General features: G+C 59.6%; 96 protein-coding genes (1 of these 96 running past the window's edge). 50 read left to right on the top strand and 46 right to left on the bottom strand.

Annotated features, from left to right (window positions below; genetic code table 11):
- The 8 genes from IB244_RS03410 to IB244_RS03375 all read left to right on the top strand — a co-directional run.
- Nucleotides 1–954, top strand: the 3' portion of a protein-coding gene (locus tag IB244_RS03410) for an ABC transporter permease (RefSeq protein WP_018858914.1). Its footprint begins 72 nt before the window's first position; 954 of the gene's 1026 nt are visible here — the last part of the coding sequence; its start codon lies beyond the left edge, outside the window; its stop codon occupies nt 952–954.
- Nucleotides 955–1112: 158 nt separating this feature from the next.
- A complete protein-coding gene (locus tag IB244_RS03405; RefSeq protein WP_018858915.1) occupies nt 1113–2171 on the top strand; it encodes a dipeptidase in 1059 nt (352 codons plus the stop codon).
- A gap of 49 nt (nt 2172–2220) precedes the next feature.
- Complete coding sequence (locus tag IB244_RS03400) at nt 2221–3864, top strand: ABC transporter substrate-binding protein (RefSeq protein ID WP_192303198.1); 1644 nt, start codon at nt 2221–2223, stop codon at nt 3862–3864.
- An 18-nt stretch (nt 3865–3882) separates the two neighbouring features.
- Entirely contained in the window at nt 3883–4950 is a 1068-nt protein-coding gene (locus tag IB244_RS03395) for an ABC transporter permease (protein WP_026372011.1), read from the top strand.
- Nucleotides 4947–5882, top strand: coding sequence for an ABC transporter permease (locus IB244_RS03390; RefSeq protein WP_192303196.1), 936 nt, complete (start codon nt 4947–4949; stop codon nt 5880–5882). Before IB244_RS03395 ends, IB244_RS03390 begins: the two co-directional genes overlap by 4 nt.
- Nucleotides 5879–6712 (top strand): ABC transporter ATP-binding protein, encoded by an 834-nt coding sequence (locus IB244_RS03385; RefSeq protein WP_192241205.1) that lies wholly within the window; start codon nt 5879–5881, stop codon nt 6710–6712. Before IB244_RS03390 ends, IB244_RS03385 begins: the two co-directional genes overlap by 4 nt.
- Complete coding sequence (locus IB244_RS03380; RefSeq protein ID WP_113469669.1) at nt 6709–7458, top strand: ABC transporter ATP-binding protein; 750 nt, start codon at nt 6709–6711, stop codon at nt 7456–7458. Before IB244_RS03385 ends, IB244_RS03380 begins: the two co-directional genes overlap by 4 nt.
- A gap of 160 nt (nt 7459–7618) precedes the next feature.
- A complete protein-coding gene (locus IB244_RS03375) occupies nt 7619–7813 on the top strand; it encodes a hypothetical protein (protein ID WP_018858920.1) in 195 nt (64 codons plus the stop codon).
- A 400-nt stretch (nt 7814–8213) separates the two neighbouring features.
- On the opposite strand, the gene IB244_RS03370 is transcribed toward IB244_RS03375, so the two are convergent.
- On the bottom strand, nt 8214–8426 hold the full coding sequence (locus IB244_RS03370) for a hypothetical protein (protein WP_162763371.1): 213 nt from the start codon (nt 8424–8426) through the stop codon (nt 8214–8216).
- Between IB244_RS03370 and IB244_RS03365 the strand changes: the two genes are divergently transcribed.
- The 6 genes from IB244_RS03365 to IB244_RS03345 all read left to right on the top strand — a co-directional run bounded on the left by IB244_RS03365 (nt 8425) and on the right by IB244_RS03345 (nt 21150).
- Entirely contained in the window at nt 8425–8589 is a 165-nt protein-coding gene (locus IB244_RS03365) for a DUF1328 domain-containing protein (protein ID WP_018858923.1), read from the top strand. The two genes, IB244_RS03370 and IB244_RS03365, sit on opposite strands and share 2 nt — an antisense overlap.
- 342 nt (nt 8590–8931) lie before the next feature.
- Complete coding sequence (locus tag IB244_RS03360) at nt 8932–17451, top strand: GH36-type glycosyl hydrolase domain-containing protein (RefSeq protein ID WP_192303194.1); 8520 nt, start codon at nt 8932–8934, stop codon at nt 17449–17451.
- A 100-nt stretch (nt 17452–17551) separates the two neighbouring features.
- The gene (locus IB244_RS03355; RefSeq protein WP_113469667.1) at nt 17552–18772 is read left to right on the top strand and encodes an OpgC family protein; all 1221 of its coding nucleotides are present in this window, start codon (nt 17552–17554) and stop codon (nt 18770–18772) included.
- The gene (locus tag IB244_RS31975; protein ID WP_312867208.1) at nt 18762–19013 is read left to right on the top strand and encodes a hypothetical protein; all 252 of its coding nucleotides are present in this window, start codon (nt 18762–18764) and stop codon (nt 19011–19013) included. The genes IB244_RS03355 and IB244_RS31975 overlap by 11 nt, the downstream gene beginning before the upstream one ends.
- Nucleotides 19014–19126: 113 nt before the next feature.
- Nucleotides 19127–20161, top strand: coding sequence for an aspartate-semialdehyde dehydrogenase (locus IB244_RS03350; RefSeq protein ID WP_018858927.1), 1035 nt, complete (start codon nt 19127–19129; stop codon nt 20159–20161).
- A 170-nt stretch (nt 20162–20331) separates the two neighbouring features.
- The gene (locus IB244_RS03345) at nt 20332–21150 is read left to right on the top strand and encodes a lytic transglycosylase domain-containing protein (RefSeq protein WP_018858928.1); all 819 of its coding nucleotides are present in this window, start codon (nt 20332–20334) and stop codon (nt 21148–21150) included.
- Nucleotides 21151–21211: 61 nt separating this feature from the next.
- Here IB244_RS03345 and IB244_RS03340 read toward each other — a convergent pair whose 3' ends face one another.
- Together IB244_RS03340 and pdxY are read right to left on the bottom strand one after the other, a co-directional pair.
- The gene (locus IB244_RS03340) at nt 21212–21853 is read right to left on the bottom strand and encodes a carbonic anhydrase (protein WP_018858929.1); all 642 of its coding nucleotides are present in this window, start codon (nt 21851–21853) and stop codon (nt 21212–21214) included.
- 62 nt (nt 21854–21915) lie between these two features.
- Nucleotides 21916–22791: a pyridoxal kinase PdxY gene (gene pdxY, locus IB244_RS03335; protein ID WP_018858930.1), complete on the bottom strand. Its 876-nt coding sequence runs from the start codon at nt 22789–22791 to the stop codon at nt 21916–21918.
- Between the two features lie 254 nt (nt 22792–23045).
- Between pdxY and IB244_RS03330 the strand changes: the two genes are divergently transcribed.
- Nucleotides 23046–27821, top strand: a complete 4776-nt coding sequence (locus IB244_RS03330) for an NAD-glutamate dehydrogenase (RefSeq protein ID WP_192303192.1) — start codon at nt 23046–23048, stop codon at nt 27819–27821.
- Nucleotides 27822–27851: 30 nt separating this feature from the next.
- On the top strand, nt 27852–29237 hold the full coding sequence (locus tag IB244_RS03325; protein WP_192241847.1) for an MFS transporter: 1386 nt from the start codon (nt 27852–27854) through the stop codon (nt 29235–29237).
- A 16-nt stretch (nt 29238–29253) separates the two neighbouring features.
- Here IB244_RS03325 and purH read toward each other — a convergent pair whose 3' ends face one another.
- From purH to htpX, 4 genes are all read right to left on the bottom strand, one after another.
- Complete coding sequence (gene purH / locus IB244_RS03320) at nt 29254–30870, bottom strand: bifunctional phosphoribosylaminoimidazolecarboxamide formyltransferase/IMP cyclohydrolase (RefSeq protein ID WP_113469664.1); 1617 nt, start codon at nt 30868–30870, stop codon at nt 29254–29256.
- A gap of 95 nt (nt 30871–30965) precedes the next feature.
- On the bottom strand, nt 30966–32630 hold the full coding sequence (locus tag IB244_RS03315) for a heparinase II/III family protein (protein WP_169681921.1): 1665 nt from the start codon (nt 32628–32630) through the stop codon (nt 30966–30968).
- A gap of 110 nt (nt 32631–32740) precedes the next feature.
- The gene (locus IB244_RS03310; RefSeq protein ID WP_026372014.1) at nt 32741–34129 is read right to left on the bottom strand and encodes an RsmB/NOP family class I SAM-dependent RNA methyltransferase; all 1389 of its coding nucleotides are present in this window, start codon (nt 34127–34129) and stop codon (nt 32741–32743) included.
- Nucleotides 34126–35088, bottom strand: a complete 963-nt coding sequence (gene htpX, locus IB244_RS03305; protein WP_192303190.1) for a zinc metalloprotease HtpX — start codon at nt 35086–35088, stop codon at nt 34126–34128. The genes IB244_RS03310 and htpX overlap by 4 nt, the downstream gene beginning before the upstream one ends.
- A 123-nt stretch (nt 35089–35211) precedes the next feature.
- Between htpX and IB244_RS03300 the strand changes: the two genes are divergently transcribed.
- On the top strand, nt 35212–35436 hold the full coding sequence (locus IB244_RS03300; protein ID WP_018858937.1) for a DUF1674 domain-containing protein: 225 nt from the start codon (nt 35212–35214) through the stop codon (nt 35434–35436).
- Nucleotides 35437–35962: 526 nt separating this feature from the next.
- Here IB244_RS03300 and acs read toward each other — a convergent pair.
- A complete protein-coding gene (gene acs, locus IB244_RS03295; RefSeq protein WP_018858938.1) occupies nt 35963–37918 on the bottom strand; it encodes an acetate--CoA ligase in 1956 nt (651 codons plus the stop codon).
- 228 nt (nt 37919–38146) lie between these two features.
- Here acs and IB244_RS03290 point away from each other — a divergent pair, with 228 nt between their 5' ends.
- Nucleotides 38147–38845 (top strand): DUF1013 domain-containing protein, encoded by a 699-nt coding sequence (locus IB244_RS03290; protein ID WP_018858939.1) that lies wholly within the window; start codon nt 38147–38149, stop codon nt 38843–38845.
- A gap of 58 nt (nt 38846–38903) precedes the next feature.
- On the opposite strand, the gene IB244_RS03285 is transcribed toward IB244_RS03290, so the two are convergent.
- The gene (locus IB244_RS03285; RefSeq protein WP_192303188.1) at nt 38904–40814 is read right to left on the bottom strand and encodes a propionyl-CoA synthetase; all 1911 of its coding nucleotides are present in this window, start codon (nt 40812–40814) and stop codon (nt 38904–38906) included.
- Between the two features lie 82 nt (nt 40815–40896).
- Nucleotides 40897–41556, bottom strand: a complete 660-nt coding sequence (locus tag IB244_RS03280) for a YggS family pyridoxal phosphate-dependent enzyme (RefSeq protein ID WP_192303186.1) — start codon at nt 41554–41556, stop codon at nt 40897–40899.
- Between the two features lie 199 nt (nt 41557–41755).
- Between IB244_RS03280 and leuS the strand changes: the two genes are divergently transcribed.
- The 3 genes from leuS to holA are packed head-to-tail and all read left to right on the top strand — an operon-like array spanning nt 41756 to nt 45943.
- Nucleotides 41756–44386: a leucine--tRNA ligase gene (leuS, locus tag IB244_RS03275; RefSeq protein WP_192303184.1), complete on the top strand. Its 2631-nt coding sequence runs from the start codon at nt 41756–41758 to the stop codon at nt 44384–44386.
- On the top strand, nt 44376–44897 hold the full coding sequence (gene lptE / locus IB244_RS03270; RefSeq protein WP_018116420.1) for an LPS assembly lipoprotein LptE: 522 nt from the start codon (nt 44376–44378) through the stop codon (nt 44895–44897). Before leuS ends, lptE begins: the two co-directional genes overlap by 11 nt.
- Nucleotides 44898–44908: 11 nt before the next feature.
- A complete protein-coding gene (gene holA / locus IB244_RS03265; RefSeq protein WP_192303182.1) occupies nt 44909–45943 on the top strand; it encodes a DNA polymerase III subunit delta in 1035 nt (344 codons plus the stop codon).
- A gap of 9 nt (nt 45944–45952) precedes the next feature.
- Here the strand turns inward: holA and IB244_RS03260 are convergent, their stop codons facing one another.
- The 8 genes from IB244_RS03260 to hemE all read right to left on the bottom strand — a co-directional run bounded on the left by IB244_RS03260 (nt 45953) and on the right by hemE (nt 54725).
- Nucleotides 45953–46837, bottom strand: a complete 885-nt coding sequence (locus tag IB244_RS03260; protein WP_018858944.1) for a ParB/RepB/Spo0J family partition protein — start codon at nt 46835–46837, stop codon at nt 45953–45955.
- Between the two features lie 26 nt (nt 46838–46863).
- Nucleotides 46864–47658, bottom strand: coding sequence for a ParA family protein (locus IB244_RS03255; protein ID WP_018858945.1), 795 nt, complete (start codon nt 47656–47658; stop codon nt 46864–46866).
- A 17-nt stretch (nt 47659–47675) separates the two neighbouring features.
- Nucleotides 47676–48293: a 16S rRNA (guanine(527)-N(7))-methyltransferase RsmG gene (rsmG, locus tag IB244_RS03250; RefSeq protein ID WP_018858946.1), complete on the bottom strand. Its 618-nt coding sequence runs from the start codon at nt 48291–48293 to the stop codon at nt 47676–47678.
- 33 nt (nt 48294–48326) lie between these two features.
- Entirely contained in the window at nt 48327–50201 is a 1875-nt protein-coding gene (gene mnmG / locus IB244_RS03245) for a tRNA uridine-5-carboxymethylaminomethyl(34) synthesis enzyme MnmG (protein ID WP_029792801.1), read from the bottom strand.
- Nucleotides 50202–50307: 106 nt separating this feature from the next.
- Complete coding sequence (mnmE, locus tag IB244_RS03240; protein WP_113469657.1) at nt 50308–51621, bottom strand: tRNA uridine-5-carboxymethylaminomethyl(34) synthesis GTPase MnmE; 1314 nt, start codon at nt 51619–51621, stop codon at nt 50308–50310.
- Between the two features lie 95 nt (nt 51622–51716).
- Nucleotides 51717–52982, bottom strand: coding sequence for a transcription termination factor Rho (gene rho / locus IB244_RS03235; protein WP_018858949.1), 1266 nt, complete (start codon nt 52980–52982; stop codon nt 51717–51719).
- A 192-nt stretch (nt 52983–53174) separates the two neighbouring features.
- Nucleotides 53175–53711, bottom strand: a complete 537-nt coding sequence (gene hemJ, locus IB244_RS03230; protein WP_018858950.1) for a protoporphyrinogen oxidase HemJ — start codon at nt 53709–53711, stop codon at nt 53175–53177.
- A gap of 3 nt (nt 53712–53714) precedes the next feature.
- Nucleotides 53715–54725, bottom strand: coding sequence for a uroporphyrinogen decarboxylase (gene hemE, locus IB244_RS03225; RefSeq protein ID WP_192303180.1), 1011 nt, complete (start codon nt 54723–54725; stop codon nt 53715–53717).
- Between the two features lie 426 nt (nt 54726–55151).
- Here hemE and IB244_RS03220 point away from each other — a divergent pair, with 426 nt between their 5' ends.
- Genes IB244_RS03220 through dnaQ form a run of 5 tightly spaced genes read left to right on the top strand, consistent with a single transcriptional unit; the run spans nt 55152 to nt 58768 of the window.
- Nucleotides 55152–55973 carry a pyruvate, water dikinase regulatory protein gene (locus IB244_RS03220; RefSeq protein ID WP_025657938.1) on the top strand — a complete coding sequence of 274 codons (822 nt, stop codon included), beginning with the start codon at nt 55152–55154 and terminating at the stop codon, nt 55971–55973.
- Nucleotides 55974–56004: 31 nt separating this feature from the next.
- Nucleotides 56005–56604, top strand: coding sequence for a Maf-like protein (locus IB244_RS03215; RefSeq protein ID WP_113469656.1), 600 nt, complete (start codon nt 56005–56007; stop codon nt 56602–56604).
- A complete protein-coding gene (locus tag IB244_RS03210) occupies nt 56597–57454 on the top strand; it encodes a shikimate dehydrogenase (protein WP_018116314.1) in 858 nt (285 codons plus the stop codon). The genes IB244_RS03215 and IB244_RS03210 overlap by 8 nt, the downstream gene beginning before the upstream one ends.
- Nucleotides 57454–58065: a dephospho-CoA kinase gene (gene coaE / locus IB244_RS03205; RefSeq protein WP_018858954.1), complete on the top strand. Its 612-nt coding sequence runs from the start codon at nt 57454–57456 to the stop codon at nt 58063–58065. The genes IB244_RS03210 and coaE overlap by 1 nt, the downstream gene beginning before the upstream one ends.
- On the top strand, nt 58058–58768 hold the full coding sequence (gene dnaQ, locus IB244_RS03200; protein ID WP_018858955.1) for a DNA polymerase III subunit epsilon: 711 nt from the start codon (nt 58058–58060) through the stop codon (nt 58766–58768). Before coaE ends, dnaQ begins: the two co-directional genes overlap by 8 nt.
- Before the next feature lie 57 nt (nt 58769–58825).
- Here dnaQ and secB read toward each other — a convergent pair whose 3' ends face one another.
- Together secB and IB244_RS03190 are read right to left on the bottom strand one after the other, a co-directional pair.
- Nucleotides 58826–59308 (bottom strand): protein-export chaperone SecB, encoded by a 483-nt coding sequence (gene secB / locus IB244_RS03195; protein ID WP_016556856.1) that lies wholly within the window; start codon nt 59306–59308, stop codon nt 58826–58828.
- Nucleotides 59309–59400: 92 nt separating this feature from the next.
- A complete protein-coding gene (locus IB244_RS03190; protein WP_018116317.1) occupies nt 59401–59889 on the bottom strand; it encodes an FxsA family protein in 489 nt (162 codons plus the stop codon).
- Between the two features lie 124 nt (nt 59890–60013).
- Between IB244_RS03190 and IB244_RS03185 the strand changes: the two genes are divergently transcribed.
- The 5 genes from IB244_RS03185 to gyrB all read left to right on the top strand — a co-directional run bounded on the left by IB244_RS03185 (nt 60014) and on the right by gyrB (nt 65336).
- The gene (locus IB244_RS03185; protein ID WP_018858957.1) at nt 60014–60718 is read left to right on the top strand and encodes a Tim44/TimA family putative adaptor protein; all 705 of its coding nucleotides are present in this window, start codon (nt 60014–60016) and stop codon (nt 60716–60718) included.
- Nucleotides 60711–61829, top strand: a complete 1119-nt coding sequence (locus IB244_RS03180; RefSeq protein WP_192303178.1) for a murein transglycosylase A — start codon at nt 60711–60713, stop codon at nt 61827–61829. Before IB244_RS03185 ends, IB244_RS03180 begins: the two co-directional genes overlap by 8 nt.
- Nucleotides 61829–62392 (top strand): Smr/MutS family protein, encoded by a 564-nt coding sequence (locus IB244_RS03175; protein ID WP_025657930.1) that lies wholly within the window; start codon nt 61829–61831, stop codon nt 62390–62392. Before IB244_RS03180 ends, IB244_RS03175 begins: the two co-directional genes overlap by 1 nt.
- Nucleotides 62389–62766, top strand: a complete 378-nt coding sequence (locus IB244_RS03170; protein WP_192303176.1) for a helix-turn-helix domain-containing protein — start codon at nt 62389–62391, stop codon at nt 62764–62766. The genes IB244_RS03175 and IB244_RS03170 overlap by 4 nt, the downstream gene beginning before the upstream one ends.
- 134 nt (nt 62767–62900) lie before the next feature.
- Entirely contained in the window at nt 62901–65336 is a 2436-nt protein-coding gene (gene gyrB, locus IB244_RS03165; RefSeq protein WP_018858961.1) for a DNA topoisomerase (ATP-hydrolyzing) subunit B, read from the top strand.
- Nucleotides 65337–65410: 74 nt separating this feature from the next.
- Here gyrB and IB244_RS03160 read toward each other — a convergent pair whose 3' ends face one another.
- The gene (locus IB244_RS03160) at nt 65411–66004 is read right to left on the bottom strand and encodes a nitroreductase family protein (protein WP_192303174.1); all 594 of its coding nucleotides are present in this window, start codon (nt 66002–66004) and stop codon (nt 65411–65413) included.
- Between the two features lie 18 nt (nt 66005–66022).
- Nucleotides 66023–66307 (bottom strand): DUF2218 domain-containing protein, encoded by a 285-nt coding sequence (locus IB244_RS03155; RefSeq protein WP_192303172.1) that lies wholly within the window; start codon nt 66305–66307, stop codon nt 66023–66025.
- Nucleotides 66308–66465: 158 nt separating this feature from the next.
- Here IB244_RS03155 and IB244_RS03150 point away from each other — a divergent pair, with 158 nt between their 5' ends.
- The 10 genes from IB244_RS03150 to IB244_RS03105 all read left to right on the top strand — a co-directional run bounded on the left by IB244_RS03150 (nt 66466) and on the right by IB244_RS03105 (nt 76409).
- The gene (locus IB244_RS03150) at nt 66466–67419 is read left to right on the top strand and encodes a glutathione S-transferase family protein (protein WP_192303170.1); all 954 of its coding nucleotides are present in this window, start codon (nt 66466–66468) and stop codon (nt 67417–67419) included.
- Nucleotides 67420–67514: 95 nt separating this feature from the next.
- A complete protein-coding gene (locus IB244_RS03145; RefSeq protein WP_018859413.1) occupies nt 67515–68357 on the top strand; it encodes a fumarylacetoacetate hydrolase family protein in 843 nt (280 codons plus the stop codon).
- 205 nt (nt 68358–68562) lie between these two features.
- On the top strand, nt 68563–69840 hold the full coding sequence (locus IB244_RS03140) for a polyhydroxyalkanoate depolymerase (RefSeq protein WP_018859414.1): 1278 nt from the start codon (nt 68563–68565) through the stop codon (nt 69838–69840).
- Nucleotides 69841–69985: 145 nt separating this feature from the next.
- Nucleotides 69986–70420 carry a DUF2852 domain-containing protein gene (locus IB244_RS03135; protein ID WP_018859415.1) on the top strand — a complete coding sequence of 145 codons (435 nt, stop codon included), beginning with the start codon at nt 69986–69988 and terminating at the stop codon, nt 70418–70420.
- 94 nt (nt 70421–70514) lie between these two features.
- The gene (locus tag IB244_RS03130; RefSeq protein ID WP_018859416.1) at nt 70515–71276 is read left to right on the top strand and encodes a M48 family metallopeptidase; all 762 of its coding nucleotides are present in this window, start codon (nt 70515–70517) and stop codon (nt 71274–71276) included.
- Nucleotides 71277–71350: 74 nt separating this feature from the next.
- A complete protein-coding gene (locus IB244_RS03125) occupies nt 71351–72019 on the top strand; it encodes a phosphoribosylanthranilate isomerase (protein WP_112825374.1) in 669 nt (222 codons plus the stop codon).
- Between the two features lie 2 nt (nt 72020–72021).
- The gene (gene trpB / locus IB244_RS03120; protein WP_018859418.1) at nt 72022–73242 is read left to right on the top strand and encodes a tryptophan synthase subunit beta; all 1221 of its coding nucleotides are present in this window, start codon (nt 72022–72024) and stop codon (nt 73240–73242) included.
- A 2-nt stretch (nt 73243–73244) separates the two neighbouring features.
- On the top strand, nt 73245–74084 hold the full coding sequence (gene trpA / locus IB244_RS03115) for a tryptophan synthase subunit alpha (protein WP_026372083.1): 840 nt from the start codon (nt 73245–73247) through the stop codon (nt 74082–74084).
- 39 nt (nt 74085–74123) lie between these two features.
- Nucleotides 74124–75029 (top strand): acetyl-CoA carboxylase, carboxyltransferase subunit beta, encoded by a 906-nt coding sequence (gene accD, locus IB244_RS03110; RefSeq protein ID WP_018859420.1) that lies wholly within the window; start codon nt 74124–74126, stop codon nt 75027–75029.
- Nucleotides 75030–75056: 27 nt separating this feature from the next.
- The gene (locus tag IB244_RS03105; RefSeq protein ID WP_169683912.1) at nt 75057–76409 is read left to right on the top strand and encodes a folylpolyglutamate synthase/dihydrofolate synthase family protein; all 1353 of its coding nucleotides are present in this window, start codon (nt 75057–75059) and stop codon (nt 76407–76409) included.
- A 49-nt stretch (nt 76410–76458) separates the two neighbouring features.
- Here IB244_RS03105 and trxA read toward each other — a convergent pair whose 3' ends face one another.
- The 12 genes from trxA to IB244_RS03045 form a co-directional block, all read right to left on the bottom strand.
- The gene (gene trxA, locus IB244_RS03100; RefSeq protein WP_007528746.1) at nt 76459–76779 is read right to left on the bottom strand and encodes a thioredoxin; all 321 of its coding nucleotides are present in this window, start codon (nt 76777–76779) and stop codon (nt 76459–76461) included.
- Nucleotides 76780–76850: 71 nt separating this feature from the next.
- The gene (addA, locus tag IB244_RS03095; RefSeq protein WP_192303168.1) at nt 76851–80402 is read right to left on the bottom strand and encodes a double-strand break repair helicase AddA; all 3552 of its coding nucleotides are present in this window, start codon (nt 80400–80402) and stop codon (nt 76851–76853) included.
- Nucleotides 80395–83592: a double-strand break repair protein AddB gene (addB, locus tag IB244_RS03090; RefSeq protein ID WP_192241838.1), complete on the bottom strand. Its 3198-nt coding sequence runs from the start codon at nt 83590–83592 to the stop codon at nt 80395–80397. The genes addA and addB overlap by 8 nt, the downstream gene beginning before the upstream one ends.
- Nucleotides 83593–83595: 3 nt before the next feature.
- Nucleotides 83596–84327 (bottom strand): nucleotidyltransferase family protein, encoded by a 732-nt coding sequence (locus IB244_RS03085; RefSeq protein WP_018859424.1) that lies wholly within the window; start codon nt 84325–84327, stop codon nt 83596–83598.
- A 13-nt stretch (nt 84328–84340) separates the two neighbouring features.
- Nucleotides 84341–85855: a tRNA (adenosine(37)-N6)-threonylcarbamoyltransferase complex ATPase subunit type 1 TsaE gene (gene tsaE, locus IB244_RS03080; RefSeq protein WP_192303166.1), complete on the bottom strand. Its 1515-nt coding sequence runs from the start codon at nt 85853–85855 to the stop codon at nt 84341–84343.
- A complete protein-coding gene (locus IB244_RS03075; RefSeq protein WP_018859426.1) occupies nt 85855–88437 on the bottom strand; it encodes a PAS domain-containing sensor histidine kinase in 2583 nt (860 codons plus the stop codon). Before IB244_RS03075 ends, tsaE begins: the two co-directional genes overlap by 1 nt.
- 204 nt (nt 88438–88641) lie before the next feature.
- Complete coding sequence (gene ahcY, locus IB244_RS03070; protein WP_192303164.1) at nt 88642–90042, bottom strand: adenosylhomocysteinase; 1401 nt, start codon at nt 90040–90042, stop codon at nt 88642–88644.
- Nucleotides 90043–90211: 169 nt separating this feature from the next.
- On the bottom strand, nt 90212–90487 hold the full coding sequence (locus tag IB244_RS03065) for an HPr family phosphocarrier protein (protein ID WP_018859428.1): 276 nt from the start codon (nt 90485–90487) through the stop codon (nt 90212–90214).
- Between the two features lie 16 nt (nt 90488–90503).
- Nucleotides 90504–90905, bottom strand: a complete 402-nt coding sequence (locus tag IB244_RS03060; RefSeq protein WP_007528763.1) for a PTS sugar transporter subunit IIA — start codon at nt 90903–90905, stop codon at nt 90504–90506.
- A gap of 153 nt (nt 90906–91058) precedes the next feature.
- On the bottom strand, nt 91059–91511 hold the full coding sequence (locus tag IB244_RS03055; RefSeq protein WP_018859429.1) for an HPr kinase/phosphorylase: 453 nt from the start codon (nt 91509–91511) through the stop codon (nt 91059–91061).
- A complete protein-coding gene (locus IB244_RS03050) occupies nt 91508–93298 on the bottom strand; it encodes a sensor histidine kinase (RefSeq protein ID WP_018859430.1) in 1791 nt (596 codons plus the stop codon). Before IB244_RS03050 ends, IB244_RS03055 begins: the two co-directional genes overlap by 4 nt.
- Before the next feature lie 78 nt (nt 93299–93376).
- Entirely contained in the window at nt 93377–94108 is a 732-nt protein-coding gene (locus tag IB244_RS03045; protein WP_192241849.1) for a response regulator transcription factor, read from the bottom strand.
- Between the two features lie 342 nt (nt 94109–94450).
- On the opposite strand from IB244_RS03045, the gene IB244_RS03040 reads away from it, so the two are divergent.
- From IB244_RS03040 to IB244_RS03030, 3 genes are all read left to right on the top strand, one after another.
- Nucleotides 94451–96061 (top strand): phosphoenolpyruvate carboxykinase, encoded by a 1611-nt coding sequence (locus tag IB244_RS03040; protein ID WP_018859432.1) that lies wholly within the window; start codon nt 94451–94453, stop codon nt 96059–96061.
- 96 nt (nt 96062–96157) lie between these two features.
- Nucleotides 96158–96592 (top strand): alternative ribosome rescue aminoacyl-tRNA hydrolase ArfB, encoded by a 435-nt coding sequence (gene arfB / locus IB244_RS03035; protein ID WP_018859433.1) that lies wholly within the window; start codon nt 96158–96160, stop codon nt 96590–96592.
- A gap of 1 nt (nt 96593) precedes the next feature.
- A complete protein-coding gene (locus IB244_RS03030; protein ID WP_113469645.1) occupies nt 96594–97205 on the top strand; it encodes an alpha-ketoglutarate-dependent dioxygenase AlkB in 612 nt (203 codons plus the stop codon).
- Here IB244_RS03030 and coaA read toward each other — a convergent pair.
- From coaA to hisB, 7 genes are read right to left on the bottom strand one after another with little or no spacing between them, the layout of a single operon-like run.
- Nucleotides 97202–98197: a type I pantothenate kinase gene (gene coaA, locus IB244_RS03025; protein ID WP_018859435.1), complete on the bottom strand. Its 996-nt coding sequence runs from the start codon at nt 98195–98197 to the stop codon at nt 97202–97204. The genes IB244_RS03030 and coaA overlap by 4 nt on opposite strands.
- On the bottom strand, nt 98194–98517 hold the full coding sequence (locus tag IB244_RS03020) for a phosphoribosyl-ATP diphosphatase (protein WP_018859436.1): 324 nt from the start codon (nt 98515–98517) through the stop codon (nt 98194–98196). Before IB244_RS03020 ends, coaA begins: the two co-directional genes overlap by 4 nt.
- A 15-nt stretch (nt 98518–98532) precedes the next feature.
- Nucleotides 98533–99315, bottom strand: coding sequence for an imidazole glycerol phosphate synthase subunit HisF (hisF, locus tag IB244_RS03015; protein ID WP_018859437.1), 783 nt, complete (start codon nt 99313–99315; stop codon nt 98533–98535).
- Nucleotides 99312–100061, bottom strand: coding sequence for a 1-(5-phosphoribosyl)-5-[(5-phosphoribosylamino)methylideneamino]imidazole-4-carboxamide isomerase (gene hisA / locus IB244_RS03010; protein ID WP_018859438.1), 750 nt, complete (start codon nt 100059–100061; stop codon nt 99312–99314). Before hisA ends, hisF begins: the two co-directional genes overlap by 4 nt.
- A 26-nt stretch (nt 100062–100087) precedes the next feature.
- Nucleotides 100088–100738: an imidazole glycerol phosphate synthase subunit HisH gene (hisH, locus tag IB244_RS03005; RefSeq protein ID WP_018859439.1), complete on the bottom strand. Its 651-nt coding sequence runs from the start codon at nt 100736–100738 to the stop codon at nt 100088–100090.
- Nucleotides 100739–101224, bottom strand: a complete 486-nt coding sequence (locus IB244_RS03000) for a DUF2628 domain-containing protein (RefSeq protein ID WP_169683915.1) — start codon at nt 101222–101224, stop codon at nt 100739–100741.
- 23 nt (nt 101225–101247) lie between these two features.
- Complete coding sequence (gene hisB, locus IB244_RS02995) at nt 101248–101856, bottom strand: imidazoleglycerol-phosphate dehydratase HisB (RefSeq protein WP_018859441.1); 609 nt, start codon at nt 101854–101856, stop codon at nt 101248–101250.
- 178 nt (nt 101857–102034) lie between these two features.
- On the opposite strand from hisB, the gene hslV reads away from it, so the two are divergent.
- The 5 genes from hslV (at nt 102035) to IB244_RS02970 (ending at nt 108767) form a co-directional block, all read left to right on the top strand.
- Nucleotides 102035–102562, top strand: a complete 528-nt coding sequence (gene hslV / locus IB244_RS02990) for an ATP-dependent protease subunit HslV (RefSeq protein ID WP_018859442.1) — start codon at nt 102035–102037, stop codon at nt 102560–102562.
- Nucleotides 102563–102601: 39 nt separating this feature from the next.
- Nucleotides 102602–103909, top strand: coding sequence for an ATP-dependent protease ATPase subunit HslU (hslU, locus tag IB244_RS02985; protein ID WP_018859443.1), 1308 nt, complete (start codon nt 102602–102604; stop codon nt 103907–103909).
- 187 nt (nt 103910–104096) lie between these two features.
- Nucleotides 104097–105044: a DUF1402 family protein gene (locus tag IB244_RS02980; RefSeq protein ID WP_026372085.1), complete on the top strand. Its 948-nt coding sequence runs from the start codon at nt 104097–104099 to the stop codon at nt 105042–105044.
- A 52-nt stretch (nt 105045–105096) separates the two neighbouring features.
- Nucleotides 105097–106509 (top strand): cytochrome P450, encoded by a 1413-nt coding sequence (locus IB244_RS02975; RefSeq protein ID WP_018859445.1) that lies wholly within the window; start codon nt 105097–105099, stop codon nt 106507–106509.
- Between the two features lie 89 nt (nt 106510–106598).
- Entirely contained in the window at nt 106599–108767 is a 2169-nt protein-coding gene (locus IB244_RS02970) for a malate synthase G (protein WP_169683918.1), read from the top strand.
- Nucleotides 108768–108839: 72 nt separating this feature from the next.
- Here IB244_RS02970 and IB244_RS02965 read toward each other — a convergent pair whose 3' ends face one another.
- On the bottom strand, nt 108840–109526 hold the full coding sequence (locus IB244_RS02965; protein WP_018859447.1) for a L,D-transpeptidase: 687 nt from the start codon (nt 109524–109526) through the stop codon (nt 108840–108842).
- 180 nt (nt 109527–109706) lie between these two features.
- On the opposite strand from IB244_RS02965, the gene IB244_RS02960 reads away from it, so the two are divergent.
- Nucleotides 109707–110201 (top strand): MmcB family DNA repair protein, encoded by a 495-nt coding sequence (locus tag IB244_RS02960; RefSeq protein WP_026372086.1) that lies wholly within the window; start codon nt 109707–109709, stop codon nt 110199–110201.
- 2 nt (nt 110202–110203) lie between these two features.
- Here IB244_RS02960 and IB244_RS02955 read toward each other — a convergent pair whose 3' ends face one another.
- From IB244_RS02955 to IB244_RS31880, 4 genes are all read right to left on the bottom strand, one after another.
- Nucleotides 110204–110779, bottom strand: coding sequence for an ActR/PrrA/RegA family redox response regulator transcription factor (locus tag IB244_RS02955; protein WP_025657901.1), 576 nt, complete (start codon nt 110777–110779; stop codon nt 110204–110206).
- A gap of 71 nt (nt 110780–110850) precedes the next feature.
- On the bottom strand, nt 110851–112161 hold the full coding sequence (locus IB244_RS02950; RefSeq protein WP_025657900.1) for an ActS/PrrB/RegB family redox-sensitive histidine kinase: 1311 nt from the start codon (nt 112159–112161) through the stop codon (nt 110851–110853).
- A 27-nt stretch (nt 112162–112188) separates the two neighbouring features.
- A complete protein-coding gene (hrpB, locus tag IB244_RS02945; protein WP_192303162.1) occupies nt 112189–114654 on the bottom strand; it encodes an ATP-dependent helicase HrpB in 2466 nt (821 codons plus the stop codon).
- A 394-nt stretch (nt 114655–115048) separates the two neighbouring features.
- A partial coding sequence (locus IB244_RS31880; protein WP_210334214.1) for a hypothetical protein occupies nt 115049–115343 on the bottom strand: 295 nt, incomplete at its 5' end.

Below are 115343 nucleotides of genomic sequence, written 5' to 3'. Positions count from 1 at the left end.
CTCAGCATTTTCCTTGTCCTGGTCGGCATTGCACTTGTCTATGAAATTCTCGGCTGGATCTTCATCGGCCAGAGCTTTCTGTTCAATTCGCAGCGCCTGACGATCATGATCCTTCAGGTCTCCGTCATCGGCATCATCTCGGTGGGTGTGACGCAGGTCATCATTACCGGCGGCATCGACCTCTCATCCGGCTCCGTCGTCGGCATGACGGCGATGATTGCGGCAAGCTTCGCGCAGGCATCGACCTGGCCACGGGCGCTCTATCCTTCGCTGACCGACCTGCCATTCTTCATCCCGATCGGCGTCGGCCTCCTCATCGGCCTTGCGGCCGGCTTTATCAACGGGCAGCTGATTGCAAAGACCAAGATCCCGCCATTCATCGCCACGCTCGGCATGATGGTTTCGGCACGCGGCATTTCGAAGTGGTACACCAAGGGCCAGCCGGTCTCGGGACTCACCGAGCAGTTCAATTTTATCGGCACCGGCATTTGGCCCGTCATCGTCTTTCTGGTCGTGGCGCTAATCTTCCACATTGCGCTTCGCTATACGCGCTACGGCAAGTTCACCTATGCGATCGGTGCCAACGTCCAGGCTGCGCGCGTTTCCGGTATCAATATCGAAGCTCACCTGATCAAGGTTTACGCCATTGCCGGTCTCCTTGCGGGCCTTGCGGGCGTCGTTACGGCAGCCCGCGCCCAGACTGCGCAAGCTGGCATGGGCGTCATGTACGAACTGGACGCCATTGCCGCGGCTGTCATCGGCGGTACGTCTCTGACCGGCGGCGTCGGCCGCATCACCGGCACGGTTATCGGTACGATCATTCTTGGCGTGATGACCTCTGGCTTCACCTTCTTAAGAGTCGACGCCTACTACCAGGAGATCGTCAAAGGCCTGATCATTGTGGCCGCCGTCGTGATCGACGTCTACCGCCAAAAGAAACGCGCCAAGCACTGATAGAAAACCCTTCGGAACGGGAGCCTCGGCTCCCGTTTCTCGTTTCTGCTAACTATTGCTGCGGAACAGCAAAATTTCTGAAAAAAGAGGTGGCGTATTCTGCCAGCTTTTCTATTCTGCGCTCTTCGTATCGCCCGCCCGGGCACACAGGAACGCAGATGCAATTCGTATTCGACGGCCATAACGACGTCCTCCTTCGGCTTTGGACACATGAAAGGGATGGCGGCGATCCAGTCGCTGAATTTTCAAACGGAACAGATTTGGGCCACATAGATGGCCCGCGCGCCAAAGCTGGCGGACTGGCCGGTGGCCTCTGCGCAATCTACGTGCCCTCCGGCGATCTCGTTTTTGCCGATCCCGACAAGAACGGCCACTACGTCACGCCGCTCGCTGCGCCCCTCGAGCCGCTGTCCTCGCTGAACATCGCCGCGGAAATGGCCGCCATCGCGCTTCGCCTGGACCGCGCCGGCGCCTGGCGCCTTTGCCGCACGGTAAAGGATATCCGCAAGGCCATGGCTGACGGGCTCTTCGCGGCCGTGATGCACATGGAAGGCTGCGAGGCCATCGGACCTGACCTGGCGGCGCTCGAAGTATTTTATGCCGCCGGCCTGCGCTCGTTGGGACCGGTATGGAGCCGCCACAATATCTTCGGACACGGCGTGCCCTTCGCCTTCCCTATGTCCCCGGACACCGCGCCCGGTCTTACCGAGGCAGGCTTTGCCCTCGTGCGCGAATGCAACCGCCTAGGCATCCTGATCGATCTGGCGCACATCACCGAGAAGGGCTTCTGGGACGTCGCCAAGACGACCGATCAGCCGCTTGTTGCCAGCCATTCCAACGCTCACGCGTTGACGCCAGTCGCCCGCAACCTCACCGACAAGCAGCTCGACGCCATCAGGGAAAGCCGCGGTCTCGTCGGCGTGAACTATGCGACCGCGATGCTGCGCAGCGACGGTCGCTCCGATGGCGATACGCCGCTGATCGATATGGTTCGCCACATCGACTACCTCGTGGAGCGCGTCGGCATCGACTGTGTGGCGCTCGGTTCGGACTTTGACGGCGCAACGATCCCCGAAGAAATAGGGGACGCCGCAGGGAACCAGAAGCTGATTGCCGCCCTCCAGCGCGTTGGCTATGGTGCGCGAGATCTCGAAAAATTGGCCAGCGGGAACTGGCTGAGGATTCTGGCTTCGGCGTGGGGAGAAGAAAACGCCTGAGCCCGCCTAAAGCTTTGCATTGAAATGGAAAACAGGGGAACCAAAAACCATGATAGTCAGCAAATTCAACCGCACATTCCGTCAACTTTCGGCAGGCGCTGCTCTGTCGATCATGATGGCAGCTGCACCGGCCGCTTTCGCGGAAACGCCGAAGGACACGCTGGTTGAAGGCTTTGCCTTCGACGACATCATCACCATGGATCCGGGCGAGGCGTTCGAACTGTCGACGGCCGAAGTCACGAGCAACACCTACAGCTTGCTCGTCCGTCTTGACATGAACGACACGTCCAAGGTCAAGGGCGACCTCGCCGACAGCTGGACGGTATCGGATGATGGCCTGACCTACACCTTCAAGCTCAAGCCCGGTCTGAAGTTTGCCTCCGGTAACCCGATCACTGCTGACGACGTCGCATGGTCCTTCGAACGCGCCGTGAAGCTCGACAAGAGCCCCGCCTTCATCATCACCCAGTTCGGCATCAATGGCGACAACGTCACCGAAAAGGCGAAGGCGACGGATGAAAACACCTTCGTCTTTACCGTCGACAAGCCCTATGCGCCGAGCTTCGTGCTGAACTGCCTGACGGCAACCGTTGCCTCTGTTGTCGACAAGAAGCTCGTTATGGATCACGTCAAGTCCGTGACGCCGAGCGCCGATTACAAGTATGACAACGACTTCGGCAACGAATGGCTGAAGACCGGTTACGCGGGCTCGGGCGTTTTCAAGCTGCGCGAGTGGCGCGCCAATGAAGTTGTCGTGATGGAGCGCAATGACAACTACTACGGCGACAAGGCGAAGCTCAATCGCGTGATCTATCGCTTCATGAAGGAAAGCTCGGCGCAGCGCCTGGCGCTGGAAGCCGGCGATATCGACACCGCCCGCAACCTGGAGCCCGGCGATCTCGATGCAGTCGGCAAGAACGCCGATCTGACGACCGTCAGCGCCCCGAAGGGTACGGTCTATTACGTCAGCCTGAACTCCAAGAACGAAAACCTGAAGAAGCCGGAAGTCCAGGAAGCCTTCAAGTACCTCGTCGACTATGACGCGATTGGTTCGACGCTGATCAAGGGCATCGGCGAAATCCACCAGACCTTCCTGCCGAAAGGCCAGCTCGGTGCGCTGGATGAGAAACCGTATAAGCTCGATGTGGCCAAGGCCAAGGAATTGCTGGCGAAGGCTGGCCTGAAGGACGGCTTCTCGGTGACGATGGACGTTCGCAATACGCAGCCGGTAACGGGTATTGCCGAATCCATGCAGCAGTCGCTCGCCCAGGCTGGCGTCAAGATGGAAATCATCCCCGGCGACGGCAAGCAGACCCTGACGAAGTTCCGCGCGCGTACACACGACATGTACATTGGCCAGTGGGGCTCGGACTATTTCGATCCGAACTCGAATGCCGATACCTTCACCACGAACCCGGACAACTCGGACGCCGGTACCGTCAAGACGCTCGCATGGCGCAACACCTGGGAAGCGCCCGAACTCGACAAGGAAACGAAGGCTGCACTGCTGGAACGTGACGGCGCGAAGCGCGCGGCCATGTACGAGGACATCCAGAAGAAGTTCCTCGCCAACAGCCCCTTCGTGATCATCTTCCAGCAGATCGAAGTGGCAGGCGCCCGCAAGAGCCTCAAGGACTTCAAACTCGGCCCGAGCTTCGACACCAACTATGTCGGCCCGGTCGGCAAGGAATGATCCGGCAGGATTGATCCGTTGAGCATCGTTGAAACAAAGATGGAGGCACGGCCCAAACGGGGCCGTGCTGTTCCCATTGCCAAGGCGGTCGGGCGATTTCTTGTCGCCGCCGTCACGACTTATCTTGGCCTTCTGGCCGTAACCTTTTTCATCGGCCGCGTCGTACCGATCGATCCCGTCCTTGCCATTCTCGGTGATCGTGCGCCTACGCATGTCGTCGAGCGCGTCCGTCGCGAGCTCGGTTTCGACCTGCCGCTCTACCAGCAGTTCTTTATTTATCTGAAGAGCATCCTGTCGGGTGACTTCGGGACCTCCGTCCTGACCACCAATCCCGTCATGGTCGACATTAAGCGCGTGTTTCCAGCAACGATCGAGCTCGCGACACTCGGGACCATCATCGGCTCGGTCATCGGCGTGCCGCTCGGCGTGCTGGCTGCCGTTCGGCGCGGCAGCGTCGCCGACCAGGTTGTCCGCGTCATAGGTCTGATCGGTTATTCCGTTCCGATCTTCTGGCTTGCGCTGATCTCGCTCGTGATCTTCTACGCGCAATTGCGATGGGTGGCCTTCCCGGGCCGCATCGATATCGTATTCGAGTACAGTTTTACGCCGGTAACTGGCTTCTATCTGATCGACAGCGCCATGCAGGGGCAGTGGGACGTCTTCTACGATGTCTTCCGCCACATCATTCTGCCGGCCTCGCTGCTCGGCTACTTTTCGCTTGCCTACATCAGCCGCATGACCCGAAGCTTCATGCTCAATGAGCTCAGCCAGGAATATGTGGTTGCCGCACGCGCCAAGGGGTTGTCGGAGACGAGGGTCATCTGGGGCCATGCACTGCGCAACGCCGCCGTGCCGCTCGTCACCGTCATCGCGCTCTCCTACGCCGGTCTGCTCGAGGGCTCGGTACTGACGGAGACGGTTTTCTCCTGGCCGGGCATCGGGCTCTACATCACCAATTCCCTTCAGAATGCGGACATGAACGCTGTTCTCGGAGGCACCATCGTCATCGGCACGGTTTTCATCGGCATCAACCTTTTGTCCGATCTTCTCTATCGGACGCTCGACCCTAGGACGCGAAGCCGATGACGGTTCCCGCAAATCAATCAGCGCCGATGAGCCGCCGCGAGTGGCTGCTTTCAGATCGGCCGCAGTCGCGCAGACAGGCGCGATTGGGCCGAGCCTACGTGACCTGGCGCCAGTTCACCGCAAATCGCCTGGCCGTCGTCGGTTTGCTGATCATTATCGCCCTCCTGTTCATGGCTGCCTTTGCGAACGTGCTGGCAACCCATTCGCCTATCGTTGGCGACCTGAAGAATGCGCGTCTTCTGCCGCCCGGCTCTGAAGGCTACTGGCTTGGCACGGACGATCAGGGCCGTGATATCTATTCACGCCTTGTCTATGGCGCCCGCTTGACGTTGCTGGTCGTCGTTCTCGTTGCTGCCATCTCGGCGCCGATCGGTCTGATCGTCGGGACCGTGTCGGGCTACGCCGGCGGCTGGGTCGACGCGACGCTGATGCGCATCACCGATATCTTCCTGGCTTTCCCCAAGCTGGTTCTGGCCCTCGCCTTCGTTGCAGCGCTCGGACCTGGTATCCAGAACGCGATCATCGCGATTGCGATTACATCTTGGCCACCCTACGCTCGCATTGCACGCGCGGAAACGCTGACCGTTCGTCGCTCTGACTACATCTCCGCGGTCAAGCTGATGGGTGCATCGCCTCTGCGGATTGTGGTCCGGCATGTGATGCCGCTTTGTCTTTCCTCGCTCATCGTGCGCGTGACGCTCGATATGGCTGGCATCATCCTGACAGCCGCCGGTCTCGGTTTCCTCGGTCTCGGGGCGCAGCCCCCGCTTCCGGAATGGGGCGCAATGATCGCGTCAGGCCGGCGTTTCATCCTCGACCAGTGGTGGGTGGCAGCCATGCCGGGCTTTGCGATTCTCATCGTTAGCCTCGGCTTTAATCTTCTCGGCGACGGCCTGCGCGATGCGCTCGACCCCAAGGAGAGCGGCCAATGACCGATCTCCTCACCGTTCAAAACCTCAAGGTCAGCTATCCCACACGCACGGGCGTCATCGAAGCCGTTCGCGGCGTCTCGTTCACCCTTGGCAAGGAACGCCTCGGCATCGTCGGCGAATCCGGTTCCGGCAAGTCCCAGACGGGGCGCGCCATTATGGGTCTGACGCCGAAGCACGGCATCGTTTCGGCCGACAAACTCGACTTCAACGGCATTGACCTTCTCGCCGCATCCGCCAAGCAGCGCCGGCAATTGCGCGGCAAGCGCATCGCGATGGTCCTGCAGGATCCGAAATATTCACTCGATCCCGTCATGTCGATTGGCCGGCAGATCTGCGAAACGCTGAGGACGCACGAGAAAGTCGGCAAGGCGGAGGCGCGCGACCGCGCTCTCGCGATGTTGGAGGCAGTGCAGATCCGCGATCCGAAGCGAGTGTTCGACCTCTATCCGCACGAGGTCTCGGGCGGCATGGGTCAGCGCGCCATGATCGCCATGATGCTGATCGCCGATCCGGAACTGTTGATTGCCGACGAACCGACCTCCGCACTGGATGTCACGGTTCAGCTCGACGTCCTCAGGATTATGGACCGGCTTGTGTCGGAGCGCGGCATGGGGCTGATCTTCGTGTCTCACGATCTGCGTCTTGTGTCGTCCTTCTGCGACCGAGTCATTGTTATGTATGCCGGCAAGGTCGTCGAGGAACTCAAGGCATCCGATCTCAAGAATGCGCGCCACCCGTACACGCAGGGCCTGTTGAACTGCATGCCCCAAATCGGAGAAAGCAGGCATCCCCTGCCGGTTCTGGATCGCAAGCCGGAGTGGGCAGCATGAGCATTGCACTTTCTGTCGACAAGCTGAGCGTGATCTATGATCACTTCCACGCCCTGAAGGACGTCAGCGTCGATATCGAGACCGGCGAGTCATTCGGCCTGGTCGGCGAATCCGGATCCGGAAAATCGACGCTGCTCCGTGCCGTTGCCGGCTTGGCGCCGGTAGCAAGCGGTTCCATCAAGATCCATGGCGATCCGCTCGTCGGCACGAAGCGATCGAAGGCCTTTTACAGGCAGGTGCAGATGGTCTTCCAGGATCCATACGGATCCCTGCACCCGCGCCAGACCATCGATCGCCTCCTGCTCGAGCCGCTGGCAATCCATGGCATCAGCGACAGCGACACGCGGATCGCGCGCGCCCTCGACGAGGTCGGACTTGGAAACGGCTTCCGCTTCCGCTACCCGCACCAGCTTTCCGGCGGTCAGCGCCAACGCGTTGCGATCGCCCGTGCGTTGATTGTCGAGCCCTCCATCCTCTTGCTTGACGAGCCGACCTCGGCGCTTGACGCTTCCGTGCAAGCCGAGGTTCTGAACCTCCTCGAACAAGTGCGGCGTGATCGCAATCTGACCTTCGTTATGGTCAGCCATGATCTCGGCGTCGTCACCCATATGTGCGATCGCCTTGCTGTGATGCGAAATGGGACCGTCGTCGAGCGCCTGACCTCGGCCCAGCTGGCGCAGGCGGCCGTGACCGAGGACTACACGCGAAATTTGATGGTTGCCAGCAAGGGCTTCGTCAAAGCCTGAAAGGCAATCCTTTCAACGAATTGATTTTGCTGAGGCTCGCCGGGCCTCAGCGTTAACAACTAGCTAAAACACGACCATTCAACTAGACTATTGACACTCGCCTTACTTCTGTCATGATCCGGTTAACGCCCGTTAATTTTCGTGATCATGGAGATCAGGCATGTTTTTTCTCGGCGGCATGACCATGGGATACCTGCACCCCCCGGCCAAGACCGATAGAGAAGCTGCAACCACGACATCCATTCCCGCGGAGAAGGATCGGCGGCTTTTGGAAACACAGGCGGCAACGGTCAAGCCGCACCAGGGTGCAATAGAGGACCGTTCCTTGCTTTGGGCGTGGCGAACCCTCGTCTGATTACCGGAGGCAGATTTTTTATCGCGCACTGGCAGGACAGAATTTTATCTCTACTTATCAGATAGAGAAAATACGAAAATACGATCTACAAAAAAGAAAAGCGGAGAAAACGGAGGCAGCAGATGGCAGATCTGGGTATCTCGCACGCTCATGTAAATCAGTATCGTCCCGCGCAGACCGCGCGACCGGCCACGAGGCGCGGCAAGATTCAGCTTGTTGTTCACGCTACGCTTGTTACGGCGGCATTTGTCTTCGTTGCTGCTCTCGTCTTTGGCATCTTAGGATAAGGCAAGAGCGCTGCGGCTGCTGCGCTGAAGATGCCGCTTCGGGAACCATCCGTTCCCCCGTTCATTCCCTTAGCACACTCGATGTGAGAAGGAGAATGACGATGAAAGGCATTTTACTCTGGTTGATCGGCATCCCAATCCCTGTGATTATTCTGCTCTATCTCTTCCATGCCTTTTAGAGCGGCGTTCTTTTCCCAGATTTTTGTGAAGGCGCGTCCATCTCGGCGCGCCTTTTTCGTTGACGGATCCAGCGGGCCTGAAGTTCCGACGGAACCAATAAGGCGACCTGCCGTTATTTGAGCAGCAAAAACAAAGGAGATCGCCATGCTTTACTATGCACTCGTATTTCTCGTAGTGGCGCTCATTGCCGGCGTATTGGGCTTCGGCGGTATTGCAGGTGCATCCGCATCCATCGCCCAGGTTCTTTTCTTCCTGTTCCTGATCCTGTTCGTTGTCTCGCTGATCATGCGCCTCGTGCGTCGCACCTGAGGACGAGTTGAAAGCCGGCGCTCTTGAGCGCCGGTTTTTTCGTCGGCACGCGAGATTAGCCGAGCGAGCTCCGCATCCTTTGAAACATCTTGACTTGAATTATCGCAATGGTGTCCAACTTTCCCGGAATGGCTTCAGAAGGGTGGAGGGCGCAGCGGAGCCGTTTACGCAAATAGCCCACACAGGTCGCGTTTAAACCGATTCGCATCGTCGGTTGATCGTCGTTTTGATTGTGTTGTCCGGGATCAAGAAACCCCGGCGCTGTTCATGCGGCAGTCATATTTGGCAGTGCAAAAGGCTACGCAAATCATCATAACTTTGCTTGGATCCAGAACCGAACCCATGTCAATTTCCGCCACGTCTCCGAGCCCGTCCCGCGAGTCCGAACCGAAGCAGATCGACCACAACGACTCGATCCGCTCGACCTACCTTTCCATCGAGAACATCAAGGCGATGGCCGCCACCGTGGCCGCCCGCGGCATCGACTCGCTGCCCGCCTTTGCGCCCTTCGATTTCTTCGCGCGGCATAAGGAAAACGAGAAGGAGATCCTGCGGGTCTACCGCACCACGGCAACGGACGTGGAATCCGGGGAAACGATCACCCCCGCGGCGGAATGGCTGCTCGATAACCACTACATCGTTGAGGAAGCGATCCAAGAGATCCGTCGCGACTTCCCGCGGCGCTTCTATCGGGAACTGCCGACGATCAACGTGAACGGCGTCCAGATCCCACGCACCCTGGCGTTGGCTTGGCTTTATGTTGCCCACACTCAAAGCACGATTTCGCAGGAAAGCCTGACGGCCCTTGTCGATGGCTTCCAGCAGGGTGAAACGCTGAGGATCGGTGAGCTCTGGGCGCTGCCATCGCTCGTGCGCTACGTGCTCGTTGAAAACCTGCGCCGTATTTCGATCCGCGTCGAACGCAGCCGCCGGATGCGCCGGCGCGCCAATGAGGCTGCAGATGAGCTTGTGCGGCTGACGGAGCCGGCACAGGCGGCCGACTATCTCAGGTCGCTCGAGTCGCTCGCCGAAGACAACACCTTCGCGACGCAGTTCCTCTACCGCATGCGCGATGGCTCGCAGGCGTCGAGCGTGGCGATCGCATGGCTGGACGAACGCCTTGAAGCGCTCGGTCGCGACACCGAAGAGACGACAATGGCGGAGCACAGCCGCCTGTCCTCCGGCAACGTCACCATGGGCAACATCATTCGCAGCCTTCGCGAGATCGACGACACCGAGTGGTCGGTCTGGGTTGAACAGGTCAGCCACGTCGACAAGCTGCTCTGGGATCATTCCGACTACGGCGATCTCGATTCCGGCTCACGCAACAAGTATCGCAAGCAGATCGAAAAACTCGCCAAGCGCTCGCAGCTCTCGGAAATGGAGATCGCCCAGCTGGCGCTCGACATGACCGAGGAGGCGAAGGCCTCCGACGAGCCGCAACCGCACGAACCAAACGTCGGCGGCTTCCTGACCGGCGCCCAAAGACCCAAGCTCGAAGCGCGATCGAACTATCGCCCAACTCTGACCCAGCATTTCGTCCGCACGGTCCGCCGATTCAACTGGCTATCGATCGCCGTTCCGGTGATCCTGCTCACCATCATCGCCATGGCGATTGTTGGGAAGTTCATGGCGCATGCGGGCATGGGACCACTTGAGATCGCAATCCTGCTGATCATGTTCTCCCTTCCGGCTTCGGAAGGAGCAACCGGTCTCTTCAACACTGTGCTGTCGTTTTTCGTCACACCGGCCCGCTTGGTCGGCTACGAGTTCAAGGAGGGCATCCCCGAGGAAGCCCGTACGCTTCTGGTCGTTCCCTGCCTCATCTCGAACCGCGACAGCGTCGATGAGCTGGTCCGCAATCTGGAAGTTCATTATCTCGCGAATCCGCGCGGCGAAATCTACTTCGCACTGCTCAGCGACTGGCCGGACAGCCAAGTCGAGGAAACCTCGGCCGATCTCGAGGTTCTGGACTATGCCCGCCGCGAGGTCGCGAACCTCTCGGCACGCTATGCCTTCGACGGCAAGACACGCTTCTACCTCTTGCACCGCCGTCGTCTTTACAATCCATCCGAGGGCGCCTGGATGGGATGGGAGCGCAAGCGCGGCAAGCTACACGAATTGAACCTGCTGCTTCGCGGCGACCGCGATACGACCTACCTTCCCGGTGCAAATATCGTACCGGCAAACATTCAGTACGTGATGACGCTCGATGCCGACACCCGCCTCATGCGCGATACGGTCACGAAGCTCGCTGGCAAGCTTTACCATCCGATCAACCGTCCGGTCATCAATCCGGCCACGGGTCGCGTCGAAAGCGGCTACGGCGTGCTGCAGCCGCGTGTCACCCCATCGCTGACAACAGGCAAGGATGCATCGGTCTTCCAACGTGTCTTCTCGATCAACCGCGGCCTCGACCCATACGTCTTCACCGTCTCCGACGTCTATCAGGATCTGGCAGGTGAGGGCACGTTCACCGGCAAGGGCCTCTATCATGTCGACGCCTTCGAAGGATCCTTGAAGGGTCGCATCGAGGAAAACTCGGTGCTCAGCCACGATTTGCTCGAGGGCTCGATGGCCCGGTGCGCGCTCGTCACCGATCTAGAACTCGTCGAAGATTTCCCGACCCGCTACGAGGTCGAAACGTCGCGCCAGCATCGCTGGGCGCGTGGCGACTGGCAGCTGCTGCCGTACATGTTCAACCCGACGCACGGTGTGACCGGGCTCGGCCGCTGGAAGATGTTCGATAACCTGCGGCGCTCTTTGACGCCGATCGCATGGTTCTTCGCTTCGGTGCTCGGCTGGTATTTCATGAGCCCGCTCGGCGCGCTCGTCTGGCAGATCCTCTTGATTTTCTGCCTTTTCGTCGCTCCGACCCTCTCGCTGATCCACGGCATCATTCCACGCAGCAGCGATATCGTCGCCAGTGCTCACCTTTACACGGTCTGGTCCGATATTCGCGCGGCCAACGCTCAGGTAGCCTTGCGGATCGTGTTCATCGCCGATTCCGCTTGCATGATGGCTGATGCCATCGGTCGCTCGCTCTATCGCCTGCTTTTCAGCCACAAACTGATGCTGCAGTGGCGAACGGCAGCCAGCGTCCAGGCCGGCAAGCAGGGAACGATCCCGTCTTACTACAAGGCAATGTGGCACGCGCCGGTGCTGGCCCTCCTCGCACTCGGTTTAGCGGCCCTCTCCGGCGACAACGCCTACCTCGTCGGCGTTCCTTTCGCGTTCCTGTGGATCATCTCGCCGCTGGTCGCCTACTATGTCAGCCAGTCCGCCGAGACCGAGGACCGGCTTGAGGTTGCCGATTCCGTATCCAGCGAGCTCCGCAAGATCGCGCGCCGCACCTGGCGCTATTTCGCGACGTTCACCACCGCCGAGCAGAACTATCTACCGCCGGACAACGTTCAGGAAACGCCGCACGTGATCGTGGCGACGCGCACGTCGCCGACCAACATCGGGGTCTACCTGCTGTCGGTCGTCTCGGGCCGCCATTTCGGTTGGTTCTCTTTCGAGGAAACCATAGAGCGGCTCGAACAGACGATCGCAACAATCGACAAGATGGAGAAATTCCGCGGGCATCTCTTCAACTGGTATCACACGGATACGCTGGAGACGCTTGGACCGCGTTATGTTTCCGCAGTCGACAGCGGCAACCTCGCCGGCCACCTGATCGCGATCTCGTCTGCCTGCCGCAACTGGGCGGAAGCGCCTTCGGCCCATATGCAGGGCAATCTCGATGGCGTCGGCGATACTGCCGGCATCCTCGCGGAAGTGCTGTCGGAGCTGCCGGACGATCGCAAGACGGTCCGTCCGCTGCGCCGTCGCCTGGAGGAACGCATCATCGGCTTCCAGAATGCGTTGGCTGCGGTAAAGCGCGAGCATGAGTTCGCATCCATCCGCATCATCAACCTGGCCGTACTGGCGCGCGACATTCAGAAGCTCGCGGCCAACCTCGATCACGAGGTGAAGTCTGCGCTGAGCGCCGAAGTCACGCGCTGGGCTGAGTCTCTGGTCAAGGTCTGCGAAGCCCACATTTCAGATAGCACCTTCGATCTGTCCAACATCGATGCGTTGCGTCCGCGCCTGATTGCCTTGCGTGACAAGGCCCGCGACCTCGCCTTCTCGATGGATTTCGGCTTCCTGTTCCGACCCGAGCGGCGCCTGCTCTCGATCGGATATCGCGTCGAAAGCGGCGAGCTCGATCAGGCCTGCTACGACCTCCTGGCGTCCGAATGCCGGCTCACCAGCCTGTTCGGCATCGCCAAGGGCGATCTGCCGACGGAACATTGGTACCGCCTCGGCCGCCAGGTCGTCCCGGTTGGCTCGCGCGGTGCGCTTGTCTCCTGGTCCGGCTCGATGTTCGAATACCTCATGCCACCGCTCGTCATGCAGGAGCGTGGCGGCGGTATCCTCAACCAGACCAACAATCTGGTCGTGGTCGAGCAGATGAACCATGCGCGCAAGCTGGGGATTCCGTGGGGTATTTCGGAAGCGGCCTTCAATGCCCGCGACCATAACCTGAATTACCAGTACACCAACTTCGGCGTACCGTCGCTCGGCCTGAAGCGTGGCCTCGGCCACAACGCAGTCATCGCGCCCTATGCGTCGATCCTTGCCAGCCAGTACGATCCTGACGCGGCGCTTGAGAACCTGCAGCGTCTGCGCAAGCTCGGTGCGCTCGGCAAGTTCGGCTTCCACGACGCCGTGGACTTTACGCCGACGCGCCTGCCGGAAGGCAAGACTTGCGCGGTCGTCTATAACTACTATGCTCACCACCACGGCATGTCGATCGCCGCGGTCGCGAACGTTGCCTTCAACGGCCATCTGCGCGAACTATTCCACTCGGATCCAGTGATCGAGGCTGCCGAGCTCCTTCTTCAAGAGAAGGCACCGAGGGATATTCCGGTCATGAGCGGCAAGCACGAGTCCGATACCCCAGCCAGCATCCAGGACGATCTCTTGCGCCCTGAACTGCGCAAGATCTACGACCCCGCCTCGCGCGATCGCGAGCTGGTCTTCCTCTCGAACGGCCACTACTCTCTGATGCTGACCGCAACGGGCGCCGGCTATTCGCGGTGGAACGGCCAGTCGGTCGCCCGCTGGAAAGCCGACCCGACAGAGGATCGCTGGGGCACCTTTATCTTCCTTCGCGATACGGCAACCAACGAATGGTGGTCGACAACGGCGGAGCCAAAGAGTGTCGAAGGCGAACAAGCTAAGGTTCTCTTCGCCGACGAAAAGGCGGAGTTCACCAAGACTGTCGGAGATATCACCAGCGAAGTCGAATGCATCGTTGCGACCGAGCATGATGCCGAGGCTCGACGCCTGACGCTCGTCAACACCGGAACGGAAGATCGCTTCATCGAGGTGACGTCGTATCTCGAACCGGTTCTGGCGACGGACGATGTCGATAACGCCCATCCGGCATTTGCGAGGATGTTCGTCAAGACGGAGATCGGCAAGCGTGGTGACGTCATCCGGGTCGAGCGCAACAAGCGTGATCCGAACGAGCCGAATATGGCCGTTGCCCACCTTATCGTCGACAACTCCGGCTCGACGCGGGACACGGAGTTCGAAACCGATCGCCGCAAGTTCCTCGGTCGGGGACGCAGCCTCGCAAACGCTGCTGCCTTCGATCCGGGCGCGACCCTTTCCGGCACGGACGGCTTCACCCTTGATCCGGTTCTCTCGCTTCGCCGCATCGTCCGCGTACCGCCCGGCAAGAAGGTCACGGTCACTTTCTGGACCATTGCCGCCCCGAGCCGCAATGAGGTGGACCAGGCAGTTGATCGCTACCGCCACGCCGACGCCTTCAACAACGAGCTCGTCCAGGCCTGGACCCGCACGCAGGTGCAGATGCGCCACGTCGGTGTCACGTCGCAGCAGGCAGCAGCCTTCCAGCACCTCGGCCGCCACCTGGTTTATCCGGATATGTATTTGCGAGCCGATGCTGCCGCGGTCGCGGCCGGGATGCAGTCGCAGTCGTCGCTTTGGCCGCTTGCGATCTCAGGCGATTTCCCGATCTTCACGTTGCGCGTCAACGATGACATGGATCTCGAAATCGTCAGGGAGGCCTTGCTTGCGCAGGAATACCTGCGCTCGCGCGGCGTCACCGCCGACTTGGTCATCATGAACGAGCGCGCGTCGTCCTACGCACAGGACATGCAGCACGCCGTCGACCAGATGGCCGAGAATGTCCGCCGCTTGGGTCAGGCCGATGGCTTGCGCCAGCACATCTTCACGGTCCGCAAGGATCTGATGGAAGAATCGACGTATCACGCGCTGATCTCGGCCTCCCGCGTGACGCTCCATGCCAAGAACGGCAAGATTATCGATCAGATCAATCGTGCCGCCGCACTCTTTTCTCCAAGCAAGGAAGAGCAGCAGGAACTGGAGCGCGCCGATCGCACGAGGACGTCAATCAAGCGGAGCGCCCCGAAACGCGCCGCACGGCCATCGAAGGTGGTCATCGAGGAAGAAGGCGATCTCAACTACTGGAACGGCATCGGCGGTTTTGCCGGCGACGGTCGCGAATACGTCGTGCGCCTTCCCGGGGGCCACGCAACGCCGCATCCGTGGATCAATGTAATCTCGAACGAAAAGTTCGGCTTCCATGTCTCCGCGGAAGGTGCGGGGTTCACCTGGAGCGCAAACTCCCGCGATTATCAGCTGACGTCGTGGTCGAATGATGCAGTCATCAACCGCGCCGGTGAAGCGATCTACGTCGTCGATCAAGATAGCGGCGCGGTCATGACCCCGTTCGCAAACCTCTCAGATCGCCAAGACATACGATTCGAAGCGCGACATGGTCTGGGCTATTCGGCCTTCTCCAGCGTCCAGAACGAGATCGCACTCGAGGTTACGCAGACCGTCGATCGCGAGAAACCGGTCAAGTTGCAGCGAATCCGGCTACGCAATACAGGCTCCAAGCCAAGAAAGCTGCGGATCTACGGCTACGTCGAATGGATTCTCGGCAACAATTCGCAAAAGTCCGCACCGTTCATCCTCTCGGAACACGACGCGGAAACCGGAGCGCTGTTTGCAAGCAATAACTACAGCATCGACTATTCCGGTCGTGTCGCTTTCTTTGTGGCCAGCGAGAAACCATCGAGCTTTACCGCCAGCCGCCGGGAATTCATCGGCAAGACAGGTACGATCCAGGCACCGCGTGCACTGAGCTTGGGAACCAGCCTTTCAGGCGCTACAGAACTCGACGGCGACCCGGCAGCGGTTCTGGCGTTCGATATCGAGATCGCACCGGACGAGGAGCGCGACGTCTGCTTCTTCCTCGGCGATACCAAGACGAAGGCGGAAGCGCGGGCGGTGATCAACGATATCCGCAAGGTCGCCTTTGACGACGTTGTCCAGGCAAATCGTTCGTTCTGGCAGGCGTTCACCGGAAAGGTGCAGGTTTCCACGCCCGATCAGGGCATGAACAATCTGATCAACACGTGGCTCCCCTACCAGAGCCTCGGCTGCCGCATCATGGCGCGCACGGCCTTCTATCAGGCAAGCGGTGCCTTCGGCTTCCGCGATCAGCTGCAGGACACGTTGGCATTCGTCATCCATGAGCCGTCGATTGCTCGCAAGCAGATCCTGAACGCCGCCTCGCGTCAATTCCGCGAGGGCGATGTGCAGCACTGGTGGCTGCCAGGCACTGGTGCCGGCGTTCGGACGATGATTTCAGACGACGTGGTTTGGCTCGCTTACGCGATCCATCACTATTGCAGCGTTACGGGAGACAAGAGCGTCCTCGACGAACAGCTCGCTTTCCTCGAAGGGCCGGCACTCCTCGAAGGGCAGCACGACTCCTTCTATCTGCCGGAAGTCTCCGAAGACAAGGTGAGCGTTTACGAACACGCGGCCCTCGCGCTCGATCTCGCCATCGCCCGAACAGGCAAGAACGGCCTGCCGCTCTTCCTCGGAGGCGACTGGAACGACGGCATGAACCGCGTCGGTATTGGCGGACAGGGCACCAGTGTGTGGCTTGGCTGGTTCCTGGCGGGCGCGCTCCGTTCATTCTCGGCGTATGCTGAGGAACGCGGCGACAAGGCGCGCGTCGAGCGGTGGACACAGCACCTGACCACCCTCAAGGCCGCACTCGAGACCGTTGCCTGGGATGGCGCTCACTACCGGCGTGGCACGTTCGACGACGGCAGCTTGCTTGGCTCCAAGGAAAGCCTCGAATGCCAGATCGATTCCATCGCCCAATCCTGGAGCGTGCTATCAGGGGAGGGAGATCCGGCGCACTCGGCGAAGGCGATGAATTCCGTGCTGGAGAAATTGGTCGATCCGGAAGCGCGGATCATCCGGCTCTTCACGCCGCCCTTTGCAAACTCGGCTAAGGATCCTGGTTACATCAAGGCCTACCCGCCGGGTGTTCGTGAAAACGGCGGGCAATACACCCATGCCGCGACCTGGGTTGTGCTGGCACTGGCTGAACTTGGCCGCGGCGATGATGCCCTCCGTTGCTTCGATCTGCTCAATCCGATCAGCCATGCGCGCGATCCGGCTTCGGCGGAACACTATCGCGTCGAACCCTACATCATCGCAGCTGACGTCTACGGTGAGGGCGCGCTCAGCGGGCGCGGCGGTTGGACCTGGTATACTGGCTCGGCCGGTTGGCTCTACCGCTCGGTGATCGAGGGCATCCTCGGCATCAGGGTGAGGGATGGCCGCTTGTACGTGCGTCCAGCACTGGCAAGCACATGGGACGGCTTCTCCGCCGATATTGAACGCGCAGGTGCTAAATACCTCATTTCGGTCTCAAAATCGTCCCATCCGAGGGGTTACGATGTGACCATCAACGGACGCGAAGTCACCGATCCCGACGAGGGATATCCGGTCGGATAACAGCATTTTTCCTGGCTAATGATCCGGCGATTCGTTGCGGCCAAAAGGGAACCCTTTTGGCCGCAACTGTGTTTGCATATCGGAAGAGCAGGAGAATTCCATGGCAATAGCGCGCGGGGCACCGATCGGCGCCAAGCAGAGTTCTGTGACGGTAGCGCCGGCGAAACGCGATACGCGGTTGGACGTTCTGCGCGGGCTCGCGCTCATCACGATTTTCATCAATCATGTTCCCGGTCAGATTTTCGAGAACTTTACAACCAAGAATTTCGGCTTCTCGGATGCCGCCGAGGCGTTCGTCCTGATTTCAGGCATTGCCGTCGGCTTGGCCTACGGCACGCGGTTTGAGCCAGGCGCGTGGCTCCAGACAGCAGTGAAGGCCACGAAGCGGGCGTTCACTCTTTACCTGGCTCACATGATAACGACGTTCATGACGCTTGCCTTGTTCCTGACGGGCGCCTGGGTCTTCCACCGCCCCGGCCTGCTGTGCGAGATCAACATTCTTGCCGTCCTCACCAATCTGAAGGCTGGTATTCCCTCGCTCGTGCTGCTGGGACATCAGATCGGCTACAACAACATCCTCCCGATGTATGGGGCCTTGATGCTGATGGTGCCAGTCATCCTTCTGCTCAACGCGGCAAGCCCTCTTCTCGCTTTGGCCGTCTCCGGCACCGTTTGGCTCTTTGCAGGCACCTACGAGATTGCGCCCCATAACATGCTGATCGAGGGCTATTGGTTCCTCAATCCACTGTCCTGGCAGTTCCTCTTCACGATCGGCATCGTCGGTATGATGCATGTCTGCCGCGGCGGCAAACTGCCGCAGCACCCGGTCCTTTTTGCTGCTGCCGCCGCTTACGTCGCATTGTCCTTCGCCTGGGTGGTCGGTCAACTCTGGAGCTTCGGGACTGCGTTGGCAGCGCTCGGTCTGCCGCCGGTGCTGACCGGTTTCGACAAAACTTTCCTGTCCCTGCCAAGACTGTTGCACGTTCTGGCGCTGACGTATCTCGTCATCAATATTCCGGCAATCTCGCGCCTGCTTCGCCGGTCCGCAGACAATCCGCTGACCATTCTCGGCCGCCACTCGCTGAACATCTTTGTCGCCGGCACCATTCTGGCGATGGTTGGCCAGGTGGTGCTCTACATCAACAACCACGACCGGATCGTCGGCCCGGTCTTCGTGGTTATCGGCATCGCCATCCAGTTTGCCTACGCCTACCATCTTGAGCGTAAGCGCAAGCTCGAGACAGGCGGCCGAAACAGGTTGCCCAACCGAACGCTGGTGCCGGTTCCTGTCCGCATCGATCGCTCGCGGGATCGGCGCTAGACGGCGGTGGCATCAGGCTGCTGGAAGATCGCAAGTCCGCCGCCACGCCGCCGCATCTGGTCGCAAAAACCTTGACTCCTGTGGAAAACCTTCTAAGAGCAACGGCGGAAAAGGAATATCCATGGTTCGCGACGCACACGCAATTGCTGCATGCAATGACCGGGCACAAGGTGCCGGGATGGATATTGCCGTTCCGGTTTCTTCCAAAACCAAGGCCAAAACGACGACGAAAACCGTCTGACGTCTCTGGCCTGCCGCTCTCTCCCCGGCCCGGCTGGGGACAAGGAAGCCGCGATATTTGCGCGCTTTCCCCCTCACCGGACAAGAGGAGAGAAGAGAAAGAGAGCTTGAGAAATGGGTTTTAAAGTTGCAGTTGCGGGAGCGACCGGGAATGTTGGCCGGGAAATGCTCAATATCCTCTCCGAGCGCGGTTTTCCTGCCGATGAAGTCGTGGCGCTTGCGTCCGCGCGCTCGCAGGGCACCGAAGTGTCCTACGGCGACAAGACGCTGAAGGTCGCCAACCTCGAGAATTACGATTTCTCCGACACGGACATCTGCCTGATGTCGGCCGGCGGCGAAGTTTCCAAGAAGTGGTCGCCCAAGATCGGCGCCCAGGGCTGCGTTGTCATCGACAACTCCTCGGCGTGGCGTTACGACGCAGACGTGCCGCTGATCGTTCCGGAAGTGAACCCGGACGCCGTAACCCAGTTCAGCAAGCGCAACATTATCGCAAATCCCAACTGCTCGACTGCGCAACTTGTCGTCGCTCTCAAGCCGCTGCACGACTTCGCCAAGATCAAGCGCGTCGTCGTTTCGACCTACCAGTCCGTTTCCGGCGCTGGCAAGGACGGTATGGACGAGCTGTTCAACCAGACGCGCGCCGTCTTCGTCGCGGATCCGATCGAGAACAAGAAGTTCACGAAGCGTATTGCCTTCAACGTCATCCCGCACATCGACGTCTTCATGGAAGACGGCTACACGAAGGAAGAGTGGAAGGTTCTCGCCGAGACCAAGAAGATGCTCGACCCGAAGATCAAGGTGACCTGCACGGCAGTTCGCGTTCCAGTCTTCATCGGCCACTCTGAATCGGTCAACATCGAATTCGAAAGCGAGATCACGGCCGATCAGGCACGCGACATTCTGCGCGAAGCTCCCGGCTGCCTCGTCATCGACAAGCACGAGAACGGTGGTTACATCACGCCTTACGAATCCGCTGGCGAAGACGCGACCTTTATCTCGCGCATCCGCGAGGACGCGACGGTCGAGAACGGCCTGAATATGTGGGTGGTTTCCGACAACCTCCGCAAGGGTGCCGCTCTGAACGCGATCCAGATCGCCGAGTTGCTTGTCAATCGCGGACTTGTGAAGCCGCGCAAGCAGGCAGCCTGAACCAGTTGTTAACTATGGTTTGTTAAGCCCGGCTAAATAAGGTAAGGGCTTTTCTTGGCGCGGGTTGGTCGTTTCGGCTTCCCGCGCTTGCCAAATCAAAGACGGTGACAATATTGCCGAAAGCGGGGCCGCTGGCCCGGTTTGAAGGCCAGTCAGATCGGGATATCTCCATGCGCATGACGAAATTTTTGCTGGCAGCTGCCGCCGCCTGCATGCTCCACGCAGTTCCTGCAGCCGCCACGGCAGCCCAGTGCGGCAACAACGGCGCCGGCTTCAACGCCTGGGTGGACGAGTTCAAGCAAGAAGCCGTTGCAAACGGTGTCAGCCCCTCGGTTCTGGATCGCGCCTTCGCAAACGTCTCCTACAACAGGCCGACCATTGCCGCCGACCGCGGCCAGAAGAGCTTCAAGCTTTCCTTTGATGCCTTCATGCAGAAGCGCGGTGGTGCCGCGATCATCTCGCGCGGCAAGAGCATGAAGCGCTCCAATGCAGCTCTTTTTGCATCGATCGAGCGTCGCTTCGGTGTTCCTGCCGGCCCGTTGATCGCGATTTGGGGCATGGAAACCGGATTCGGCAGCTACATGGGCAACCAGCATACGCTGTCGGCCGTCTCCACGCTCGCCTATGACTGCCGTCGCTCCGACTATTTCACCGACCAGCTTTATGCCGCGCTGCAGCTGGTCTCTGAGGGTTATCTCAATACGCAGGCGCGTGGAGCAGCGCATGGTGAAATCGGCCAGACGCAGTTCCTGCCGCGCAATGTCGTGCGCTTCGGCGCCGATGGCGACGGCGACGGCCGCGTCGATATGGTCGGTTCTCGCGCTGACGCGCTTGCCTCGACTGCCAACTTCCTGAAGGGCCATGGCTGGCAGGCCGGTGCGGGTTATCAGCCGGGCGAGCCCAACTTCGCGGCCATCGCCGGCTGGAACGCGGCGACGGTCTACCAGCAGGCGATCGCCTACATTGGACAGCAGATAGACGGAAATTGAGAACAGCGTAGCGTAAGCCAAAAGCGCCGAACCGAACTTCGGCGCTTTTTTTGTTTTGGGCTTAGACGTCCGGGCGAATGAAGTCGCGAGTTTCGGAATCCATCACCCAGAGTTCGCCGGTCGAGATGTCGAACCAGGCACCGTGAAGCGCGATCTTGCCTTCCTCCTCCAATGCCTTGATGTTCGGGAAGGTCCTGAGATTCTCAATGGAGTTGCGGATCGATACGCGCTCGAGCGCGGTCTGACGCTCGGAAGGCGTCATGACATCGTTGGCGCCGATCTGCTCTGCGGCAGGCTTCACGAGCGACATCCAGCGTCCGATAAAGTCACCGGGTGAAAGGGGTTCGGCACTTGGGTCGAGAGCGGCCCTGATGCCCCCACAGCGCCCGTGACCCATGACCACGATGTCCGTAACCTTCAAGGCCTGAACCGCGAATTCCAGCGCAGCCGAGGTGGCATGGAAATGGCCGTCCGGCTCGTAGGGCGGCACCATATTGGCCACGTTGCGGATGACGAACAGTTCGCCGGGACCGGCATCGAATATCAGCTCGGGCGCAGCGCGCGAATCCGAACATGCGACCACCAGCGTACTTGGGTTTTGGCCGTGCTCGGCCAGCGCTTTATAGCGATCACGGGCGTCCGTGTAACGCCCGTTCATAAAGTTGCGATAACCGTCGAGAAGGGTGTTTGGAAAACGCTGCATGATCTTCGATTACAGCTTGCGCCCGGCAAGATCAATATCGCACTGCAAGATAGGAAGCGTCGTCAGCTTTTGCGCCTTTGCGCCGGATGCATCAAGCGCCGCATCTGGACCATCGCCATCGGCGTTGCCAGGCTCGACGAGTCGCTTGCCAGCGTCAATTCATCGCTGCCCCGCTTTACGGCGCGGGCAAGCACCTCGTAGACGCTTGCCGTTGCAAGCTGAAGCGCCTTCTCGTCCTCCATGCCGGAAAGAAGTCGCGACAGAAACAGCGCGGCAAGTAGATCTCCGAGACCATTCGGCGGCTTGTCGATAAGGCGATGCTCCGCCAGCAGCGCATGACGCCCCGAAAGATAGAGGTTCCCTGTGCCGCCGGCCATCATCGGCACCGCTGACGTCACCAGCATGCGGGAGGGCCCCAGCGACAGGGCGGCGTCCATAATCGCCGTATTGTCCTCCAGCGGGGCACCTACAAGCCAGGCCAGTTCGTATCGATTGGGCGTCGCAAGCGAAGCCAGTGGTATCAGATGATCCCTGATCGCCTCCGCCGTTGCCTGTGGTACGTAGAGACCACCCAGATCCCCCATGACCGGATCGCAAACATAGAGCAGGTCCGGCTTGTGCTCGCGCAAAGCCGTCACGAGCCGAGCAACCGAGCGCGCCTGCGCGGCATTGCCGAAATAGCCGGAAAGAACCGCCTTCACCTCGCCGATCCAAGGCGCGCGAATGAGATCGTCGATAGCCGCGTCAAAATCGCTTTCGGTGAACGTTAGCCGCGTCGACCGACCGTGACCGGGATGCCACGGAAGCACGATCGTCGGCAACGCCCAGACCTGGTGACCAAGCGTCTCTAGTGCAAAGACCGCTGCACGATTTCCGACGGAGCCGCGCACAACGTGGCTAGAGATAACGATGACAGTTCCTGCGGCATTTTCCGACATGATGCTCGACTCGGCTTCCAATGAGTGTTGATCCCCTTTTTGCAGCTTCACTGTCAACTGCCCTTCATGCAGGCATGCCAACGTCGCCCCTCAAGAATTTCCACGTACTTACGGCAAACCAAAAATCTTTCGAAAATTTGCGTCCCGGCGGCCAAAAACGCATGAAAGCTGCCTCGGGATGCCGTCTTTTAGAGATTCTTTCGTCAAATCTTCTGCTAACTTGCGCCAAATCGAGGAGATGAGGAGTATCTGCGATGGCTGGCCGAAACAATCCGAAGCGCGAAAAACAACTGGAGAGCGCGACCAAGATCGCGACGGCAACGGGGGAAGCCTACCTCAATCCCGAGTTCCTGTTCGGTCGCGCCAGCGGCGACGACCTGGAACGCTACACACCGGAGATGCTGGCGCTTTCGGCCATCCATTCCGCCAAGGAGCTCGCGGCCTGGGGCAGCAATTCGGCACGGATCACCATCGAGACCATCGCCGATGTGGAGCCCGACGGCGTTGCCGTATCCGTTCTCACGGTCACCGACCACAACATGCCGTTCCTGTATGAATCGGTAATGGGCGAAGTTACCAGCAGCTATCGCGACCTCTACATGGCCGTGCATCCGATCCTGGTGATGGAGGATGGCAAGGCGCCGGAACTTTACTCCGCCGATCTCCCGAGCGAGCCGGCCAATCGCGTCAGCCATATCCAGCTGCATCTTGCCCCTCTAACGACAGCCCAGGCCGCAGACCTCGTCAAGCGGATAAAGACGGTGGTCGAGCAGGTGCGCGTGACGGTTTCCGACTGGAGGCCCATGCTGGACAAGCTCGGAACCGTGATCGATGAGCTTTCCGCTTACAATGCCAGCCGCCGGAAAGCGGAAAGGGATGAAGCGCTTGCCTTCCTGACGTGGCTGCGCGACGCGAACTTCACCTTCCTCGGAATGCGCGAATATGTCTATTCCGGAAAGGGCGCGAGCGCGAAGGTTGAGCGCGACAAGGGCACCGGTCTCGGCATTCTCTCCAACCCAGACGTACTCGTTCTGCGCACCGGCAGGGACGCCGTTACGACCACGCCTGAAATTCTGGCATTCCTCGATGGTCCGGATTTCCTGATCGTCACTAAGGCCAACGTCAAGTCGATTGTCCATCGCCGCGCCTATATGGACTATGTCGGTGTCAAGCGCTTCGATACCAACGGGAATGTGACCGGCGAGTTGCGCATCGTCGGTCTCTTCACCTCCACTGCCTACACGTCGCTCGCCAGCGATATCCCGTTGCTCCGCTCCAAGATCGAACGAGTGAAGGAACATTTCGGCTTTGACCCCATGAGCCACTCCGGCCGCATGCTGGACAACACGCTGGAATCCTATCCGCGCGACGACCTCTTCCAGATCGATACGACGCTTCTGGCGAGCTTTGCCGAACAGATCAATGATCTCGCCGATCGGCCGCGCGTGCGGGCGCTGCCGCGCATCGATCACTTCGATCGTTTCGTTTCCGTGATCGTCTATGTGCCGCGCGAAGAGTACGATTCGATCGTGCGTGAGAAGATCGGAGCCTATCTGAAGACCGTCTATGACGGCCGTGTCTCGGCCTACTACCCGGCCTTCCCCGAAGGCGGAGTTGCGCGCGTCCATTTCATCATCGGTCGGTCCGGAGGCAAAACCCCACGCGTGCCACAGGCAAAGCTGGAGGAGGCCATCCGCGCGATCACCGCGCGCTGGGATGACCGCTTCGAGGCGCTTGCCGGACCGAAGGCGCCGCGCCTGCAGGTAAGCCATGCCTTCCAGGATCTCTTCCCGCCGGAAGAGACCTACTATGATCTCGAGGACATCGCCGCCTGCGCGGCTGGCGAACCAATCCGTATTGCGTTCTACACGCGGGAAAAGGATGGGATCGAACTGCTGTGCCTGAAGATTTTCCATTCCGGCGGCCAGCTCGCTTTGTCCCGCCGCGTGCCATTGCTTGAAAACCTCGGCTTTAATGTCATCAGCGAAGGAACATTCGATATTGATGTCACCCTACCCGGCGGCTCGGAAAAGCTGGTCGTGCTGCACGACATGGAGCTCGAGGCCCGAGGCGGTATCGAGATCGACCTTCACCGCCACGGAGCAACCTTGGAAGAAGCCTTCCTTGCAGCGTTCGGCGGGCTGATTGACAATGACACCTTCAACCGGCTGATCGTCTCGGCGGGCCTGACCGCACGCGAAACCAGCGTTCTTCGCGCCTACGCACGCTATCTGCGCCAGGCCGGCATCCCTTATTCGCTCGACTATATTGCAACGACGCTCGATAAATACCCGGCAATCGCGGCGATGATCTTTCGGCTGTTCCACGACACGCTTGATCCCAAGATCACCGACAAGGCGCGGATGAAGAAGGCAAGCGAACAGCACGAAAAGATCGAAGCAGCACTCTCCGACGTGCCGAGCCTCGATGACGATCGGATCCTGCGGCGCTACGTCAACGTCGTGGACGCAACCCTGAGAACCAACTACTTCCAGCGCAATCCGGACGGCTCGCCGAAAGCGATGCTGGCCTTCAAGCTTGATCCCAATCTGGTCGACGGGTTGCCGGAACCCCGACCATTCCGCGAGATGTTCGTCTATGGTGTCGAAGTCGAAGGCGTGCACCTGCGGTTCGGCAAGGTGGCGCGCGGTGGCTTGCGTTGGTCCGATCGTGCGGAAGATTATCGCACCGAAGTCCTCGGGCTCGTGAAGGCACAGCAGGTCAAGAACGCCGTCATCGTGCCAGTCGGCGCAAAGGGCGGCTTCTATCCGAAGAAGCTCCCGATCGGCGGTAACCGGGACGAGATCTTCAACGCCGGCCGCGAAGCCTACAAAACCTATATCCGCACGCTGCTGTCGATCACCGACAACATCAGTGGCGCCGATATCGTGCCGCCGAAGGACACGGTAAGGCTTGACGGCGACGATCCCTATTTTGTCGTGGCCGCCGACAAGGGGACGGCCACATTCTCGGATACCGCCAACGCGCTCGCCCAGGAGGCCGGCTTCTGGCTGGACGATGCCTTCGCCTCGGGTGGCTCGGCTGGCTACGATCACAAGAAGATGGGCATCACCGCCCGTGGTGCTTGGGAAACCGTGAAGCGCCACTTCCGCGAAATGGACATCGACATCCAGACCACGCCGTTCACCGTTGCGGGCGTCGGCGACATGTCCGGCGATGTGTTCGGCAACGGCATGTTGCTGTCGCCAAAAATCCGGCTGGTCGCCGCTTTCGACCATCGTGATATTTTCATCGACCCCGACCCGAATATGGAAAAGACGCTTACCGAGCGCCGGCGGCTTTTCAATCTGGCCCGATCGAGCTGGCAGGATTTCGACAAGGGGGTCCTTTCGAAAGGCGGCATGGTCATTTCGCGATCGGCGAAGTCCGTGACGCTGACGCCGGAGGCAGTAGCCGCAATCGGTATAGACAAGGCCGTTGCGACGCCTTTCGAAATCATGACGGCCATTCTGAAGAGCCCCGTCGATTTGCTGTGGTTCGGCGGTATCGGCACCTACGTCAAAGCGCCGTCTGAAACAGACGCCGAGGTCGGCGATCGCGCCAATGACCCTATTCGTGTCGCGTCGGAAGACGTGCGCGCCAAGGTGATCGGCGAGGGCGCGAATCTTGGCGTCACACAGAAGGGACGTATCGCCTATGGCCTGAGAGGCGGGCGCTGCAATTCCGACGCAATCGACAATTCGGCCGGCGTCAACACGTCGGACGTCGAGGTCAACATCAAGATCGCTCTTGCCGCGGCAATGCACGATAACCGTCTCACACGGGCGAAGCGCGACCAGCTGCTGTCGTCAATGACCGACGAGGTCGGCAAGCTTGTGCTCCGGAACAACTATCTGCAGTCTCTGGCGATTTCGCTGACCGAGCGTAAGGGTACAGCCAACGGGCTGGAACTTGCCCGGCTCATGACGGTGCTCGAAGGCGCCAAGCAGTTGAACCGGAAGGTCGAGACGCTACCCGACGACACCGTCCTTGCCGAGCGCTATGCAGCAGGCAGGCCACTGACGAGACCCGAGATCGGCGTCCTGCTTTCCTATGCCAAGATCGTCTTGTTTGACGCTTTGGCGGCCAGCGATTTGCCTGATGATCCCTATTTCGCCGCAACGCTTTCCAATTACTTCCCTGCGAAGATGCGCAAGACGAACGCGTCCGATATCGACGCCCATCGTCTGAAACGGGAGATCATTGCCACGGTGCTCGCCAACGAAGCCATTAACCGCGGCGGCCCCGGCTTCGCCGTCAGCATGATGGATGCCACGGCGGCATCCGCGCCGGAGGTCGTTCGGGCGGCAATCATTGCCCGTGATGGCTTCGATCTCGGACGCCTTTGGACGGACACGGATGCGTTGGACGGCAGAATTGGCGGCCAGATGCAGAACCGCATCTACGAGGAGATCAGCCACACCTTCACCGTCCTGACGCGCCTCCTTCTGAAGACACAGATGGCCAAGGGCGATATCGCCACCACTATTGAGAGGCTTCAGGCAGCCCTGAAGAAGCTCAAGCCGATATTCGCCAACCAGACAGTGCCCGAGCTTGAGGCACGTCAGCAGGAGTATCGCGAGGCTGGCGTGCCGGATAAGCTGGCCGCCGAGATTTCGGGGCTACTCGGCTTTGCGCTGGTACCCGAGATCATGCAGATCGCCGAACGCACGGGCGAGCCGCTGGCGCGTGCTGCGGAAAGCTATTTCGCCGTCTCCCAGACATTCCGGATCGGACGGTTGCTCGCCGCCGGATCTCGCATCGTCACGGCCGACCACTACGAAAATCTGGCGTTGGCGCGCAGCATCGACCAGATCGCAAGCGCGAGGCGCGATATCGTGATTTCGGCGCTTGCAAACCATGGGAAGGACAAGCTTCCCGTCCAGGCCTGGCACGCCGGCGATCGCATCAGGATCAACCGGATTGCCGAGGAATTGTCGGGGTTGAGTGACAGCGGCGATCCGAACCTTGCCCGGATTACCGTGGCTGCAGGCCTGTTGACTGACCTTGCGCGAGACGGAGCGAGGTGAGACAGTTCCGCTCGAAATCAGGAGCGGACTGTGAATCGCATCGACTGGACGGGAACTCAGCCGGCTAGAGCATCGGAGAAGGGCATCTGGGGCTGGATGCTCTTCGACTGGGCAGCTCAGCCGTTCTTCACTGTTGTGACGACCTTCATTTTCGGCCCTTACTTCGTGTCGCGTCTGACAGACGATCCGGTATCGGCCCAGACGATGTGGAGCAACATGGCGACGATCTCCTCGGTGATCATTGCCATCTTGTCGCCTGTCCTGGGGTCGATCGCAGATCAGTCCGGCGCGCGAAAGCCGTGGATCGCCTTCTTCGCCGTCATCAAGATTGCGAGTCTCTTCGGTCTCTGGTTCGCCGCACCCGGTTCGCCTCTGATCTACCCCATGACATTCATGATCCTGGCTTCGGTCGCCGCCGAGTTCTCCATCGTCTTCAACGATTCCATGATGCCGCGGCTCGTCGGCAAGGAAGAGGTCGGCAAACTGTCGAATACGGCCTGGGGCCTGGGTTACCTCGGGGGGATGATCGTCCTGATCGCGGTCGTGGTCCTGCTTGCGGGAAGCCCCCAATCAGGGAAGACAATTCTTGGTCTTGAGCCCTTGTTCGGCCTCGATCCGCACCAGGGCGAAGATGCCCGCATCACCGGGCCGATCTCGGCCATCTGGTACCTGATCTTTATTCTTCCGATGTTCTTTTTCACGCCTGATGTCAGCAAGGGCCTTTCGTTTGGCGCCGCTGTGCGCACCGGCCTTACGGAGCTGAAAAGCACGCTTGGCGAGCTCAAGCGCCGTCGTGGCATCGTTCGTTTTCTGATCGCCCGCATGATCTATCAGGACGGCGTCAACGGACTGCTGATACTCGGTGGTGCCTTTGCCGCCGGTATGTTTGGATGGGCAACGGTCGAGATCGGAATCTATGGGATCATACTCAATGTCGTTGCGATCTTCGGCTGCTTCATTGCGGGCAGGGTCGATCGGCGCATCGGCTCCAAATCGACGATCGTAATCAGTCTGGCGATGCTGTTGCTTGCCACCATCGGCATCGTGTCGACATGGCCGGGATACACGCTCTTTGGCTTGCTTGCGCTGCCAACTGCAGATTCCGGCGGCCTCTTCGGTACGGCAGCGGAGAAGGCATATGTTGCCTATGGTCTGCTGGTCGGCCTTGCCTTCGGTCCGGTGCAGGCGTCGTCGCGCTCCTACCTCGCCCGAAGCGTGAGCCTGAACGAGGCCGGCCGCTATTTTGGCATTTATGCGCTTTCGGGGCGCGCCACCAGCTTCATGGCAACGCTGTTTTTTTCCATCGTGACCTTCGCGACTGGCTCGTCGCGGCTTGGAATGGCAACCTTGGTGCTCTTCCTGGCGGCGGGACTGATCCTGCTTGTCCGTACGCCCTATCCCGCGGACAGGGCGTAACGGCAGAGGCTACAGGTCAGTGGCGGAAGTGCCGCATACCGGTAAAGACCATCGCGACATTGTGCTCGTTAGCAGCGTCGATCACTTCCTGGTCACGCATCGATCCGCCCGGCTGGATAACAGCCGTCGCGCCGGCTGCGATCATCGACAGCAAGCCATCGGCGAAGGGCAGGAATGCCTCCGAGGCAACAGCCGAACCGCGCGTCAACGGCTCTGCGAGACCGAGCGCCCTGGCCGCTTCCTCGGCCTTCAGGCCAGCAATCCGCGCAGAATCGACGCGGCTCATCTGGCCCGCGCCGATGCCAGCCGTCTGGCCGTCCTTCGCATAGACCACGGCGTTCGACTTGACGTGCTTGGCAACCTTGAAGGCAAATTTCATGTCTTCGAGTTCCTGCTGGGTCGGTGCACGCTTGGTAACAACCTTCAGCTCCAGATCCTCGACCATGCCGTTGTCGCGGCTCTGCACAAGCAGGCCGCCTGAGACGGTTTTCGCCGTCAGGCCCGAAGACCGCGGATCCGGCAGGCCGCCTGCGGTCAGAAGCCGGAGGTTGGCCTTGCGCGCGACGATGGCTTTCGCCTCTTCAGTCACGTCGGGCGCGATGATGACTTCGGTAAAGAGCTTGATGATCTCCTCGGCGGTTTGGGCGTCAAGCGTCTGGTTGAGCGCGATGATTCCCCCGAAAGCAGAAACGGAATCGCAGGCAAGCGCGCGCTTGTAGGCGTCGAGCAGGTTGGAACCCGTCGCCACGCCGCAGGGATTGGCGTGCTTGATGATCGCGCAGGCCGCCGACTTCTCCGGCAGGAACTCGGCAACGAGTTCATAGGCCGCATCGGTGTCGTTGATGTTGTTGTAGGAGAGCTGCTTGCCCTGAAGCAGTGACGCCGTGGCAACGCCGGGGCGGCGCTCGCCCGTAACATAGAACGCCGCCTTCTGGTGCGGATTCTCGCCATAGCGCATCTCTTCCTTGAGCACACCGCCAATGACGCGATGGCGCGGGGTGTCGATCGAAAGAACCTCGGCAAACCAGTTGGAGATCATGGCGTCGTAAGCGGCGGTCCGGGCGAAAGCTTTGGCGGCCAACCGCTGGCGGAACGCATAAGCGGTCTGTCCGGCGTCCGAGGCAAGCTGCTCGAGCAGTTCTGGATAGTCCGCAGGATCGGTCAGGATCGTCACGTAAGCGTGGTTCTTGGCCGATGCGCGGATCATCGCAGGACCGCCGATGTCGATGTTTTCGACGGTCGTCGGATAGTCGCCGCCGGCGGCACGGACATCCTCGAATGGATAAAGATTGATGACCACGAGGTCGATGCCCTCGATACCGTGCGCCTTCATCGCCGCTTGATGATCAGCATCGTCACGGATAGCAAGCAGGCCGCCATGCACTTTGGGATGCAAGGTCTTGACGCGACCATCCATGATCTCCGGAAAACCTGTGACATCGGAAACGTCGGTCACCGCGAGCCCGGCCGCTGCAATTGCCTTGTGAGTGCCACCAGTTGAGAGAAGGCGGATGCCCTTGTCGTCAAGCGCGCGCGCGAGTTCGACGATACCGGTCTTGTCGGATACGGAAAGCAACGCGGTCTTGATGCTGACTTTGTCGGGTGCAGGGATTTTCTTGGAAACAACGGCCATGAGGCTTCTCCGTTTGGTCTTCAGGAGATATCCAGCGAGGGATAAGCGGATGATGGGGCCGCGTTAGCACAGCTTTGCGCCCGCGGAAACAGCCGCTAGCTCTTGCGCGATAAAAACCAGCGTATTTCCGGCCTGTCGGGGTAGGAGAGGCCGATCTCGATCTGATCGGATCCGCAAATGCCCGAGGCATCGGCAAAGAAGACGTCCTCGCCGATCAGCACTTCGTTGCCAGGCGAGGAGAACAGCCATGTTTCTCCGTCGGGCGCCGTCATCATGATCGACTCTTTGTCGATTTGCTTCAGGTTGATGGAGGGGTGGGCGTGAAAGCGCGCCACGGCCCGCACTGCCTCATCGACCTTGCCCTCCGGCGCGACCAGCCGATCACAACCGGTCACGATCAGCCCTGTGGCATTCAGGGTCAGCTCGCGCTCATGCAGGACGCCAAAGGCATTGAGGTAGCCGTCGTGACTCGCCTTGATCACGTCGCGGCCGTCATCGGCGAGCCCGCGATCGACATTCACGGTCTTCACGCCGTCTGTAATCACATTCGCAATGAAGTCGGACGGAGCGAAGCGGCTGGATGAGGTGTCGTTGACGGTCACCGTGGTATGGGCGGCAGTCGTTCGGGCAATCTGCACATAACGCCGGCCGGCAAATTTCGGCGATCCGGAATTGACGATAAAGCGATGGCGTCCAGACGACATCTCGAATGACAGGCAACCGGCATGGGCCGTGCGGGACAGACTTCCGGTGGGCGGCAATCCGGTATCGGCAATGACTACCGTTTTCCCGGCTGCCAGCCGCTGATAGCGCGAATGCGGCATCGCCTTGAAGGGATCTCCCGCCGTCTCGTCATACCGCAGCAAGGACATCAGCTCTGTCGCAAGGGTCGACGTCGCGCCGTTGAAAAGGGCGAGATCACCATCCTGATGCCTGAAGAAGCGCAGGGCTGGGTACATGCGGTCGATGCCCGAGATCAACTTCTGCGGCAGGTCATGGCCGAGATTGACGTAGGTTTGCCGCAGCGGGAGGAGATCAAGGAGCAGTTCCAGCCCTACCCGGGGATTGCGTGAGACATGGCCGCCGTCAGGCAGGATCTGGCTGTCGAACTCCTGATCCAAAGCTTCGGCAGCGCGCCGCAGCGCGCCTGCGCGCGTCGGCATTGCAATCGAGGCCATCGCGAGGGCAATCCGCAGCCGAAAGCGAACCTCCCCCGGCGGCGCGTACTTGGCCATTCGCCGCAGGAACCGGACCTGAAAGGCAAGCGACCGCAAGAAGCGGCGATAGAAGCCGCGGTCGGCATTGTGAAGAACCACAGGCGAATGCGAGAGCCAGGAAATAACGCGCTGCGCCGTCACATTGATTTCCCAGGCGATGCCCTCGATGCGGCCGCCATGCAGCGACAGCCAGTCGTTGACAATGGAGCGGGCAACGCTCGAGTGAAGGTCGCTTTTCTTGGTCCGCATATGGCGAAGCCAACCGAAGCCATGAAGCCGCAGTGCGAAGGAACGGGACGGAAGGCTGAAATTGAAGGGCGACTTGCCACCGGTTTCGAGAAGCCGCCCGGCAAGCGGGAAGCGACCGTTCAAAATCTCTTCAGCGACATGCGGATCAACCGCACGCAGATCGGTGGGGGCCACAATCAGGCGCTCGGGGGCGTGGGTCGTGTGGCGGAAGAGACGCAACCGCATGATTGCTCCGCGGCACAGCGTGCGCCGCCAAGCCTCTCTCACATAAAGAGTCGAGAACCCGGACCACATGTTTATTGTCTATTGACCCGCGTCGTTAAGAATAAGTGAATAAGCCCGGAATCCGTGACACTTGCGTATCAAATTATGACAGGTGCTCAACTATGCCAGTTGCCCTGCGATCAAGCAACACGGCGCATCACGACAGCGTAGAAACCGTCAAGACCGCCCGCAAAACCAGCGGGAACCTCCAGCATGTCTGGTGTCGTGCGGAATTCGCCAAGCGCGCTGATTGCTGCTTCGAGCCCGGGCCAGCGCTCAGGATCAACGGCCGCTCGCTCGACTGAAGGCGTATCCGAAAGGACGCGAGCCACGACGTCTTCGCCTTCGGCGGGATCAAGGGAACAATTGGAAAAGACGATCGTGCCATCCGGCTTCAGCAAAGTGATCGCATGGCGCAGCAGCCGCTCCTGAAGCGCAGCAAGCTTCGCTATATCTTCCGGCCCCTTGGCCCAGAGAACATCCGGATGCCGGCGCGTCGTTCCCGTCGATGAGCAGGGCGCATCCAGCAGGATCGCATCGAACAGCTCTGCAGGCTCATATTTCGTCAGGTCGCTGGCGACTGTCTCGGCTTTCAGTCCAAGCCGATCGAGGTTCGCGCGCAAACGCTTGATGCGGTTTTCAGACTGCTCAACCGCAGTAACGTCACCACCGGCGAGAACCAGTTGGGCAGTCTTTCCGCCGGGCGCCGCACATAGATCGGCAACTCGCTTTCCTGTCAAATCACCAAAGAGCTGAGCTGGGATGCTGGCGGCCGCGTCCTGGACCCACCAGTCGCCTTCCGAAAATCCCTCGAGTGAGGGGATGCTGCCCTCGAAGGCAGCCAGACGCACACCACCCGTCGGGAGCGCGAAACCACCCAAACGTTCCGCCCAGCGCTGCGCATCAGCTTTGACGGTAAGATCGATCGCTGCCGGCTCGAGCTGCGATTCAGATATCGATTGCGCCCTTTCCTTGCCGTAAGCCTTTTCGAGCCTTTGAAGAAACCATTCCGGCATCACCGGAATGGTCGCGATCTCAGCAAGGATTTGGTCCTTCTCGCGTCCAAGTCGGCGCAGAACGGCGTTCACCAGCTTTGCAAAGCGACGATTGCGCGGGTCCTGATTTGATTGCTCGACTGCCAGGTCGACCGCAGCATGATCCGGAACATCAAGGTAGAGGATCTGCGCTGCGGCAATCGCAAGAACATGGTGCAGCGCTCGCGCACCTTCGGGAAGCGGCGATTCAAGCAGGCGGGAGATCGCGGCGTCGATGCGCGGCAAATGCCGAAGCGTTGTATTCAGAATGGCGCGGACGAGGGCGCGGTCACCCTCGTTGAGCGCCTTATAGGCCGGATTGCCGTGTTCATTGTCCAAGGCGCCGTCCAGCGAAAGCTTACGGTCCACGACCGCTGCCAGGATCTTTGCGGCGGCGGCACGAACCTGGAATCCGGGCTTTGCCGGACCAGCCACAACGCCCGGATTGGACGACTTTGGTTTTCGAAATGGTTTTTTCTTGCCGTCTGAATTCAAGACCACGGACCTTTCGGCGGTTGTGAACCACCGCGATCAAGACCGGTATTCGGAACCGAGCGCGATTTGCGCATCGGATTAGCAGCGCGCGCCGGCGCCGTCGAGCCATTCATGCCGCCGCGCGCCATTTCCTGCAGCGCCGCAATCCGGTTTTCCGTGTTCGGGTGCGTTGAGAACAGGTTGTCCACGCCAGCACCGGTCAGCGGATTGATGATGAACATGTGGGCAGTTGCCGGGTTTCGCTCGGCATCGTAATTCGGCACGTGCGAGGCGCTACGTGCAATCTTGCCCAGTGCCGAAGCCAGCCACAGAGGATTGCCGCAGATTTCCGCGCCTCGGCGGTCGGCGGAATATTCGCGCGTCCGGCTGATGGCCATCTGAACCATCATCGCAGCAAGCGGCGCGACGATCATCGCCAGCAATACCCCGATGAAACCCAGGGGATTGTTGTTGTTTCCCCGGTTGCCGCCGAAGAAGAAAGCAAAATTGCCCAGCATTGAGATTGCACCGGCGAGGGTCGCCGTAATCGTCATCGTCAGGGTGTCGCGATTTTGCACGTGAGCCAACTCATGGGCCATGACGCCTGCGACCTCTTCCGGCGTCAGTGCGCTCAGTAAGCCGGTGGACGCGGCAACAGCAGCGTTCTCGGGATTGCGACCAGTCGCGAAGGCATTTGGTTGCGGACTGTCGTAGAGGTACACCTTCGGCATCGGCAGGCCAGCATTGCGCGTCAGATCCCTGACGATCGCGAAGAACTCGGGCGCATTACGCTCGTCAACCTCCTGCGCGCGATAGGCCGACAGCACCATGCGGTCCGAATTCCAGTAGGAAAAGATGTTCATCCCAGCGGCGATCACGAACGAGATCATCATGCCGCTCCGCCCGCCGATCAGAAAGCCGACGCCCATGAACAATGCGGTCATGAAGGCAAGCAACATGGCTGTACGGACGAGGTTCATTGCTATCTCCAAAACACCCCTAAGCGGGCCGCGCAAAACCGGAGGGTTTCAATTGAGGCGCCGGCGCTCTATGATTTGGTCATTCACCAGCCATTTTCAATATATTTCGGGCGGAATCGCGTGATGCAGGCAGCGGACAACGACAACAATGAAACCTTGGCGACTGAAGCCGCCGAGGCGCCACGCAAGTTGCTCTCGCCAGCCGCCAAGCGTGCGCTCGCCGAGGCCGAAGAGCGGCGCCGAAACGAAAAGCCGGTAGAAATGCCAACAGAGATAGGTGGCCGCGGCGGCGCTGATCCTTCCCGCTTCGGAGACTGGGAAATCAACGGCAGGGCCATCGATTTCTAAGTAAATATTCCTATTGACTTTCGCTCGTGATCGGAATTTATTCCTTTCGTGAGAGAGATTGCTTCGTTTGTTGCGCTGACCCTTCTTGTGACTGCGGTAAACGCCGCGGCGCGCGACGAAATTGAAGGGCCAGTATCAGCCGAAATCCTGAGAGTGATCGATTGAGACACACTGCTGGTCGAAGCGCGCCCTTGGCCGCAGCAGACAATGGAAGTCTATGTCCGTATTCGCGGGATCGACGCGCCCGAGATGCACTCGAGCTGCGCTGACGTAAGGAGCGGGAATCGACGCCCGTCACGCCCTGGAAAGCCTTACATCCGGATCCTCCGAGATCCAGCTTACGTAGATCGCAGGCGACAAGTATTTCGGTCGCATCCTCGCAAATGTAACCCTTTCGGATGGCAGGAATCCGGCTCAGGACCTCTTGGAGGAAGGGATTGTCCGGGCCTATAACGGCGGCCGAAAGCCACGAGAAACCTGCCCGTAGAGAAGTGAAGCCGCCCCGATCGCTCGGAGCGGCTTTTGCTTAGGCAGTCGCCTTGTTCTGGCGGTTCGCGATCAGGTCGTCGACAACCGCCGGATCGGCAAGCGTCGAGGTGTCGCCCAGAGAGCCGAAGTCGTCCTCGGCGATTTTGCGCAGGATGCGGCGCATGATCTTGCCGGAGCGGGTCTTCGGAAGACCCGGTGCAAACTGGATCTTGTCAGGTGCAGCGATTGGGCCAATCTCGCCGCGAACATGCTTGACGAGCTGTTGGCGCAGATCATCCGAACCCTCATTGCCGGCCATCAGGGTGACGTAGCAATAAATGCCCTGACCCTTGATCGGGTGCGGATAGCCGACGACAGCAGCCTCCGAGACAAGATTATGCGAAACGAGTGCGGACTCGACCTCGGCGGTACCCAGGCGGTGGCCCGAAACGTTCAGCACGTCGTCAACGCGACCGGTGATCCAGTAGTAGCCGTCCTCATCCCGTCGGCAGCCATCGCCGGTGAAATACTTGCCCTTGTAGGTCGAGAAGTACGTCTGGATGAAGCGCTCGTGGTCGCCATAGACGGTACGCATCTGCCCCGGCCAGCTGTCGGTAATGCAGAGGTTTCCGTCGGCGGCACCCTCAAGCACATTGCCTTCGTTGTCGACCAGCTGCGGTTTCACGCCGAAGAACGGGGTCGTCGCCGAACCCGGCTTCAGATCGGTCGCGCCCGGCAGCGGCGTGATCATGTGACCGCCGGTTTCCGTCTGCCACCAGGTATCGATGACGGGGCAGCGCTTGTCGCCGACAACATTGTAGTACCATTCCCACGCTTCCGGATTGATCGGCTCGCCAACCGTTCCGAGCAGGCGCAGGCTGGAGCGCGACGAGCGGGTGACGAAGTGGTCGCCGGCACCCATCAGCGACCGGATCGCCGTCGGTGCCGTGTAGAAGATGTTGACCTTGTGCTTGTCGATGACTTCCCAGAATCGGCCCTGATCCGGAAAATTCGGCACGCCTTCGAACATTAGCGTCGTCGCGCAGTTCGCAAGCGGACCGTAAACGATGTAGGAGTGTCCGGTAACCCATCCAACGTCGGCGGTGCACCAGTAGATATCGCCGGGGTGGTAATCAAACACATATTCATGGGTCATCGCTGCATAGACGAGATAGCCGCCCGTGGTATGCAACACACCCTTCGGCTTTCCGGTAGACCCCGAGGTGTAGAGGATGAACAGCGGATCCTCCGCCTTCATCTTCACCGGCGGGCACTCCGGTTTAACCGTGGCGATTTCCTGATGGTACCAGAGGTCGCGACCCGGTGCCCAGCCGGTCTTGCCGCCTGTACGCCGTACGACGAGAACCTTGTCGACGATGACATGCTGACGGGCGGCAATGTGAATTGCCGTGTCTGTATTGTCCTTCAGCGGCACCGGCTTGCCGCCGCGCACCCCTTCATCGCAGGTAACCACGAAGGTGGATTCGCAATCGACGATCCGGCCGGCCAGCGCCTCCGGAGAAAACCCTCCGAACACCACCGAATGGACCGCACCAATGCGCGCGCAGGCGAGCATTGCATAGGCAGCCTCGGGTATCATCGGCATGTAGATGGTAACACGATCACCCTTCTTGACGCCATGCTTCTTCATGACGTTCGCCATGCGACAAACATGCTCGTAGAGCTCGTTATAGGTGATCTTCTTGTCGACGTAGGGATTGTCGCCCTCGAAGATGATCGCCGTCTGATTGCCGTTGGTCTTCAGGTGCCGGTCGATACAGTTGTACGAAACGTTCGTCTGCCCGTCCTCGAACCACTTGATCGAGACTCGGCCAGTGAAAGACGTGTTCTTGACCTTCGTGTAGGGTTTGAACCAATCGATCCGCTTGCCATGTTTACCCCAGAACTTGTCGGGGTTCTCGACGCTTTCCTCGTACCATTGCTCGTACTTGGCCTTATCGATAAGCGCATGGTTCTTCACCGGCTTTTGCACCGGGTAGATCTTTTCGGACATGGAACTCCTCCTCACTCGGGCACCGGGCGACCAAAAAGCGAAGCAGCCCGGACTGGCTATAGGCATTCATAGCAGTTCACATCTGCCCGGCAATTAGACAAAGGTCATTTCATTCGTGATCAATTGCAATTCTGCATCACTGCGGTTATATAGCGCCATATTTCCCGGACATAGTGGTGACAATCCACGGACCGCGACACCGGCGCGGACGACAGAAGGACTATATCCATGGCTCAACAATTGCTCATGCCGAAGGCGACTGCCATCTGGCTCGTCGACAACACAGCCCTGTCATTCGACCAGATCGCTCAATTCTGCAGACTGCATCCGCTCGAAGTGAAGGCAATTGCCGACGGCGAAGCCGCACAGGGCATCAAAGGTCTCGATCCGATCGCAACGGGTCAGCTTTCGCGCGATGAAATCGCCCGCGCTGAAAAGAACCCGGCGCACAAGCTGAAGCTCTCGGAACCGAAGGTTCGCGTGCCAGAATCCAAGCGCCGCGGCCCGCGCTACACGCCGGTTTCCAAGCGCCAGGATCGTCCGAACGCCATTCTCTGGCTGGTGCGCAATCATCCGGAATTGAAGGACGCACAGATTTCCCGCCTCGTCGGCACCACGAAGTCGACAATCGAACAGATTCGCGAGCGTACGCACTGGAACTCGGCTAACCTCGCACCGATGGATCCGGTGACACTCGGTCTTTGCAGCCAGATCGATCTCGACATGGAAGTCGAAAAGGCGGCAAAGGGACGCCCGCTGCCGACAGCGGCCGAACTCGGAGCGACCTTGGAGTCGGCGCATGAAACCGAGCGCCTGACCCGCCATGAGCGCGAAGAGGAGAAGGAAATCGATGCCGATGCCGTCTTCGCAAAGCTCAAGTCGCTGAAATCCTCTCCGAAGGATGAGGACGAAGACGACCAGTATTGATTGCCTACGGTGATCGATCCACAAGGCCCTGCGTAAGCGGGGCCTTTTCTTTTTGTACCTACATCGGCAGGGAACCATACCCACGCTTGCGCAGGGCTTCGGCTATTTCCTCAAGAATAGTGGGGTCGTCGATCGTCGCCGGCATTTTCCAAGGCACACCGTCGGCGATTTTCTGGATCGTGCCGCGCAAGATCTTGCCGGAGCGCGTCTTGGGGAGGCGCTCGACGGTTATCGCCGTCTTGAACGAAGCGACCGGGCCAATCGCATCGCGGATCAGCTGCACGACCTCCGATTCAATGGCCGATGTTTCCCGTGAAACATTCTTCTTCAGAACGAGAAAGCCGCAAGGGACCTGACCCTTAACCTGATCTGCGATTCCGACCACCGCGCATTCGGCAACATCCGGATGCGTGGCACAAACCTCCTCCATCGCTCCCGTCGACAGCCGGTGGCCTGCGCAGTTGATGATGTCGTCCGTGCGCGACATGATGAAGAGATAGCCGTCGTCGTCGATATAGCCGGCATCCGCCGTTTTATAATAACCGGGAAATTCGGCCAGATAGGCCGAGTGGAAACGCTCGTCGGCGTTCCACAGCGTGGGTAGGCAGCCAGGCGGCAGGGGGAGTTCGACAACGATATTACCGAGCGTCCCTGGCTCAACCGCGTGGCCGGCATCATCAAGAACATGGATACTATACCCGGGCATAGGCATCGAAGGGGAGCCATGCTTCACCGGCAGAGCTTCGAGGCCGAGCGGGTTTGCCACCATCGGCCATCCGGTCTCCGTTTGCCACCAATGATCGATCACGGGTACATCAAGCATGCGCTCTGCCCACTTCAGCGTTTCCGGATCTGCGCGCTCTCCCGCAAGGAACAGGGCACGAAAATTCGGCATCGGATAGGCCTTGAGGCGAACACCATCGCTATCCTCCCGACGAATGGCCCGGAAAGCGGTAGGCGCCGTAAAGAGAACGCGGACATCGTGCTCTGAAGCGATGCGCCAGAAGACGCCGGCATCCGGTGTACCAACTGGCTTTCCTTCGAATATCACGCTGGTCGCGCCTGCCAGCAGCGGTGCATAAACGATGTAGGAATGGCCGACGACCCACCCGATGTCCGAAGCCGCCCAGAACACTTCGCCCTGCTTGATGCCGAAGATATTTGCCATCGACCAATTGAGGGCGACCATGTGACCGCCATTGTCGCGCACGACCCCTTTCGGCTGGCCCGTCGTGCCTGAGGTGTAGAGAATGTAGAGTTCGTCCGTCGCACGGACGGGAATGCACTCAACGGTCACACCACGATTTCTCGCGACAGTAGTGTCGAAATCCTCGTCGCGACCGGCTGTGAGATCAGCTGCAAGCTGCGGCCTCTGCAAGACAAGGCAGTGGGCCGGCTTCGACTTCGCGATGGCAATCGCCTGATCGACCAAGGGCTTGTAGGGCACGATCCGTCCCGGCTCGAGCCCGCAACTTGCCGTGATGATGAGCTTCGCCCCCGAATCGTCGATACGGGCCGCGAGCTCATTTGCCGCAAAGCCACCGAACACGACGGAATGGACCGCGCCGATGCGCGCGCAGGCAAGCATTGAGAAAACTGCCTGCGGGACCATCGGCATATAGATGATGACGCGGTCACCCTTTGCGATTCCAAGTTGCCGGAGCGTTGCTGCAATGGCACTGACTTCAGCAAGGACATCACCATAGCTAAACACAGCCTTGGTGCCGCTAATCGGGCTATCGTAGATAAAGGCAGTATCGTCACCACGGCCCGCTAGAACGTGCCTATCGAGACAATTGTAGCAGGTATTGGTTTCGCCCCCGGCAAACCAGCGGCCGTATGGACCACCTTCTCGCGAAAAGGTCTGCGCCGGCGGTTTGAACCAGCTGATTTCTGCCGCCGCCTCGCGCCAAAAAGCCTCCGGATCGTCCTTCCACCTGGAATAGGTCTGGCGATAGCTTCCCTGCATCTGCTCCTCCCCAGGACACGCAAGTTATCCTATCAATCTAGGAGAGGCATGGCAGGAGAGAAAGCCCGACGAAAGGAGCGTATCAGCGGGCACCGAAGATCGCGGAGCCAACGCGAACGCTGGTCGCGCCAAAGGCAATCGCGGTTTCGTAGTCGCCGGACATTCCCATCGAGAGTTTCTCGACGCCGCAAGCCTTGGCGAGCTTGGCAAGCAACGCGAAATGCGGACCCGGATTCTCGTCCGCCGGCGGAATACACATCAGGCCTTCAATGGCGAGGCCGAGTTCGTCGCGGCAAAGAGCGACAAACGCTACTGTATCATCAGGGGCGATTCCTGCCTTCTGCGGCTCAAGCCCGGTATTCACCTGAACATAGAGGCGAGGGGTCTTCGCCTGACGCTTCATTTCGTCGGCGAGCACAAGGGCGATCTTTTCCCGGTCGATGGTTTCGATGACATCGAACAGCGCGACTGCCTCGGCCGCCTTGTTCGACTGCAGAGGGCCGATGAGATGAAGTTCAATGCCTGACGTCTCGGATTTCAGTTCAGGCCACTTTCCCTGGCTTTCCTGAACCCTGTTTTCCCCGAAGATCCGTTGCCCGGCCTGAAGCGCCGGGCGGATCGCGTCTGCGTCGAATGTCTTTGAAACGGCGACAAGCTGAACCGAACCGTCGGGCCGTTTCCCCTGCTGCTCGGCCGCGGAGATACGCGAGCGCACGTCGTTCAATCGCTCTTCAAGTTCCATCACTCGCCTCGACATGACTGCATGAGAAGATGGCAATGCACTAAACGCCCCGGCTGTGCTTGCCAAGGCCCACGCGCCCGAAATAGTGGCCGGCAGGCCGAGATCGGACGCTTGCGGCGCCCGTAAAACTTGACGCTACCGTGGTTTCATGGTGAAGGTCACCACCAACTTCCCCTGATCTTTCGGAAATACGAATACCATGGCAACCGAACGTTATAACCCGCGTGATGCTGAACCTCGCTGGCAGCAAAAATGGAACGAAGCGAAGGTCTTCGAGACCGACAACAGCGATCCGCGCGAGAAGTATTACGTCCTCGAGATGTTTCCGTATCCATCCGGCCGCATCCACATGGGCCATGTGCGGAATTACGCAATGGGCGACGTCGTAGCTCGCTATAAGCGCGCTCGCGGCTACAACGTTCTACATCCCATGGGTTGGGACGCCTTCGGCATGCCGGCTGAAAATGCGGCAATGGAGCGCGGTGTACATCCGGCCTCCTGGACCTACCAGAACATCGCATCGATGAAGTCCCAGTTGAAGGCGATGGGCCTCTCACTGGATTGGAGCCGCGAATTCGCAACCTGCGATGTCGCCTACTACCAGCACCAGCAGCATCTTTTCCTAGATTTCCTCGAGAAGGGGCTCGTCTATCGCAAGCAGTCGAAGGTGAACTGGGATCCGGTCGACAACACCGTTCTCGCCAACGAACAGGTGATCGACGGACGCGGCTGGCGTTCCGGTGCCCTGGTTGAGCAACGGGAACTGACGCAGTGGTTCTTCAAGATCACCGACTTCAGCCAGGATCTGCTCGAGGCATTGGACACGCTTGATCAGTGGCCGGAAAAGGTCCGATTGATGCAGAAGAACTGGATCGGTCGCTCGGAAGGCATGATGCTGCGCTGGGAGATCGTCCAGGAGACGGCTCCGGCCGGAGAAACCGAGATCGAGGTCTACACGACCCGTCCGGACACGCTATTTGGCGCCTCCTTCCTGGCTATCGCAGCCGACCATCCGCTGGCCAAGGATGCCGCAGCGAAGAATCCGGCTATCGATGCTTTCTGCGAAGAATGCCGCCGTGCTGGAACCTCACTTGCTGCGCTTGAGACTGCGGAGAAGAAGGGCATCGACACAGGCATTCGCGTCAAGCATCCGCTCGATCCGTCATGGGAATTGCCTGTCTACGTCGCAAACTTCGTCCTCATGGACTACGGCACCGGCGCGATTTTTGGTTGCCCATCCGGTGACCAGCGTGACCTGGATTTTGCACGCAAATACGACCTGCCGGTGGTTCCCGTTGTTATGCCGGCGGATGACGATGCCGCGACCTTCAGCGTCGGCGACGTTGCCTATGACGGCGATGGCGTCATGATCAATTCGCGCTTCCTTGATGGCAAGAGCACAACTGAGGCATTCGAGATCGTTGCCGACCGCCTGTCGTCAATGACGCTTGGCAATGCTCCGCAGGGTGAGCGCAGGGTGAACTTCCGCTTGCGTGACTGGGGTATCTCGCGCCAGCGCTATTGGGGTTGCCCGATCCCTGTCATCCATTGCGACGATTGCGGCGTTGTCCCGGTTCCGAAGAAGGACCTGCCGGTGCAGCTGCCGGAGGATGTAACCTTCGACCAGCCCGGCAATCCGCTCGATCGTCATCCGACCTGGCGGCACGTCGCTTGCCCGCAGTGCGCCAAGGATGCACGGCGGGAGACCGACACGATGGACACGTTTGTCGATTCGAGCTGGTATTTCACCCGCTTTACCGCTCCCTGGGAGAGCAAGCCGACCGACCAAAGCGCTGCCAATCGCTGGCTGCCAGTCGATCAGTATATTGGTGGTATCGAGCACGCGATTCTGCACCTGCTTTATTCGCGCTTTTTCACCCGGGCGATGCGCGAGACAGGCCACGTCGATGCAAAGGAGCCGTTCAAGGGTCTCTTTACCCAGGGCATGGTCGTGCACGAGACCTACAGCCGCGGCACGGGCATGGGCCGCGAGTGGGTTGCACCGGCGGATATTCGCATCGAGGAGCTGGACGGGAAACGCCGCGCCTATCACCTTTCCAGCGGGGAGGAAGTCGCGATCGGCTCGATCGAGAAGATGTCGAAGTCGAAGAAGAACGTCGTCGATCCGGACGATATCATCGCTTCTTACGGTGCAGACACTGCCCGCTTTTTCGTTCTTTCGGACTCGCCGCCTGAGCGCGACGTTATCTGGTCGGAGGCAGGCGTAGAGGGCGCCCACCGCTTCACCCAGCGGCTCTGGCGTCTGATTGCCGAGGCATCGGACAAACTTCGCGATGTTACGCCGACTCCGGCTAAGGATGGGGAAGCTCAAGCGATTTCGCAGATCGCGCACAAAACCTTGAAGGCCGTCCAGAACGATTATGATCGTCTCTGGTTTAATAAGGCCGTCGCGAGGATCTACGAGCTCGTCAATGCCCTGGCGTCGCCATTGACCCGCGTCGCTGCAGGCGAAGGCGATACGGCGTATCGCGCCGCAGCGCGGGACGCGGCCGAGATCCTTATCCAGTTGGTAGCACCAATGACGCCGCATCTGGCTGAGGAGTGCTGGGCGGCGCTGGGCAACGGCGGATTGCTGGCGCACACTGATTGGCCGCGTTATGACGAAACCCTCGTCGTTGAAAACGATGTGATTTTGCCGGTTCAGATCAACGGCAAGAAGCGCGCCGAATTGACAATTTCTCGCGACGCAGATCAGAATGCCGTCACCGAGGGTGTGCTCGCATTGGATGACGTCAAGAAGGCGCTGAACGGTCAGACGCCTAAGAAGATCATCGTGGTTCCACAAAGGATTGTGAACATTGTCGTTTGATATCGCTTTTAAGCTGGTGCGCGGCACCGGCATTGCCGCAATCCTAGCGTCCACGGCTTTTCTCGCATCCTGCCAGGTTCGCCCTCTTTATTCCGAAAGTTCCGGCGCTGCGGGCAAGCTGGCGTCCGTCGGTTTCTCGGAAGCGGGGGGTCGCGTTGAGCAAGAGGTTCGCAATCGACTGATTTTTATCGCTTCGCGTGGCGCCGGCGAGCCTGAGAATCCCGAATACAAGGTTGAATTCAGCGCTCGCTCGAATGTCATCAGCACGCTGCTGGTGGCGTCGTCAGACGAATCGCTTGCCGGACGTGCGACCGTCAGCGTCGACTACACTCTGAAGTCCACAAAGGACGGCCACGTCATCAAGGCCGGCAATCGTTATGCCACTGCGCTCGTCGACTTCCCAGCTCAGGAATTTGCCAAGCAACGCGCCATCCGCGACGCCGAGAACCGCGCCGCACGGCAGGCTGCTGAGTTCGTTGGTGCCGATATTGCGGCTGCGCTTGGCCGCTGAGGAGCGGATGCATGGCGGAAATCAAATCGCACGAGTTTGAAGGCTTTCTTGAGCGATCCGCCCGCAACTACCGGCTCTTTGTGATTTATGGGCCGGATCGCGGTCTTGTTTCGGAGCGCGCCACCTCGCTGGCCGGCAGGACGGGCGTGGCATTGGATGATCCGTTTTCGCTGATCAAGCTCGATATCGGCGACCTACAGCGCGATCAAGGTCGCCTCTTGGACGAGGCGGGAGCAATTGGCCTTTTCGGAGGTGACAAGCTCATCTGGATCCGTGGTGCAGCCAACGAGAAATATCTTGTCGACTCCCTCCAGGTTCTTTCAGCGAACATGCCGGACGGCACATTCGTTCTTATCGAGGGCGGTGACCTCAAGAAGGCCTCGCTGCTGCGGAAAGCCGCCGAGACAGCACGCACTGTCATGGCGATACCCTGCTATGCCGACGATGCCCGCGCCCTCAACGGCCTGATAGATAGCGAACTTTCAAGCGCTGGCCTGGGCATCACGCCCCATGCACGCCAGGCCCTGCTGGAGCTGATAGGGGGGGATCGGATTGCCTCTCGCAACGAACTGCGAAAGCTGGCGCTCTATTGTCGGGGAAAATCGACCATCGAAGAGCACCACGTTACGGAAATAATAGGCGACGCCAGCGCCATCTCGGTGGACGACGCCGTCGATGCCGTCCTTAGCGGAAATCCAAGCAGCTTCCTGCATGCAATGCAAAAGATCATATCGTCGAAGACAGCGGTGTTTCTCGTGATCCAGGCCTGTCTGAAGCAGTTTCAGTTGCTGGACGCCATGAAGACGGAGATGGAGGAGAAGCGATTGCCGGCCGCTCAGGTCATGCAGACGCTTGGTCGTCATCTGCATTTCCGACGCAAGCCGATTATCGAGCAGGCATTGCGTACCTGGTCCGCTGAAGCGGTGGCACGAGAAGCAAACCGTCTGCAGGCGGCAATCTTGCAGACGCGCAAACGGGCGTCGTTGGAAGACAGCATCGCCCTACAGACCCTGCTATCGACGACACTGCAATCGGCGCGCCGATAGCGATTCCATTTAGCGGCGCTCGAGCAGCCGGCAGATTTCTTCCAATTGTTCCAACGACTTATAGGAAATTCTGATCTGGCCGCCGCCTGCCTTGTGATTGATCGTCACGTCCAGGCCGAGCGTATCCGACAAGGTGCGTTCCAGGGCGAGCGTATCTGAATCCTTCTGATCCTTCTGATGCCCCGGGATCTTCGGCTCCGACTGAGCCTTGATATCATTCTGCGCCAAACGCTCCGCGTCACGGACCGACATGCCTTTCGAAACGATCGTGCGGGCGAGGGCGGTCGGATCGGAAGTCGGCACCAAGGCTCGGGCATGACCGGCCGAGAGGCTTCCCGCGGCCAAAAGGTCCCGAACGGGCTCTGGCAGTTTCAAGAGACGCAGCGAATTCGCCACGTGACTGCGGCTCTTGCCGATAATTTCGCCGAGATCGTTCTGGGTATAGCCATACTCCGCCATCAACTGCTCGTAGCCGAGGGCCTCTTCCAGCGGATTGAGGTCGGAGCGCTGAACGTTCTCTACGATTGCAATCTCAAGAGCGGTTTTGTCATCGACATCGCGCACGATCACCGGGATCTCAACGAGGCCTGCAAGCTGTGCCGCGCGCCACCGTCTCTCGCCGGCTATAATCTCGAACTGGCTGGCGGCCAATGTGCGAACCACAATGGGCTGCACGATACCGTGCTGCCGGATCGAGCCCGCGAGCTCATGCAATTCGCCGTCGTCGAAAAACCGTCGAGGATTGCGCGGATTGCGAGTGACGAACTCGATCGGGACCATCCGATCGGCGCTGACCCCTGGCTTGGCCGCATCAACGGGCATCGGTTGATCCATCTCACCAATCAATGCGGCCAGGCCACGGCCGAGCCTTCTTTTCGAGATGTCATCGCTCATATCTAAACTCGCCATTCTCTTTCAAATCACGCCGCGAGACGCTGCCGTTCGCGCTGAATAACTTCCGACGCCAGCTGGAGATATGCCTGACTGCCGGCGCACTTCAGGTCGTACAGAATTGCTGGCTTGCCATAGGAGGGTGCCTCAGACACGCGAACATTTCGAGGAATCAATGTGTGGTAGACCTTCTCCCCTAGATGCGTGCGAACATCGTTAACAACCTGTTGCGCCAGATTGTTGCGGGAATCGAACATCGTCAGCACTATCCCCTGGATATCGAGGCGGGGGTTTACGGTACGTCGAACCTGATCGACTGTCTCCAGGAGTTGGCTGAGCCCTTCCAACGCAAAGAATTCACATTGAAGAGGCACAAGCACGGAATGGGCGGCCGCCATTGCATTCATCGTGAGCAGATTGAAAGAGGGAGGGCAGTCAACAAGGATGTAGGAGAAGCGGAAAGCCTCCTCTTTGGCGAGGGCTTTCTTGAGCTTGAAAACGCGATCGCTTTGGCTTGCAATCTCCATCTCAATGCCGAGCAAGTCCATCGTGGACGGCACGATGTACAGGTTTGGAACAGCGGTCTCCTGCGACACCTCTTCGATGCCATAGTCACCAAGCAAAAGATCATAGGAAGATAGCCGGCGATGTTTACGATCGATCCCCAAGCCGGTGCTGGCGTTACCCTGCGGGTCGAGATCGACAATCAAGACCCGCTCGCCGATCGCCGCCAAAGCTGTTGCCAAGTTGATGGCAGTCGTGGTCTTGCCGACGCCACCTTTCTGATTTGCAATGGTGATTATACGATTTCGTTCGCCAGCCATAGCCAAAGCCCGATCTGTTAAGCCACACGCTGGAGATTGAAGATTTCCAAAACGACAGAATCCTGCTCGACAGCGCTCTTATGTTCTAACAGATCGAATCTCCAGTCACCATGCGCTTTCTCGATCTCGCTCCGGTAATCCCGGCCTTTGTGAAAATATGCTCGGAGACTTGCATTCCGTTTCGACCACGGTTCAATAAAACCCAGCAACTTCCCTAGGTCGGCGAGGGCCCGAGCGGAAACAAAGTCGCAATTCTCTACGATTGCAGGTGCGTCTTCTATTCGCACAGCGTGAATAGAGCCTCTACCGGCGGTTTCCCGGAGCGCCGTGCGCAGAAAGGCCGCCTTCTTATGGTTGCTCTCCACGAGATGGACCCATCCATCATCGAGCTCCGCCAGCATGATGGCCGTCACAATGCCCGGAAAGCCACCCCCGCTGCCTAGGTCGATCCACGTGCGAGGAAGAGGCTGGAGTTGGAAGATTTGCACCGAGTCTGCAATGTGCCGGCTCCAGGCATCGGCAAGCGTTGACGGCGCAGTCAGGTTGATCGACTTCGCCCACTTTTGAAAGAGGGCCACAAAGTGTTCGAGACGCTCCTGTGTTTCACGTGAAACACGTCGGCCGTTCAGTTGCATGGTAGGACTCTCGCAGATTGCAATAGGACAACGTTAAGCAGATGCCGCAACATCCGCCGCGCCGCGACGCAGGTGCACGAGCAACAGCGAAATCGCAGCGGGCGTCATCCCATCGATCTTTGTTGCCTGTGCAACGTTGTAGGGTCGGATATTACGCAACTTCTGCTTCAGTTCGTTGGACAGCCCGGACAGCAGATCGAAATCGAAGTCAGACGGTATCACGCGGTCTTCATCTCGCTTCACGTGCGCGATATCAGCTGACTGCCGTTCCATGTAAACCGCGTAGCTCGCTTCTATTTCCAGCGCTTCAGCCACGCGGCCATTCAGCCCATTTAGTTCAGGCCAGATCGGCGCAAGAGCCGGCAGGCTAATATCCGGGTAGGACAGAAGCTCATAAGCCGACCGCCGTTGCCCATCCTGGTTCAGCTTTAGACCGAATCGCCCCGCTTCGCTTGGCGTCACGGAAAGTGATGTCAGCTGAGCGCGCCCCGCATCCAGCGCCTCGGCATAGGCTTCAAAACGGTCCCGGCGACCGGCCGAGACCGCGCCGATCTGTATTGCCAACGGCGTCAGCCGGACATCCGCATTGTCAGCCCTCAGCGACAAGCGGTACTCAGCCCGGGATGTGAACATGCGGTATGGTTCAGCGACACCGCGCGAGGTCAGGTCATCCACCATTACACCGATATAGGAGTCCGTTCTGCTGAAGCGAACTTCGTCCTGACCGCCAGCCAGGCGCGCAGCATTGATGCCGGCAACGAGGCCCTGAGCTCCAGCCTCCTCGTATCCCGTCGTTCCATTGATCTGCCCAGCCAAAAACAGGCCTGGCATCTTCTTCACTTCGAGCGATGGTTTCAACTCGCGCGGATCGACATGATCGTACTCAATCGCATAACCCGGCTGCACAATGCGGACCCGTTCGAGACCAGGAATGGTATGAATGAACGCATCCTGGATCTCGGCGGGGAGGGATGTCGAGATACCGTTGGGATAGACTGTGCTGTCATCCAGGCCTTCCGGCTCAAGAAAGACTTGGTGTCCGTCACGTTCGCCAAACTTAACCAGCTTATCCTCGATCGACGGGCAATAGCGCGGTCCGACGCCTTCAATCTGCCCCGAATACATGGCCGAACGCTTCAAATTCTCGGCGATGATGCGATGGGTCGCCTCCGTCGTGCGCGTAACGCCACAGGTGATTTGTGGGTTCAAGATATGATCTGTCATGAAAGAGAAGGGGACAGGATCCTCGTCCGCTCCCTGTTGGCCGACACTCTCCCAATCGATCGTCGTCCCATCCAGCCGCGCCGGCGTTCCGGTCTTCAGCCGCCCGAGACGAACGCCCAGATTTAAGAGCGTTTGAGAAAGCCCCACCGATGGCTGTTCACCAACGCGACCTGCGGGTATCTTTTGGTCGCCGATGTGAATGAGTCCACGCAGGAAGGTCCCCGTTGTCAACACAACTGATGCGCACTTGAGAATCCGGCTATCTTTCATGACAACCGCGGCGATCCGACCGTCTTTAATGGATAGATCGAACGCGTCGCCCTCGACCACAGTGAGATTCTCAATGCTCTCGATCTCCGCAAGCATAGCCTGCCGATAGAGCTTCCGATCCGCTTGGCTACGCGGGCCGCGAACAGCCGGCCCCTTCTTTCGATTCAGCATCCGGAACTGAATACCGGCCGCATCAGCAACGCGGCCCATCAGACCGTCCATGGCATCGATCTCTCGGACCAGGTGTCCTTTGCCAAGTCCTCCAATCGCCGGATTGCAAGACATGATCCCGATGGTATCGCGACGATGAGTCACCAGCGCCGTGTTCGCGCCAAGGCGCGCGGCGGCGGCAGCGGCTTCGCATCCAGCATGCCCGCCTCCGATGACGATGACATCGAACCGTGAGGTATCCATTATTTAAGCTCCTGAGATCGTCAGGTGATGAGCGATGTCGCCCAGGGAGTCAAGGCGTTTCACGTGAAACCAGACGACAGGGCATGATTCCGATGTTTCACGTGAATCATTTTCCGATGCAGAATTCACCGAAGATGACATCAAGCAAATTCTCGACATCCACACGCCCAGTCACTCGTCCCAGGGCGTCACTCGCGACACGCAGGTCCTCGGCCCGTAGATCCAGACCGCGATGGGAGTCGTGAAGGGACGTTCGCAGCGCAGCCAATGCCTGTGTCAGCGTTTCCTTGTGGCGTGCGCGGCTCGGGATCGCCATGGACTGGGGGTGGACTTTTGTTTTTAGGCGCTCAACGATCAAGGCTCGGAGTGCATCGAGACCAGTCGCATGCGTGGTCGAGATCAATAGATCATACGCTCGAGCGCTTTGACGCGGCAAATCGGATTTCGTCCCCACCAGAACGGCATCGTCGGCCAGTTCCTCTGCTCCGCTTTCAATCGACACGTCCTCGATGAAGATCACCAGGTCGGCCTCTGCGATGATCTTCTCGGCCCGTCGAATGCCCTCGCGCTCCACGATCTCATCCGTCTCGCGCAGACCGGCAGTGTCGTAGAGCCTGACAAGATAGCCATCCATGCTAAGATCGACGTGGAGCACATCCCGTGTCGTGCCAGCAATGTCAGTGACGATCGCAACATCGCGCATCGCCAGAGCGTTCATAAGGCTCGATTTGCCGGCATTCGGCCTGCCCGCTATGACGACCTTGAACCCATCGCGGATGATCTCTCCGGCTTCGAGTTGCTCCAGATGGTTCTTCAATTCGTTGACCAGGCTCGCCACATCCGCCCAAACCTGATCTGAGACCGAACCCGGAACATCTTCTTCGTCGGGAAAGTCCAGTTCAGCCTCGATCAGCGCGCGTGCACGCGTCAGCCTATCTGACCAGCCGTAGTAGATTGACGATAATCCCCCGGAGCTTTGCTCGACAGCAAGACGCCGCTGCATCTCCGTTTCCGCAGCGATAAGATCTGCTAGGCCTTCAGCCTCGATTAAGTCCAGCTTCCCGTTCTCAAATGCTCGCCGTGAAAATTCGCCTGGTGCCGCCGCCCGCAAATTGCGGAATTGGGCGAGCTCACGATGCAAGGCGTCGACAACCGCGCGGCCGCCATGCAGGTGCAGCTCGGCAACATTCTCGCCGGTAAAGGAATGGGGTGCCGGAAAGAACAGAATAAGGCCGGTGTCGATGACAAGACCATTACGAGTCCGAATCGATCGTAATGCTGCCTGGCGCGCAGGCGGCACGTCGCCAACGAGGGCGGTGACAACCGCCGGCACTTCCTCCCCACTGATTCTAACGACGGCCAAGCCGGCCGGGACAGGACCACTCGATAGCGCGAAGATGGTTTCGTTGCTCGACGACATTTTCCTACTCCAGTTCAAGGCTGAAGAGAGTTTTCGCTAGAAATGGAAAAGCCGGCCACAGCAGTGACCGGCTTATCAAAGAATCCGGCTAAGGATCACGTATTCATAGAATCGAAGAAGTCGGGATTGTTCTTCGTCTGTTTCAACTTGTCGATCAGGAATTCGATCGCGTCGGTCGTTCCCATCGGAGCCAGAATGCGCCGCAGCACGAAGATCTTCTGGAGATCCTGACGCGGCACGAGGAGGTCTTCCTTACGCGTGCCGGACTTCAAAATGTCCATGGCCGGGAAGATACGCTTATCGGCAACCTTACGGTCTAGAACGATTTCCGAGTTACCGGTTCCCTTGAACTCTTCGAAAATCACTTCGTCCATGCGGCTGCCGGTATCGATAAGCGCGGTCGCGATGATCGTAAGCGAACCACCTTCTTCAATGTTGCGCGCTGCGCCGAAGAAGCGCTTCGGGCGCTGCAGGGCGTTCGCATCGACGCCACCCGTGAGAACCTTACCGGACGAGGGGACAACCGTGTTGTATGCGCGGCCGAGGCGCGTAATCGAATCCAGCAGGATCACAACATCACGGCCGTGCTCCACAAGGCGCTTTGCCTTTTCGATAACCATTTCCGCCACCTGCACATGGCGTACAGCGGGTTCGTCGAACGTCGAGGAGATGACTTCGCCGCGAACGGAACGCTGCATGTCCGTGACTTCTTCCGGACGTTCGTCGATGAGAAGAACAATCAGATAGCACTCGGGATGATTCGCCGTAATCGAGTGCGCGATGTTCTGCAGCAGAACCGTCTTACCGGTACGCGGCGGAGCGACGATCAGTCCGCGCTGGCCCTTGCCAAGCGGCGCGACGAGATCGATGACGCGCGGCGAAAGATCCTTCGAGGTCGGGATATCCAATTCCATCCTGAAGCGTTCGTTCGGATAGAGCGGTGTCAGGTTATCGAAATGCACCTTGTGACGGATCTTCTCGGGATCGTCGAAATTGATGGTGTTGACCTTGAGCAGCGCAAAGTAGCGTTCGCCTTCCTTAGGCCCGCGGATTGGACCCTCTACCGTGTCACCGGTCTTCAAAGAGAAGCGGCGGATCTGGGAGGGTGAGATGTAGATATCGTCCGGGCCCGGGAGGTAGTTGGCGTTGGCAGAGCGCAGGAAGCCAAAGCCATCCTGGAGCACTTCAACGACGCCTTCGCCGATAATCTCCACATCCTGGCTGGCAAGCACCTTCAGGATCGCAAACATCAATTCCTGTTTGCGCATCGTGCTCGCATTTTCGACCTCGAGCGATTCGGCAAATGCCAGCAGATCCGTCGGGGACTTACTCTTAAGTTCTTGAAGCTTCATTTCAGCCATGAAGTGACCATTACTCTTAAATTCGGGGGGGAGGCGATGTCGAGGGCTGTAATCGGTCCTGCGAAGGGATCGCAGACGATCGAACTTTACATACATGCCACAAGGATGAGGTGGAGCGAAAATAGCGAGTAAGGCTCACCGCCGCAAGGGGGCTGCTTAAAATCAAGCAAATTTAACCGAACCCGCTTTTTCTCAGAACGGCTTGACCACGACGAGAATGACAATCGCGATCATCAGAACCGTCGGCGCCTCGTTCATGAAGCGCCAATAACGCGCTGAATGGCGGTTCTCATCGCGCTCGAACGCCCTTGCCGCCCGCGAGAAAAAAACATGAACGGCAGTCAGAAGCACAACCAGGCCGATCTTCGCGTGCAGCCAACCGCCCTGGAAACCATATACGGACCAAGCGAGATAAAGACCAAAGATCCAGGTCAGCATCATAGCCGGGTTCATGATCACCCTGAGCAGGCGGCGCTCCATCACCTTAAAGGTCTCCGACTGCGTCGAGCCCGGTTCCGCATCGGTATGGTAGATGAAGAGCCGAGGCATATAGAACAGACCAGCCATCCACGAGATCACCGCGATAACATGAAGAGCCTTTATCCAGAGATAGAGATTGTCCGGGTTCCAGAGGAATAGTCCCAGGCCGAGAAGCACGAAAAACAGGATCGCAAAGTGGGCACGGCGACGCGCATAGGTGCCCGGCCTCTCATCCGTCTGCTTTGCCATGTGCTAGCGTCTCCAACCGCGGACCTGCTCGACGAGCAGCGCCACGTTCCGAGGGTCCGCCTGTGGCGTGATCCCGTGACCGAGATTGAATATCAGCGGACCATTGCCGAGCTTGTCGAGAATATCATTGATCCCCTCCGACAGCGCCGCACCGCCGGCGACCACACGCATCGGATCAAGATTGCCTTGCACGGCTCCGTCCTTCTGCAGCTCCGCGGCAAAATCCAAAGGCACCGACCAGTCGAGCCCGATCGCATCAGCCTTCGTCTTCTGCCGGTAATCTCTCAGCAGGAACCCAGCGCCTTTGGCAAAGGCAATCACTCGAGCGTTCGGACGCCGCGCCTTGATAGACGCGATCATCCGTGCAACAGGCTTCACGGCGAAAGCCTCGAATTCCCGCTCGCCGAGAACACCAGCCCAGGAATCGAAAATCTGCACGGCATCGGCACCCGCGTCGATCTGCGCGACCAAATAATCGGCCGACACCTCGGCCAGGACTGCAAGCAAGCGTTCGAAGGCCTTCGGATACTTGTAGGCAAATAGCCGCGCTGGAGCCTGGTCAGGCGTTCCATGGCCAGCGATCATATAAGTCGCAACCGTCCACGGTGCGCCGCAGAAACCGAGCAGGGTCGTCTCGGAAGGCAGTTCCCGTCGCAGGCGCTCCACCGTTTCCAGAACCGGCTTCAGGTAGGCGATGACATGCTCTGTCTCGATCCCGTCGATGCCAGCTTCGTCGATCGGATCCATTTCCGGTCCATGTCCTTCCGTGAAGCGAACGTTGCGCTTCATCGCATCCGGAATCACAAGGATATCCGAGAAGAGGATGGCTGCATCAAAGCCATAACGGCGGATAGGTTGGAGCGTTACCTCAACTGCGCGATCAGGCGTATAACAGAGGTCAAGGAAACTCCCGGCTTTCGCGCGCGTTTCTCTGTACTCGGGGAGATATCGTCCCGCCTGTCTCATCAGCCAGATTGGAGGAGGACTGAGCGTTTCGCCGTCCAAGACTCTCATGATTTTCCGACCGCTTTCACCCACGCGCTTCTTCCCTATAAAAATACAAAGATATTTTAAAAGGTTTCTATTTCTTAGAGTCTGTTTCTATCAAGGATTAAAATCTGTCCACGGCCGGAGCGTTTTGTCGCGCCATCGCCGATTCCAATGGACCGAATAACAGCTTATCAAGCTGATATCGTGGATAACTAAGAAAACGCAAATGATTCCAATCAAATAAAAGGCAGCCTTTTGGCGTTGAACTGTGGAAAAGCCTTGGAAAGGCGCGGAACTTTCAGAAGCTGTCCACAGAACCAACAAAGCGCGTTTAGCAGCTCCAACGAAATTCCATTTGTGGAAAAGGCGGCATGTTTTCCCTTGCCTTACCCGTGCCGCGTCTCTTAGCTCTCCGTTGTCCAGTCTTTTCAACAGGCCCCGGAAAATAGCGTGGAGAACCGCACGAACTTCTTCCATCTGCATCTGATTTCTGACTCGACCGGCGAAACGTTGATTTCGGCCGGGCGCGCCGCGTCGGCACAATTCAAATCCGCTCAGCCGATCGAACACGTCTATCCGCTGGTCCGAAATCGCAAGCAGCTTCTGCAGGTTCTGCAGACGATTGATAGTCAGCCTGGGATCGTTCTCTATACGATCGTTGACCGTGAACTCGCGACGTTGGTCGATCAGCGCTGTGCGGAGATGGGTGTCGCTTCCGTGAACGTGCTCGAGCCCGTCATGGACGCCTTTCAGATCTATCTTGGCGCACCGTCACGCCGGCGTGTCGGTGCCCAGCATGTGATGAATGCCGGCTATTTCGCTCGCATCGAAGCGCTCAATTTCACGATGGATCACGACGACGGCCAGATGCCCGATGACTACAATGACGCCGACGTCGTGATTCTCGGCATCAGTCGGACGTCGAAAACGCCGACGAGCATCTACCTCGCCAATCGTGGTATCAAGACCGCCAACATCCCCGTCGTCTATGGCGTGCCGCTCCCGGAAAGCCTGTTCGCGACCACCAAACCCTTGATCGTCTGTCTGATCGCTACCACCGATCGCATCTCTCAGGTCCGGGAGAACCGTATCCTCGGAGCGACACCCGGTTTTGATCGCGGGCAATACACGGACCGAGCCGCCATATCGGAGGAGTTGAAATACGCACGGTCGCTCTGCGCCCGGCACAATTGGCCACTCATCGACGTGACGCGCCGCTCCATCGAAGAGACCGCGGCGGCGATTGTTGCTCTCCGTCCGAAGCTGCGTTAAGCGCTGCCGCACCAAACCTGTTCGAGGCTCCATGACACCGAAGCTTATCCTCGCATCCTCCAGCCCGTTCCGTCGCATGTTGATGCAAAATGCCGGCCTCACCTTCGAGGTTCATGCGGCTCATATTGACGAGCGGTCGGTCGAAGCGCCGCTCGAACGAGAAGGCGCAACACCGGATGCCGTGGCCCTCGTTCTCGCCAAGGCGAAGGCGAAAGAAGTCAGTGATCGGTATCCGGCCTGCCTAGTGATCGGCTCGGACCAAACGATGTCTCTTGGCCCGCAGACCTTTCATAAGCCCAGGGATATGGCTGATGCGGAGAACCACCTTCGCATACTGTCGGGCCAGACGCACCGGTTGAACAGTGCGATCGCGATCGCCTACGACGGCGACATCGTCTGGGAGCATGTTTCACACGCTGAGCTGACGATGCGTCCGCTGGATGCGGATTTTATCCAGCGGCATTTGAAGCGCGTCGGAGAGAGGGCACTCACGAGCGTCGGCGCTTACCAACTCGAGGGGGAGGGGCTTCAATTGTTTTCGCGGATCGACGGGGACTATTTTACAATCCTGGGATTACCGATGCTACCTCTGTTGGAAAAGTTGAGAGAATTGGGTGCGATTGATGGATGATTCACGTGAAACATTTGGGCCGCGGGCTTTCGTCACGGGATTTCCTGTCAAACACTCCCGGTCGCCTCTGATCCATGGCTATTGGCTCAAGACACTCGGACTACCGGGATCGTATCGCGCCCATGAAGTCGCACCAGCCGATTTTCCAGCCTTTATCGCATTGCTGAAGAGCGGCCAGGCTGGCTTCCTAGGCGGCAACGTCACGATCCCGCACAAGGAAATGGCGTTCAAACTCGCTGACGATCCAGACGCGCTTTCTAAAGAGCTTGGTGCATCCAATACGCTTTGGATGGAGGGGGGCCGGCTCAAAGCGACGAACACGGATGGAGGCGGCTTCACCGCAAATCTGGACGAGCGTCATCTTGGCTGGGACAAGGCGCACTCGGCCGTGGTCCTCGGTGCCGGCGGTGCGAGCCGCGCCATCATTCAGGCGCTGCGCGATCGGGGCATCAAGGAAATTCATCTGGTCAACAGGACGGTCGGACGCGCTCAGGAATTGGCGGATAGGTTTGGCTCGAGCGTAAAAGCGCATTCGATGGCAGCCCTGGCGGAAGTCATGCACGGCGCCGGCCTTTTCGTGAACACGACTTCGCTTGGCATGGACGGCGAGGATGCGCCGGAGATCGATTTTTCGCCCCTGCTCTCCGATGCCGTCGTAACGGATATCGTCTACGTCCCCCTGAAGACTCCTTTCCTTGTCCAAGCCGAACGGCAAGGATTTGCCGTTGTCGATGGTCTCGGCATGCTGTTGCATCAGGCCGTTCCAGGTTTTGAGAAATGGTTCGGGCATCGCCCGAAGGTTGATGACAAGCTGCGCGCGCTGATTATCGAGGATATGGACAAGCACTGATGTTGCGGATCGGACTGACCGGCTCGATTGGAATGGGCAAATCAACAATGGGAAAGCTCTTCGCAGAAGCGGGGGTGCCTGTGAATGATTCCGATGCCGTCGTCCATGATCTTTATGCGGGGGAGGCGGCGCCCCTTGTCGATGCTGCCTTTCCCGGAACCATGAAAGAGGGTGCCGTCGATCGGCAGGAACTGGCTCGCCAGCTGGCTGGAAGTGCCGACGGGTTCAAGCGCCTTGAAGCCATCGTCCACCCGCTCGTGAGGAAACGTGAAGCAGAATTCATCGAACGCGAGCGGCAGCGTGGCTCGCCGATGGTGCTGCTCGATATCCCGCTGTTGTTCGAAACAGGAGCCGAGAGCAGGGTCGATGTGATCGTGGTCGTTAGCTGTGATCCACAGATACAGCGCGAACGCGTACTTGCGCGGCCAGGCATGACAGTGGAAAAATTCGATATGATTCTTGCGCGCCAGACGCCGGATGCGGAAAAGCGCGCAAGAGCCGATTATGTGATCGATACCGCGCATAGCATCGAAACGGCCAGAAAACGGGTCGCCGAGATCGTCTCGGATCTGAAGCGGCGGCTCACCAGCGGGGACTTCCTGAATGCGTGAAATCATTTTCGATACGGAAACCACGGGCCTGGATAACCGTGTGGACCGCATTATCGAGATCGGCGGCATCGAGCTTTTCAATCATTTTCCGACTGGGAATACGCTCCACATCTACATCAATCCGGGCGACCAGAAAGTGCACCCGGACGCGCTTGCCGTGCACGGCATCACCGATGAGTTTTTGAAGGACAAGCCTTCGTTCGCAGATGTTGCGCAGCAAATTATCGACTTCTTTGGCGACGCGAAGTGGATCGCGCATAACGCCACGTTCGATATGGGCTTTATAAACGCTGAGCTCGCAAGGCTCGATTTGCCGCCGATCCTGCCCGACCGCGTGCTCGATACGCTGTCGATGGCGCGCCGCAAGCATCCGATGGGACCCAACTCCCTCGATGCACTTTGCCGCCGCTATGGCATCGATAATACGCATCGAACGAAGCACGGCGCGCTTCTCGACTCCGAACTGCTGGCCGATGTCTACATCGAGATGATCGGTGGTCGTCAGGCCGCCCTTGGCCTCGGCACCGTCGCGAGTAATTCGGCAGGTCAGGAAAGCTTGGTGGAGGAGATTATTATCGGGACGCTTGTGCGTCCGCGGCCCCTTGCGCCACGTCTCAGCGAAGCAGAGCAGCAAGCCCATGACGCGCTGATTGCCAAACTCGGCGCGAAGGGCGTCTGGGGAAAATACGATCTCGCAAACTAAAAATGCCCGGGGCGACCCGGGCATTTCATTTTGTGGCAGCGTGCTATGCGCGAACTGTTAGTTCGTGGTTGCCTGTACCTTGGCACGGGCCTGCTCTTCGGCAACCCGCTGCGCAAACATCTGAGAGAAATCGATCGGATCGATCATCAGGGGCGGGAAGCCGCCATTGCGCGTGACGTCGGCAATGATCTGACGTGCGAACGGGAACAGCATGCGCGGGCACTCGATGAAGAGAACCGGCAGCATGTGCTCCTGCGGGAACCCGGCAATCCGGAAGACGCCGCCATAGACGAGTTCGGTATGGAATACCGTTTTGTCGCCATCCTTGGCTTCGGCGTTCAGAGACAGAACGACATCGAAATCCGTATCGGAGAGCGGATTGGCGTTGACGTTGACATTGATATTGATGGCCGGAGCCTTGTCACGCGCCTGCAGCGAACGCGGAGCACCCGGATTTTCGAAAGAGAGATCCTTGGTGTACTGCGCAAGGATGGTAAGGCTCGGGCTCGTTGCACCGTTATTGCTGTTTTCGTCGGCCATTGGCTTTTCCTCGAGGGCATTGGATGGTGCCGCTCTATCATTTCGGGCATAGTGTTACAACCCTGGGCCAGTCGGCCGGCGGGGACGGTTCCTCACTTGCCGAGATGCTTCCCTGACCAGGGAGAGTTGTCGTTGGGTTCGCGTCGATAATCCTCGTCGTCGAGGTCGACGATCTTGGAGTCCTTGGGGCGGCTCGACGTGTCGAAGCCGCTCGTTGAGCCGACGACGACGAAACGGCGGCTGATATATTGCCAGGCAAGATCGCGCACAGCCGGAATGAAGATCAACAAAGCCACGATGTCGGTGATGAAGCCGGGGATCATCAGCAACAGGGAAGCGATCACGAACATCGCCGGTCGAAGCAGCTCGCGCCCCGGCACCATGCCGTTTCGCCCCTCCGCAGACATACGGCGGAGAATCCCGATGCCCTGGCGCCTGAGCAGGCCCATGCCCACCATGAAGCTCAATATGACAAGCGCCAGCGTCGGCCAAAGCCCGATCGCCTTTCCGACAAGCACGAAACCGGCAATCTCGGCGAGCGGAAGCAGCAGCAGAAAACCAGGCAGGATCTTCAAGGGCATCGTTTTATTCCGGCTGAGCCGGACTCCGTTGGAGGGTCGCGTTGTCGACCCTATTTGAATCATCTGTATAGGCGGACTATATGGGAGTACAAATCAGGGATGTTAACAGCGGCAGCGGCGGGATATGGGTTCAAACGACTTCATCACATTGTTTTTTCTTGTGGCGGCGGTGCTGATTTTTTTGCAGCTGCGCAGCGTCCTCGGCCGCCGTACGGGCAATGAGAAACCCCCGCGCGATCTTTATACGCCGCGGGATGCCGTTGGACCTGATTCTCCTGATGCCGGGAAAGTGGTGACCCTGCCGCGCCGTGACGCAGCGACTGAGGAAGACGATCGCTTTGCGGCAATCGATGCTTTCGCACCAGCCGGCACCTCACTCAATGAATCGCTGCGCGAAATCAACAAGGCAGACGCTTCCTTCAATCCGAAGGAATTCGTCAATGGCGCCCGCATGGCCTATGAGATGATCGTGATGGCGTTTGCGGACGGCGATCGTAAGACGCTGAAGAACCTGCTGTCGCGTGAAGTCTATGACGGCTTCGACGCAGCCATTACCGAGCGCGAGTCCAAAGGCGAGAAGGTGAAATCGACCTTCGTCGGCATCGACAAGGCGGAAATCGCCAGCACCGAGATTAAGGGCACGGAGGTGCAGATTACCGTTCGTATCGTCAGCCAGTTGATTTCCGCCACTTACGACAAGGTCGATAAGCTCATCGATGGCGACGCGGAGAACGTTGCCGAGGTCAATGATCTCTGGACGTTTGCGCGCGATACCCGCTCCCGCGATCCCAACTGGAAACTCGTGGCCACCGAATCGGAACATGAGTGAAGACACTCCGGGCTTTGCCCTTCAAGCAATAAGCTTTGACGATCTGCAAGGCTGGAAGGATGATGATCCTTCCAGCCTTTTTGAAGCGATGGAAGCATGCCGGCGGCAGGTCATTGACATCAAGCCGTATCGGACGGGCTCGCTCGGCCTGACGGCTCAGGACCTTCTACCGTTGCTTGAAGCAGCGCGCAGCGAGAATATCTCGTCGGCAGCCGATGCCCGAACCTTCTTCCAATCCCACTGTCGACCCTTCAGAATTCGTCGCATCGACGGCAATCCGGGCTTCGTCACCGCTTTCTACGAGCCTGAGATTATGGTCTCGGCCGTGCCGGATGATGAGTATCGCTTTCCCTTCTATCGCCGCCCCGAAGACCTGATCGACCTTGATGAGGGTAATCGCCCTGTGGGTCTGCCGGACAGCTACGCTTTCGGCCGGCTGACCTCCGATGGCATTGAAGCCTACCCGGATCGGCGGGCAATCGATGAAGGCTTCCTGGCGGGCAGGGGATTGGAGATTGCCTGGGCAATGTCGAAGGTCGACGTCTTCTTCGTCCATGTTCAAGGTGCGGCGCGTTTGCGCTATCCTCATGGCAGGGTTGGACGCATCACCTATGCGGCAAAGGCGGGACATCCTTTCTCGGCGATCGGCAAGCTACTCATCGAGCGCGGGGAAATCGAACGATCCGAGATTTCGATGCAGACTATTCGGCGCTGGCTCGGCGACCATCCTCGGCAGGTGGATGAGGTCCTGTGGCACAATCGCTCCTACATTTTCTTCCGCGAAGTCCCGAGCGCAGATCTGAACGCCGGGCCCGTGGCCGCAGCAAAAGTGCCGCTGATTGCCGGCCGTTCGCTCGCCGTCGATCGGCTCATCCATACTTTTGGCTTCCCGTTTTTCATTCGGTCCGAGAATCTTGTCCATCTCGATGGCGACAAGCCGTTCGCGCGAGTGATGCTGGCTCTCGACACGGGCTCTGCCATCGTCGGTCCGGCGAGGGGTGATATTTTCACCGGGTCAGGGGATGATGCAGGAGAGCTCGCTGGAACAGTGCGCCACGACGCCGACTTCGTCATTCTGCTTCCGAATGCCGCCGCCGCGAGGTTCGCCTGATGGCTCGAGACCGGAAGCTCAACACGGATGAAAGGATACTCTGGGGCAAGGTGGCACGGAGCACGCGTCCAATGCCCGGCAAGAAGGATCAGCTAGCCGAGCTCGATGCCTTTCTGACAGAGGTGGAGGTTGAACAGCAAACGGCCGCCGCCGCGAAGCGACCTTCCGAAACTGATGCCGGGCCCACTGTCCCGGTTGTTTCCAAAACACGCTCGGGTATCCATCACCCGCTCGAAAGGCCGGTCAAGCGCAAGATCGCCAAGGGCCGCGTGCCATTGGAAGCCCGGATCGACCTGCATGGGCTGGTCCAGAGCGAAGCGCATATATTGCTGCTCGAGTTCCTCATGCGAGCTCATGAACGAGGGATGAGGCATGTGCTTGTGATCACCGGTAAGGGCAGTTCGCTTGGCAGCGAAGGCGCCCTGAAACGCGCCGTCCCGATGTGGTTCTCGAAGCCGGAGTTTCGGTATTTCATCTCGTCCTATGAAACAGCAGCCCACCATCACGGAGGCGAAGGCGCCCTGTATATCCGGCTGTCGCGCCGGCATGGAGAGAGATCGTGACGCCGTTCGGTGAGGCCGTCCGCAAGCTGCGAGAGCGCAAGGGTGTCTCGCAGAAGCAGATGGCGGCAGCCCTCAATGTGTCCCCGGCCTATCTGTCGGCCCTCGAACATGGAAGGCGCGGCTTGCCGACCTTCGATCTGCTCCAGCGGATCGCCGGCTACTTCAACATCATCTGGGATGAGGCCGAAGAACTCTTCCTTTTGGCCCGTTCTTCGGACCCTCGCGTGGTCGTCGATACATCGGGTTTATCGGCCGAACATACCGCTTTTGCGAACCTCCTGGCGGGTCGCATTCGCGATCTCGACCAAACAACGCTTGACCAACTGACAAGCATTCTTAAAAACGGCGGAAAAGCGGACGGAAAACGGTCATAATCCCCTGATTTATGGCCAGTTTAAGCGCGCTGGCATTGGGAACTTGGATCAAAAACCCTATATTCTGGCATGTATAAGGCAGGTGATTCGCAAGTCTCACTTCAGCCCCGACAACAGGGAAATTCTCGAAAAGTATGACCGATATACCCACGACGGAAAACGGCGTTAGTACCGAATATGGCGCAGACTCGATCAAGGTTCTGAAGGGCCTTGATGCAGTGCGTAAGCGCCCGGGTATGTATATCGGTGACACCGATGATGGCTCGGGTCTTCATCACATGGTTTATGAAGTCGTCGACAACGCGATCGATGAAGCGCTCGCAGGCCACGCCGATATCGTGACCGTGACGCTCAATCCCGATGGGTCGGTCACCGTTACCGACAACGGCCGCGGCATCCCGACGGACATTCATACCGGCGAAGGCGTGTCGGCAGCCGAGGTCATCATGACCCAGCTGCACGCCGGCGGTAAGTTCGACCAGAACTCCTACAAGGTTTCCGGTGGTCTGCACGGCGTTGGTGTTTCTGTCGTCAACGCGCTCTCCGTCTGGCTGAGGCTGAAGATCCGCCGTCAAGGCAAGATTCATGAAATGAGTTTCACGCACGGCGTAGCCGATGCGCCGTTGAAGGTGATTGGCGACGCTGGTGATGAAACCGGCACCGAAGTCAGCTTCATGCCGAGCACTGAAACCTTCACGATGACCGAATTCGACTACGCCACGTTGGAGCATCGTCTTCGCGAGCTCGCCTTCCTGAATTCGGGCGTTCGCATCCTTCTGAGCGACAAGCGTCATTCGGACATCAAGCAGGAAGAGATGCTCTACGACGGCGGCCTGGAGGCCTTTGTTTCCTATCTCGACCGCGCCAAGAAGCCGCTTGTCGACAAGCCGGTGGCAATCCGTGGCGAGAAGGATGGGATTACGGTCGAAGTCGCAATGTGGTGGAACGACAGCTACCACGAGAACGTCCTGTGCTTCACCAATAACATTCCGCAGCGCGATGGCGGCACGCACATGGCCGGCTTCCGCGCCGCGTTGACCCGCCAGATCACCTCCTACGCCGATACGTCGGGCATCACGAAGAAGGAAAAGGTGACGCTGACCGGTGACGATTGCCGCGAAGGCCTGACCGCCGTTCTTTCCGTCAAGGTGCCGGATCCGAAGTTTTCGTCGCAGACCAAGGACAAGCTGGTTTCCTCGGAAGTTCGCCCCGTTGTCGAGAACCTCGTCAGCGAAGCGCTGAGCACGTGGCTGGAAGAGCATCCGACGGAAGCTAAGGTTCTGGTCGGCAAGGTGGTCGAAGCCGCCGCGGCGCGCGAAGCGGCCCGTAAGGCGCGTGAGTTGACGCGTCGTAAGGGCGCTCTCGACATTGCCTCTCTGCCCGGCAAGCTCGCCGATTGCTCGGAGCGCGATCCGGCCAAATCCGAAGTCTTTCTTGTCGAGGGCGATTCGGCGGGTGGATCGGCCAAGCAGGGGCGTTCGCGCGAGAACCAGGCGATCCTGCCGCTGCGTGGCAAGATCCTCAACGTCGAGCGTGCTCGCTTCGACAAGATGCTGTCCAGCCAGGAAATCGGTACACTGATTACCGCGCTCGGCACAGGCATCGGCAAGGACGAGTTCAATGCCGAAAAGCTGCGCTACCACAAGATCATCATCATGACGGACGCTGATGTCGACGGCGCCCACATTCGTACGCTGCTGTTGACCTTCTTCTTCCGCCAGATGCCGGAACTGATCGAGCGTGGCCATCTCTACATCGCCCAGCCGCCGCTTTATAAGGTCTCGCGCGGCAAATCGATCCAGTACGTGAAGAACGAGAAGGCCCTTGAGGACTACCTAGTCGGCCAGGGTCTCGAAGATGCTGCCTTAAAACTCGGCAGCGGCGAAGTGAGGACCGGCCAGGATCTTGGCGAGGTGATTAGCGATGCGTTGCGCCTCCGCGCGCTCCTTGACAATCTGCACTCGCGCTACAATCGCGCTGCCGTCGAACAGGCAGCAATTGCTGGTGCTCTCAATGCTGAAGCCGTTAGCGACCGCTCGAGAGCTGAACAGCTCGCCGGTGAAGTCGCCAGACGTCTTGACCTGATTGCCGAAGAGACAGAGCGCGGTTGGGAAGGGGGCCTCACGAGCGAAGGCGGCATCAAACTTGAGCGTATGGTGCGCGGCGTGAAGGAAGTTGTCGTTCTCGACATGGCGTTGATCGGCTCGCAGGACGCGCGGCTTCTCGATCAGCTGTCGGCTCGCTTGAAGGACATCTATCAGGCGCCTCCGTCACTCTCCCGACGCGACGGTGATGTCGAGATTTCCGGACCACGGGCACTGCTGGACGCGATTTTTGCGAGCGGCCGCAAGGGTCTGACGATGCAGCGTTACAAAGGCCTCGGTGAGATGAATGCCGAGCAGCTCTGGGAAACCACGCTCGATCCGAACGTTCGTTCGCTGCTGCAGGTGAAGGTTGCCGATGCAACGGACGCTGACGGCTTGTTCGCACGCCTGATGGGTGACGAAGTCGAACCTCGCAGGGAGTTCATCCAGGACAACGCGCTGAACGTTGCAAACCTCGATATCTAGCGAGCGGAGCTCGTTTCCGCCTAGAGGCCGCATAAAAAAGCCCCGCGCGTCGACGCGGGGCTTTTGCGTGAGAACTAGTTGGCGATAAACTTGCCGCGGAAGGCGACCTCTGAAAGAGGCTTGCGCTGGCTCGGAACTTCCCGCTCCTGGTTCCGCTCCGAAAGGACGCTCTTATCGGCAAGACGTCCCAACGCGACCCCCGCCTCCACCCGGTAACCCTCGGGAATAGCAAAAGTTTGCTGGATCTCTTCGTGCTTGATGCCGCCCATCCCGTGAGCGTAGAAACCCGAAAGCCGGGCCTGAAGCGCGAGATAACCCCAAGCAGTGCCAGCGTCGAACGAGTGTGTGTAGCTTTTCTTGCCTTCGGAGAAGTCGCCGCTGAAGCCTCTTGAGACGACGTAGATCAGCGCCGAGGCGTTCTTTGCCCACTCTTGATTTGACTCGACGAGGAGACCAACGAACTTGTCCCAGTCCTCAGAACCTTTGAGCGCATAGATGAAGCGCCACGGCTGCTGGTTCGCGGACGACGGTGCCCAATGCGCGGCGTCCAGTATCGTCAGGAGCTCCGATTCATCGATCACTTCGCCGGTGAAAGCACGCGGTGACCAGCGCTCGAGAAACAAGGGGTCGATCGAATATTGGGATTCACGGCTATTGCTCTTTGTCATGGCTCTTCCAAGTGCTGTTCAGGCATTCCAGGTGATGTGGAGTTCTTCGCGGAAAGCAAATCGCTTCAGGTGGTCGGCAACGACATTCTCGTATCGCTCTATCTGGGCCGGGTCAGCGGCCGACAATCTCATATAAAGCGCCGCGTGATCGGCTGAAAACGTGACTTCGGCGGTATCACTGAAGGGTACACGCCCGTTTTTCGCCGTGAATTCCACGGTAAACTTGTGGCTCCAGTGTTTGCAGAGCTGTTGGAGATACTTGCTGGCGTGTTCGGTGGCGACAGTCGAGGTCGAAACAGGCATATCAAGCTCCTTCCTGCCTTCCTTAGGCCCCATCCGATGCGTTTGGCAAGCAACTCCGCCATCTCCGGTGGTGCACAGTCTGTTTCAACAATAGTGGCCTCCCACGCGCGTAAAGGCGCGCTAAGTTCCCCCAAAATCAGCGTCAGAGGAAAAACGCCTTGCTCGTAAACGGAAAATGGACGGAAGATTGGCAGCCGGTTCAGGCGAAGGACGAGAGGGGCGGCTTTGTCCGTCAGATCTCCAGCTTCCGCAATTGGGTCACCCCGGACGGCGCCGTGGGCCCTTCGGGAGAGGGCGGCTTCAAGGCCGAGGCAGGACGTTATCATCTTTACGTGGCCTATATCTGCCCTTGGGCATCGCGGACGCTGATCAGTCGAAAGCTGAAAGGGCTGGAATCGGCCATCTCGGTTTCAGTCGTCGAGCCGGTATTGACGAAGCAGGGCTGGCGGTTCGGCGACTATCCGGGCGCCACGCAGGATCACATTCACGGCGCAACGTATATGCACGAGATCTATACGAGTGCGGCACGCGACTTTACCGGCCGCGCAACCGTGCCCGTGCTTTGGGATAAGCAGTTGCAGACGATCGTCAACAACGAGTCGGCTGATATCCTGCGGATGATGAACGAAGGTTTCGGCGATCTTGCTCGCAATCCGATCGACCTTTATCCGGCAGCGCGTCGCACCGAGATCGACGCCTTCAACGAACGGATCTATCCGAGCCTCAACAATGGCGTCTACCGCGCGGGCTTTGCCACAACGCAGCTTGCCTACGAGGAAGCGTTTGCCGGTGTATTCAAGTGCCTCGACTGGGTGGAAACAGAGCTTGGCGATCGGCCCTTCCTGTTTGCAGACCATCCGACTGAAAGTGACGTTCGTCTTTTTGTCACGCTCGTGCGCTTCGATATCGCTTATCACGGCCTGTTCAAATGCAATTTGCGCCGTCTCTCGGATTACAAGAATCTTCGCCGCTTCTGCCGGCGAATGCTCGATTGGCCCGGTGTCGTCGAGACCGTCAACTTCGACCATATAAAGCGCGGCTACTACTCGATCGAAAGCCTCAACCCCACAAGCATCGTGCCTGCGGGTCCCGATCTAGGCGAAATTTTCTGAAGCAGCGTACCGCTTCGGCAAAAAGCCATAATGACACCGGTGAATATCTCGTTCATAGGTGATCAAAACGTGGATGCTGCTTAGGAGGAAATATTATGAAGCTCATGCGTGTTGGAGAGGTTGGTCGCGAGAAACCGGCCATGCTCGATTCCGATGGCAAGATTCGCGATCTGTCAGCGCACGTCTCGGACATCGGCGGCGAAGCGATTTCGCCCGAGGGCCTGTCGAAACTCAAGGCTCTTGACCCGAAGAGCCTGCCGGAACTCGCCTCGGGTCGCATTGGCGCCTGCGTTGCCGGCACCGGAAAGTTCATCTGCATCGGCCTCAATTTCTCTGATCACGCTGCTGAAACCGGCGCGACTGTTCCGCCGGAGCCCGTGATCTTCATGAAGGCAACATCGGCCATCGTCGGGCCGAACGACAATGTCCTGATCCCGCGTGGCTCCGAAAAGACCGATTGGGAAGTCGAACTCGGCGTCGTCATCGGCAAGACGGCAAAGTACGTCAGCGAAGCCGAAGCGCTTGATTATGTTGCCGGCTACTGTGTTTCCCACGACGTTTCGGAGCGCGCCTTCCAGACGGAACGTGCAGGCCAGTGGACCAAGGGAAAGTCCTGCGACACATTCGGTCCGATCGGACCCTGGCTCGTCACCAAGGACGAGATTGCCGACCCGCAAAATCTTGGCATGTGGCTGAAGGTCAACGGCGAAACCATGCAGAACGGCTCGTCGAAAACGATGGTCTATGGTGTCGCTCATGTGGTGTCTTACCTCAGCCAGTTCATGTCGCTGCATCCGGGCGACGTGATCTCGACCGGCACGCCTCCGGGCGTCGGCATGGGCATGAAGCCGCCGCGCTTCCTCAAGGCTGGCGACGTCGTGGAGCTCGGCATTGAAGGCTTGGGTACGCAGAAGCAGACCTTCCTGGCTGATCGATAAGGTCCGTTCTGCGATCATTAAGCATTCGAGCGCACCATCATGCCGGGGGTAAATTCCCCGGCATTTCTTTTTGCGGTGCGGATGGCAATGTTGCTGCGCAACAAAAACCTGTTAATCTGCGTTGAGGTGCCAGCACGTCGTTGGAAAGAATCCGATGCCTTTCAATCGGCGTCGTCTTCCAGGTTAGAGAAAGGTGGCGCATCTCATGTTTTATCAGCTTTATGAATTGAACCATGCCGCATTGGCGCCTTATCGGGCTTTCGCCGATATCATGCGCATGGTCTATGCCAATCCCCTCAATCCGATTTCGCAGACGCCCTGGGGGCGTACGATGGCGGCTAGTCTCGAGATGTTCGAGCGGACGACCCGACGCTACGGCAAACCGGCCGTCGGTCTGCATGACACTGTTGTCGAGGAAGGAAAGGTGGCCGTACGGGAAGAGATCGTCTGGTCGCATCCCTTCTGCAATCTGCTCCATTTCGCGCGCAATGTTCCAAGCAGCCATGCGCCAGACCCGCGCATTCTCATCGTCGCGCCGATGTCGGGCCACTACGCGACACTGCTGCGCGGCACGGTCGAAGCGTTGCTGCCAAGCGCCGACGTTTACATTACCGACTGGATCGATGCGCGCATGGTGCCGATGACGGAAGGCACCTTCGATTTTGACGACTACATCGACTACGTCATCGAGATGCTTCGCTTCCTGGGCCCGGATACGCATGTGATTGCCGTCTGTCAGCCTTCCGTGCCGGTTTTGGCTGCCGTCGCCCTCATGGAAGCGGAGAACGATCCGTTTTCGCCCTCATCGATGACCCTGATGGGCGGACCGATCGACACGCGCATCAACCCGACAGCCGTCAACCAGCTCGCCAAGGAACGCTCGCTGGAATGGTTCGCGGATAATGTGATCATGAATGTGCCCTGGCCGCAGCCGGGCTTCATGCGTCCGGTCTATCCCGGCTTCCTGCAGTTGTCCGGCTTCATGTCGATGAACCTCGATCGGCACGTGATCGCTCACAAGGAGTTCTTCATGCATCTGGTGAAGAACGATGGCGAGCCGGCCGAAAAGCACCGCGACTTTTATGACGAGTACCTCGCGGTCATGGACTTGACGGCGGAGTTCTACCTTCAGACGGTCGAACAGGTCTTCATCAAGCACGCGCTGCCGAAGGGCGAGCTGCTCCACCGTGGTAAGCTTGTCGATCCCGCCGCCATCCGCAACGTGGCACTTCTCACCGTCGAGGGGGAAAACGACGACATCTCCGGCGTCGGCCAGACAAAGGCTGCGCAGACCATTTGCGTCAACATCCCCGACAACATGCGCATGCACTACCTGCAGCCCGACGTCGGCCACTATGGCGTCTTCAACGGCTCACGCTTCCGCCGGGAGATTGCGCCGCGGATCATCAGCTTCGTGAAGGAACATGCCCGTTCCGGAAAGCCCGTGGTGAAGCGGGTGATCAAGGGCGGAAAATCCGCCTGATTTAGTATATTCTGAATTAGCGATTGTATTTCAAGGCGTTGTCCGATTTGGGCGGGCGCTGCCTTGAAGCGGGCCAGGCGTGTAACCACATCGATTCCAGCGTTCGGTATCTCGCCGGACGCGGAAAATGCGAGGACACCGCACGATGAACCAGTCAGCATTGCTTCGCCCGGATTGGACTCCGGCTACCATTGCCCTGATGATCCTCGGCTTCGTGGTTTTCTGGCCTCTGGGTCTCGCCATGCTCGCCTACATCATCTTTGGGGAGCGTTTGCGCGGTTTCAAGCGCGACGCCAACAGCGCCGCCGATGGATTCTTCGCCGGCTGCCGACGTTCACATGGCCGCTATCGCCCTCATTTCTCGACGGGCAATGTTGCCTTCGATGATTGGCGCAAGGCCGAGCTCGACCGGCTGGAAGAAGAGCGTCGCAAGCTTGATGAAATGCGCGAGGATTTCGACTCCTACATGCGCGAACTACGCCGCGCCAAGGACCAGGAAGAGTTTGACCGCTTCATGCGCGACCGCAAGAACGGCAAGCGCGACGACAATGGTCCGGTAGCAGAATACCAGACTCCGTAATTCCCAGGACCGTTCAGCACCGAAACTTGAACCGGCATCATCGATGCCGGCTTTTCTTCGCCAAGAATTCCAGCGAATCATATAGAAAATGCCCATGTTCCCGCTCCTTGCAAAGCCACGCCGCAGCGTTCGAAAACCGGCTCCGCCGGAAACGCGAACGCTTGACGTCGCCGGACGCCTGATGCCGCTGACGATCAAGCAGCACGAGCGGGCAACCCGCATTACCTTGCGGATCGAGCCTGGTGGTCGGGGCCTGAAGATGACGATCCCGAGCGGATTGGCACAGCGCGAGGTAAACGCCTTCCTCGACCGCCATCAGGGCTGGCTCTTGACCAAGCTTGCCAAATTCACGCCCGACAGTGGTCTTCGTGATGGCGGCACCATTCTCTTTCGGGGCGTATCCCATCGCGTTCACCACACCGGCAGCCTGCGCGGCCTGACAGAAGCCGTCGTCGTTGATGGCAAACCCGTGCTCAAGGTCAGCGGCATGCCCGAGCATCTCGGACGCCGGATTGCCACGTTCCTGAAGAAGGAAGCGCGAGCCGATCTCGAGAGGTTGGCAACGTTCCATGCCCGCTCGATCAATGCGCCGATCAGGTCGATCGCCATGAAGGACACCCGCAGTCGGTGGGGTTCCTGCTCCTCGGAGGGAAACCTGAGCTTTTCGTGGCGCATCGTCATGGCGCCGCCGTCAGTGGTCGACTACCTTGCGGCCCATGAAGTCGCTCATCTCAAGGAAATGAACCACGGGCCACGCTTCTGGGCGCTCTGCAAGAAGCTGTGCCCCCACATGGAAGAGGCGAAGCTCTGGTTGAAGCGGCACGGCAGTCAACTGCATGCCATCGATTTCGACTGAGCGACGCCTCGCAAAAATCAGCTTTTGTCGTGATTTGGCTCGACTCCAAGTGCTTTTCGTGTCACTTCGCTGCCATGAAACCGGATATCAAAATCTGCGGACTGAAGACGCCTGAGGCGATCGATCGCGCCCTCGCGCGCGGTGCAACACATATCGGCTTCATCTTCTTCGAAAAGAGTCCCCGCTACATCGAGCCTGATATCGCCGGCAAGCTAGCGGAGCCGGCCCGCGGCAAGGCCAAGATCGTTGCGGTCGTGGTCAATCCGAGCAACGACGATCTTGATGAAATCGTGGCGCTGCTTCGGCCCGATATCCTGCAGCTACATGGCGACGAGAGCCCGGAGCGCGTTTTGACGATAAAGGCGGTCTACGGTCTGCCGGTCATGAAGGCCTTTTCGGTGCGTACCGCTGATGATTTGAAGCGGGTGGAGGCCTATGTCGGCATTGCCGATCGCTTCCTCTTCGACGCAAAGCCGCCAAAAGGGTCGGATTTGCCGGGTGGCAACGGGGTGTCCTTCGATTGGAGCCTGCTTACCTGGCTTGACGGCAGCGTGGATTACATGCTTTCCGGTGGCCTGAACAAGGGCAATATTGCCGAGGCGCTCGGCATCACCAAGGCGCCGGGGATCGACGTATCTTCGGGGGTCGAAAGCGCGCCCGGCGTCAAGAACGTCGCAATGATCGATGAGTTTTTCGATGCGGTCCAAACGGCTTGTCAGCCCGAAACGACCTCAGGGAGTTGAGAGTGAACCAGACGCCAAAACCGAATTCCTTCCGTTCCGGCCCTGATGAAGACGGCCGTTTCGGCATCTACGGCGGCCGTTTCGTCGCCGAAACGCTGATGCCTTTGATCCTCGACCTGCAGGACGAGTGGAACAAGGCAAAGGACGATCCGGAATTTCAGGCGGAGCTGAAGCAGCTTGGCACCCACTATATCGGTCGCCCAAGCCCGCTCTATTTCGCCGAGCGTCTGACGGCGGAACTCGGTGGCGCGAAGATCTATTTCAAGCGCGAAGAGCTGAACCACACTGGCTCGCACAAGATCAACAACTGCATCGGCCAGATCCTGCTCGCCAAGCGCATGGGCAAGACCCGTATCATCGCGGAAACTGGTGCCGGCCAGCATGGCGTTGCCTCGGCAACGGTTGCCGCCCGCTTCGGTCTCCCCTGTGTCGTTTACATGGGCGCAACCGACGTCGAGCGTCAGGCCCCGAACGTGTTTCGCATGAAGCTGCTTGGTGCCGAGGTAAAGCCGGTGACCGCCGGTCACGGCACGCTCAAGGACGCCATGAACGAGGCATTGCGCGACTGGGTCACGAACGTCGACGACACCTATTACCTGATCGGCACGGCCGCCGGTCCGCATCCCTATCCGGAAATGGTTCGCGACTTCCAGGCCGTCATTGGCACCGAGGCCCGTGAGCAGATTTTGGAAGCCGAAGGTCGGCTGCCGGATCTCGTCATCGCAGCCGTCGGCGGCGGTTCGAACGCGATCGGCATCTTCCATCCGTTCCTTGATGACGAGAGCGTCAAGATGGTTGGCGTCGAAGCCGGCGGCAAGGGCCTCAATGGTGACGAGCACTGCGCCTCGATCACGGCGGGTTCGCCCGGCGTTCTCCACGGCAACCGGACCTACCTTCTGCAGGATGGCGACGGCCAGATCAAGGAAGGCCATTCGATTTCCGCTGGTCTTGACTATCCCGGCATCGGCCCCGAGCATTCCTACCTGAACGACATCGGTCGCGTCGAATATGTGCCGATCATGGACCATGAGGCGCTCGAAGCCTTTCAGACGCTGACCCGCCTCGAAGGCATCATTCCGGCGCTGGAGCCGTCGCACGCGCTGGCCGAAGTCATCAAGCGCGCGCCGAAGATGGGCAAGGACGAGATCATTCTGATGAATCTCTCCGGCCGCGGCGACAAGGACATCTTCACTGTCGGCAAGATTCTGGGAATGGGTGAGTAAGCATGACCGCACGTATGGACAAACGCTTCGCCGATCTTAAGGCGGAAGGCCGGCCGGCACTCGTCACCTATTTCATGGGAGGCGACCCCGACTACGAAACCTCGCTCGGCATCATGAAGGCTCTGCCGGAAGCGGGTTCCGATGTTATTGAACTCGGCATGCCGTTCTCCGATCCGATGGCCGATGGTCCGGCGATCCAGATGGCTGGCCAGCGCGCTCTGAAGGGCGGCCAGACGCTGAAGAAGACGCTGCAGCTTGCCAGCGATTTCCGCAAGACGGACGATGCGACGCCGATCGTAATGATGGGCTATTACAACCCGATCTATGTCTACGGCGTGGAGAAGTTCCTCGACGACGCGCTGGCAGCCGGCATCGATGGCCTCATCGTCGTCGACCTTCCACCCGAGATGGATGACGAACTCTGCATCCCTGCGATCAAGAAGGGGATCAACTTCATTCGCCTGGCGACGCCGACGACCGACGAAAAGCGCCTGCCGACCGTTCTTCGGAACACGTCCGGCTTCGTCTATTATGTTTCGATGACTGGTATCACTGGCTCTGCTCTGCCGGATCCGTCTCTGGTCTCGGGCGCCGTCAAGCGCATCAAGCAGCACACCAACCTGCCTGTTTGCGTCGGCTTCGGCGTCAAGACCGCCGACCATGCAAAGGTCATTGGCAGCTCGGCCGATGGCGTGGTTGTCGGCACAGCAATTGTCAATCAGGTGGCAACGAGCCTCACCAAGGATGGGAAGGCGACAGCCGATACCGTCCAGGCCGTCGCCACCCTCGTTCGTGGACTGTCAACGGGTACACGTTCGGCGCGCCTTGTTGCTGCCGAATAATTTCCCCACATTGGCAAGAGTCAATCAGGAGTTTTCGACTTGAACTGGATCACCAACTACGTCCGCCCCCGCATCAATTCCATGCTGGGCCGCCGCGAAGTGCCGGAGAACCTCTGGATCAAGTGCCCGGAAACGGGTGAGATGGTCTTCCATAAGGATCTGGAAGACAACAAGTGGGTCATTCCGGCCTCCGGTTATCACATGAAGATGCCGGCAAAGGCTCGCCTTGCCGACCTTTTCGACGATGGCGTCTATGAGGCTCTGCCGCAGCCAAAGGTCGCCCAGGATCCGCTGAAATTTCGTGATTCCAAGAAATACACGGACCGTCTGAAGGACAGCCGCATCAAGACCGAGCAGGAAGACACCATTCTCGCTGGCGTCGGCAAGATGCGCGGCCTGAAGATCGTCGCGGTCGTTCATGAGTTCAACTTCATGGGCGGTTCGCTCGGCATTGCCGCGGGCGAGGCGATCGTCAAGGCGTTCGAACGCGCCATTGCGGAGAAGTGCCCGCTGGTCATGTTCCCGGCATCTGGTGGTGCCCGCATGCAGGAAGGTATCCTGTCGCTGATGCAGCTGCCACGGACGACCGTGGCGGTAGACATGCTGAAGGAAGCAGGACTGCCTTACATCGTCGTGCTGACCAATCCGACCACTGGCGGTGTTACCGCGTCCTACGCGATGCTCGGTGACCTGCATCTGGCCGAACCCGGGGCTGAAATCTGCTTCGCCGGGAAGCGCGTTATCGAGCAGACGATCCGCGAGAAGCTTCCGGAAGGCTTCCAGACCTCCGAGTATCTGCTGGAACACGGCATGGTGGACATGGTGGTCAAGCGCCACGATATTCCGGATACGCTCGCGCGCGTCTTGAAGATCCTGACGAAGAAGCCGGTTGCGAACCTATCCAAGGAAAACAGCGGGACGCTTGCTATCGCTGCAAGCGCCTGACAGAACCCATCACAGGCGGGGTGAGCGATGATACCCAGGGGCCAAGCCGTAGTGAGTGAAGCAGCACAGGAAATCGACAAGCTCTTGGGCCTGCATCCCAAGGGCTTCGATCTATCACTGGATCGCATTACCCGACTGCTTTCCGTCCTCGGGGATCCGCAGAAGAAATTGCCGCCTGTCATTCATGTGGCGGGCACGAACGGCAAGGGGTCCGTGACGGCGTTTTGCCGGGCTTTGCTGGAAGCCGGTGGCTACAGCGCGCATGTCCATACCTCTCCGCATCTCGTCAACTGGCACGAACGCTATCGGATCGGCGCCAAGGGCGGTCGCGGGCAATTGGTGGACGATGCGGTCTTCGCCGAGGCGGTGCGGCGCGTGGCGGCCGCCAATGACGGGCAGAAGATCACCGTTTTCGAGATCCTCACCGCAGTCACTTTCATTCTGTTCTCAGAGCATCGGGCCGATGCCGCGATCATCGAGGTTGGTCTCGGCGGTCGTTTCGACGCGACGAACGTCATCTCCGACCCGGCCGTTTCGGTCATCATGCCGATTTCCTTGGATCATCAGCCTTACCTCGGCGATCGCGTCGAACTGATCGCGGCAGAAAAAGCCGGTATCATGAAGCGCGGGCACCCTGTTGTGATCGGCAAGCAGGAATATGATGCCGCGCTCGACGTGCTGATGTCTACCGCCGAACGGCTGAACTGCCCGACCGCAGTCTTCGGCCAGGACTACATGGCGCATGAGGAATATGGGCGTCTCGTCTATCAGGACGAGTTCGGTCTCGCCGACCTGCCATTGCCCCGCCTTCCCGGCCGCCACCAATATGCCAATGCCGCCGCTGCGATCCGCGCCGTCAAGGCCGCCGGCTTTGCGGTCACCGAAACGATGATGGAAAAGGCGCTGCTGTCGGTCGAGTGGCCGGGCCGTCTCCAGCGTCTGAACGACGGCAATCTGATGGCCAGTGCTCCGGCTAAAGCGGAGATCTGGGTCGATGGCGGCCACAACCCCGGCGCCGGTGAAGTTATCGCCGAGGCCATGGCGAATTTCGAGGAAAAGCAGCCGCGCCCGCTCTTCCTGATCATCGGCATGATCAACACCAAGGATCCGGTTGGCTACTTCAAGGCTTTCAAGGGATTGGCCGAGAAGGTCTATTGCGTGCCGATCCGCGGCAGCGACGCGATGATCGATCCGGTGATCCTTGCAAACGCCGCCTATGATGCCGGCCTCGTCGCGGAACCGATGTCGACGGTCAGCGATGCGTTGGAGGCGATCAAGGAGGGCGCCTTTGAACAGGACCACCCACCGCGCATCCTGATCGGCGGCTCTCTCTATCTCGTCGGCGATGTGCTTGCCGACAACGGGACGCCCCCGAAATGAAAAAAGCCCGGTCGAATGCCGGGCTTTTTCCTATCTGCTTATGGATAAATTAAGCGGCGCTCGAGATCCAGCTCGAAAGAGCGGTCTTCGGGGCAGCGCCAACTTTGATGTCAGCAACTTCGCCGGCCTTGAACATGGCGAGCGTCGGAATGGAACGGACGCCAAACTGGGCGGCGAGTTCCGGGTTTTCATCGATATTGAGCTTGGCGACCTTCACCTTGCCCTGAAACTCGACAGCGAGTTCTTCGAGGCTGGGGGCGATCATCTTGCACGGGCCGCACCATTCAGCCCAGAAATCGACGACGACGGGTTCTGCGGATTCCAGAACTTCCGACTGGAAGTTGTTGATATCGACTTTTACGGTAGCCATAGGCTGCTCCTTTACGGATTCCTGTTGAAATACATGTGAGCGTGCGGTGCGGGAATTTCAATGCCCGTATTTCACTTTGTCTCGAGTTGCGCAAGCGCCGACGCCAATGCATCCGGCGTCAGAATGTGAACCGAAGCATTTTCAGTGTAGACAAGGACGCAATCGACGCGCTTGCCGGGATAGAGCGGCGCCAGGATCTCGCGATAAATCGTAAGCTGCGCCTTGTGTGCAAATGGGATGGCCTCTGCCGTCTGCGGCGGGACGCGATTGGTCTTGTAGTCCAGCACGACGACGCGATCGTCGAAGACCGCCATTCTGTCCACACGGCCGGAAACGGCATAGTCCTGGCCGGCGATCGTCAGCGTCCCCATGACGGAGACCTCAGCCTGTGCATGAGTCGAGAAGACGGCTTCGAGGTCGGCTGCGCCCAATAGCTTCAGGACCGAGTCGACCAATTGCCGCCGCTCTGCTTCGGGCCAGAATGGCGCCGCACGCTTGGCGTATCGTGATGCTGCATCTGGCTGATCGCCGCGCGGCACATCCGGCAGCACCTGCAACATGCGGTGGAGGAGCCGCCCTTTTTGCAGCGAGCGATCCGGCTTTCCCGTTTCCGTGAAAAGCGGGGAGGCGACGAGGAGGTCATCGGCGCCATCGTCGATGATCGTTCCGACGCCGGATGGGCTGAGCGGGCGCGGCAATTGCCTGCGCGGTGGCAGTGGCCTGTCGAGGCCAGGCGGGACCGTCTGTTGTCTGGCGGTCTCCGCGCTGCGTTCAAGGCGCTCGAACCTTCTCTCTATCCGTGGTACGCGCCATTCGATGCCAGCCCATGTCCCGTCAGGCCCAGAAAATGTCGCAGCAGATACATGCGGATGGCTGTCGGTCATCGCAGCGGAAATCATGGCATGCCAGGTATCGGTGTTGGGACGAATGCCCCTGTAGCCGCAAACGGTAAGGCGATCGGCGGCCCGGGTCATCGCAACATAGAGCAGCCGGCGATATTCCTGTTCCGCCAGCGATTGGATGCGCGTCGCGTCGGCCTGGGTCAGCGAGTTGCTGAGATCGCCGATCGGAACCCATGCCGGCATGGGCGGCTCGCCGCTCCCCTGTTCAAGCAGCCGCAGCTTCGGCATGTGCGAATGGGTGAAGGCCTTCGAGCCGCCGTCGACGAGGAACACGATCGGTGCCTCTAAGCCCTTTGAGGCGTGGACTGTCATGATCCGGACTTCATTCCGGCCTTTGTCCTGCTCACGCTTCACCTCCGGTGCTTCGATTTCAAGCGTCGAAATGAAGGATTGCATGCCGGGCAGGCCCGAGCTTTCGTGATCAAGCGCGAATGTCAGGAATTCATCGAGAATATCGCTGACCTCGGTTCCGAGCCGGGCAAGGAATTGTCGTCGGCCGCCGTGGCATCCGAGAACACGAGCATAGAAATCGTGAACCGACAGCGTCTCGGATTCGTCCAGGAAGAGCCTGAGGCGAGAGACGGCTGTTTCAAAGCGCGCATTTCCATCAGCGGCGAACTTCTGCACGTGAGCCCAGGCACTCTCGCCCTCCGTACGCAGGGCGGCAATTGCGAAGACGTCGTCTTCGCTCAGATCGAGAAGCGGGCTCTTCATCAGCGCTGCCAAGGAGAGGTCGTCCTCGGGCAACAGTAGAAAGCGGCCGAGCGCCACGAGGTCCTGCACGGCAATGTGGCTCGTCAGGCGCAGGCGGTCGGCGCCTGCAACCGGTATGTCGCCGCGTCGCTTCAAGGCGCGTGTCAGCGCGTTGACGAAGGCGTCGCGCTTGCGCACGAGGACGAGGATATCGCCGGCCTCGATCAGTCGCTCCTTGCCCTTCTCGACGATCGTTTCCTTGCCCACCAGATTGCCGATCGCATGAGCAATGCGACGGGCGAGAACGGATGCTGGGGCGCTCTCCGGCGTGGCGTCAAAGGGTGCGGTCCAATCTTCTTCCTTGATCGTCGCTTCAGGCGCGACCATCTCCCAGAGATCGACTGCGCCCGGGTGGCCTATGCGGTTAGAACGGTGCACCACCGGCTCGCCTGCCGCACTTAACCCGCGGGCATTTTCAGCCGGTGTGAAGATGTGGTCCACTGCGGCAAGGACATCCGAGGTCGATCGGAATGAGAGCGGCAGCCGCACCGTTGAGAAGGCGTGCCCGCTCTGCGAGACGCGCCGACGCGTCCGCTGGCTTTCTTCTGAAAAGCGTTCGGGCCGAGCGCCCTGGAAAGAATAGATCGATTGCTTTTCGTCGCCGACGGCAAAAAGGGTACGCACCACATTGCGGGCGCTCTCGCCGGAAAAGAAATCCTCGGCCAGCGACTGGATCACGCTCCACTGGATTGGACTTGTATCCTGTGCCTCGTCGACAAGGATATGGTCGATCCCTTGGTCGAGCTTGTAGTGGATCCAGGGGCCAACGTCGCTTTTGTGCAAGAGTTCGGAAGTCCGCGTTATCAGATCCTCGAAATCGAGTTGGCTGCGCTGCTTCTTGAGGTCGTCGTAGTCTTTGTTGAGGCGGTCGGCGAGGATCAGCGCTGCGCGTGTTGCCTCGTACATGCGGGCCGTTTTCAACCGATCCCGACACAATACCACGTGCGCTCGGGCCGTTGCCACGGCATCGATGAGCTCCGGTGCTTCAGTCAGCATGGCCTTCACGAAAAACTGCGAATCCGCCTTTGGTTCAGCCTTTACGGTAAGAAAGATTTTCTCCAGCACCGACGCCCGGCGCGCGGGGTCTCGTTCGCGCGCTGCCGACCGCAAGCCGGCTGCGATATCGTGCGCCTTTGCCCCGCCTTTCTGATCCGCAAGGTCTAGGTACCGGTCGAGCACCCCGCCGCGCAGACCAGGAAGCGGCCAATACGACTCGGCGATCCCGGTCGCAGTATCGTCTTCAGAGAGGTGAAGCTTCGTGCGCAGTACCGCATCGAGGCCACCCTTCCGCTCCGCATCCTGCGTGAAAGTGCGGATCGCAGTGCGGTTCGCGATGATTTCTTCAAGAAGGTTTTCGAGGCCTGGCTCATCGCCGAGATTGAGCACGTAAGCAAAGGCGTCCGCGAGCGCCGGATCGTCCTCCGGTGTAGTGGCCGTAAGCAGCGATCGCCGTGCATCCGAAAGAAGCGTCGCGGCAGCCCGATCGTCGAGCACGGAAAAGTGGCCGGCGACGTTAGCTTCTAACGGAAACTGGTGCAGCAAAGCTTCGCAAAACGCGTGAATGGTCTGGATCTTCAGCCCGCCCGGCGTTTCCAGTGCTTTTGCAAAGAGGCGCCTCGCCTCCGCAAGCTTCACCCTATCCGGCGCCTTGCCTTCGATCCGCGTGATGCGTTCTTCAAGTTCCGTGTCCGGCAGAACCGCCCACTCGGCAAGCCGCTCGAAAACGCGGTTCGACATTTCGGAGGCTGCCGCCTTCGTATAGGTCAGGCAGAGGATTGCTGACGGACGTGCTCCGGCCAGCAGGAGCCGGATAACACGCTGCGTCAGGACGTGCGTTTTTCCGGAGCCGGCATTGGCGGAAACCCAGGCTGAGCGTTGCGGATCGGATGCGATCGATTGCTGGATGGTCGTCCAACTCGTCCAGGCAACGGGATCATCGCCCTCAGGCAGCGTTGCGTCGTCATTCATCGCCGGTTTCCTCGTCGCTCTCTGCGGCAGACCATTCGGAAACGCGCGCCAGATGATCGTAATCACCACCGAAATCGAACTGCTGTGCCGGCACAAGCCGCGAGGTGAAGCCCTTTTCGCCTGACTGCAGGAGCGAGACGAACTTTATGAGTTGGTCGATCGAGTCGGTGGCCAGGTCCATGGCCGACTTTGCCTTGTCGGTTCTGGTCGAAGTCTCGTTGTTGACGGTGTCGACCTTAAAGCGATTGCCCGGCCGCAGGCGCACGTAGAGTAGATCTTGTGGAACAAGACTGCCAGCATCTCGGAAGGCGCCGGCGTGAAGCGCGGCGGCCTCCAGTGCCAGCTGGGGATCAAGAAGCGCGCGTGCCTGAGGGGCGGAGGGATTGTATCCGGTCTTGTAGTCGATGATGTCGGCGGTACCGCTGCCGGTGATGTCGATCCGGTCGGCGACGCCGCTCAGGCGGACATTGATCGCCTCCAACTCCACCCCGCCACGCACCTCGGTCAATGTTCTTCGAATGCCTGGCTGTCGCTGCGCCTCCCACTCGAGAAACGCGCGGGCAACTTCACGGAAACGCGGGCGCCAGACTGCATCGATATGTGCAGGAAGTTGCTCCGTATCGAAGAGTTCGTTCAGAATGTTCTCCATCGCCGTTTCAGCTGCCGGCGTTCCGGCAACGTGACCTTCACGGACGAAGCGGTCGATGATCTTGTGATAGAGCGTTCCTCGCTCCGCGGCGCCAGGGTCTCGATTGAACGGTGCTACCGGGTCAAGGCGCAGAACGCGGCGTGCATAGATTGCATAGGGGTCGCGACGAAGGCGCCCGACCTCGCTGAAAGAGTAGGACTTAGGCTGAATCTCCAGCGGCGGTATTGGACTTGGACGTTGCGCGGGCGCTTGGCTGTCGCCTTGGTCGATGAGGTTCGCCCAATGCACAAAATTGTCTCCGCGGGCCTTGAGCTGTGCCTCGAACTCGTGCCCGCCGAATGCGAGCAGCCGCTGCAACCAGCGCGACGCGACGGTTGGCGTCGAACCTTGTCGAAGGGCTCGCGAATAGATGAGATGGCGCGTGCCATTGGCCATTTCGAAATCGTGCGACAGCTGGCCGATGCGCCGTTCTGGAGGTTCCAGCCCGATCTCGGTCTTCATTGTCCGAGAAACGAAGGGGTTATTGGATGTTTGACCCGGCCATGAGCCTTCGTTCAGGCCGCCCAGGATCAATGTGTCTACGTTCTGCAGGCGCGCTTCTAGCGTGCCGAAGATGAAAATTCTCGGATGGCTTAGCGCCCGTGGCTTTACAGCCTGGCCAGCCAATAGCGCAGTGACGATGTCGATCCACTGCGGGCCATCCGCGTCGATCTGCCCTTCGGTCTCGATCACTTCGCCGAGCATCGACGCCAGGGTGTCGCCCGCTTCGCCGGACCAGAGACCAGCAAGATCGCCGCGCGCGTCGCGGGTTACCGCCTCCAATACGCGCCCGGTTCGCTCCCCCCAATCGGCGAGCCCAAAGCTGGCCGTTAGCCCCGGCTCTTCGGGAAGGCGCCGAACAAGCGCCGACGCTAGCGGTTCGGTCGCTTCGGCAACCCGTCGGGCAAGAGCACGCGCGTGGTCAATCGCATCGGCGGGAAGGGATTTTCGCCACTGCGGCGCGTGACGATCCAACGCCTGCTCAGACAGCTGCTGCTCAAGAAGCGGTTCCAACGCTGAGATGTCGACGTCGGCCACACCACCACGCAGTGCCAGCAGCTCCAGAGCTGCTACCGCTGCCACGTGCACGCCACGCTCCAGCCCAAAATGCGCCAGGGGATGCTTCAGCAATCCGACGATAGCGACGGGATCGCCAGGGCGAAGGGTTGCTTCCAGCAGCAGTTGCAACAGCGTTCCCTGTGGGGTGGCGGAAAGCGGCGTGCCTGCGGAATCGTCCGCAACGATGCCGAAACGCGATAGTTCCGTCGTCACGCGGCGGGCTAGGTTTCGATCCGGTGTGATCAATGCCGCCCGGCTCTCGCCGTCATTGCCGGGCGCGCGCTCGAGCGCCAAGCGGAGGGCGATTGCAATTGCAGTGGCTTCCTCGCGCTCATTGCCCGCCTCGATCAGCGAGACATCTGCAAATGCCGCTGAGATCGTAGCGTCGGATAGTTTCGCCTTCCATGTGCCCCAGTCGCTGGTTGCTTCGGCAGGGGAGAGCGCATGTGAGAGGATTTCGCTACGCTGTCGCAATTCCTCGGGCGGCGCGGCAAGCTGCACCACATCCTGCCGCGTCAATTTCAGTCGCTTTAGCAACTGCGCGAGGCCGTATTGCGAGTGGCTGCGGCTCGCCGGGTCGGCGGGCTGATCTATCCGAATGTCGGGCGCCACCATTCGCCAATGCTCATCCGGCATGCCGAGGTCGAGCCCCGGCAGAACGATGACGCCTTCCGGAAGGTTGGCGACCGCTGCGATAAGGTCGGCCGTCGCCGGCACAGAGCCTGTCGATCCTGCAATGATGATGGGTCCCATCGGCCGGGCTGTCGCCAGGCGATTTGCTTCGGCACGAAGAATTGCGTTGCGGTGTTTTGCGGGCGATGATTTGCCGAGCTCATTCAGCCGCTCCGGCCAGAAGGCGCTGGCAATCTGCAGGAACTCGGCCGTCAGTTGCCACCAAAGCGCATAGTCTTTCGCATTCAGGCGAGACAGTTCGTTCCAATCCCGATCCTCGGTCTCGATGGCGTCGATCAATTCCGCAAGATTGCGCGCAAGCCAAATGGCGTCGGCGGGGCTTGCGGGCGCGACGAGCGGCGAATCGGAATGGATGCTGCGCACAATCTCCGGCAGCTTGTTTCGCCAGGCGAGGATAAGGCGCGCGAGTTCCAGCAGGCGGGCGGTGTTGGATAACGGCTGAGCAAGATCCAGGGTCGCGGGCAGGGCTTCGTCGAAATAGCCGCTATCGTCGTCGGTCTCGCCGAGCGGTCGGATAACCGGGAGGATTGCGGATCGTCCGCCGAGGAGATCGACGAACTCCGAGCGGAGCACGCGTGCTGCGCGCCTCGTTGGCAGATAGATCGTGGTTTTCGAAAGCGATAGGGGATCGCCGGGATCATACCGGAAATGCGGTGTCAGTCGGCCGTCACAAAGGCTTTCGGCAAGGCTCTTCAGGAAGGGAAGCCCTGCGGGGATGCTCAAGACCCTCGGCCGGTGATGCTCGGCCATCCGTCATGCAAACGTCCGGTATCGCCGGATCGTTTCCTCCGCTTCACCAATCGCTTCCGGCGTGCCGACAGTAAGCCAGTGTCCTTCGAGTACGGTACCGTAGAGCCGGCCGCGAGCTATCGCCTTGTCAAAATAGAGATTGAGGTTGAATGGATCGGCTGGCGCGTCATCGAGAAACGACGTGTCCATTGCAATGGCGCCGGCATAGACAATTGGGCAGGGACCCGAGTCGAAGAAACGCGTCAACCGGCCATCCCGCGCCATGTTGAAGTCGTTCTTTCCGTTGTGCCCGGTCGTGTCTTCCAGTTTCACGCAAAGCATAGCCATGTCCATCTCTTCCGGTCGGAAGAATCCGGCTAAGCGTGTCAGGTTGCTGGGAACGCCGCGGCGTTCTCCGATCCAGAAGAGGTCGGCATTCGTGACAAAAACCTTGCCGGGATTAAGCAGCTTCAAGCCCTTCGCAAGGCCGCCGCCGTTGTTCAACAGCTTCTCGCGTTCGTCGGAGATGATGATCTCGAGGTCTTTGTATGAAGCCAGGTGCGCCAGCATCTGATCGGCGTGGTGATGAATATTGACCACGACCCTTTCGACACCGGCTTCCGCAAGCGAATCGAGCGCGTAATCGATCATCGCCTTGCCGTCGATCTTCACGAGCGGCTTCGGGATGGTGTCGGTGATCGGCCGCATGCGGGTTCCAAGACCTGCAGCGAGAACCATGGCTTGCTTGATGCTCATCTGATCCGAGAAATTATGATTCGCTTGGTACTATTCCAGCCCTTACGCACCAGTCGCGCAAGGGGGCAAGCGTTTCATGTTCCAGCGCAACGGAAAGATAGGACAGGGTGCGCGGCATATGCCTCATATAGCCAGGTTTTCCGTCTCGTTGCATCAAGCGAACCCAGAGGCCGGCAAGCTTGCAATTGCGTTGTGCAGACATGATTGCCCAACTCTTCAGGAAACGAGCCTCATCGAAGCCACCCTCTGTTCTGCGCAGAGATAGATAGTCGTCCATCAATTGCCGGAACAGATCGGGCGGGACCGTGACGCGCGCATCCTGCACGATTGAAGCGAGATCGTAGGCTGTGGGGCCGATCATCGCGTCCTGGAAATCAATCAGTCCGACGCGCGCTATCCCACGCTCGTTGTCGCGCCAGATAATGTTCGGCGAGTGGAAATCGCGGAGGAGAAGGCTTTTTTCGGAGGCTTCAAGTTCGTCGATCAGCCTGTCCCAGATCGCGAGGTATTCATCGCGCTCGGCGCCACTGGCGGCGGTACGGCCACGCTTCCAGGGCAAATGCCAATCGAGAACGAGACGTACCTCCATCTTCATCGCCGTCCGATCGAAGTCGGGGATGTGGTGGACGTGGCTGTCGGTGACGCGAATGTCCTGCGGGATCGTCAGCGAGTGCAGATGCGCCAGGCAGGCAACGCTCGCCCGGTAGCGGTCGGCGATGGGCTGACCTTGCAAATCCAGGACGCCGTCGGTGCCAAGGTCCTCCAGAAGCAGGATGCCTTGGTCGTAGTCGACCTGGTAGATCTCCGGTGCAGCAAAACCCTCCTGTCGGAGCACATTGGCAACGGCAACGAAAGGATAGGCATTCTCGGCGATATGCGCGACCTTCGGATATGGCTTGCCATCCAGGACCGGCGGCCCTTCCGGCAACGGTGGCCAATCCATCAGCACGCGTCGATTCCCATCACCGGCATAGACTGCCTCGTAGGCTCGAAGCGAGGCATCGCCTGTCAGAAAACGACGCTTCGCATTGGTGTATCCCGCTGTATCGATGAAATCACGTATGGCCAGGACGCGTCGGATCCGGGCAGCCTGTTTTTCCGGGGCCGCAATGGTCACCCTTCGACCCAGGCCCTCGTGCTCCAGCTTGAGCGCAATGCGGTCTGCCGGCAGCTCGTCGCTTGCCATCTCAGGCCACTCGACGAGGCAGATGCCGTCCTGGAGTGCTTCGTCGAAGCCGAGTTCGGTGAGTTCGGCCGGATCGCCGAGACGGTACAGGTCGAAATGCGCGACCGGTATGCGCAGGTCGTAGGCTTGCACCAGGGTGAAGGTGGGGCTTGGCACGTCGAGTTCGTCATCATCCGCCATCGCACGCAGGAATGCGCGCGCGAGCGACGATTTCCCGGCCCCGAGGTCGCCCGAAAGGGCAAGGCAGTCGCCGCGTTTCAGCGCCAACGCCAGGTCCTCTCCAAAGCGGATTGTTTCCGCCTCATCCTTCAGGAAGAGAGAAATGACAGGAGTGCCCGACATCATTCGGCTGCGACGGACGTCGGAAGATCGACCGAAGGAATCCGGCAGGTCACGATCGTGCCCTTGCCCGGCTGGCTGTCAATGGTGACCGTCCCATGGTGAAGGCTGACAAAGCTGTCGACGATCGACAGCCCAAGTCCCGCGCCGCCCCTCTTGCCGCTCTTAGCGCCGGTCGCGAATCGATCAAACACATTGGCGATCATATCCTGCGAAATACCAGGACCGCGATCGCTGACGGAGAAGACGAAATCCATCCCTTCACGCCGGCATTCGAGCGAGATTGACGAACCCTCCGGAGAGAAATTGGCTGCGTTGGAGAGCAGCTTGACGAGGATCTGCTTCAGTCTTTGCGGGTCAGCGACGATCGAGCCCAGATGCGCCGGAGCGGTAATCTCCAGCGTCACGCCGCTTTCCTGCAGCCTGTCGGCAATCTGCATCGATACGTCGTCGAGCAGGTCGCCAAGATCAATCGACGAGTAGCTCAGCCGCATGATTCCGGCGTCGACCGTGGCAAGATCGAGGATGTCGTTGACCAGCGTCAGCAGCACCGAAGAAGAGGTCGAGATGTGATCGATATATTCAGCCTGCCGGTCGTTCAGCGGTCCGAGTCCCGGCGTGCGCAGCAGGTCGGTAAAACCAATAATGTTGGTCAGCGGCGAGCGCAGCTCATACGAGACATGCTGGACGAAGTCGTTCTTAAGCTCGTCTGCCTTGCGCAGTGCTTCGTTCTTTTCCGTCAGGGCGCGCTCAGCACGGACGCTGTCGGTCATGTTGACGAAGGTCAGCATCGTCTGCGCATTCGGCAGCGGGATGACAGCATAGTCGAGCACGAGACCCGAGAACAGCTCGAGCGTTCCCTGGCTGGAGCGGCGCTCGTCGTCGAAGCTGGTGATCAGCTCAGCGAAGGTCCTCCATCCGTCCGGACGGTCATATGATTGAGAGCACGCCTCGCCAAGGGCGCGGATATGCGTGCCGGGCTTGGCCTCCGCTTCCGTGATTCCCCAGAGCGCACGGAAGGCGGGATTGGAAAGGCGCATGCGCCCATCAGGTCCAAAGACGGCAACGCCTTCCGAAAGGTGGTCAATCGTCTCGCCCTGCACCTTGAGAAGCGTGTTGTAGCGCGTCTCGAGGTCGACCTGCTCGGTGAGGTTTTCGAATACCCAGGTGGCACCGCCTTGCGGATGCGCTGTCGCGAATACGCGGAGCGTCTGGCCGTTCGGCAGGTGCCACAAATCCGATTGGGTATCAATCGCTCGATAGACAGAGAGCGCGGTTTCCTTCCAGGATTTCCAGTTCAGTTGGTCCGGCAGCTTCTTCGCGGCGCGCAGGCGCTCCAGCAATTCCGCATTGTCGGGCCGGCTCTCGAGGAAAGCGATATCAAGCTCCCAGAGCGAGACGAAGGCCTGATTGTAAAACTGCAGCCGTCGGTCGCCGTCGAAAATTGCAACGGGCGTTGCGAGATGGTCGAGTGTTTCGGCGTGGCTTTTCAGGGTCCGCTCAAGCTCGGCGCGAACAGTCTCGATGCCGGAAACGTCGACGGCAATGCCGGCGGAGCCGCTTGGGACCTTCACATCGACAACGTCGAAGAAGGTGCGGTTGCCGCGCACCACGGTCGAGATCTTGTCGTGGAATGGTGACTCGGCCGTCGCCGTGGCACGGATGCGCTCGCGGGCAACGGTGGTCAGGAACTCGCGGCCCTCGTTGACCGCCTGATCTGGCGTGGGCGCCTCGACCGCGTCGCCGTAAGCGTGATTGACCCAGGTCAGCCGACCTTCGGTGTCACGCTGCCATGCCGGAAGATCGATTGCGTCGAGCATGCTTTGAAACGCCGAGATCGAGGACAACAGTCTGTCCCGCTCGATCTTAAGCTCAGCAAGCTCGGCGCGAAGATTGTTCAGCGCTACAAAACGGACGAATGCGCGGCCTCCGGAAACCCGGCCTTGCGCTTCCAGGATCTCCTCCCGGTGAGTTTCAACGACCATGTCGAAGCTATGGGCTGCCCCGCGCAGACGGTCGATCGCGCGCTCGAGCTCAGATGCGGAGCGCGACTTCAGCCACAGGCCGAAGGCGAGGAATTCGTTGTCCTGCGGCGCGCCGGTTTCGGGAGGCAGCTGACCGATAAGCTCAGGGCGCTCGTTGCCATCCCAGATCACGATCCGGCGATTCTTGTCTGCAATCAGTGCCTGATATTGCGAGATGCGCTGCTGCGCATCGGAGAGTGCCGAGCGGATCTCCCGGCTTTCGCTTTCCATATTCCCACGCTGCCGCACGACCCAAAGGGTGGAAAGCAGCGCGGCGGAGATCACGCCGATGACGACGGAAAGGCCGACAACCTGCGACGAGGTGAAAAGATGCGCGGATGTGACAGCCTCGGCTTCGACCTGCGCTAGAACCGGCTGCGCAATCGATGTCATTGCAGTGCCGGCCGCAAAAATCCGCGCCACATGAGCCAATAGTCCCGGCTTCTCGGCGACGGCCCTTGAAGTGCCGGCAGGTTTCCGTTCGCCCGAACGGAGCGGGCAGGGGTCAGCGTGAACGCCATCCTCTGCCTGTTCGACCAGGCTGTGCATCATTTCCGACATGCGCGGTATGTCTCCGTCCCTTAATGTGCCGCCATCACGACAAGACATCCCATTTTCGAAGCAAACGGACACGTCCGTGGCCACGAATCGAGTGTTAAAACAATACTTCGGAAGGGAATCTGCGGGAAGATGTGTGCCAAAAAATAAGGGCGACGCATTTGTCAATGCGACGCCCTCTAGATGTTGTGGATATTGATCTCGTGATTAATATCGGTAGTGGTCGGCCTTGAATGGGCCCTGTGGCTTCACGCCGATGTAGGAGGCCTGTTCTTCCGAAAGCTGCGTCAGCTTCACGCCAAGCTTGTCGAGATGAAGGCGTGCAACCTTCTCATCGAGATGCTTCGGCAGGATGTAGACCCGGTTCTGGTACTGGCCGGGCTTGGTGAAAAGCTCGATCTGGGCCAGCGTCTGGTTGGTGAAGGACGCGGACATGACGAAGGACGGATGGCCGGTGGCGTTGCCGAGGTTGAGCAGGCGACCTTCAGACAGAAGGATGATGCGGTTGCCCTTCGGGAACTCGATGAGGTCGACCTGCGGCTTGATGTTGGTCCACTTGAGGTTACGCAGTGCCGCAACTTCGATTTCGTTGTCGAAGTGGCCGATATTGCCGACGATTGCCATGTCCTTCATCTGACGCATGTGGTCGATGCGGATGACGTCCTTGTTGCCGGTCGTGGTGATGAAGATGTCTGCCGAAGACACCACGTCTTCGAGAGTGACGACTTCGAAACCGTCCATGGCAGCCTGCAGCGCGCAGATCGGATCCACTTCCGTGACCTTGACGCGGGCGCCAGCGCCTTGGAGCGAAGCAGCCGAGCCCTTGCCGACGTCGCCGTAGCCGCAGACGACGGCGACCTTGCCTGCCATCATCACGTCGGTGCCGCGGCGGATGCCATCGACTAGCGATTCCTTGCAGCCGTACTTGTTGTCGAACTTCGACTTGGTGACCGAGTCGTTGACGTTGATCGCCGGGAAGGGCAGGAGGCCCTTCTGGCTCAACTGATACAGACGGTTCACGCCGGTCGTGGTTTCTTCGGTTACGCCCTTGATCGCATCGCGCTGCTTGGTGAACCAGCCCGGCGAAGCGGCAAGACGCTTCTTGATCTGTGCGAAAAGGATTTCTTCTTCTTCGGAATGCGGCTTGGAGAGCACGTCCTCGCCGGCTTCGGCGCGGGCGCCGAGAAGGATGTACATGGTGGCGTCGCCGCCGTCATCGAGGATCATGTTGGAGAGGCCGCCATCGGCCCACTGGAAGATCTTGTCAGTGTAGACCCAGTAGTCTTCCAGCGACTCGCCCTTGATGGCGAAAACCGGAACGCCGGCAGCAGCGATTGCGGCTGCGGCATGATCCTGCGTCGAGAAGATGTTGCACGAAGCCCAGCGAACTTCGGCGCCGAGCGCGACCAACGTCTCGATGAGAACGGCCGTCTGGATCGTCATGTGCAGCGAGCCGGTGATGCGCGCGCCCTTCAGCGGCTTTGCTTCGCCGAATTCGGCGCGGCAGGCCATCAGGCCCGGCATCTCGGTTTCTGCGATCGTGATTTCCTTGCGGCCGAAGTCCGCGAGGCCGATGTCGGCGACGACATAATCTTTTTCAGTGCTCATTGGGTTCTCCAGGCTGAAAAGCGGCTCAAAATTCGAAGGCGCAAGCGTATGTGCGCCAGAAAGCATCCACGCGGCATGCGCGGCTAGGATGGCCGTTTAGCAGGCTTCCATGACGAAGGCAATAATGATATAAAGAAGTCTTTATATGTTTATATGAGCTGCAAGCGGCTCAAATTTCCTCGCCGAACCGGTTCTGGATCAGTTCGTCGAGAGCATCAAGCGCCTGTGCGGCCTGATTGCCGCTGGCGGAGACTAGGACGCTGGAACCGGGGCTCGCGGCCAGCATCATCAATCCCATGATCGATGTCCCGCCGACCGTCATTCCGTCTTTCGATACGGTGATCGCGGCATCGAAATTCTCGACCAGCTGTACGAACTTTGCCGAAGCGCGTGCGTGCAGTCCGCGCTTGTTGATGATCAGAATTTCTCGGGAGAGTGCCGTCATGGGCGCAATGTGCTCACTATTTGCCGCTGAGGACGCGGCTGGCGACGTTGATGTATTTCCGTCCGGCTTCGGACGCTTCGACAAGTGCCTTTTCCATATTGTTCTCGCCGCGTACCCCGGCAAGCTTGATCAGCATCGGCAGATTCATGCCAGCGATGACTTCGGTGTGGCCACTGCTCATGACGGATATTGCCAGGTTGGAGGGGGTGCCCCCGAACATGTCGGTGAGGATGACGACTCCGTGGCCGTCGTCGGCGCGTGACACTGCTTCCAGGATGTCTTGTCGCCTTTGATCCATGTCGTCTTCGGGACCGATACAGACCGTTTCGATGAATTTCTGAGGACCGACGACATGTTCGACCGCATGACGAAACTCTTCAGCCAGCTTGCCATGAGTGACAAGCACAAGTCCGATCATGATATTACTGCTCCTAGTGGCGTATGCAAACGGTGGCCCCAATATCGCAATGCAGCAATCGCGTCCACCGTGGGGGCACATCTTGGCGATGAAAAGCCGAAGTGCAAGACAAAAATACGACTTTTAGGGCAGGATTTGCCAATTTCGCGGGCATTACTGGCCAATATCGGGCGCTTTTGCCATCAGTATCGCCAGCGGCAACGGAGTATTAGCCAGCAACCGAATGACCGGCAGATTTATGCTGCCAGCAATAGTTGTCTGCTCTCCTTCCGGCGGCAACCGTTTCTCTCCCGACGCGCTTGCCGGAAGCACAGCGTAATGCATCACGGCGCTTGCAATATGAGGTACTCGGACGATGCCGGTGCCGCGGAGTTCGATCAAACCGCAGATCGACGCGGGGCAGGTCGCAATCACGGTTTCGTCTCCTTTGGAGATGAGCACCTGATCGTCGGCGACGAGCACGGAATAGATGCCCATGCGCTGTGCTTCATTGATGCAGGCGAAGGCCAGCATCGACTTTCCCCAGCCGGAGGGACCCATGAAGAGAAGGCCGGTCGTGCCGACGACGATGGCCGTTGCGTGGATGTTTGAAGGCGCGCCCGTCATACGGTGGTATCGGCGGGAAGAGCGAGAATGAAGCGTGCTCCAAGCAGCTTCTCGCTCTCGGGATCGATAATGTTCTCCGCGCGCAGCGAACCACCATGCGCTTCGGCAATCTGGCGACTGATCGATAGGCCGAGGCCCGAATTCTGCCCGAAGCCTTCCGACTCCGGTCGGTCGGTATAGAAGCGCTCGAAGATGCGATCGATATTCTCTGCCTGGATGCCAGGGCCGTTGTCTTCGATATAGACAATGCAGCGCGAGCGGGTTCTGACCAGCCGCACGGTGATCTTGCCATCGTGTTCAGGAACGAAGGAGCGGGCGTTCTCGATGAGGTTGGTGACGACCTGCCCGATGCGCAAGTCGTGGCCGTTTACCACGAAGCGCGTCTTGACGCCCGGTTTGCGCTCGATCGCGAATTCGATCTGCACTTCCTTTTTGCGATTGCGGATTTGCCGCGACACGTCGATGAGGTCGCGAAGCAAAATCTCCAGATCGACCGAACCTGCATCGACCCGCGCCAATTCCGCATCGAGGCGGGAGGCGTCGGAAATGTCGCTGATCAGGCGGTCGAGGCGGCGAACATCGTGCTGGATAACATCGAGAAGCCGCTTTTTGGACTCGTCCGTTTTGGCGAGCGGTAGCGTCTCGACGGCGCTGCGAAGCGACGTCAGCGGGTTCTTCAGTTCGTGGCTGACGTCGGCCGCGAAGCTTTCGATCGCGTCGATGCGATCGTAGAGAGCCGTCGTCATCTCGCGCAGAGCAATGGATAGGTTACCGATCTCGTCCTGACGTGCCGAAAAGTCCGGGATTTCCTCGCGCTCCCTCGCGCCGCGGCGGACACGAATTGCGGCCGCCGACAGACGCCGCAAGGGATTGGCGATCGTCGACGAGAGGACGAGAGACAAGAGAACGTTGACGAGGGTCGCGACCCCGAACACGCGCATGATGCCCAGGCGCTCGGCGTGGACGATGTTGTCGATATCTCCGGCCTGCGTCGACAATAGCAGCACGCCAAGGACGGCGCGGAAGCGCTGGATCGGAACGGCGACCGACACGATCAGCTCGCCCTTCTCGGTGGTGCGAACCACAGCGCCGCGCACGCCGGTCAGCGCGTTCATCACTTCCGGATAAATAGAGCCGTCGCCGCCCGGGGCTTCCTTGTAGAGAGGCAGATTTCCAGGCTGCAGGACCTTGTTGAAGATGGTCGTGAACCACTGGCCCCAGGTCTGTTCTTCGTCATCGACCGGCGGCAGATCAAAGCGCAGGACCTGACCGCGTGAATAGAGGTGGCGCGAATCGAGCAGCAGGTTGGCGTCAGCGTCGAAAATCCGCGCCCGGGTTCTGGTCGGCGAAATCAGACGGCGCAGGACCGGCGCGACCTTCTCCGGATCGATCGGGAACTCGAGGTCCTCGTCGTTCGGAACTGGCGTAATGCTCTGCCCGGCCTGCAGTTCGAGCAGCTTTTCCGGGTCGATGGTGATCGAGTTGGTGTCGACTGAGGCCGAGGCCGAGACGGCACCGGCGATGATTTCGCCCTGCGTCAGAAGGCTTTCGACGCGGGCATCGATCAGCCCTTCGCGAAACTGATTGAGATAGAGAATGCCACCGACGAGAACGACAAGCGCCGCGAGATTGAAGAACAGGATGCGACGCGTGAGGCTCGAAAAGACGGCGTTGCCGAAGATGCGGCGGATGATCGTGAAGGGATGCGACCAACGGCGTCCCCTGACGCGGCGGCTGCTTACGCCTTCCGCCTCATCCAGATCCCTTTCCTGCACCAACTGCGCCAACGATAGGCCCTTTCGGAGAGCGGGTCGCTTTCGCGATCACCACTCTCGACAATTCTCAGATGCCGCGCCGCTTGGGCGTCAGGCTGCTTCGCGGAAGCGGTATCCCACTCCGTAAAGCGTTTCAATCATATCAAAGTCGATATCGACCATCTTGAATTTCTTGCGAAGCCGCTTGATGTGGCTGTCGATGGTGCGATCGTCGACATAGACCTGCTCGTCATAAGCCGCGTCCATCAGCGCGTCACGGCTTTTGACGACCCCCGGACGCTGGGCCAACGAATGCAGGATGAGGAATTCGGTGACCGTTAGCGTCACCGGCTCGCCTTTCCAGGTGCAGGTGTGGCGTTCCTGGTCCATGACCAGCTGACCGCGCTCGAGTGAGCGAGCGAGCTGTTGTGCCGTGCCCGGCTTTGGAGCGGCACCGCCGGCTGCGGCGGCAGCCTCGCGGCTCGATGCACGGCGCAGAACAGCGCGCACCCGCTCGACCAGCAGGCGCTGTGAGAATGGCTTGGTAATAAAGTCATCCGCGCCCATCTTCAGGCCGAACAGCTCATCGATCTCCTCATCCTTAGAAGTGAGGAAGATGACCGGCATGTCGGATTTCTGTCGCAGGCGGCGCAGGAGTTCCATGCCGTCCATGCGCGGCATCTTGATGTCGAAGATGGCAAGCTGCGGCGGGCGGGCGAGAAGACCATCGAGGGCGGAAGCGCCGTCCGTATAAGTCTCGACCTTATATCCTTCAGCCTCAAGTGCGATCGACACCGAGGTGAGGATGTTGCGGTCGTCATCAACGAGCGCGATTGTCGGCATGGTATTCGTCTCCGTCATCTATGCGCGTCTCCAGGAATTTTGAAGGTCCCCCAGGCGGCCTTTCTGAACCGGATGCGCTTATGGGGATAAAGGTGGAACAAATTGTGGCAAAGATAAAGGGTGGGATTGTCGCAAAGTTTTGAAGACAACCAAAAGCTGTGTTGTCAATTTGACGAGCGACTTCTGATTCAAACGATTTAAAATAAGGCGGAAAAATTTAAATCGATTAATAGTTTGATATTACTACATTTTATAGATTTTCGGCTCTTGCGTTTTAAAAAACCAGCCCGTACGGTCAGCCTCAGTTCTTAACGGCACGAGCCTCAAGGGAAGGGAAAGACCATGGAGCTGTTCGGAGTCCACAACCCGGCGATAGAGCTGGCGACGATCGGTTTGGGGAGCGCAAACAGCGCTCGCTATAACTTTACCGCCGCCTCCCTCTATGAAGAATCGATTCGCCGGGGTGAGGCTGAGCTGACCGCCCATGGCGCCTTGCGGGCCCTGACGGGCCAGCACACCGGCCGTTCGCCGAGAGACAAGTTCGTCGTACGTGACGCCAAAACCGATGGCGAGATCTGGTGGGACAACAACAAGCCGATGTCGCCGGAGCACTTCGCGCTGTTGAAGCAGGACATGCTCGCGCATGCCGCCGGCAAGGATCTGTTCGTTCAGGACCTCATCGGAGGTGCTGACGAAAACAACGCGCTGCCGACCCGTGTCGTCACGGAGCTGGCCTGGCATTCGCTGTTCATTCGTAACCTGCTGATCCGCCCAGAGCGCCCGACGCTCGAATCCTTCGTCCCGAAGCTGACGATCATCAACCTGCCGACCTTCAAAGCCGATCCAGCGCGTTACGGCTGCCGCACAGAAACGGTCATCGCTTGCGACCTGACGAATGGCGAAGTGCTGATCGCCGGCACCTTCTATGCCGGCGAGATGAAGAAGTCGGTCTTTACCGTGCTGAATTACCTGCTCCCGGCAAAGGGCGTCATGCCAATGCACTGCTCGGCCAATGTCGGTCCGGCTGGGGATTCCGCTGTCTTCTTCGGCCTTTCGGGCACCGGCAAGACGACGCTTTCGGCGGATCCTGCCCGCACGCTGATCGGCGACGACGAGCACGGGTGGGGTGAGGATGGCATCTTCAACTTCGAAGGCGGCTGCTACGCCAAGACGATCCGTCTCTCGGCGGAAGCGGAACCGGAAATCTACGCAACGACGCAGCGCTTCGGCACGATTCTCGAAAACGTCGTTCTGAACGATGAACGCGAACCCGACTTCAACGACGGCTCGCTGACGGAGAACACACGCTGCGCCTACCCACTGGATTTCATTCCGAACGCCTCCAAGACCGGCCTCGCCGGTCACCCGAAGACAATCATCATGCTGACGGCCGATGCCTTCGGCGTCATGCCGCCGATCGCCAAGCTGACGCCGGATCAGGCCATGTACCACTTCCTTTCCGGGTACACCGCCAAGGTGGCCGGTACCGAACGGGGCGTGACCGAGCCGGAGGCGACGTTCTCGACTTGCTTCGGCGCGCCGTTCATGCCACGCCATCCGTCGGAATACGGCAATTTGCTGAAGGATCTGATCGGTCGCCACGGCGTTGAATGCTGGCTCGTCAACACGGGCTGGACCGGCGGGGCTTACGGCACCGGCAAGCGGATGCCGATCAAGGCGACCCGCACGCTGCTGGCCGCAGCACTCTCGGGTGAGCTCGGTAAGGCAGACAGCCGCGTCGACCCGAACTTCGGCTTTGCTGTTCCCGTTGTGGTGCCGGGCGTTGACACGGCCATCCTCGATCCACGTTCTACGTGGCAGGATCCGGTCGCCTATGATGCGCAGGCTAGCAAGCTCGTGACGATGTTCATCGAGAACTTCGCGAAGTTCGAAGGCCACGTGGATGGCGGGGTGCGCGATGCGGCTCCGGGGTTTCGCGCCGCCGCTGAATGATGCGCCAAAACATTGATGATTCACGTGAAACCCGGCGGTCTCCGCCGGGTTTCTTTGTCTGTTCCCAAGGGCCGGCCGATGTGAGATAGAAAATGTATGGCCAGCGAACCGCTTTACATCAACGATCGAATCATCATCGCCGGGTGGGAGTTGACCGAGCAGTTCGTTCTGGCGGGCGGCCCCGGCGGGCAGAACGTCAACAAGGTCTCGACAGCAGTCCAGCTCTTCTTCAACATCCCAAACTCACCGTCCTTGACGGAGCGGGTGAAAGCGAATGCCGTGAAACTGGCCGGGAAGCGCCTCTCGAAAGAGGGCGTGTTGATGATCGAGGCAAGCCGCTTTCGCAGCCAGGATCGCAACCGCGAAGACGCGCGCGAGCGGCTGAAGGAACTGATTCTCGAGGCGGCAAAACCGCCACCGCCACCGCGCAAGAAAACCAAGCCGACAAAGGGGTCGGTCGAGCGCCGGCTGAAGGAGAAATCGGGCCGTGCGGAGGTGAAGAAGATGCGCGGGCGACCGCTCGGAGATTGATATGCTGAAGCTTCCGAACGGCGTCAGTCATCGTCCTGTTTATCTGGACCGGCCGCGACAGCAGGCTTTGGTGGATATTGTCAGGTCGATCGTGGCGGGTGCGCCGCTCTTCGTGCCCGTCATGCCTGGCACCGGCAAGCCGATGTCAGTGCGCATGACGAATTGCGGACCGCTCGGCTGGGTAACCGACAAGGAGCGCGGCTATCGCTATCAGCCGACCCACCCCGTTACGGGCAAGCCCTGGCCGGACATGCCTGTGGAATTGATCGAGATCTGGAACGACGTCTCTGGCTATGACAAGCCGCCACAGGCCTGCCTCGTCAACTTCTACTCCGACGAGGCCCGCATGGGACTGCATCAGGACAAGGATGAACAGGACCTTGCAGCGCCTGTTGTGTCGATCTCGCTCGGCAATAGCTGCCTGTTTCGCGTCGGTGGCCTCGCGCGCGACGACCGCACGCTTTCCTTCAAGCTCTCAAGCGGCGATGTCGTGATCTTGGGTGCGGAAGGGCGCCTTTGCTTCCATGGCGTCGACAGGATCTATCCATCGACGTCGACCTTGCTGAAGAATGGCGGCCGGATCAATCTGACGCTTCGCCGGGTAACGGCCTAGAGCTTCCTCAATGCGACCTGTTCTATCAGGTGATTGTTGCCCTTGCGCAGGATAAGGTCGGCACGCGGGCGCGTCGGGAGGATGTTTTCCCGCAGGTTCTTCAGGTTGATGTTTTCCCAGAGGCCTTCGGCAATCGTCAGCGCTTCCTCCTCGCTGATCGAGGCATAGCGGTGGAAGAAGGAGTGGGGATCGCGAAACGCCGTTTCGCGCAGCCGCAGGAAACGCGTCACATACCAGTCGTGAATCCGGCTTTCATCCGCATCGATGTAGATCGAGAAGTCGAAGAAGTCGGAAACCATCGGAACGATCTTGCCGCCAGCCGGCAGGTCGCGCGACTGCAGCACGTTGATGCCCTCGAAGATCAGAATATCCGGCCGATCGACGATCTTGTACTCGTTCGGCAGCACGTCATAGACAAGATGCGAATAGGACGGTGCCTTGACGTTCGGCTGCCCAGCCTTGATCGCGGCCAGGAAACGCAGGATCGCGCCGGTGTCGTAGCTCTCGGGAAAACCCTTGCGCTGCATCAGGTTTTCACGCTGCAGCACGGCATTCGGGTGCAGGAAGCCGTCCGTGGTGACAAGATCCACCTTTGGACTGGACGGCCAGCGCGACAGCAGTTCCTTCAGGATACGGGCGGTCGTCGATTTGCCGACAGCCACGGAGCCGGCGATGCCGATCACGAAGGGAGTCTTCGCGACGTTGGAGAGGCTGAGGAAGCGATTGCGTTGCTCGAACAGCAGCTGCGAGGATTCCACATGCGCCGACAGAAGGCGCGACAGCGACAGATAGATGCGCCGCACTTCATCGAGGTCGATCGGGTCACCCATGGAGCGCAGCCGCTTGACCTCGTCCCCCTTCAGGGTGAGCGGCGTATCCGCCCGGAAGCGCGCCCATTCCTCGGAAGAAAAGAAGTGATAGGGCGAATAGGCATTCGCCTGAAAATGATCGAGCGTTTCGGGCGCTCCGATGAGCTGTCTTGCGATACTCATGAACTTTGCCGGCTCGCCTTTTCTTTCAGGCCGGATTGAGCGGTACGGCGCTCAAGCTCCGCCATGACACTTTGCAACGGAATGCCTGCGACCTTCAATACGACCAATAGGTGATAGAGCAGGTCGGCGGCTTCATAGGTAAGGTTTTCGCGGTCATCGGCGATCGCTGCCATCACGGTCTCGATCGCCTCTTCGCCGAGTTTCTTGGCCGCTTTTGGCTGACCGGCAGAAACGAGCTTTGCCGTCCAGGATTCTTCCGGAGAGGCCTTCGATCGCGCATCGACGATCTTTTCCAGGTCGGCGAGGGTAAATTCGCTCATGATTCCGCTTTCCACTCAGTCCAGACGCATGTCGATGCCGCACGACGACATATAGCGCTTCGCTTCCCCGACGGAATAGGTACCAAAGTGGAAGATCGAAGCAGCCAGAACGGCATTGGCATGTCCTTGCTTGACCCCGGCCACGAGATCATCGAGGTCGCCGACGCCGCCCGAAGCTATCACCGGCACCCGAACCGAATCCGCTATGGCACGCGTCAGTTCGAGATCGTAGCCGACCTTCGTCCCGTCCCGGTCCATTGAGGTAACAAGCAGCTCGCCGGCGCCACGCTCGACCATTTTCCGAGCGAAATCCACGGCATCGATGCCGGTCGCATTGCGGCCACCATGCGTATAGATCTCCCAGGCGCTGACATCGCCTTGGACAGGCACTGTCCGCCGCTTGGCGTCGATCGAGACGACGATGCACTGGTCGCCGAACTTGTCGGCGGCCTCCGCAACGAAATCCGGATTGTTGACGGCGGCCGAGTTGATAGAGATCTTGTCCGCGCCACAAAGCAGCAGCTTGCGAATGTCAGCGATGGTGCGAACGCCGCCGCCGACGGTGACAGGCATGAAGCATTGCTCGGCGGTGCGAGCGACGACATCGAAGATCGTCTCGCGATTGTCCGAGGAAGCGGTAATGTCGAGAAAGCAAAGTTCGTCGGCGCCGGCGGCATCGTAGGCCTTGGCGGCCTCGACCGGGTCTCCGGCATCTACCAGATTGACGAAGTTGACACCCTTGACGACGCGGCCGTCCTTGACGTCGAGGCAGGGAATGACGCGAGCCTTGAGGGTCATTGCGCAGTCTCCTTTGCGCGTGCGGCTGAAATCAGCGCCAGCGCTTCTTTCGGGTCGATGCGTCCATCATAGAGCGCGCGGCCGGAAATCGCACCCTCGAGCTTGCGTGCGTCAAGCTCGAGCATCCGCTTCACGTCCTCGATCGAAGCAAGGCCGCCGGACGCGATGACGGGGATCGATACGGCTTCGGCAAGCTCGAGCGTCGACGACCAGTTGATGCCGGCAAGGATGCCGTCGCGGTCGATGTCGGTGTAGATGATCGCGGCAACGCCGGCGCCCTCGAACTTCTTCGCGAGCTCGATGACGCCGAGCTCGGAGGCCTCGGCCCAACCTTCGACTGCGACTTTGCCGCCCTTGGCATCGATTCCGACAGCAACACGGCCGGGAAACTTCTTGCAGGCTTCAATCACGAGCGCAGGATCGCGCACGGCGATCGTTCCGAGAATGACGCGGGCAAGGCCGCGCGACAGCCAATTCTCGATATGGTCGAGTGTACGGATGCCGCCACCAAGCTGAACGGGGTTCTTCGTTGCCTTCAGGATCGCGTCGACAGCAGCGCCGTTGACGCTTTCGCCAGCAAAGGCGCCATTCAAGTCAACGACATGCAGCCATTCGAATCCCTGGTCTTCAAAGGCCTTCGCCTGGGCTCCGGGATCGGGATTGTAGACGGTTGCCTGGTCCATATCGCCAAGCTTGAGGCGAACGCACTGCCCATCCTTGAGGTCGATTGCGGGAAATAGGATCATTCTGTCAGTCCTTGCAATGCGCGAGCTCAAGGCTTCCAGCGCAGGAAATTGGCAATCAGGGCGAGGCCGAGATTCTGGCTCTTTTCGGGATGGAACTGGGCTCCGGCCATGTTGTCGCGACCGACGAAGGCGGTGATCGGGCCGCCGTAATCGGCCGTCGCGAGCACGTCGGCGGGGTTTTTCGCCGCCAGATGGTAGGAATGCACAAAATAGGCATGCAGCCCGTTCGGCCCCGTCGGAATGCCGTCGAACAACGGGTGGGGGGATTTCAGATCCAGCGTATTCCAGCCGATCTGTGGAATCTTCAGATTGGCATCACCTGGCGTCATTTCGACGACATCGCCGGGTATCCAGCCAAAGCCATCCGTGACGGTCTTCTCGAGACCGCGCGATGACATAAGCTGCATGCCGACGCAAATACCAAGGAAGGGCCGGGCCTTCTTCTCAACCACATCGATCAGAGCGTCCGACATGCCGGAAACGGCATCGAGGCCGCGTCGGCAGTCGGCATAGGCGCCAACACCCGGCAGCACCACGCGATCGGCGGCGGCTACAACCTCGGCCTTGTCGGTCAGATCGATCACGGCATCGATGCCGACTTCCCGTGCGGCCCGTTCGAAGGCCTTCGTCGCCGAACGCAGGTTGCCGGAACCGTAGTCTATAATTGCGACGCGCATTCAGCGTCCTCCATCAAAACCAAAGAGACCGAGCGAGGTGGCGTTGCCGTGTCGCGGGGCATGGGCTGCGGGATCCCATTGCGGCGACGGCGCCGGGCGGCTGTCGTCGGCGTCGGTCTGGACATTCAAAAAGTAGATTTCTTCTGCGGTCTGCAGCGAGTCGGCGGAAACGAGGTCGGCCTCAGCCCAGCCCTTCGCAACCAGATTGCGGATGCGAAGATTCTGGCCCTCGAGCGCCACCAGCAGACTGGTGCCGAAGGTGATCGCAACGCCGACGGGCCAGAGGTCTGCGCGGTCTGCCAGCGCACCGCCAAGGCTTTGCAGGAGAAATGCCGCGATGGCGTAGAGCCACAGCTGGTGGAAGGCCAGCCATATCCAGGGGAAGAGAAACCCGAGCACGGTAAAACCGTCGCGAATGAAGCGCGTCTTCTCGTGGTTGGAGTCTGTTCCGCTAGGCGCAGTCAGAACCAGATAGCTGGAAGTCATGTCGTCAAGCTCCCTCAGGGGGCTCAGACGAGCGTGCCCTTCGTCGAGGGAACACGGCCCGCCTGTCTCGGATCGATCTCTGTCGCCGTACGCAGCGCGCGGGCAACGGCCTTGAAGCACGTCTCTGCAATATGGTGGTTGTTGGCACCATAATGGTTGAGAATATGCAAGGTGATGCCGGCGTTCTGGGCAAGCGCCTGGAAGAATTCGCGAACGAGTTCGGTGTCGAACGTGCCGATCTTCGGCGCACTGAAGGTGACGTTCCAGACAAGGAAGGGGCGACCGGAGAGGTCGACGGCTGCCTTCGTCATCGTCTCGTCCATGGCGAGGTCGATCGATGCATAGCGCGTGATGCCGCGGCGGTCGCCGAGTGCCTTGGCAATCGCCTGGCCGATCGCGATACCGGTGTCTTCCACTGTATGGTGGTCGTCGATATGGAGATCGCCCTTGGTCTCGATTTCCATGTTGATCAGCGAATGTCGTGACAGCTGGTCGAGCATATGGTCGAAGAAGCCGACGCCAGTCGAAATTTTCGACTTTCCGGTGCCGTCGAGATTGACGGAAACGGAAACCGAAGTCTCGTTCGTCTTGCGGGACACGGTACCCGTGCGGCTTGCTGCGGTCTCGGCCATAAGGCTGCTCCATCGGGAAATACGGGCGTTCCTTATCAGGCGTGCCGCGAAATATCCAGAACCGCGGCAGCAGAAAAAGACGCCATTTGCAATCGGCATTCACGCACTTACATAGGGCTCGACAGGGCCGGCGTTCGGCCCGACACAACAAGCCCGGCAGACGGGCAAAGGTGAATAGATGACAACGATTATTACAGTTCGAAAGGGCGGTAAGGTCATCATGGCCGGCGATGGTCAGGTAAGCCTCGGCCAGACCGTGATGAAGGGCAACGCCCGCAAGGTGCGGCGCATCGGCAAGGGCGAGGTTATTGCCGGTTTCGCAGGCGCCACTGCGGATGCGTTCACGCTCCTCGAACGCCTCGAAAAGAAGCTCGAGCAATATCCGGGGCAGCTGATGCGCGCCGCCGTCGAGCTTGCCAAGGATTGGCGCACGGACAAGTATCTCCGCAACCTCGAAGCCATGATGCTCGTCGCTGACAAGCAGGTGACGCTGGCGATAACAGGCAACGGCGATGTTCTCGAGCCGGAGCACGGGGCCATGGCGATCGGTTCGGGTGGCAATTATGCGCTCGCTGCGGCCCGCGCCCTGATGGACACAGACAAATCCGCCGAAGAGGTCGCGCGTCGCGCCCTCGATATTGCCGCCGATATTTGCGTCTACACGAACCATAATGTGGTGGTGGAAACGCTCGACGCCGAAGCTTGACCCGGTTTCAAAGATTCACGCCCCGATGGGATATTCGATATGACCACATTTTCCCCCCGCGAGATCGTTTCCGAACTTGACCGCTACATCATCGGCCAGCATGAGGCCAAGCGCGCGGTGGCAATCGCGCTGCGCAACCGTTGGCGTCGCCACCAGCTCGATCCGGATCTACGCGACGAAGTGATGCCAAAGAACATCCTGATGATCGGCCCGACCGGTGTCGGCAAGACGGAAATCTCTCGCCGTCTCGCCAAGCTGGCGGGCGCGCCCTTCATCAAGGTTGAAGCGACCAAGTTCACCGAAGTCGGTTACGTCGGACGCGACGTGGAGCAGATCATCCGCGATCTCGTCGAGGTTGGCATCGGGCTCGCACGCGAGAAGAAGCGGAGCGAAGTGCAGGCAAAGGCGCATATGAGCGCCGAGGAACGCGTTCTCGATGCGCTCGTCGGCGCCACGGCCTCGCCGGCGACCCGTGACAGCTTCCGCAAGAAGCTGCGCAACGGTGAGCTTGATGACAAGGAGATCGATATCGAGATCGCCGACACCGGTACCGGCATGGGTGGCTTCGACATTCCCGGCATGCCGGGCGCAAATATCGGCGTGCTCAACCTCTCCGAAATGTTCGGGAAGGCGATGGGTGGCCGCACCAAGAAGGTCCGCACGACGGTCAAGGCATCCTACACGGATCTGATCCGCGACGAGTCCGACAAGCTGATCGACAACGAAGTTATCCAGCGCGAGGCGGTTCGTGCGGTCGAGAATGACGGCATCGTCTTCCTCGACGAGATCGACAAGATCGCCGCTCGCGACGGCGGCATGGGTGCCGGCGTTTCGCGCGAAGGCGTGCAGCGCGACCTGCTTCCCCTGGTCGAAGGAACGACGGTGTCGACGAAGTACGGGCCGGTGAAGACGGACCACGTCCTTTTCATCGCCTCCGGCGCATTCCATGTCTCCAAGCCGTCCGATCTGTTGCCGGAATTGCAGGGTCGTCTGCCGATCCGCGTCGAACTGCGCGCGCTCACAAAGGAAGACTTCCGCCGTATCCTGACGGAAACCGAGGCGAGTCTTATCAGGCAGTACAAGGCGCTGATGGAAACGGAAGGCCTCACCCTCGAATTCACTGACAATGGCATTGATGCCCTGGCTGATGTGGCCGTCCACTTGAATTCGTCTGTCGAAAACATCGGCGCCCGTCGCCTTCAGACCGTCATGGAGCGCGTTCTGGACGAAATCTCGTTCAATGCTCCGGATCGCGGCGGCTCGACCGTGACGATTGACGCCGACTACGTCCGAGAGCACGTCGGTGACCTGGCGCAGAACACAGATCTGTCCCGGTTCATTCTGTGATGAACAAGCATCGGGTCCTGTCCTTACTGATGTGACGCCGCGATTTTGACAGCTTGGAATCTCGACAGCGGGCCCTTTACTTTTTAGTGAAGGGCCCGTCTCGTTATCGGCGCCAGCATTATTCGGCCAAGATTGTGGTCCAGTCAGCGCGCTTCGCGACAATGCCAAAATGATGGGAATGCTGATCGTGCGACGCCTTATGACAAGCCTCCTGATTGTTGCTGCGGTGCTGACCTCGGTGCCTGCTTTTGCCATGCAGGTGGTGCCGTCAGGTAATCGTCATGCCGAGCAACCGGATGTTCCGGACGCCTCGGTTCGTCGCACCAAAGGCACGAAGAGCTCGTTCGATCGGAAATACGAGAAGGTCCGTGACCTCTTGGCCACGGATCACGAACTGATGGGCAAGATCAAGAAAGTTTCGGCCGCTTATGGCATCGACCCGATCCACGTGGTCGGTGCGATCGTCGGCGAGCATACCTACAATGTCGACGCCTATGACCGCCTGCAATCCTATTACGTGAAGGCCGCTTCCTATGCCGGCCAGAGTTTCCGTTTCGCCTATGATGGCGAGGACGTGGACGATTTCGTCAAGCGGCCGGAGTTTGCTGAATGTAGCGGCAAGGGCGATTCCTACACGTTGTGGAGTTGCCGTGAGGACGTCTGGGAAAGGGACTTCCGAGGCAAGACGGTCGGTGGCAAGAGCTACCCGAACAACCGCTTCAGTGCCGTCTTCTTTCAGCCCTTCTACGCTGGTCAGACCTTCGGCCTCGGCCAGATCAACCCGCTGACCGCGCTGATGCTCTCGGATCTCGTCTCCAAGGTCTCAGGTTATGAAAAGCTGAACGAGAGGGACGCCGGTGCCGTCTACAAGGCAATCATGGAGCCCGATATCTCGCTTGCCTTCGTCGCTGCCTCCATCCGCCGCTCGATCGACGATTACAAACAGATCGCCGACATGGACATTTCCAAGAATCCGGGCCTGACCGCCACCCTCTATAATGTCGGCAATTCGCGCCAGCGCGCGGCGGCCCTGGCGGCCAAGAACCGCGCTTCAGGCGAAACCGTCTGGCCGGAGGAAAACTATTACGGCTGGTTGGTCAACGACAAGCTGGACGAGTTGGAGCGCCTGCTCTAGCTTCCGCCTTGCCGGGAAGAGTTTAGAATCTTCCGCGAAAGGCTGAATTCTCATGGACATGCGTCCGGATCCCTTTGAACCTCCGGCACCGTTGCCCCGCACGGTGCCACCGAGCCGCCTTGAGATCATCCGCACCATCCTGCGCAATCCGCTGGAGCTCTGGGGCGAGCCTTCCTACACGCTGCCGTGGATCCAGACACGGTTCTTTCGGGAAAGAACCCTGATCGTCAATGATCCCGGTTTGATCCGCCATGTTCTCGTCGACAATGCCACGAACTACCGCATGTCGGATATTCGCCAACTCATCTTGCGCCCGATCCTGCGTGACGGCCTGCTGACGGCGGAAGGAGAGGTTTGGAAGCGATCCCGCAAGGCGGTATCACCGGTCTTCACGCCGCGCCACGCAAACGGCTTCGCCGGGCAGATGCTTCGCCAGTCCGAGGACTACGCGATAAAATACGAATCCGCTGGCAGAGACGGCAAGGTCTTCGAGATTGCCGCCGACATGACGGAACTGACCTTCGCCATGCTCGCCGATACGCTGTTCTCAGGCGAGATCGTCACCTCCTCCGATAGCTTTGCCGACGACGTAAACGCACTCCTCCACCGCATGGGGCGCGTCGACCCGATGGATCTCCTGCGCGCGCCCTCATGGGTTCCGCGCGTCACCCGCATCGGCGGTCAAAAGGTGCTGGACAAGTTCCGAAACATCGTGCGCCAGACCATGGATGCCCGGCTCGCGCGTATGCAAGCCGATCGAGCCTCCGCGCCGGACGACTTTCTGACCTTGCTCCTTGATCAGGCTGCAACCGGCGGGCTGACGAACGACGAGATCGAAGACAATATTCTAACCTTCATCGGCGCGGGCCACGAAACGACGGCGCGGGCGCTCGCCTGGACGCTCTATTGCGTCGCCAACACGCCGCACATCCGCGAGGCGATGGAGGAGGAGATCGATCGCGTGCTGGCCCAGGATGTCGAGCCGGTAAAATGGCTCGATCTGATGCCTTACACGCGTGCCGCCTTCGAGGAGGCGCTGCGGCTCTATCCGCCGGCGCCGTCGATCAATCGCGCCGCCATCGCCGCCGATCGCTGGACCGATGCGAAAGGCGAAACGGTCGAGATCGAGGCCGGAGTCACCGTTCTCATCATGCCGTGGACGCTCCATCGTCACGAGCTCTATTGGGACAAGCCACGCGCCTATATCCCGGAACGGTTCCTGCCGGAGAATCGCGCCAAGATCGGGCGTTTCCAGTTCCTCCCGTTCGGCGCGGGTCCGCGGGTCTGCATCGGCGCGACCTTTGCCCTGCAGGAGGCTGTTATCGCTCTGGCCGTGCTGATGCACCGGTTCCGCTTCGATATGACGGACAAGACAAGGCCATGGCCGGTTCAGAAACTGACGACGCAGCCGCAAAACGGCCTGCCGATGCGCGTCACGCCGCGGTCTTTGTCCGTAGCGGCATAAATCTTTCGAATTATTGCATAATTGACTATGAATGAAAGCCGCGCAAAGTGGCAGCATGAAAAAGCTGCCGTGGTCTTGGGAGACATTGAATGAGCCGCATCGATAAAAACGGTCTTGCTGTTGAAGCCGTCCTTCATGAGTTCCTGGTGAAGGAGGCGTTGCCCGGCCTGCAGATCGATGCCGACAAGTTCTTTGCAGATTTCTCGGCCATCGTTCACGATCTGGCTCCGCGCAACCGCGAACTGCTTACCAAGCGCGATGCACTTCAGCTTCGAATCGATGATTGGTACCGTCAGCATGGCGCGCCGACCGACATGGAAGCGTACCAGGCGTTTCTGCGGGATATCGGCTATATCCTGCCGGAAGGCTCCGATTTTCAGGTATCGACCGCCAACGTTGATCCCGAGATCGCCTCGATCGCCGGTCCGCAGCTCGTCGTTCCCGTCATGAATGCGCGCTATGCGCTGAACGCCGCCAACGCGCGCTGGGGCTCGCTCTACGATGCGCTTTACGGGACCGATGCGATTCCCGAGAGCGATGGCGCCGAAAAGGGCAAGAGCTACAATCCGCAGCGCGGCGAGAAGGTCATCGGCTGGGTTCGCAATTTCCTCGATACCGCTGCTCCGCTCGACAGCTGGAACTGGAAGGATGTCGCGACCTTTGCTGTCAGGGATGGTGCACTCGTCATCACTTCGACCGACGGCGAGCATGTTTCGCTGACCGATGCGGCGCATTTTGCCGGCTATCTGGGCGATGCCGCGGCGCCGACGCAGATCCTGTTAAAGAACAACGGCATCCATATCGACATCGTCATCGACGCCTCGACCGCGATCGGCAAGAGCGATCCGGCGCACATCTCCGACGTCTGGCTGGAATCGGCGATTACGACGATCATGGACTGCGAGGACTCGGTTGCAGCAGTTGACGCCGAAGACAAGGTCGTCGTCTATCGCAATTGGCTCGGCCTCATGAAGGGCGACCTGCAGGAGGAGGTGTCCAAGGGTGGCTCGAGCTTCATCCGCAAGCTCAATCCCGATTTGGAGTACAGCGGCCCGACCGGTACGCCCTTCGAAGTGCATCGCCGGTCGCTGATGCTCGTGCGCAACGTCGGCCATCTCATGACGAATCCCGCCATCCTCGATCGTGACGGCAACGAAGTGCCGGAAGGGATCATGGACGCCATGATCACCGGCATGATTGCGCTCTACGACGTCGGCCCCAATGGCCGGCGCAAGAATTCCCGCGCCGGTTCGGTCTATGTCGTCAAGCCAAAGATGCATGGACCCGAGGAAGTCGCCTTCGCTGCCGAGATCTTTTCGCGCGTCGAGGATGCCCTCGGCATGGCGCGCAATACCATCAAGATGGGCATTATGGACGAGGAGCGGCGCACTACCGTCAATCTCAAGGAGTGCATCCGCGCCGCCCGCGAACGCGTCGTCTTCATTAACACCGGTTTCCTGGACCGCACCGGCGATGAAATCCATACCTCGATGGAAGCCGGGCCGATGATCCGCAAGGGCGATATGAAACAGGCTGCCTGGATCGGCGCCTACGAGAACTGGAACGTCGACATCGGCCTTGAATGCGGTCTTTCCGGCCATGCGCAGATCGGCAAGGGGATGTGGGCCATGCCGGATCTGATGGCGGCGATGCTGGAGCAGAAAATCGCGCACCCGAAAGCCGGCGCCAATACTGCCTGGGTTCCGTCCCCAACCGCTGCGACGCTGCACGCGACCCATTATCACCGCATCAACGTCGCTCGCGTTCAACAGGGTCTGAAGGACCGTGCGCGCGCCAAGCTCTCCGATATTCTTTCTGTCCCCGTAGCGGTTCGTCCGAATTGGACGCCGGAGGAAATCCAGCGCGAACTCGACAACAATGCCCAGGGCATTCTCGGTTACGTTGTCCGCTGGGTCGATCAGGGCGTCGGCTGCTCCAAGGTGCCCGACATCAACAATATCGGCCTTATGGAAGACCGCGCGACGCTGCGAATCTCCGCCCAGCATATGGCCAATTGGCTGCATCATAAGGTCACGACCGAAGCGCAGATTGCCGAGACGATGAAGCGCATGGCCGCAGTCGTCGACCAGCAGAATGCATCCGATCCCGCCTACGTGCCAATGGCAACCGATTTCGACGGTTCGATCGCCTTCCAGGCGGCACTCGATCTTGTCTTGAAGGGCAGGGCACAGCCGAACGGCTATACCGAGCCTGTCCTCCATCGCCGCCGCCTCGAACTGAAGGGCAAGCAGGCTTAAGAACAAATCAGTAGAAAAGGCCGCCGAAAGAATGTTCCGGCGGCCTTTCTAATACCCCATTTCGGCAACAGCTTACTGGATAACGATGACCTTCGAAGTCGTCTTGCCCGGACGTACGCGGCTGTAGAGGTCGATAACGTCCTGGTTCATCAGACGAATGCAGCCCGAGGAGGCCGCGGTGCCGATCGAAGCCCATTCCGGCGTGCCGTGCAGGCGGAAGAGGGTGTCCTGACCCTTTTCGTTGAAGAGATACATGGCGCGCGCGCCGAGCGGGTTGCTGAGGCCAGGGCCCATGCCATCTTCGACATACTTGGCAACTTCCGGCTTGCGCTCGGCCATTTCCTTCGGCGGATGCCAGGTCGGCCATTCCTGCTTCCATGCGACATAGGCCGTGCCTGCCCAGGCGAAGCCCTGCTTGCCGACACCGATGCCGTAGCGCATCGCCTTGCCGCCGGGCAGGATGTAATAGAGGAAGCGCTCGCGGGTGTTGACGATGATCGTGCCCGGACGCTCGGTGGTTTCGTAAGAGACGATCTGGCGGCGGAACTGCGGCTTGACCTTCTGGATCGGGATCGCCGGCAGCGAATATCCGGCATCCGTCGTCACGCCATAGGCGTCGTCGAAGATCTGCGCGGTCTGGACGGTCGGGCCCGGCACGGCCTTGTCTTCAACGGAGGCGCTCTCGGTAGTCGAAGAGCAACCGGCCAGAGCGAGCGTCGCCATCAGGCCGAATACAGGAAATGCATTGCGGATACGCATGGATGTCTCTTAGGAAATGGGCAAGGGGAAACGGTCTTTTGAACCATCTTTGATTATGGTTTATTTTCGATTAACTTTGCCTTTGCAAGCTGTTGCAGTGCGGCAAAATCAATACGCAGCGGCAAATTAGAAGCGCATGGTTTTTTTGCAACAACGCGCGCGCCAGACCTACGGTTATCCATGACGATTTTGAGTGTTTACAATAACAATCCGTTAATAGACGGCCGGCAGTCGGACAGAGCTATGCTCGTGCGGCGCGGGACTCAGATTTTACTTCATGAGATGCGTCACGCCGTGTTGCCGGAGCTGTCGCTTGCGAGCGGACGCCGGGCGGATCTGATCACCATTTCGGAGAAGGGCGAAATCTGGATCATCGAGATCAAGACCTCGATCGAGGACTTTCGCGTCGACCGCAAGTGGCCGGACTATCGCCTGCATTGTGATCGGCTGTTTTTCGCCACGCACAAGGATGTTCCGCTTGAGATTTTCCCCGAGGGCTGCGGGTTGTTTTTATCGGATGGCTACGGCGCGCATATGATCCGCGAGGCGCCCGAACATCGCCTTGCCCCAGCGACGCGTAAATCCGTGACGCTCAATTTCTCCCGCGTAGCCGCCCAGCGCCTGCTGATGGCCGAATGGGCAAACGGCAAGCCGTTTGAAGTCGACGATATTTAGGGTTATTTCGGCGCGCGCTTGGCGAGGATCCGCTGCAGCGTGCGGCGATGCATATTGAGCCGCCGCGCGGTCTCCGAAACATTGCGCTCGCACATTTCATAGACCCGCTGGATATGCTCCCAACGCACACGGTCGGCTGACATCGGGTTTTCCGGTAGCTCTGCTTTCTCGCCCGCCCGCTGCGTCAGGGCGGCATAGACGTCGTCCGCATCGGCGGGCTTTGCCAGGTAATCGACCGCGCCGAGCTTCACAGCGGTAACGGCCGTCGCAATATTGCCGTAGCCGGTCAGAACGATGATCCGGGTATCGTCGCGGCGCTGGCGGATTGCCTCGATTACGTCCAGACCGTTGCCATCACCAAGCCGCAGGTCCACGACGGCATATTTCGGTGGATGGCTCTTGGACTTGGCAACACCCTCGGCGACTGACTCAGCTGTCTCGACCGTGAAGCCGCGTGTCTCCATCGCGCGCGCCAGACGGCGCAGGAAGGGACCGTCATCGTCAACGATCAGCAAGCTGGCGTCCGGACCGATATGATCCGCATTGGCGAGGGAGGAATCGTGGTCAAGCTCGTTCATATCTATCAATCCCGGCGGCTGCCCCGCCTGATATAAGTCAATTATTCAGCTTTTTCATTATGTCCATAGCGTCATTTTGTCGAATTCGCATCGATCAGCATGCGCGGCCATTCGACACGGACACGCGCTCCGGCGGCTTCCGGCATGCGGTTCTCGAAGACCAACGACGCGCCGGATCGTTCCAGGAGCGTCTTGGCGATAAAGAGGCCAAGTCCCAGCCCACCGGCCCGGTCCTCCCGTTGCCGCTTCGTGACGTAGGGCTCGCCGATCCGGGTCAGGATATCGGAAGAATAGCCCTCTCCATCGTCCTCGATGGTGATGCGGACCTTTCTCAGATCGTGTTCGACCGTAACCGTTACCTTGTCGCGCGCGTAGTCGACGGCGTTCTCGATCAGATTGCCGAGCCCGTACATGATGCCGGCATTGCGGTCGGTGATAGGCTCGCCCTTGCGCGGGCTCTTCTCGATGAGCTCGAGTTTGATCCCGAACTCCCTGTGCGGCGCCACGATCTCTTCCATCATGGATGAGAGCGGCAGCCGCCGAAGATGGGCCTCGCCCTCTGCCGAGAGCGTCGCCAGCCGCCGCAGGATGTCGCGGCAGCGCTCGCTCTGGCTGCGCAGGAGTTGCACGTCCTCGCGAAAGCGATCGTCATCCTTCAGTTCCCGTTCCATTTCCTTGGCAACCACGCTGATGGTGGCAAGCGGCGTTCCGAGTTCGTGTGCCGCTGCTGCGGCAAGACCGTCCAGCTGCGAAAGGTGTTTCTCCCGCTGCAGCACGAGTTCGGTTGCCGCCAGCGCGTCGGCGAGCTGGCTCGCCTCCATTGAGACCCGGTATGCATAGAAGGCGGCGAAGGCCATGGTCGATGCGATCGAGCACCAGACGCCGAACTGCATCACCGTGTGCACATTGATCTCGACCCCGTCGAACCACGGCAAGGGAAAGGGTGAAAAGGCAAGGATGGTGATGCAGACCATCGCAATGATAATGAGCACCGTGCTGAAGCGGATCGGCTGCGATGCGAAGGAAATGATCACGGGAACGCAGACGAGCGCGGCGAAGGGATTAGCAAGGCCGCCGGTGATGAAGAGCAGTGCGCAAAGCTGCAGAAGATCGAAACCGAGCAGTGCGAAGGCGGCGCCTGGGTAGAGCCGGTGCGTCGGCGGATAGCGGATCATCAGGTAGAAGTTGACCGCCGCCAGCGCCGCGATCAGCAACCCGCAGGCAATAAGCGGAAGCGGAAACTTCAGCCAGAAGGCAACGATGAACACCGTCACGGCCTGGCCGCCGACGGCAAGCCATCTCAGCCGCACCAGCGTCTGCAGTCTCAGGCGCCTGCTGTTGTGCCTGTCCTCTTCCGACGAACTTTCGACAGTATCGACCATTTGACATTCCTTGAGCCATGCTAGGGCTCATGTACCACGCGGTTTTGCCCTTGTCGTCGGCGGGGCGTCCTCCGGCCGTTCCGGCCAGGGGTGCTTGGGATAGCGGCCGCGCATGTCGGCGCGCACGTCCTTCCACGATCCGGCCCAGAAGCCCGGCAGGTCGCGTGTCGTCTGGATCGGCCGGTGCGCGGGCGACGTCAGTTCCAGAAGCAGCGGCAGCCTTCCGCCTCCAATTGCCGGGTGCTGCTTGAGGCCGAAGAGTTCCTGCACGCGGATCGCCAGAGTCGGCTCCTCGCCGTCGTACCGGATCGGATGCCGCTGTCCCGTCGGCGCTTCGAAATGCGTCGGGGCGAGGCGGGAAAGATCCCGCTGCAGCTCGTGCGGGATCAGCGCCATCAACCCGTTCGAAAGAGCATTCGAGGAAATGTCGGAAATCCCGCGGGCATCCGTCTGGTAGGGAACGAACCACTCGTCCAGCCGCGCAAGCAGTGCCTGGTCGCTGACATCAGGCCAAGGATCGCCGATGTTGCGATGAAGAAAGCCGATGCGTTCACGCAGCTGCATGGCTTCCTTGGAAAAGGGCAGCAGTTCCAGCCCCAGCTCGCGCACGCCTACCGCCAGCGCGCGGCTGACGGCTTCGCCGGTTGGACGCGGCAGTGGCGTCTCCTCGAAGACAATGGCGCCGAGCCGCGTCGCGCGCCGGGCCCTGACCTGCCGGCTCTGGCGGTCGAAGAAGACCTGATTGTCGGTGGAAATGGCGCCAGGTAGCTCTTCCTCGATCTCGCCACGCGAAACCTCTGCTGCAGCCAGAATTCGCCCCTGCGCCGCCCGGCCGGTCAAGTCGGCGATGACGAGCATCTGGGTGCCGGCAAGTCGCTCGGTTTCCGGCAGCTCCGCACCGCGCCCGTTCGCCATCAGGAATCGGCCTCTGCCGCCGCGTTGCAGCGCGATTCGGTCGGGAAAGGCGTGCAGCAGAAGGCGTCCCGCCTGGCTCGGTTCCGTTGACTTTGCGACATCGAGACCCTTGGCCAGTCGAGCCGCCAGCTGGCGCGCGCCCTCCGCGCGCTCACCTCGTTCCGACCGGAAGCGTCGCATCCGTTCCTCGAGGTCAATACCGGGACCACCGAGGGCCTGTTCGGTCAGCAGCACGGCAAGGGCGGCCGCATCTCTCGCTTGCCCAGTCTCGCCGGCTGAGATCACCATGGCGGCCAAACGTGGCGGCAGCGCAAGGTCACGCATCATCCGTCCGCGCGGGGTGAGTGCGCCGTCCTTGTCAAGCGCGCCGAGTTGCAACAGGAGCGCGCGCGCCTCCGCCAGCGTCGTCTCCGGCGGCTGGTCGACGAAGGACAGCACGCGGGCATCCTGAACGCCCCAGTGGGCAAGGTCGAGGACCAGACCGGAGAGATCACTGGAGAGAATCTGCGGCGGCGTGAAAGCCGGCAAGGCCGCGGTCTGTCCCTGATGCCAGAGGCGGATGGCGATGCCGGGCTCGGTTCGGCCGGCTCGCCCGGAACGCTGGTCGGCGGAGGCGCGAGAGACGCGCACCGTTTCCAGCCGTGTGATGCCGGTTGAGGCCTCGAACACCGGAAGCCGCTGCAAGCCGCCATCGATTACGATCCGTACGCCGTCGATGGTGATCGATGTCTCGGCAATCGAGGTGGCGAGCACGATCTTGCGCGTCCCGCCTTCGGCCGGTCGGATTGCCGCGTCCTGTTCTTTCTGTGTCAGGTTGCCGTAGAGGGGCGCAATCAGTGTCTCCGGCCCGAAGCGTCCTTGGAGCCGCTCCGCCGTGCGGGCGATCTCCGCCTGGCCGGGCAGGAAGGCGAGGATCGATCCGCTTTCACTGGCATGGGCGTCGACGATCGCACGCGTCATCGCATCCTCTATGCGTTCGCCGCCCGGCCGATCCTTGTAGCGGACGTCAATCGGATAGCTTCGCCCCATGCTTTCGATAACAGGCGGCTGGTCGAGAAGCGCAGCAACGCGCGCAACGTCAAGCGTCGCCGACATCACCAGCAGGCGCAGGTCGTCGCGCAAGGCGGATTGTACGTCGAGCGCCAACGCCAGGCCGAAGTCGGCGTCCAGCGAGCGTTCATGAAACTCGTCGAAGATGACGGTCGAGACACCCGAGAGTTCCGGATCCTCGAGGATCATGCGCGCGAACACGCCTTCGGTCACGACCTCGATGCGGGTCTTGGCGGAAACCCTGGTGTCGAGCCGCATGCGATAGCCGACCGTTTCCCCCACAGTCTCGCCAAGCAGCGAGGCCATGCGGCTGGCGGCCGCGCGTGCTGCCAGCCGCCGCGGTTCGAGAAGTACGATCTTGCCGTCGCCGCGCCAGTCCTGCCTCAGCAGATAGAGCGGTACGAGCGTCGTCTTGCCGGCGCCCGGCGGCGCCGAAAGGACTGCGCGCCCCTGTGCACCGAGTGCTGCCCCGATTTCGGGAAGAACATGCGAAACCGGAAGCTCCGGCAAGGAAGTCATAGGGGTCACGTCGGTGTCTTCGTTTCGTTGGCGGGAATGGTGCCGGCCCCCACCATTCAGGACAAGCGCCGGTCATTCCCCACGTGTCGGATCGAAAACGAAACTACCGATGCTGCCCTATCGCGTGCAAGTCATGCCGACATTCGGACTGCGGCGGAGCCCAACAGCCCCAAATGATACAGCCCAAAGTCGTGGCGACCGAAACAGCACAGGCAGGGGTCGCCGCCTCCGCACCAAAAGCAATCCGAAACCGCGCTTCCAGAATATATCTCAATCGAATCAATCTGTTACAAAAATGTCAAAAAACTTTGTCTGGCGCTGTTGACTTAGAAAAGGGGTAGGATCTATAAGCCCCCTCACTGAACGAGGGCGGCGGCGCTGCTGGCGACGAAGTCCTTCGCTCTTAAGTTTCTTTTAAGATTGGCTTTGGTGCTGATTGGTTCCTTGGGCTTTTGGGTTTGAGGCGAGGAAATTCGACCGGGGTATCTGGTCTGTTATTTGACAATTGAAGATGAGAAGAAAGAGAAACGTGGGCGGCGGAGCTTGCGGGACCGGAAGAGATTTCGGTTCTTTGAAAGAGACTTTGGCGGTCACGTTTATCAAGAGAAGTTACACTGGTTTTTGACGCATGGGTTTTGGCCTTTGTGTTTGGAAAACAGGTGTGAAGTTCTCGTCGATTCAGAACGTGACGTAAATGC

Origin of the sequence: Rhizobium sp. RHZ02 (assembly GCF_014851575.1) — a bacterium.
Lineage (GTDB): Bacteria > Pseudomonadota > Alphaproteobacteria > Rhizobiales > Rhizobiaceae > Rhizobium > Rhizobium altiplani.
The sequence above is the reverse complement of the archived record's forward strand: the minus strand, read 5'-3'. Positions and strand labels throughout refer to the sequence as shown.

What these genes read in the sequence shown, in the direction of transcription:
- IB244_RS03405 (WP_018858915.1), top strand. Translation starts at nt 1,113, where the DNA reads ATGCAATTCGTATTCGACGGCCATAACGACGTCCTCCTTCGGCTTTGG.
- IB244_RS03400 (WP_192303198.1), top strand. Translation starts at nt 2,221, where the DNA reads ATGATAGTCAGCAAATTCAACCGCACATTCCGTCAACTTTCGGCAGGC.
- IB244_RS03390 (WP_192303196.1), top strand. Translation starts at nt 4,947, where the DNA reads ATGACGGTTCCCGCAAATCAATCAGCGCCGATGAGCCGCCGCGAGTGG.
- IB244_RS03385 (WP_192241205.1), top strand. Translation starts at nt 5,879, where the DNA reads ATGACCGATCTCCTCACCGTTCAAAACCTCAAGGTCAGCTATCCCACA.
- IB244_RS03380 (WP_113469669.1), top strand. Translation starts at nt 6,709, where the DNA reads ATGAGCATTGCACTTTCTGTCGACAAGCTGAGCGTGATCTATGATCAC.
- IB244_RS03375 (WP_018858920.1), top strand. Translation starts at nt 7,619, where the DNA reads ATGTTTTTTCTCGGCGGCATGACCATGGGATACCTGCACCCCCCGGCC.
- IB244_RS03365 (WP_018858923.1), top strand. Translation starts at nt 8,425, where the DNA reads ATGCTTTACTATGCACTCGTATTTCTCGTAGTGGCGCTCATTGCCGGC.
- IB244_RS03370 (WP_162763371.1), bottom strand. Translation starts at nt 8,426, where the DNA reads ATGGCGATCTCCTTTGTTTTTGCTGCTCAAATAACGGCAGGTCGCCTT.
- IB244_RS03360 (WP_192303194.1), top strand. Translation starts at nt 8,932, where the DNA reads ATGTCAATTTCCGCCACGTCTCCGAGCCCGTCCCGCGAGTCCGAACCG.
- IB244_RS03355 (WP_113469667.1), top strand. Translation starts at nt 17,552, where the DNA reads ATGGCAATAGCGCGCGGGGCACCGATCGGCGCCAAGCAGAGTTCTGTG.
- IB244_RS03350 (WP_018858927.1), top strand. Translation starts at nt 19,127, where the DNA reads ATGGGTTTTAAAGTTGCAGTTGCGGGAGCGACCGGGAATGTTGGCCGG.
- IB244_RS03345 (WP_018858928.1), top strand. Translation starts at nt 20,332, where the DNA reads ATGCGCATGACGAAATTTTTGCTGGCAGCTGCCGCCGCCTGCATGCTC.
- IB244_RS03340 (WP_018858929.1), bottom strand. Translation starts at nt 21,853, where the DNA reads ATGCAGCGTTTTCCAAACACCCTTCTCGACGGTTATCGCAACTTTATG.
- pdxY (WP_018858930.1), bottom strand. Translation starts at nt 22,791, where the DNA reads ATGTCGGAAAATGCCGCAGGAACTGTCATCGTTATCTCTAGCCACGTT.
- IB244_RS03330 (WP_192303192.1), top strand. Translation starts at nt 23,046, where the DNA reads ATGGCTGGCCGAAACAATCCGAAGCGCGAAAAACAACTGGAGAGCGCG.
- purH (WP_113469664.1), bottom strand. Translation starts at nt 30,870, where the DNA reads ATGGCCGTTGTTTCCAAGAAAATCCCTGCACCCGACAAAGTCAGCATC.
- IB244_RS03315 (WP_169681921.1), bottom strand. Translation starts at nt 32,630, where the DNA reads ATGTGGTCCGGGTTCTCGACTCTTTATGTGAGAGAGGCTTGGCGGCGC.
- htpX (WP_192303190.1), bottom strand. Translation starts at nt 35,088, where the DNA reads ATGAACCTCGTCCGTACAGCCATGTTGCTTGCCTTCATGACCGCATTG.
- IB244_RS03300 (WP_018858937.1), top strand. Translation starts at nt 35,212, where the DNA reads ATGCAGGCAGCGGACAACGACAACAATGAAACCTTGGCGACTGAAGCC.
- acs (WP_018858938.1), bottom strand. Translation starts at nt 37,918, where the DNA reads ATGTCCGAAAAGATCTACCCGGTGCAAAAGCCGGTGAAGAACCATGCG.
- IB244_RS03290 (WP_018858939.1), top strand. Translation starts at nt 38,147, where the DNA reads ATGGCTCAACAATTGCTCATGCCGAAGGCGACTGCCATCTGGCTCGTC.
- IB244_RS03285 (WP_192303188.1), bottom strand. Translation starts at nt 40,814, where the DNA reads ATGCAGGGAAGCTATCGCCAGACCTATTCCAGGTGGAAGGACGATCCG.
- IB244_RS03280 (WP_192303186.1), bottom strand. Translation starts at nt 41,556, where the DNA reads ATGGAACTTGAAGAGCGATTGAACGACGTGCGCTCGCGTATCTCCGCG.
- leuS (WP_192303184.1), top strand. Translation starts at nt 41,756, where the DNA reads ATGGCAACCGAACGTTATAACCCGCGTGATGCTGAACCTCGCTGGCAG.
- holA (WP_192303182.1), top strand. Translation starts at nt 44,909, where the DNA reads ATGGCGGAAATCAAATCGCACGAGTTTGAAGGCTTTCTTGAGCGATCC.
- IB244_RS03260 (WP_018858944.1), bottom strand. Translation starts at nt 46,837, where the DNA reads ATGAGCGATGACATCTCGAAAAGAAGGCTCGGCCGTGGCCTGGCCGCA.
- IB244_RS03255 (WP_018858945.1), bottom strand. Translation starts at nt 47,658, where the DNA reads ATGGCTGGCGAACGAAATCGTATAATCACCATTGCAAATCAGAAAGGT.
- rsmG (WP_018858946.1), bottom strand. Translation starts at nt 48,293, where the DNA reads ATGCAACTGAACGGCCGACGTGTTTCACGTGAAACACAGGAGCGTCTC.
- mnmG (WP_029792801.1), bottom strand. Translation starts at nt 50,201, where the DNA reads ATGGATACCTCACGGTTCGATGTCATCGTCATCGGAGGCGGGCATGCT.
- mnmE (WP_113469657.1), bottom strand. Translation starts at nt 51,621, where the DNA reads ATGTCGTCGAGCAACGAAACCATCTTCGCGCTATCGAGTGGTCCTGTC.
- rho (WP_018858949.1), bottom strand. Translation starts at nt 52,982, where the DNA reads ATGGCTGAAATGAAGCTTCAAGAACTTAAGAGTAAGTCCCCGACGGAT.
- hemJ (WP_018858950.1), bottom strand. Translation starts at nt 53,711, where the DNA reads ATGGCAAAGCAGACGGATGAGAGGCCGGGCACCTATGCGCGTCGCCGT.
- hemE (WP_192303180.1), bottom strand. Translation starts at nt 54,725, where the DNA reads ATGAGAGTCTTGGACGGCGAAACGCTCAGTCCTCCTCCAATCTGGCTG.
- IB244_RS03215 (WP_113469656.1), top strand. Translation starts at nt 56,005, where the DNA reads ATGACACCGAAGCTTATCCTCGCATCCTCCAGCCCGTTCCGTCGCATG.
- IB244_RS03210 (WP_018116314.1), top strand. Translation starts at nt 56,597, where the DNA reads ATGGATGATTCACGTGAAACATTTGGGCCGCGGGCTTTCGTCACGGGA.
- coaE (WP_018858954.1), top strand. Translation starts at nt 57,454, where the DNA reads ATGTTGCGGATCGGACTGACCGGCTCGATTGGAATGGGCAAATCAACA.
- dnaQ (WP_018858955.1), top strand. Translation starts at nt 58,058, where the DNA reads ATGCGTGAAATCATTTTCGATACGGAAACCACGGGCCTGGATAACCGT.
- secB (WP_016556856.1), bottom strand. Translation starts at nt 59,308, where the DNA reads ATGGCCGACGAAAACAGCAATAACGGTGCAACGAGCCCGAGCCTTACC.
- IB244_RS03190 (WP_018116317.1), bottom strand. Translation starts at nt 59,889, where the DNA reads ATGCCCTTGAAGATCCTGCCTGGTTTTCTGCTGCTGCTTCCGCTCGCC.
- IB244_RS03185 (WP_018858957.1), top strand. Translation starts at nt 60,014, where the DNA reads ATGGGTTCAAACGACTTCATCACATTGTTTTTTCTTGTGGCGGCGGTG.
- IB244_RS03180 (WP_192303178.1), top strand. Translation starts at nt 60,711, where the DNA reads ATGAGTGAAGACACTCCGGGCTTTGCCCTTCAAGCAATAAGCTTTGAC.
- IB244_RS03175 (WP_025657930.1), top strand. Translation starts at nt 61,829, where the DNA reads ATGGCTCGAGACCGGAAGCTCAACACGGATGAAAGGATACTCTGGGGC.
- gyrB (WP_018858961.1), top strand. Translation starts at nt 62,901, where the DNA reads ATGACCGATATACCCACGACGGAAAACGGCGTTAGTACCGAATATGGC.
- IB244_RS03160 (WP_192303174.1), bottom strand. Translation starts at nt 66,004, where the DNA reads ATGACAAAGAGCAATAGCCGTGAATCCCAATATTCGATCGACCCCTTG.
- IB244_RS03155 (WP_192303172.1), bottom strand. Translation starts at nt 66,307, where the DNA reads ATGCCTGTTTCGACCTCGACTGTCGCCACCGAACACGCCAGCAAGTAT.
- IB244_RS03145 (WP_018859413.1), top strand. Translation starts at nt 67,515, where the DNA reads ATGAAGCTCATGCGTGTTGGAGAGGTTGGTCGCGAGAAACCGGCCATG.
- IB244_RS03140 (WP_018859414.1), top strand. Translation starts at nt 68,563, where the DNA reads ATGTTTTATCAGCTTTATGAATTGAACCATGCCGCATTGGCGCCTTAT.
- IB244_RS03135 (WP_018859415.1), top strand. Translation starts at nt 69,986, where the DNA reads ATGAACCAGTCAGCATTGCTTCGCCCGGATTGGACTCCGGCTACCATT.
- IB244_RS03130 (WP_018859416.1), top strand. Translation starts at nt 70,515, where the DNA reads ATGTTCCCGCTCCTTGCAAAGCCACGCCGCAGCGTTCGAAAACCGGCT.
- IB244_RS03125 (WP_112825374.1), top strand. Translation starts at nt 71,351, where the DNA reads ATGAAACCGGATATCAAAATCTGCGGACTGAAGACGCCTGAGGCGATC.
- trpA (WP_026372083.1), top strand. Translation starts at nt 73,245, where the DNA reads ATGACCGCACGTATGGACAAACGCTTCGCCGATCTTAAGGCGGAAGGC.
- IB244_RS03105 (WP_169683912.1), top strand. Translation starts at nt 75,057, where the DNA reads ATGATACCCAGGGGCCAAGCCGTAGTGAGTGAAGCAGCACAGGAAATC.
- trxA (WP_007528746.1), bottom strand. Translation starts at nt 76,779, where the DNA reads ATGGCTACCGTAAAAGTCGATATCAACAACTTCCAGTCGGAAGTTCTG.
- addA (WP_192303168.1), bottom strand. Translation starts at nt 80,402, where the DNA reads ATGAATGACGACGCAACGCTGCCTGAGGGCGATGATCCCGTTGCCTGG.
- addB (WP_192241838.1), bottom strand. Translation starts at nt 83,592, where the DNA reads ATGGCCGAGCATCACCGGCCGAGGGTCTTGAGCATCCCCGCAGGGCTT.
- IB244_RS03085 (WP_018859424.1), bottom strand. Translation starts at nt 84,327, where the DNA reads ATGAGCATCAAGCAAGCCATGGTTCTCGCTGCAGGTCTTGGAACCCGC.
- tsaE (WP_192303166.1), bottom strand. Translation starts at nt 85,855, where the DNA reads ATGTCGGGCACTCCTGTCATTTCTCTCTTCCTGAAGGATGAGGCGGAA.
- IB244_RS03075 (WP_018859426.1), bottom strand. Translation starts at nt 88,437, where the DNA reads ATGTCGGAAATGATGCACAGCCTGGTCGAACAGGCAGAGGATGGCGTT.
- ahcY (WP_192303164.1), bottom strand. Translation starts at nt 90,042, where the DNA reads ATGAGCACTGAAAAAGATTATGTCGTCGCCGACATCGGCCTCGCGGAC.
- IB244_RS03065 (WP_018859428.1), bottom strand. Translation starts at nt 90,487, where the DNA reads ATGACGGCACTCTCCCGAGAAATTCTGATCATCAACAAGCGCGGACTG.
- IB244_RS03060 (WP_007528763.1), bottom strand. Translation starts at nt 90,905, where the DNA reads ATGATCGGACTTGTGCTTGTCACTCATGGCAAGCTGGCTGAAGAGTTT.
- IB244_RS03055 (WP_018859429.1), bottom strand. Translation starts at nt 91,511, where the DNA reads ATGACGGGCGCGCCTTCAAACATCCACGCAACGGCCATCGTCGTCGGC.
- IB244_RS03045 (WP_192241849.1), bottom strand. Translation starts at nt 94,108, where the DNA reads ATGCCGACAATCGCGCTCGTTGATGACGACCGCAACATCCTCACCTCG.
- IB244_RS03040 (WP_018859432.1), top strand. Translation starts at nt 94,451, where the DNA reads ATGGAGCTGTTCGGAGTCCACAACCCGGCGATAGAGCTGGCGACGATC.
- arfB (WP_018859433.1), top strand. Translation starts at nt 96,158, where the DNA reads ATGGCCAGCGAACCGCTTTACATCAACGATCGAATCATCATCGCCGGG.
- IB244_RS03030 (WP_113469645.1), top strand. Translation starts at nt 96,594, where the DNA reads ATGCTGAAGCTTCCGAACGGCGTCAGTCATCGTCCTGTTTATCTGGAC.
- coaA (WP_018859435.1), bottom strand. Translation starts at nt 98,197, where the DNA reads ATGAGTATCGCAAGACAGCTCATCGGAGCGCCCGAAACGCTCGATCAT.
- IB244_RS03020 (WP_018859436.1), bottom strand. Translation starts at nt 98,517, where the DNA reads ATGAGCGAATTTACCCTCGCCGACCTGGAAAAGATCGTCGATGCGCGA.
- hisF (WP_018859437.1), bottom strand. Translation starts at nt 99,315, where the DNA reads ATGACCCTCAAGGCTCGCGTCATTCCCTGCCTCGACGTCAAGGACGGC.
- hisA (WP_018859438.1), bottom strand. Translation starts at nt 100,061, where the DNA reads ATGATCCTATTTCCCGCAATCGACCTCAAGGATGGGCAGTGCGTTCGC.
- hisH (WP_018859439.1), bottom strand. Translation starts at nt 100,738, where the DNA reads ATGCGCGTCGCAATTATAGACTACGGTTCCGGCAACCTGCGTTCGGCG.
- IB244_RS03000 (WP_169683915.1), bottom strand. Translation starts at nt 101,224, where the DNA reads ATGACTTCCAGCTATCTGGTTCTGACTGCGCCTAGCGGAACAGACTCC.
- hisB (WP_018859441.1), bottom strand. Translation starts at nt 101,856, where the DNA reads ATGGCCGAGACCGCAGCAAGCCGCACGGGTACCGTGTCCCGCAAGACG.
- hslV (WP_018859442.1), top strand. Translation starts at nt 102,035, where the DNA reads ATGACAACGATTATTACAGTTCGAAAGGGCGGTAAGGTCATCATGGCC.
- hslU (WP_018859443.1), top strand. Translation starts at nt 102,602, where the DNA reads ATGACCACATTTTCCCCCCGCGAGATCGTTTCCGAACTTGACCGCTAC.
- IB244_RS02975 (WP_018859445.1), top strand. Translation starts at nt 105,097, where the DNA reads ATGGACATGCGTCCGGATCCCTTTGAACCTCCGGCACCGTTGCCCCGC.
- IB244_RS02970 (WP_169683918.1), top strand. Translation starts at nt 106,599, where the DNA reads ATGAGCCGCATCGATAAAAACGGTCTTGCTGTTGAAGCCGTCCTTCAT.
- IB244_RS02965 (WP_018859447.1), bottom strand. Translation starts at nt 109,526, where the DNA reads ATGCGTATCCGCAATGCATTTCCTGTATTCGGCCTGATGGCGACGCTC.
- IB244_RS02960 (WP_026372086.1), top strand. Translation starts at nt 109,707, where the DNA reads ATGACGATTTTGAGTGTTTACAATAACAATCCGTTAATAGACGGCCGG.
- IB244_RS02955 (WP_025657901.1), bottom strand. Translation starts at nt 110,779, where the DNA reads ATGAACGAGCTTGACCACGATTCCTCCCTCGCCAATGCGGATCATATC.
- IB244_RS02950 (WP_025657900.1), bottom strand. Translation starts at nt 112,161, where the DNA reads ATGGTCGATACTGTCGAAAGTTCGTCGGAAGAGGACAGGCACAACAGC.